Origin of the sequence: Niallia sp. Sow4_A1 (assembly GCF_052116745.1) — a bacterium.
Classification (GTDB): domain Bacteria; phylum Bacillota; class Bacilli; order Bacillales; family Cytobacillaceae; genus Niallia; species Niallia hominis.
Window position 1 is genome coordinate 115343 of sequence record NZ_JBQKKM010000002.1, and the last position, 96542, is coordinate 211884.

Annotated in this window: 85 protein-coding genes, 3 pseudogenes and 2 riboswitches (1 of these 90 cut by a window edge); of the genes and pseudogenes, 56 read left to right on the forward strand and 32 right to left on the reverse strand. The window is 34.5% G+C overall.

What is annotated here, in order from left to right; all coding sequences use genetic code 11:
* From ACTQ5K_RS01735 to ACTQ5K_RS01750, 4 genes are all read left to right on the forward strand, one after another.
* A protein-coding gene (locus ACTQ5K_RS01735) for a sensor histidine kinase (RefSeq protein ID WP_251627710.1) crosses the window boundary here: on the forward strand, positions 1 to 84 show its end. The gene continues 963 nt to the left of window position 1, outside the view; the window shows 84 of its 1047 coding nt (coding positions 964-1047); the start codon falls outside the window, past its left edge; its stop codon occupies positions 82 to 84.
* Positions 77 to 709, forward strand: coding sequence for a response regulator (locus ACTQ5K_RS01740; protein ID WP_031537391.1), 633 nt, complete (start codon positions 77 to 79; stop codon positions 707 to 709). Before ACTQ5K_RS01735 ends, ACTQ5K_RS01740 begins: the two co-directional genes overlap by 8 nt.
* Before the next feature lie 197 nt (positions 710 to 906).
* Entirely contained in the window at positions 907 to 2232 is a 1326-nt protein-coding gene (locus tag ACTQ5K_RS01745; RefSeq protein WP_048716773.1) for an oligosaccharide flippase family protein, read from the forward strand.
* Between the two features lie 88 nt (positions 2233 to 2320).
* Entirely contained in the window at positions 2321 to 2881 is a 561-nt protein-coding gene (locus ACTQ5K_RS01750; protein ID WP_031537393.1) for an RNA polymerase sigma factor, read from the forward strand.
* Positions 2882 to 3069: 188 nt separating this feature from the next.
* Here the strand turns inward: ACTQ5K_RS01750 and ACTQ5K_RS01755 are convergent, their stop codons facing one another.
* On the reverse strand, positions 3070 to 3330 hold the full coding sequence (locus ACTQ5K_RS01755; protein ID WP_031537394.1) for a hypothetical protein: 261 nt from the start codon (positions 3328 to 3330) through the stop codon (positions 3070 to 3072).
* A gap of 126 nt (positions 3331 to 3456) precedes the next feature.
* On the opposite strand from ACTQ5K_RS01755, the gene ACTQ5K_RS01760 reads away from it, so the two are divergent.
* From ACTQ5K_RS01760 to ACTQ5K_RS01770, 3 genes are all read left to right on the forward strand, one after another.
* Complete coding sequence (locus tag ACTQ5K_RS01760; protein ID WP_031537397.1) at positions 3457 to 4389, forward strand: magnesium transporter CorA family protein; 933 nt, start codon at positions 3457 to 3459, stop codon at positions 4387 to 4389.
* 106 nt (positions 4390 to 4495) lie between these two features.
* The gene (locus ACTQ5K_RS01765; protein ID WP_031537398.1) at positions 4496 to 5002 is read left to right on the forward strand and encodes an acyl-CoA thioesterase; all 507 of its coding nucleotides are present in this window, start codon (positions 4496 to 4498) and stop codon (positions 5000 to 5002) included.
* 280 nt (positions 5003 to 5282) lie between these two features.
* Positions 5283 to 5567, forward strand: coding sequence for a hypothetical protein (locus ACTQ5K_RS01770; protein ID WP_031537399.1), 285 nt, complete (start codon positions 5283 to 5285; stop codon positions 5565 to 5567).
* Between the two features lie 72 nt (positions 5568 to 5639).
* Here ACTQ5K_RS01770 and ACTQ5K_RS01775 read toward each other — a convergent pair whose 3' ends face one another.
* The 3 genes from ACTQ5K_RS01775 to ACTQ5K_RS01785 form a co-directional block, all read right to left on the reverse strand.
* The gene (locus tag ACTQ5K_RS01775) at positions 5640 to 6278 is read right to left on the reverse strand and encodes a Bax inhibitor-1/YccA family protein (RefSeq protein WP_031537401.1); all 639 of its coding nucleotides are present in this window, start codon (positions 6276 to 6278) and stop codon (positions 5640 to 5642) included.
* A 73-nt stretch (positions 6279 to 6351) separates the two neighbouring features.
* On the reverse strand, positions 6352 to 6729 hold the full coding sequence (mscL, locus tag ACTQ5K_RS01780; RefSeq protein WP_031537402.1) for a large conductance mechanosensitive channel protein MscL: 378 nt from the start codon (positions 6727 to 6729) through the stop codon (positions 6352 to 6354).
* A 138-nt stretch (positions 6730 to 6867) separates the two neighbouring features.
* Positions 6868 to 7140, reverse strand: a complete 273-nt coding sequence (locus tag ACTQ5K_RS01785; RefSeq protein ID WP_031537403.1) for an acylphosphatase — start codon at positions 7138 to 7140, stop codon at positions 6868 to 6870.
* 389 nt (positions 7141 to 7529) lie between these two features.
* On the opposite strand from ACTQ5K_RS01785, the gene ACTQ5K_RS01790 reads away from it, so the two are divergent.
* A complete protein-coding gene (locus tag ACTQ5K_RS01790) occupies positions 7530 to 8648 on the forward strand; it encodes a hypothetical protein (RefSeq protein WP_441993373.1) in 1119 nt (372 codons plus the stop codon).
* Positions 8649 to 8751: 103 nt separating this feature from the next.
* Here ACTQ5K_RS01790 and ACTQ5K_RS01795 read toward each other — a convergent pair whose 3' ends face one another.
* The gene (locus ACTQ5K_RS01795; protein WP_048717937.1) at positions 8752 to 9984 is read right to left on the reverse strand and encodes an aminopeptidase; all 1233 of its coding nucleotides are present in this window, start codon (positions 9982 to 9984) and stop codon (positions 8752 to 8754) included.
* 213 nt (positions 9985 to 10197) lie between these two features.
* Between ACTQ5K_RS01795 and pgmB the strand changes: the two genes are divergently transcribed.
* Positions 10198 to 10863 (forward strand): beta-phosphoglucomutase, encoded by a 666-nt coding sequence (gene pgmB / locus ACTQ5K_RS01800; RefSeq protein WP_284561311.1) that lies wholly within the window; start codon positions 10198 to 10200, stop codon positions 10861 to 10863.
* 50 nt (positions 10864 to 10913) lie between these two features.
* Here the strand turns inward: pgmB and ACTQ5K_RS01805 are convergent, their stop codons facing one another.
* From ACTQ5K_RS01805 to ACTQ5K_RS01820, 4 genes and pseudogenes are all read right to left on the reverse strand, one after another.
* Positions 10914 to 11903 carry a DNA topoisomerase gene (locus tag ACTQ5K_RS01805; RefSeq protein ID WP_441993472.1) on the reverse strand — a complete coding sequence of 330 codons (990 nt, stop codon included), beginning with the start codon at positions 11901 to 11903 and terminating at the stop codon, positions 10914 to 10916.
* Between the two features lie 103 nt (positions 11904 to 12006).
* Positions 12007 to 13833, reverse strand: a complete 1827-nt coding sequence (gene ltrA, locus ACTQ5K_RS01810) for a group II intron reverse transcriptase/maturase (protein ID WP_031537410.1) — start codon at positions 13831 to 13833, stop codon at positions 12007 to 12009.
* A gap of 698 nt (positions 13834 to 14531) precedes the next feature.
* Positions 14532 to 15623 (reverse strand): annotated as a pseudogene (locus ACTQ5K_RS01815) (DNA topoisomerase); the annotation flags it as partial.
* Between the two features lie 245 nt (positions 15624 to 15868).
* Complete coding sequence (locus ACTQ5K_RS01820) at positions 15869 to 16027, reverse strand: hypothetical protein (protein WP_162837578.1); 159 nt, start codon at positions 16025 to 16027, stop codon at positions 15869 to 15871.
* Positions 16028 to 16140: 113 nt separating this feature from the next.
* On the opposite strand from ACTQ5K_RS01820, the gene ACTQ5K_RS01825 reads away from it, so the two are divergent.
* The 5 genes from ACTQ5K_RS01825 (at position 16141) to ACTQ5K_RS01845 (ending at position 20614) form a co-directional block, all read left to right on the forward strand.
* Entirely contained in the window at positions 16141 to 16521 is a 381-nt protein-coding gene (locus ACTQ5K_RS01825) for a J-domain-containing protein (protein WP_031537413.1), read from the forward strand.
* Positions 16522 to 16783: 262 nt separating this feature from the next.
* Positions 16784 to 17584, forward strand: coding sequence for a flagellar motor stator protein MotA (gene motA, locus ACTQ5K_RS01830; RefSeq protein ID WP_031537414.1), 801 nt, complete (start codon positions 16784 to 16786; stop codon positions 17582 to 17584).
* Positions 17577 to 18377: a flagellar motor protein MotB gene (gene motB, locus ACTQ5K_RS01835; RefSeq protein ID WP_031537415.1), complete on the forward strand. Its 801-nt coding sequence runs from the start codon at positions 17577 to 17579 to the stop codon at positions 18375 to 18377. The genes motA and motB overlap by 8 nt, the downstream gene beginning before the upstream one ends.
* A 208-nt stretch (positions 18378 to 18585) precedes the next feature.
* On the forward strand, positions 18586 to 19689 hold the full coding sequence (locus ACTQ5K_RS01840) for a carbohydrate kinase (protein WP_031537416.1): 1104 nt from the start codon (positions 18586 to 18588) through the stop codon (positions 19687 to 19689).
* A gap of 13 nt (positions 19690 to 19702) precedes the next feature.
* The gene (locus ACTQ5K_RS01845; protein WP_031537417.1) at positions 19703 to 20614 is read left to right on the forward strand and encodes a pseudouridine-5'-phosphate glycosidase; all 912 of its coding nucleotides are present in this window, start codon (positions 19703 to 19705) and stop codon (positions 20612 to 20614) included.
* Between the two features lie 300 nt (positions 20615 to 20914).
* Here ACTQ5K_RS01845 and ACTQ5K_RS01850 read toward each other — a convergent pair whose 3' ends face one another.
* Positions 20915 to 21244, reverse strand: a complete 330-nt coding sequence (locus ACTQ5K_RS01850) for a helix-turn-helix domain-containing protein (protein ID WP_081836628.1) — start codon at positions 21242 to 21244, stop codon at positions 20915 to 20917.
* A 785-nt stretch (positions 21245 to 22029) separates the two neighbouring features.
* Positions 22030 to 22114, forward strand: a riboswitch (cyclic di-GMP riboswitch).
* 32 nt (positions 22115 to 22146) lie between these two features.
* Between ACTQ5K_RS01850 and ACTQ5K_RS01855 the strand changes: the two genes are divergently transcribed.
* Complete coding sequence (locus tag ACTQ5K_RS01855) at positions 22147 to 22296, forward strand: anti-repressor SinI family protein (RefSeq protein WP_081836629.1); 150 nt, start codon at positions 22147 to 22149, stop codon at positions 22294 to 22296.
* Between the two features lie 157 nt (positions 22297 to 22453).
* Here ACTQ5K_RS01855 and ACTQ5K_RS01860 read toward each other — a convergent pair whose 3' ends face one another.
* Entirely contained in the window at positions 22454 to 22777 is a 324-nt protein-coding gene (locus tag ACTQ5K_RS01860; RefSeq protein WP_031537421.1) for a helix-turn-helix domain-containing protein, read from the reverse strand.
* Between the two features lie 273 nt (positions 22778 to 23050).
* Between ACTQ5K_RS01860 and treR the strand changes: the two genes are divergently transcribed.
* The 3 genes from treR to map all read left to right on the forward strand — a co-directional run bounded on the left by treR (position 23051) and on the right by map (position 25433).
* Positions 23051 to 23767 carry a trehalose operon repressor gene (gene treR, locus ACTQ5K_RS01865; protein WP_031537423.1) on the forward strand — a complete coding sequence of 239 codons (717 nt, stop codon included), beginning with the start codon at positions 23051 to 23053 and terminating at the stop codon, positions 23765 to 23767.
* Positions 23768 to 23843: 76 nt separating this feature from the next.
* The gene (locus ACTQ5K_RS01870) at positions 23844 to 24362 is read left to right on the forward strand and encodes a type 1 glutamine amidotransferase domain-containing protein (protein ID WP_031537424.1); all 519 of its coding nucleotides are present in this window, start codon (positions 23844 to 23846) and stop codon (positions 24360 to 24362) included.
* A gap of 318 nt (positions 24363 to 24680) precedes the next feature.
* A complete protein-coding gene (gene map, locus ACTQ5K_RS01875; RefSeq protein ID WP_441131329.1) occupies positions 24681 to 25433 on the forward strand; it encodes a type I methionyl aminopeptidase in 753 nt (250 codons plus the stop codon).
* Positions 25434 to 25557: 124 nt separating this feature from the next.
* Here the strand turns inward: map and ACTQ5K_RS01880 are convergent, their stop codons facing one another.
* Positions 25558 to 25782, reverse strand: coding sequence for a DUF1128 domain-containing protein (locus ACTQ5K_RS01880; protein ID WP_031537426.1), 225 nt, complete (start codon positions 25780 to 25782; stop codon positions 25558 to 25560).
* A gap of 154 nt (positions 25783 to 25936) precedes the next feature.
* Here ACTQ5K_RS01880 and ACTQ5K_RS01885 point away from each other — a divergent pair, with 154 nt between their 5' ends.
* The 3 genes from ACTQ5K_RS01885 to ACTQ5K_RS01895 all read left to right on the forward strand — a co-directional run bounded on the left by ACTQ5K_RS01885 (position 25937) and on the right by ACTQ5K_RS01895 (position 27914).
* A complete protein-coding gene (locus tag ACTQ5K_RS01885; protein WP_031537427.1) occupies positions 25937 to 26410 on the forward strand; it encodes a low molecular weight protein-tyrosine-phosphatase in 474 nt (157 codons plus the stop codon).
* 52 nt (positions 26411 to 26462) lie between these two features.
* On the forward strand, positions 26463 to 26837 hold the full coding sequence (locus ACTQ5K_RS01890; RefSeq protein ID WP_031537428.1) for a YtxH domain-containing protein: 375 nt from the start codon (positions 26463 to 26465) through the stop codon (positions 26835 to 26837).
* A 255-nt stretch (positions 26838 to 27092) separates the two neighbouring features.
* On the forward strand, positions 27093 to 27914 hold the full coding sequence (locus tag ACTQ5K_RS01895; protein WP_031537430.1) for a YihY/virulence factor BrkB family protein: 822 nt from the start codon (positions 27093 to 27095) through the stop codon (positions 27912 to 27914).
* Positions 27915 to 28267: 353 nt separating this feature from the next.
* On the opposite strand, the gene ACTQ5K_RS01900 is transcribed toward ACTQ5K_RS01895, so the two are convergent.
* A complete protein-coding gene (locus tag ACTQ5K_RS01900) occupies positions 28268 to 30199 on the reverse strand; it encodes a heavy metal translocating P-type ATPase (RefSeq protein WP_031537431.1) in 1932 nt (643 codons plus the stop codon).
* 195 nt (positions 30200 to 30394) lie between these two features.
* Positions 30395 to 31570, reverse strand: coding sequence for an MFS transporter (locus ACTQ5K_RS01905; RefSeq protein WP_031537433.1), 1176 nt, complete (start codon positions 31568 to 31570; stop codon positions 30395 to 30397).
* A gap of 240 nt (positions 31571 to 31810) precedes the next feature.
* Here ACTQ5K_RS01905 and cax point away from each other — a divergent pair, with 240 nt between their 5' ends.
* The 3 genes from cax (at position 31811) to ACTQ5K_RS01920 (ending at position 34838) form a co-directional block, all read left to right on the forward strand.
* Positions 31811 to 32875, forward strand: a complete 1065-nt coding sequence (cax, locus tag ACTQ5K_RS01910; protein ID WP_441131330.1) for a calcium/proton exchanger — start codon at positions 31811 to 31813, stop codon at positions 32873 to 32875.
* 427 nt (positions 32876 to 33302) lie between these two features.
* Positions 33303 to 33914, forward strand: coding sequence for a YczE/YyaS/YitT family protein (locus ACTQ5K_RS01915; protein WP_031537436.1), 612 nt, complete (start codon positions 33303 to 33305; stop codon positions 33912 to 33914).
* A gap of 99 nt (positions 33915 to 34013) precedes the next feature.
* Complete coding sequence (locus ACTQ5K_RS01920; RefSeq protein ID WP_031537438.1) at positions 34014 to 34838, forward strand: YfkD famly protein; 825 nt, start codon at positions 34014 to 34016, stop codon at positions 34836 to 34838.
* A gap of 213 nt (positions 34839 to 35051) precedes the next feature.
* Here ACTQ5K_RS01920 and yfkAB read toward each other — a convergent pair whose 3' ends face one another.
* Positions 35052 to 36173, reverse strand: coding sequence for a radical SAM/CxCxxxxC motif protein YfkAB (gene yfkAB / locus ACTQ5K_RS01925; protein ID WP_441993383.1), 1122 nt, complete (start codon positions 36171 to 36173; stop codon positions 35052 to 35054).
* 360 nt (positions 36174 to 36533) lie between these two features.
* On the opposite strand from yfkAB, the gene ACTQ5K_RS01930 reads away from it, so the two are divergent.
* From ACTQ5K_RS01930 to ACTQ5K_RS01955, 6 genes are all read left to right on the forward strand, one after another.
* On the forward strand, positions 36534 to 37019 hold the full coding sequence (locus ACTQ5K_RS01930) for a hypothetical protein (RefSeq protein WP_441993385.1): 486 nt from the start codon (positions 36534 to 36536) through the stop codon (positions 37017 to 37019).
* A gap of 211 nt (positions 37020 to 37230) precedes the next feature.
* Positions 37231 to 37416, forward strand: coding sequence for an SE1561 family protein (locus tag ACTQ5K_RS01935; RefSeq protein ID WP_031537442.1), 186 nt, complete (start codon positions 37231 to 37233; stop codon positions 37414 to 37416).
* 189 nt (positions 37417 to 37605) lie between these two features.
* On the forward strand, positions 37606 to 39147 hold the full coding sequence (locus tag ACTQ5K_RS01940; RefSeq protein WP_031537443.1) for a fumarate hydratase: 1542 nt from the start codon (positions 37606 to 37608) through the stop codon (positions 39145 to 39147).
* A 176-nt stretch (positions 39148 to 39323) separates the two neighbouring features.
* Positions 39324 to 40073 (forward strand): delta-lactam-biosynthetic de-N-acetylase, encoded by a 750-nt coding sequence (pdaA, locus tag ACTQ5K_RS01945; RefSeq protein ID WP_081836630.1) that lies wholly within the window; start codon positions 39324 to 39326, stop codon positions 40071 to 40073.
* A gap of 109 nt (positions 40074 to 40182) precedes the next feature.
* A complete protein-coding gene (locus tag ACTQ5K_RS01950; protein WP_441131462.1) occupies positions 40183 to 41049 on the forward strand; it encodes a DNA-3-methyladenine glycosylase family protein in 867 nt (288 codons plus the stop codon).
* 136 nt (positions 41050 to 41185) lie between these two features.
* On the forward strand, positions 41186 to 42019 hold the full coding sequence (locus tag ACTQ5K_RS01955) for a YitT family protein (protein ID WP_048718026.1): 834 nt from the start codon (positions 41186 to 41188) through the stop codon (positions 42017 to 42019).
* Between the two features lie 87 nt (positions 42020 to 42106).
* Here the strand turns inward: ACTQ5K_RS01955 and hmpA are convergent, their stop codons facing one another.
* Positions 42107 to 43315, reverse strand: coding sequence for an NO-inducible flavohemoprotein (hmpA, locus tag ACTQ5K_RS01960; protein ID WP_031537449.1), 1209 nt, complete (start codon positions 43313 to 43315; stop codon positions 42107 to 42109).
* Between the two features lie 170 nt (positions 43316 to 43485).
* On the opposite strand from hmpA, the gene ACTQ5K_RS01965 reads away from it, so the two are divergent.
* The gene (locus ACTQ5K_RS01965) at positions 43486 to 43944 is read left to right on the forward strand and encodes an RrF2 family transcriptional regulator (protein ID WP_031537450.1); all 459 of its coding nucleotides are present in this window, start codon (positions 43486 to 43488) and stop codon (positions 43942 to 43944) included.
* 534 nt (positions 43945 to 44478) lie between these two features.
* Positions 44479 to 45879, forward strand: a complete 1401-nt coding sequence (rlmD, locus tag ACTQ5K_RS01970) for a 23S rRNA (uracil(1939)-C(5))-methyltransferase RlmD (protein ID WP_441993389.1) — start codon at positions 44479 to 44481, stop codon at positions 45877 to 45879.
* Positions 45880 to 45895: 16 nt separating this feature from the next.
* Here rlmD and ACTQ5K_RS01975 read toward each other — a convergent pair whose 3' ends face one another.
* The 7 genes from ACTQ5K_RS01975 to ACTQ5K_RS02005 all read right to left on the reverse strand — a co-directional run bounded on the left by ACTQ5K_RS01975 (position 45896) and on the right by ACTQ5K_RS02005 (position 51530).
* Positions 45896 to 47488, reverse strand: a complete 1593-nt coding sequence (locus ACTQ5K_RS01975) for a recombinase family protein (RefSeq protein ID WP_441993391.1) — start codon at positions 47486 to 47488, stop codon at positions 45896 to 45898.
* A gap of 238 nt (positions 47489 to 47726) precedes the next feature.
* Positions 47727 to 49211 carry a recombinase family protein gene (locus tag ACTQ5K_RS01980; protein ID WP_441993393.1) on the reverse strand — a complete coding sequence of 495 codons (1485 nt, stop codon included), beginning with the start codon at positions 49209 to 49211 and terminating at the stop codon, positions 47727 to 47729.
* A 249-nt stretch (positions 49212 to 49460) separates the two neighbouring features.
* A complete protein-coding gene (locus ACTQ5K_RS01985) occupies positions 49461 to 50867 on the reverse strand; it encodes a recombinase family protein (protein WP_441993395.1) in 1407 nt (468 codons plus the stop codon).
* On the reverse strand, positions 50839 to 51030 hold the full coding sequence (locus tag ACTQ5K_RS01990) for a hypothetical protein (RefSeq protein WP_441993397.1): 192 nt from the start codon (positions 51028 to 51030) through the stop codon (positions 50839 to 50841). Before ACTQ5K_RS01990 ends, ACTQ5K_RS01985 begins: the two co-directional genes overlap by 29 nt.
* Positions 51031 to 51095: 65 nt before the next feature.
* Positions 51096 to 51227 (reverse strand): hypothetical protein, encoded by a 132-nt coding sequence (locus tag ACTQ5K_RS01995; protein ID WP_441993399.1) that lies wholly within the window; start codon positions 51225 to 51227, stop codon positions 51096 to 51098.
* Positions 51214 to 51372, reverse strand: coding sequence for a hypothetical protein (locus ACTQ5K_RS02000; protein WP_441993401.1), 159 nt, complete (start codon positions 51370 to 51372; stop codon positions 51214 to 51216). The genes ACTQ5K_RS01995 and ACTQ5K_RS02000 overlap by 14 nt, the downstream gene beginning before the upstream one ends.
* Positions 51369 to 51530, reverse strand: coding sequence for a hypothetical protein (locus ACTQ5K_RS02005; protein ID WP_441993403.1), 162 nt, complete (start codon positions 51528 to 51530; stop codon positions 51369 to 51371). The genes ACTQ5K_RS02000 and ACTQ5K_RS02005 overlap by 4 nt, the downstream gene beginning before the upstream one ends.
* A gap of 320 nt (positions 51531 to 51850) precedes the next feature.
* On the opposite strand from ACTQ5K_RS02005, the gene ACTQ5K_RS02010 reads away from it, so the two are divergent.
* The 8 genes from ACTQ5K_RS02010 (at position 51851) to ACTQ5K_RS02045 (ending at position 63852) form a co-directional block, all read left to right on the forward strand.
* Positions 51851 to 53326: a type I restriction-modification system subunit M gene (locus tag ACTQ5K_RS02010; protein ID WP_441993405.1), complete on the forward strand. Its 1476-nt coding sequence runs from the start codon at positions 51851 to 51853 to the stop codon at positions 53324 to 53326.
* Complete coding sequence (locus ACTQ5K_RS02015) at positions 53313 to 54500, forward strand: restriction endonuclease subunit S (protein ID WP_441993407.1); 1188 nt, start codon at positions 53313 to 53315, stop codon at positions 54498 to 54500. The genes ACTQ5K_RS02010 and ACTQ5K_RS02015 overlap by 14 nt, the downstream gene beginning before the upstream one ends.
* A 48-nt stretch (positions 54501 to 54548) precedes the next feature.
* Complete coding sequence (locus ACTQ5K_RS02020) at positions 54549 to 57893, forward strand: DEAD/DEAH box helicase family protein (protein ID WP_441993409.1); 3345 nt, start codon at positions 54549 to 54551, stop codon at positions 57891 to 57893.
* Positions 57894 to 58096: 203 nt separating this feature from the next.
* Positions 58097 to 58966, forward strand: coding sequence for a Swt1 family HEPN domain-containing protein (locus tag ACTQ5K_RS02025; protein ID WP_441993411.1), 870 nt, complete (start codon positions 58097 to 58099; stop codon positions 58964 to 58966).
* 277 nt (positions 58967 to 59243) lie between these two features.
* Positions 59244 to 60284 carry a nucleotidyltransferase domain-containing protein gene (locus ACTQ5K_RS02030; protein WP_441993413.1) on the forward strand — a complete coding sequence of 347 codons (1041 nt, stop codon included), beginning with the start codon at positions 59244 to 59246 and terminating at the stop codon, positions 60282 to 60284.
* Positions 60284 to 62116 carry a ThiF family adenylyltransferase gene (locus ACTQ5K_RS02035; protein ID WP_441993415.1) on the forward strand — a complete coding sequence of 611 codons (1833 nt, stop codon included), beginning with the start codon at positions 60284 to 60286 and terminating at the stop codon, positions 62114 to 62116. The genes ACTQ5K_RS02030 and ACTQ5K_RS02035 overlap by 1 nt, the downstream gene beginning before the upstream one ends.
* Positions 62040 to 62594, forward strand: coding sequence for a Mov34/MPN/PAD-1 family protein (locus ACTQ5K_RS02040; protein ID WP_441993417.1), 555 nt, complete (start codon positions 62040 to 62042; stop codon positions 62592 to 62594). The genes ACTQ5K_RS02035 and ACTQ5K_RS02040 overlap by 77 nt, the downstream gene beginning before the upstream one ends.
* Before the next feature lie 196 nt (positions 62595 to 62790).
* Complete coding sequence (locus ACTQ5K_RS02045; protein ID WP_441993419.1) at positions 62791 to 63852, forward strand: SAVED domain-containing protein; 1062 nt, start codon at positions 62791 to 62793, stop codon at positions 63850 to 63852.
* 292 nt (positions 63853 to 64144) lie between these two features.
* Here ACTQ5K_RS02045 and ACTQ5K_RS02050 read toward each other — a convergent pair whose 3' ends face one another.
* Positions 64145 to 65575: a hypothetical protein gene (locus ACTQ5K_RS02050; RefSeq protein ID WP_441993421.1), complete on the reverse strand. Its 1431-nt coding sequence runs from the start codon at positions 65573 to 65575 to the stop codon at positions 64145 to 64147.
* Positions 65576 to 66223: 648 nt separating this feature from the next.
* Between ACTQ5K_RS02050 and ACTQ5K_RS02055 the strand changes: the two genes are divergently transcribed.
* Positions 66224 to 66532 (forward strand): hypothetical protein, encoded by a 309-nt coding sequence (locus ACTQ5K_RS02055; RefSeq protein WP_441993423.1) that lies wholly within the window; start codon positions 66224 to 66226, stop codon positions 66530 to 66532.
* Positions 66533 to 66757: 225 nt separating this feature from the next.
* Here the strand turns inward: ACTQ5K_RS02055 and ACTQ5K_RS02060 are convergent, their stop codons facing one another.
* Complete coding sequence (locus ACTQ5K_RS02060) at positions 66758 to 67501, reverse strand: recombinase zinc beta ribbon domain-containing protein (RefSeq protein WP_441993425.1); 744 nt, start codon at positions 67499 to 67501, stop codon at positions 66758 to 66760.
* A gap of 14 nt (positions 67502 to 67515) precedes the next feature.
* Between ACTQ5K_RS02060 and ACTQ5K_RS02065 the strand changes: the two genes are divergently transcribed.
* Positions 67516 to 67785, forward strand: coding sequence for a hypothetical protein (locus tag ACTQ5K_RS02065; RefSeq protein ID WP_441993427.1), 270 nt, complete (start codon positions 67516 to 67518; stop codon positions 67783 to 67785).
* A 260-nt stretch (positions 67786 to 68045) separates the two neighbouring features.
* Here the strand turns inward: ACTQ5K_RS02065 and ACTQ5K_RS02070 are convergent, their stop codons facing one another.
* Positions 68046 to 70511, reverse strand: a complete 2466-nt coding sequence (locus tag ACTQ5K_RS02070; protein ID WP_441993429.1) for a sensor domain-containing protein — start codon at positions 70509 to 70511, stop codon at positions 68046 to 68048.
* Positions 70512 to 71501: 990 nt separating this feature from the next.
* On the opposite strand from ACTQ5K_RS02070, the gene ACTQ5K_RS02075 reads away from it, so the two are divergent.
* The 4 genes and pseudogenes from ACTQ5K_RS02075 to ACTQ5K_RS02090 all read left to right on the forward strand — a co-directional run bounded on the left by ACTQ5K_RS02075 (position 71502) and on the right by ACTQ5K_RS02090 (position 77393).
* Positions 71502 to 72479, forward strand: a complete 978-nt coding sequence (locus tag ACTQ5K_RS02075) for an HD-GYP domain-containing protein (protein WP_441993431.1) — start codon at positions 71502 to 71504, stop codon at positions 72477 to 72479.
* A 61-nt stretch (positions 72480 to 72540) separates the two neighbouring features.
* Positions 72541 to 72623, forward strand: a riboswitch (cyclic di-GMP riboswitch).
* 14 nt (positions 72624 to 72637) lie between these two features.
* Complete coding sequence (locus ACTQ5K_RS02080) at positions 72638 to 75415, forward strand: PAS domain S-box protein (protein ID WP_441993433.1); 2778 nt, start codon at positions 72638 to 72640, stop codon at positions 75413 to 75415.
* A gap of 447 nt (positions 75416 to 75862) precedes the next feature.
* Positions 75863 to 76194 (forward strand): annotated as a pseudogene (locus ACTQ5K_RS02085) (DUF4372 domain-containing protein); the annotation flags it as partial.
* An 80-nt stretch (positions 76195 to 76274) separates the two neighbouring features.
* Positions 76275 to 77393 (forward strand): annotated as a pseudogene (locus ACTQ5K_RS02090) (IS3 family transposase).
* Positions 77394 to 77695: 302 nt separating this feature from the next.
* Here ACTQ5K_RS02090 and ACTQ5K_RS02095 read toward each other — a convergent pair.
* Together ACTQ5K_RS02095 and ACTQ5K_RS02100 are read right to left on the reverse strand one after the other, a co-directional pair.
* Positions 77696 to 77818, reverse strand: a complete 123-nt coding sequence (locus tag ACTQ5K_RS02095) for an anti-repressor SinI family protein (protein ID WP_441993435.1) — start codon at positions 77816 to 77818, stop codon at positions 77696 to 77698.
* A gap of 194 nt (positions 77819 to 78012) precedes the next feature.
* Positions 78013 to 78744 (reverse strand): response regulator transcription factor, encoded by a 732-nt coding sequence (locus ACTQ5K_RS02100; RefSeq protein WP_441993437.1) that lies wholly within the window; start codon positions 78742 to 78744, stop codon positions 78013 to 78015.
* A 205-nt stretch (positions 78745 to 78949) separates the two neighbouring features.
* On the opposite strand from ACTQ5K_RS02100, the gene ACTQ5K_RS02105 reads away from it, so the two are divergent.
* On the forward strand, positions 78950 to 81010 hold the full coding sequence (locus ACTQ5K_RS02105) for an ATP-binding protein (RefSeq protein ID WP_441993439.1): 2061 nt from the start codon (positions 78950 to 78952) through the stop codon (positions 81008 to 81010).
* A gap of 431 nt (positions 81011 to 81441) precedes the next feature.
* On the opposite strand, the gene ACTQ5K_RS02110 is transcribed toward ACTQ5K_RS02105, so the two are convergent.
* Complete coding sequence (locus ACTQ5K_RS02110; RefSeq protein ID WP_441993441.1) at positions 81442 to 81945, reverse strand: DUF4365 domain-containing protein; 504 nt, start codon at positions 81943 to 81945, stop codon at positions 81442 to 81444.
* A 173-nt stretch (positions 81946 to 82118) separates the two neighbouring features.
* Here ACTQ5K_RS02110 and ACTQ5K_RS02115 point away from each other — a divergent pair, with 173 nt between their 5' ends.
* Both ACTQ5K_RS02115 and ACTQ5K_RS02120 read left to right on the forward strand, forming a co-directional pair.
* Positions 82119 to 82700, forward strand: coding sequence for a hypothetical protein (locus tag ACTQ5K_RS02115; RefSeq protein WP_441993443.1), 582 nt, complete (start codon positions 82119 to 82121; stop codon positions 82698 to 82700).
* Positions 82701 to 82803: 103 nt separating this feature from the next.
* The gene (locus tag ACTQ5K_RS02120; protein WP_441993445.1) at positions 82804 to 85314 is read left to right on the forward strand and encodes a DEAD/DEAH box helicase family protein; all 2511 of its coding nucleotides are present in this window, start codon (positions 82804 to 82806) and stop codon (positions 85312 to 85314) included.
* 45 nt (positions 85315 to 85359) lie between these two features.
* Here ACTQ5K_RS02120 and ACTQ5K_RS02125 read toward each other — a convergent pair whose 3' ends face one another.
* The gene (locus tag ACTQ5K_RS02125) at positions 85360 to 85626 is read right to left on the reverse strand and encodes a hypothetical protein (RefSeq protein ID WP_441993447.1); all 267 of its coding nucleotides are present in this window, start codon (positions 85624 to 85626) and stop codon (positions 85360 to 85362) included.
* A 926-nt stretch (positions 85627 to 86552) separates the two neighbouring features.
* On the opposite strand from ACTQ5K_RS02125, the gene ACTQ5K_RS02130 reads away from it, so the two are divergent.
* The gene (locus ACTQ5K_RS02130; RefSeq protein ID WP_441993449.1) at positions 86553 to 87503 is read left to right on the forward strand and encodes a glycoside hydrolase family 43 protein; all 951 of its coding nucleotides are present in this window, start codon (positions 86553 to 86555) and stop codon (positions 87501 to 87503) included.
* Between the two features lie 270 nt (positions 87504 to 87773).
* Here the strand turns inward: ACTQ5K_RS02130 and ACTQ5K_RS02135 are convergent, their stop codons facing one another.
* Positions 87774 to 88406: a LysE family transporter gene (locus ACTQ5K_RS02135; protein ID WP_441993451.1), complete on the reverse strand. Its 633-nt coding sequence runs from the start codon at positions 88404 to 88406 to the stop codon at positions 87774 to 87776.
* Between the two features lie 456 nt (positions 88407 to 88862).
* Between ACTQ5K_RS02135 and ACTQ5K_RS02140 the strand changes: the two genes are divergently transcribed.
* Together ACTQ5K_RS02140 and ACTQ5K_RS02145 are read left to right on the forward strand one after the other, a co-directional pair.
* Positions 88863 to 89423, forward strand: a complete 561-nt coding sequence (locus ACTQ5K_RS02140; RefSeq protein ID WP_441993453.1) for a sigma-70 family RNA polymerase sigma factor — start codon at positions 88863 to 88865, stop codon at positions 89421 to 89423.
* The gene (locus ACTQ5K_RS02145) at positions 89386 to 90768 is read left to right on the forward strand and encodes a DUF4367 domain-containing protein (RefSeq protein WP_441993455.1); all 1383 of its coding nucleotides are present in this window, start codon (positions 89386 to 89388) and stop codon (positions 90766 to 90768) included. The genes ACTQ5K_RS02140 and ACTQ5K_RS02145 overlap by 38 nt, the downstream gene beginning before the upstream one ends.
* Before the next feature lie 158 nt (positions 90769 to 90926).
* On the opposite strand, the gene ACTQ5K_RS02150 is transcribed toward ACTQ5K_RS02145, so the two are convergent.
* Complete coding sequence (locus ACTQ5K_RS02150; RefSeq protein ID WP_441993457.1) at positions 90927 to 92480, reverse strand: ABC-F family ATP-binding cassette domain-containing protein; 1554 nt, start codon at positions 92478 to 92480, stop codon at positions 90927 to 90929.
* A 607-nt stretch (positions 92481 to 93087) separates the two neighbouring features.
* On the opposite strand from ACTQ5K_RS02150, the gene ACTQ5K_RS02155 reads away from it, so the two are divergent.
* The 4 genes from ACTQ5K_RS02155 to ACTQ5K_RS02170 form a co-directional block, all read left to right on the forward strand.
* A complete protein-coding gene (locus ACTQ5K_RS02155; RefSeq protein ID WP_441993459.1) occupies positions 93088 to 93594 on the forward strand; it encodes a CBO0543 family protein in 507 nt (168 codons plus the stop codon).
* Between the two features lie 240 nt (positions 93595 to 93834).
* Positions 93835 to 94899: a diguanylate cyclase domain-containing protein gene (locus ACTQ5K_RS02160; RefSeq protein WP_441993461.1), complete on the forward strand. Its 1065-nt coding sequence runs from the start codon at positions 93835 to 93837 to the stop codon at positions 94897 to 94899.
* 124 nt (positions 94900 to 95023) lie between these two features.
* Entirely contained in the window at positions 95024 to 95641 is a 618-nt protein-coding gene (locus tag ACTQ5K_RS02165; RefSeq protein WP_441993463.1) for a hypothetical protein, read from the forward strand.
* A 175-nt stretch (positions 95642 to 95816) separates the two neighbouring features.
* Positions 95817 to 96542 (forward strand): UPF0236 family transposase-like protein (locus ACTQ5K_RS02170; protein WP_441993465.1); only part of this gene is annotated, 726 nt, incomplete at its 3' end.

Below are 96542 nucleotides of genomic sequence, written 5' to 3' on the forward strand. Positions count from 1 at the left end.
AAGTTAATCAGTTTGGAAAATAAAGGAACACGTTTGGAAGTAAAAGTTCCGATTTTGGAAGGGGAGGAGGATATAAATGATTAGAGTATTACTTGTTGATGATCATGAAATGGTACGGATTGGCGTTTCCTCTTATTTATCTGCGCAAACAGATATCGATGTGGTGGGAGAAGCGGAAAATGGCAGCAGAGCAGTAGAGCTAGCACTCTCGTTAAAACCAGATGTCATTTTGATGGACTTAGTGATGGAAGAAATGGATGGAATAGAAGCAACACGCCAAATAGTAGAAGCATGGGAGGATGCAAAAATTATTATTGTCACTAGTTTTCTTGATGATGAGAAAGTCTATCCAGCTTTACAGGCTGGTGCAACTAGCTATATGCTCAAAACATCGAAGGCTAGTGAAATAGCAAGAGCTGTGCGCGAAACATTTCAAGGCCAAATTGTGCTAGAGCCAGAAGTCACCGATAAAATGATGACAAAAATGCGGGAAAAGAAAGCAACTCCTCTGCATGAAGAATTAACCGCGAGAGAAATGGAAATTCTTCTATTAATGGCAGAGGGCAAAAGCAATCAGGAAATTGCCGATGATTTATTTATCGCTTTAAAAACGGTAAAAACACATGTTAGTAATATACTTAGCAAACTACAAGTACAAGATCGAACACAGGCAGTCATTTATGCATTTAAGCATTCCCTTGTAGAATAAGAAAGCCAAATCCCTTTCATATTAGGAACACTCCCTTAATCAAACGTTTAAATAAGATATTTCTCTCTCTTCTATCGAGAAAAAGACAAACTAGGAAAATATTTTTCGAACTTGTCTCATATGATGGTAAAGAAGAGAAAAATAAACACACGTCTTTTACATTTACGTTTGTAGAAGATAGATTGAGGGAGAGATTCATGAGTTCATTTTACAAAGGGACCTTCTTATTAATTGTAACAGCTTTTTTTGGCGAATGTATTGAATTTATTATTAATATGATAATGGCCAGGGAACTTGGAGAACATGGACTAGGCCTATTCATGACAGTGTTGCCTACCATTTTTCTCATCGTCCTGCTAGCTACCTTTGAGTTGCCAACATCTATTTCAAAATTTATAGCAGAGAAAGATTCAAAGTATCATTTATCCATGCTTCAGCAAGTGCTAAAGTGGACCATTATATTTACTATTTTTCTAACGATCATCGCATCTATCATCATACCTTTTATCCCTATTTTTTATTCCTATCATCCACTATTAAAGTGGCTAGTCATTCTCCTGCTGCCGATTATTTCCTTCACCTCTATTGCAAGAGGTTATTTTATGGGAAAACAGCAGATGGGGAAAATTGCCGCTTCTAATTTTTTGAAAAAAATCATTCAGCTTGGATTATTGGTCTTCTTATTTCAGTGGTTTTCCTTTGACCTTAATACATCTGTATTAATTGCCTTTTTTACAATCGTTGGAAGTGATACAGTCGTCTTACTGTACTTAATGCATATGTTTTTCGTACAGTATCAGCGGATTAAAAAAGGGAAGAATGAAACCATGAATGGAAAGGTAATTTGGAAAGATTTATTATCTGTCTCTATTCCGACAACGGGACTTCGAATATTTCATGCACTGACCCATGCTATTCAGCCATTTTTAATTAAAGGTGCATTAGTGGCTTCAGGAATTACAGCAGCGAACGCAACAGAGCAGTATGGAATGCTTGCTGGGATAGCAATGACGATTGGATTTTTCCCAGCCTTTATCTCCCATAGCTTTATGACAATGCTGATACCGACCGTTTCGAAAGCATATGTCCAAAAAGACTATTCCAAACTGCAAAAACTATTGCAACAAGTAATGATAATTACCGCTATCTACGGTACTATTGCTGTTGGAATATTTTATTTTTACGCGGATACATTGACAATGACCTTTTTTCATTCCACTCAGGCAGCAATAATTGTTCAGCTTTTATGGCCGTATTTTTTGCTGCATTACTTTACCATTCCAATGCAAGCATACTTAATAGGGTTAGGGCTGCTAAAGGATGCAGTTTTTCATAGTATTTGGTCAACTTCTTTCTCCTATGCAGCAATCTATTATTTAGGTTCTTTAAGTCAGCTTCAGATGAGTGGAATTGCGATCGGCATGAATTTAGGGGCAGTCATTTTAGCCTCATTACATTATTTAACGATCTGCAAAAAAATAGGGATTTCGATATGGTTAACACCTGTAAATAAACTTCATTAAAAAATTTTGATAAATTGTGTAGGGATTCGAATGTTGTAAGACGTTTATTATGTAGAATCGTAAAAAGGGAAGGGGAAGATGAAAGAAAATGGAATCCCTAATAGATAAAACGCAATTAGCGGAAGAAAATCAAGAAGAATTATTTGAACAAGTAGTGAAAGAATATGGAAAATCAATTTATATTTATATAGTATCACTCGTGAAACATAAAGAACTTGCAGAGGATTTGTATCAGGAAGTATTAATTTCTGCTTATACATCATTTGGATACTTTGAGGATGTCCAGAAAGTGAAAAGTTGGCTATATAAAATTGCCTTAAATAAATGTAGAGATTATTGGAGAAAGGAAAAATCCTCGAAGAAATTTTGGGAAGAGACTGTCTATACATATGCACGAGATACGTCTGTTGCTTTGGAACCAGAGGAAACATTACTATGCAAATGTGATAAAGAGGAAATGATTGATACATTAGAAGAACTTCCTAATATGTATAAAGAACCATTACTCCTTTTCTATTATCATAATCAAACATTAGTAGAAATTAGTAATCATACAAAAACACCGTTATCCACGGTGAAAACAAGAATGAAACGAGCGAAGGATCAATTAAAGCCTAAGGTCATGAATAAAAACATTGCTTATTTGTAAAAAGAAAATGGAATCAGTGGGAGAAAGTTGATCTACTCACTGATTCGTCACAGGATAATGGTGCATTGATGTTTCCTTTCGAATACTCGATAGCCTCACTAAGTTTAGCTAAGAACATATTAGCTTTGAATCCATTCATAGTAGGCATCATCATACATAGTCGCAATTCAAATCTTGTCATAATAGACTTATGTTTCTGCTAATTCATTATTTCTTTGTTTATTATAGTAATTTACCGAATACATGGCACCTTCATTTACCATATTATTGTCACCAATATCATCTGGAGCGGGATTTCCTGCTTTAGAAAGTAAATCGTCTTTTTGCGTAGAATTGAATTTGTTTTTTAAGCGATTAAACATATCTCTTCCTTTATTTGTGAAAAGAAAAAAACTTCCTACACCTGCTCCTAATAATGCAAAGGTACGCATTGAATTTTTTCCAAACATGAGAGAATCCCTCCTATTATTTTACTGGTCCTTCTTGTTTTACTACTATTCCTTTATTTACCCCATTGAGAGTTTTATAAACTATGATCAGGGAATAATAATAGAAAACTAGTAAGGGGGATACATATGAAAAAATACCGGTTAGAAAACTGGGATTGGTATCAGTTGTTAGAAGAAGAGGATGTTGGAGAAGTTTCGTTAGAAAAAGGACCGTTAATAAATACGTGGTTTCGTGAAATAAAAGATAAACGAACGAACTATCTTCACATTGATACGTCAGTAGAAGATCAGGAAACATTAAGTGGCTCCCTTATATATCATCGGGAAGTAGATAAGAAGGAAGAGTATGAAATTTTTCATTTCTATTTATCCAATGAAGCGCTAATCACCTTTGATTACAAAGATAATAGCCTGCATATCGATAGAAGTAACTTTATCCAGGAAATAAAGAGAGCGCAAACGCCGATTGAAGGGTTTATGGTTATTTTAGGAAAAATAATGACAGAAATTTTGTATCATATTGATTCCTATGAACAGCAATTAGATGAATTGATTTGGGATGTAAAACAGAGAAATAGTATAAAGACATTAGATAAAGTATATAAATCTAGACATGAACTTCTTATTTGGAAGAATGTCATGATTCCCTTTTTAGAAATAAGATATTCATTGGAAGAGGCATTTGGAGAGAAAATTACAAAGGGAAAAGAATATGCGCGCATTAGTAAAAGAATTGACAGAGGATTAATTTTGGTAGAAGAATATCAGAAGGAATTAAATAATCTTGTCGATTTTGAAGAAGTTGTATCGCAACATCGAGGAAATGAAATTATGAAAACTCTTACAGTGTTTACTACACTATGCACTCCCATTATGGCATGGGGTGCACTATGGGGAATGAACTTTAAAATAATGCCTGAGCTAGAATGGAAGTTAGGCTATCTATTTTCTTTAGCAATTATTATTGGGTCTACTGTCGTAGTTTATTTCTTTCTCAAATCAAGAGGTTGGATGGGTGATTTACTAAAAGCGCGGAAGAAAAATTCATTTTTTCGATAATAGATTACCAAAGAAAATTAGACTCTCCCTTATAAAGTAGCATATAATAATGAAGGTAGATATGTTATGGAAATTCAAACTCCCAAAGGTTATGCAAGGAGGATATATGGAAGAGTCTAAATTTTGTAGTGAGTCCCTTGTGGTAAAAACAAGCATTGTTTTTCCAACTGACACGAATACTTATGGTACTTTATTTGGCGGTAAGCTAATGGCATATATTGACGATACAGCTGCCATTTCAGCGATGCGACATGCAAGAAGGGGAATTGTGACGGCTTCGACTGATTCTGTCGATTTTTTGTATCCGATTCATGAAGGGAATGCTGTTTGCTTAGAAGCTTTTGTGACCTATACAGGATCTTCATCGATGGAGGTTTTTGTTAAAGTAACTGCGGAAGATTTAATTTCCGGTGAACGGCATTTATGTGCACTCAGTTTTCTAACAATGGTTGCTATTGATGAACATGGAAAACCAACAAAAGTTCCTAAAGTAATACCGCAAACGGAAGAAGAAAAAAGTTTATATGAGTCTGCGAAAGAACGAGCAGAGGCAAGAAAGAAACGGAAGAAAGAAACAGAAGAGCTTGCAAAAAAATATAGAAGTTTAGGATGATCAATCGAGAAATCCCATTTTCTTTATATGGAACAATCTCTAAACAATAGGGGAAGAAGTTGTCGAAGGGAAAATCGTTAAATGAATAAGATTCCTCGAATGGTAAAAAAACGATATTAGATGCTGTCGAAATATCAAATTATTTTCCAGGAAATGATGGGGAATTTCCGATATCTTGTCTAATATCATTGTCTGATTTTGCAGGGGGGATAGATTTCCGTTTTTCCTTGCCCATGTAGTATCCTCATTACTATCAAGGGATAGATGCTAGGAGGTAAAAATGAAAATATTTTCCCTTTCCTATTTTGTGATCACAAGGAAGATTGACTTACATATTCAAATCGAAGAAGAAGAAAAAACGCTCATTTTATGGAGTGATAGAGTTACAAGTGAAGAGCATACATTTCCGTTAAATGCGATACATGACATTTCATTTAAACCATCTCCAAATCGCTATAAAATCCTTTACTTGCACACAAATAGAGGTGTTTTCTCTTTTGTTGTAAAAGACAATCCAGAGGAAATGATTCGACAAATCAAAAGTCGTTTGGAAGATTATTTTTAAAGGGATAAATGTCGTTTTTTTAGCAAAAAAGGTTTGAGCAAGGAGGTTTTGGACCTCTTTACTCAAACCTTTTTAATCTCTACTGGACAGTATGCCGAATATACGTAGGATACTTATAAATAAATTTAGAAAATCAAGATACAAATTAAGCGCCATTAAAGGAACTTGATCTGCTGTAACGCCATAATGCTTCATTCGATTAAAATCATATAGCACATAGCCGCTGAATACAAGCACACCGATGAAGGAATATGCAAGCATACCGCCTGTTGCTAATGGCCAAAAGATATTAAAAATCCCGATAGTAATTAAAGCGATTAAGGAAGCCAGTAACATTCCTCTTAAGAAAGAGAAGTCTCGCTTCGTTTTTGTCGCGTAAATAGCGACACCAGCAAATACAACAGTTGTGGTTCCTAATGCATTAATAACCACATTTCCCCCGACAGTTGATACATAATAAGATACGATTGGAAAGGTAGTAATTCCTGAAATAAACGTAAAGATAAATAAAAAACCATAGGATAATGATTTTCCTTTTCTCGCAAAAATGGCAATTAATAAAAGAACAACTTCTAAAATAGATAAAGGCAAGAATAAGTAGGTTGGTACGAAATTACCAATCATCGTGCCGATAAAAGCTATTCCTAGTGAAAGGGCAAAAGTTCTTAAAACAGAGGGCATATATTCATTGCTTGGACTATATGCATACATTTTTTCTTCACTCCCGTATTGAGTTATGATTTATAGATTACTACGAAAACAACCTCTAAAAAGTTTCACTTTATTATTCTTTTTCACGAACAGCTTCTGCTTTTAATAAATCGCGAATTTCCTTTAATAATTCTTCTTTTGTATCTACTGTTACAGCTTCATCTTTGACTTCTTCTTTTTTCTTAAATTTACTTATTAACCGAACTACGAGAAAAATCGAGAAAGAAATAATGAAAAAATCAACAATTCTTTGTATGAAATTCCCATAATGAATACCAGCATAAGTCCATGAAGAAAAATTTACTCCGACAATAAAATGAGCAAAGAGAGGCATAATTAAATCCTCCACTAAAGAACTGACAATTTTGCTGAATGCTGTGCCAATCACTACCCCAACGGCTAAATCAATTACGTTTCCTTTTATTGCAAATGCTCTAAATTCTTTCCACATATTATCCTCCTGAAAATATCACTTTTGTTTCCATTATTGGTTATTAAAATATAATTATTCTTACATGAAAAATGTTTAATTTCAAGCTTCTGCTTTTGCTAAAATAGAGTGAAGAGGGATAAGGAGAAGCCTATTTGATTAATAGATTACTTTGAAAATCGAAAATGGTTCTTTCGGCTCACTTTCCGTTATCGCTATATGCTGTACTTTAATGAAACGATTTCCTTTTTTTATTTTTTCCACGAAAGCATGGAGTGTGTCAAGCGGAGCAATGGCGATACATTCCACAGTACCATCTGCTTTATTTCGAACCCATCCAGTTATGTGGTTTTCTAAAGCTAATGTTTGGACAAAATAACGAAAACCAACTCCTTGCACCCTTCCGCTAACAATAAGATGAAATTGCTTCATTTTTTACCTCCTTAAGGTACACCTTCTTATGTGAGATAATTTTTATTAATCATCTCATATTTATTTGTATTGTCGCAAGGTGGGTCAATAGATGTGAAGTGGAACTTGCAGAAAAATAGTCCATATGTTGTGTGTGAATGGTCTTGGAGGATAAGAGGAAAGTAATTGGAAAAAGCTAGATTTGTAGATTGGAGAGCAATTTGGTACTATAAATAGGTGTGTGTCAGGCTTAAACAAAATGTTAGTACTATTTTTTGTTAGCCTTAAATAAAATAACTTATGGTGAGAGTGCCATTTTCTTCAATGATAAAGGCAATAATTAACCGTAATCGAGATATTTATTCTCCAAATAGAGAGAATAGATGTGTTTGAAAAATAGGAGAAAAATAATGAAAAGAAATAAATATATCTGGTTATTATGGGTAGGGGTAATGATAATTGCAGGAATTTTAGTGGCTTCCATGGTGAATTCCTATTTAGCAGAAAAACTAAAGAACGAGATGGACAAAAAGCATGTCGTTATTAAGAAAGATTTACAGTGGGTAGAAGAAAATGCTTATTTTGAAATAGATATGAAAGTCAAAGAGAAAGTGTATCAGGTATTTATTGTAGGAGAAGGGGAAAGAAAGTATCAACAAGTCGAAGATAATGAGCTTGGGAAAAAAGATGATACAATTGTATCCGGAGACTTTTCCTTTTACGTATGGACAAAGGAGTACGGAAATGAGGTAGTGAAACAAGAGCTAGAATTACCAAAAATGCTGATTTTTAATTTGTCCCAAAAAAATATTGAAACATTTCTTGTTAATCAGCAAAATATTGCTGCTGTTTTTCAAGGGGAAGAAGCAAATGAAGTAATGGCTTATTTCTATACTATTCATAAAGAGAAATTGGTTGCCTTGACAGATTATGGCATGAAAATATACAGCAAAAGTATCAAAAACATTCAACAAAACTATATACAGACATTAAGAAAAAAAGATAATGAAATAATGGAATTTGATACATGGATGCTTGAGCCAACTAATGAAAAATTATTAAAAGTGGATGGAACTTCTATTGAGAATAAGGAAATCATTAAAAATTGGCTTGAGCAGGAAGAGTTTTATTTTCCATATAAAAATTTAAGTGTTACGACAAGTTTACTAAATTTAGCGGAACAAGGCATGTTAATAGGTGCTCAATATCCGATTGGTACCAATATAAACGAAATAAAGAAAATAAACTCGAGCTATACGGATACTGAGTATAATCAGAAATACAATCAATTAGTTCTTCCAGAGGTCACTTATTACTATGATAAGGATACGAAACTGGTTACCTCTATTTCGATATCTGGAATTCGATTAAAAGAATCGGTGCAGGCCATTCAAGATACATTAGGAAAGCCTGAGGAATATGTTACAAAAGATGATGGGTATGTTGCGACATACTTAGCAGGAAATTATAAGCTACTAATCCAATTAGATTTATCGCAAAAGATTAAATCGATTCGATTAGTAAAATAGGGTTTTTTCGTAGCAAAAATAAGGATGTTTCATGGAATGGCTATAAATTGTAACCAATCCATGAGACATCCTTTATTTCATTTTATTTTTGGGAGGCTGGCGCTTAAAAAGCCCAATCACCATTACGGAACACGGCTTCTACAGTACCATCTGCTGTAATACCATCAATGTTCATTTTGTCTGAACCAATCATAAAGTCGACATGTGTAATGCTCTCGTTAAGTCCTTTTTCTGCTAATTCTTCGCTAGACATCTTTTTCCCACCTTCAATACAGAATGCATAGGCACTTCCAATTGCTAAGTGGTTTGATGCATTTTCATCGAATAATGTATTGTAGTATAGAATATTAGATTGTGATATTGGAGAACGATGTGGCACTAAAGCAACCTCTCCAAGATAATGAGAGCCTTCATCTGTTTCTACTAACTGGCGAAGAATTTCTTCTCCTTCCTCAGCCTTCACATCCACAATACGTCCATCTTTAAAGGTAACAGAGAAATTATTAATAATATTCCCACCATAGCTTAATGGTTTTGTACTTGATACAGTTCCATTTACACCTGTTTTATGAGGAACGGTGAAAACTTCTTCTGTCGGCATATTTGCCATGAATTCAAAACCTTTTTCATTGATAGAGCCTGCTCCACACCATAGATGTCCTTTTGGAAGCTCGATGGTTAAATCTGTACCTGGAGCTGTGTAATGAAGCTTTTCATATGCTTTCTCATTTAAGTAATCTACTTTTGTATGAAGTGTTTTGTCATGTTCTTGCCAAGCTTGGATTGGATTTTCCTGATCCACTCTGATTGCTTTGAAAATAGCATCCCAAAGTAATTCTACTCTAGAATCTTCTGGAGCGTCAGGGAAAACAAGATTTGCCCATGCCTTTGAAGGCACAGCAATTACTGTCCAGCTTACTTTATCGGACTGTACATATTTTCGGAACTGGCTTAAAGCGGTGCCAGAAGCTTTTTGGAAATTGCTGATTCTTTCAGAAGGAATCCCTTTTAAAAGGTCTGGACTTGAAGATACAACAGACATGAAGGCTGCTCCTTCTTCCGCAAGTGCAATTGTCTCTTTTGCTCTCCATTCGGGATATTCGGTGAATGCTTCGTCTGGTGCCAATTCAAATTTTGTGCGAGTAACGACATCATCACCCCAGTTAACAACGACATTTTTTGCACCGATTTGGTATGCCTCTTTCACTACTAAACGAACAAATTCAGCAGCTTCAATAGATGTATTGATAACAAGTGTTTGTCCGTTTTGGATATTAACGCCGACCTTTACTGCAAGTTCAGCATATTTCTGAAGATTTTCTTGAAATGTACTCATTTTCATTCTCCTTTTCTATAAGCTATTAGCTCTATGTATGAGCATAAATCCCAAGGATGGAATGGATGCTGCTTCTATTGTAGCTTTTTTAGAATAAGAAATAAACTGATTGATCGTAACATTAGGATAATAATTGATGGTATTTAGAGGAGCGTGACAACTAGGCTGTATTTTTTGTTAGAATAGACGTGACGATTATTCAAGGAGGATTATATGGCTAATAAATTACAGGCAGTTATCTTTGACTTTGATGGTGTTATAGCAGATACTGTCCCTCACTATTACGAAGCAACGAAAAGAATGGCGATGAAAATCGGAGTCCCATTTACAAAAGAGGATAATTTAAGGTATCAGGGTGTACCAAGAAAGATTCTGATTGATGATTTAGTGGCAAGAACAAATAATGTTTTTTCAGAATCAGAAAAAGAAGCGCTAGGAAATCAGAAAAGTGATTATTATAAAGAATTAATTAGTGAATTTACTGTTGAAAATATGTTGCCAGGAATGTATGTGTTTCTAAAAGAATTGAAGGATGCCGGGATAAAATTTGGAATTGCGTCCTCTAGTTCCAATGCTCCGTATCTTTTGGATCGCTTTGGAATTAGAAACTGGTTCGAATGCATCGTAGATCCTCATTCTCTAACAAAAGGAAAGCCTGATCCAGAAATATTTTTAACAGCTGCGGATTGTTTAGGGGTTGATTATGCTAATTGTGCTGCAATAGAGGATGGGCAAGCAGGCTTGAGCGGAATATTGCAAACACCTATGTTTGCTGTTGGTATTGGGGAGGGAGAAGTTTTTGAGAAAGCAAATTGGCGAGTTTCCTCTACCTTGGAATTAAAAGCTAATACTTTATTAGAAAAGTTTCATAATAGATAGAAAAAATCCAAACAATCATATGTATCGTGTGATTGTTTGGATTTTACTATTTAATCTTCGTCTTTCTTCATAGCGGCTTTCAACAAGTCACCTAAACTGTTTCCAAAGCTTTCGTCTTTGCTATATTTTTGAACTAACTTTCGTTCTTCTCTTTTATTTATCGTTTTTTTACGATCTGTCGCTTTCTCTACAACGTTACAGTTTCTGCATTGGAAATAGGTTCCTGCTACTCCGTTATGAATCTCCATTTTCTTATGGCATTGCGGACAGCGTTTATTTGATAGCTTAGGATCCTTTCTTTTACTGAAGGAACACTCTAGACTGGAGCATACAAGAATTTTTCCGTTTTTTGTATTCTTTTCCTTCAAGAAGGAACCACACTCCGGACACTTGGAGCCCGTTAAATTTTGCATTTTATATGATTTATCACTATGTTTAATTTCACGGACAAATCGTTTGGTTTGATCCTTGATTTGCTCCATAAACTGTTGAGCATTTGCTTTTCCCTTTGCTATATCCTCTAACTCATTTTCCCACTTCGCTGTCAAGTCAGGAGTAGTCAAATCATCGTTAACAAGATTAATCAATTGTTTCCCTTTAGAAGTAGAATGTAATTTTCCGTTTTGTCTTTCCAACACTTCAGAGGAAAGGAGTCTTTCAATAATTTCTGCACGTGTAGCAGGTGTTCCAAGCCCATATTTCTCCATTTTCCCTAGAATATCAGCTTCCGTAAAGCGTGATGGAGCTTCTGTGAATTTTTGCTCCATTATCACGGATTGTACTGTTAACTTTTTTCCTTTTTGAAGCTGAATCTTTTTGTCAGAATCTGTTTTACGGTTATCTAAAGCTTTAAAGCCTAAATCCAATACATTCGTTTCTTGAGCAACAAATGTTTCTCCATTGATGTCTAACATAGTAGAAATCGTTTCATATTTGTATTTTGGATAAAATAATGTCAAAAATCTTTTTACGATTAAATCATAAATTTTTACTTCCTCATTATCTAAACGATTTAAAAAAACGGGCTGTTCCGTTGGAATGAATAGGAATAGGTAACTTTCTACTTCGGCATTATCCGTTAAGTGTACTCATTTTCCCCTCCTCCACACCGTACGTGAAAGTTTCCCCTCATACGGCGTTCCATCAAGTAGTTACAAGATTGATCGGTTCAAGACTACATTGAGTTCGAAGTTTATTTAGCTTGTTAAGAGCTTTTTTATCTTCAATGAGATTGCTGTACTTTTCTATTGTTTCGGGTTTAATTGCATGAATAAGTTTATGGACATCTTTATGAACAATTCTAAGGTTTTGGTAGCCATCTGTTCCCCCAAGTTCTCTTGGTATGACGTGATGACAATGTAGCGTGTCTATAGCAAGTTCAATTTTTGTTACTTCACATTTCATTTTTGTCATGGAAGCTCTTGAAATTCTATTGTCGTTGTATTCAGCCGTTTCATATGGATTATAATTTTTCATGAGTTGAATGATGTTATTATTAGTGCTGTTTTCCAATTTCTTAGAGGATTTGTTTCGCCCCTCTTGGGTGTAATCACATATGTCTTGGCTGAAATTCATAACTGGTTTGTGTTGAACATGGTCGATTGGATAGATGAAAACCTTGTGAATCTTCCACGTTTTTGCTTTCGAATTTCCATAGAATTTCTTATACAAAGGCGATATTTCGCTACGTTTAGGTGTTCCATAGTTCGCTACATTTCTTAGTTTGTGGAGCATAAACTTATCCAAAGAGAAAGCTAATTTAGAGAAGTCAATATTAGCATAGGTAGCACAGCTATAATACTCATGCCAACCTAAAATCATGCTATTCAGCTTAGTCACATGGGAAGATTCAGGTTGTTTAGCAATTAGCTCAACCTGACTTCGGATTTCATCGCTCATTCGTTTCATTGCTTTGCCTGAAATGTGAGATTGTGCTACATATCCTCCGAATGTTTTTCCCTTTTTGACGGCTTTTATTTTGACTCCTAAGAAATCTGAGTAATTTTTACGCAGATTAATAATTTTTGATTTCTCTTCACTTATTTCTAACTTTAATCTGATATTCAACCACTCTTTTACAGCGGTATAAATTCTTTTGGCAGTGTTGTAATTTCTACACATTATTTTGAAGTCATCGGCGTATCTCACAATGTACATTTGTTTCAAGTTTGTTTTCTTTTGTTGATTGTACTGACTTGCATAAGTCTTGTACTTTTTTATAGTTTTAAAAGTTTCCCATTGTGATGAAATCCACCAATCAAGTTCATTAAGGACAATGTTTGATAGCAGAGGGGATAAAATGCCTCCCTGTGGAGTTCCTTTCTTTGGTATTCCTTCTCCTTGTATGGGGGCTTTTAGCATCGCTTTGATTATGCTAATTAGTTTCCTATCTTGAATACCTAATGCATACATTTGTTTAACCAACTTTGTATGATTTACATTATCAAAGAATCCTTTTATATCAATATCCACTGTATAGTACATTTTTCCGATATTGATTAAGGACATCATACGAGATATTGCATGTTTGGTACTTCTGTTTGGTCGGAAACCATAGCTATGCGGATGAAATTTTGCCTCACATATTGGCTCAAGGACTTGTCGAATACTCTGTTGTACCAATCTATCCACCATTGTCGGTATCCCTAATGGTCTTTTCTTACCATCTGCTTTTGGAATATAGACTCTTTTAACAGTATCAGGCTTGTAGTTATTTAACTTTGCTTGAACCATTTTAATATAAGAGTCCAAACCCTTGTCTTTAATGTCTTTAATTGTAATGTTGTCAACACCCGCTGTTTGACTTCCAGTGTTAGTTTTTATCATTCTAAATGCCAATCGAATATTATTTTCACTGGAGATGGTGTCCATTAGATTACGAAACGAAAAGTTGTTTTTCGATTTTTGATACAAGTCATCAAAGACTTGTGTCATCTCATAGTAATCATTATACCTGTATTTGTTCGCCACTCTGTTGGGACAACTCCTTTGAAGGATGTTGCTTTCCCTGTCTTACCCGAAAAACAGAGTCATAGTTTGAATCAATCAACTTGTCCTTACTTGACTTGTGCCTATCCCTCTACAGCTTATTATCACTGCTTCATCGGTACTGTGGCACTACTTTCACCAAGATTAAGTAGCTTCATCTGGCTTTTCGTCTACAACTGTCCTCGACTATGAGTTTCTGTCATGACAGATACAGTTCTTGGCTTCCCACGTTCCAAAGATTCCCGTTAACGCAATACTTAGGTGCCTCCTTTGAGCCTGTTAGCTTAATACCGTCATTCGCTCGGTATAGAGTCTTTCATAACGCCAATTCTTACTCAACTCCGCTAACGTACCAAATTGGTACTACGTTATCATCACAGATACCGTAACCACCTATAGACTCGTACATTCAGAGGTTCGTCAGTGTATAAACACATTCTCACCATATATTACAACCACCCGACTACTCTAAGTGACAGTTCTTAATTCCTGTTCACTTTCGCCGACTTCACCCCGCTTTAAACAGTTCCACCATAGTCTGCTTCCCTGCTTAGGGGAGTATTAGTGTGAGGGTTTCAGCACAGCATGACGGCTTTCATTCCCCTCAAGGATTCTTCAGTTTTCTACTAAACCATCCCAACTGATATTTCTATCAGAATTTCAGGTTAACGTGTCGCACTGGCATGGTGATCAGAAACTTTATTGTTATTGAACACATTATTTGCCTCGATTTTTCCTTTATTACGTAAGACCGGTTGCACCTCTTCTTTAAATGCGCCAGCAATACTTTCTAAGCGATCAAGCATGGTAGCCTTCATATCTGTTGTTAAGTAACGTGAGTCCGTTCTAGGATAGGTTACTAGTTTATGCTGTTCATATAGCTTTTGCAATACATTTAGCGTCTTTTTAGCAGAAAAGCCAAATCGTCTATTTGCATCACGCTGCAACTCGGTTAAATCGTAAGGCAATGGTTGATGTTCTGTTTTTTCTTTTATAATAAGGGATTCTACAGTAGCGGGCTTTCCCTTTGACTTAGCCACAATCTGTTCTGCTTTTTCTTTAGAAAAGATTCTTCGCTCCTGGTTATTTTCGTATTTTGCTTGCAGCGAGTCTACGTTTGCAGTGATGGTCCAATATTCTTTCGGAACAAAGGATTGAATTTCTTTTTCTCTTTCTAGAACCATGGAGAGGGTTGGTGTTTGAACTCGACCAGCAGACAATGGGTCATTGAACTTAGTAGTTAAGGCTCTTGAAACATTTAATCCAATTAGCCAATCTGCTTGAGCTCTACATACAGCTGATTGGTATAAGCGATCAAATTCCTTCCCTGGTTTTAACTGCTTAAATCCATCTTTTATTGCACGGTCGGTTTGAGACGAAATCCATAAGCGTTGAGTTGGTTTGTTAAAATGGATTTTTTCTAATATCCATCTTGCAACTAATTCTCCTTCTCGTCCTGCATCGGTTGCGATAATACATTCTTTAATATCTTTTCTTTTTGCTAATTGTTCAATGGCTTTGTATTGATGACTTGTTTGTTTCATGACCTTTAATTCCATCTTCTGTGGAATTATTGGCAAATCATCTAGATTCCAATTTTTATATTTAGGATCATAGTGCTCTGGCATTTTTAATTCAATTAAGTGGCCTAAAGCCCAAGTAACAATATATTTATCTGATTCTAAATAGCTTTTATTTGATTTATTGCAGCCAAGTACTCTTGCAATTTCTCTTGCAACACTTGGTTTTTCACATAAAACAAGCGACTTCATTTAAACACCTTCTAACAATAAATTTTTGGCCGTTTCTTGATTTTAAATAAAAGTTGGTTGATTACTGTTTATTCAACTTAAGGAAAAGCTTTTTATGGATAATACGATACATTCTAGTATAACATGAGTTGAGGCTGGTAATAGGATATAGTGTTCAATGAGGGGGACTGTGTTTCTTTTAGCTTTTCGGAAATAAGAGGAACGGCGTCCATTCTCTTTTTTTGAACGCCGTATGTTGATTTGTCTTACTCTTCTTCTTCGATTCGATTCTTAAATGCTTCTTGTGTTACAATAAATTCTTCATCTCCAGGAGCATCCTCTGTATGTGTATGCTTTCTTGTGTCTTTTGGAAGCGGTCCAGGATGATGTTTCTTTTTATGATTAAAATGTTCTCCACGTGCCATTGATAACACCCCTTTCTTACCTTTCTATTTTTCATAAAAATGGTCTATCCTATACGAAAGTAAATGGAAAAATATATAATGAAAATAGGCATATAAAACAGGAGGGGTTGGGAATGGATTTTTCGTTTCTTGTTTCAGAAGACAAAATTAAAAAAGCGTACCAAAATGGTGAGTTTAGCAATCTTCCTGGGTTCGGTAAACCACTTCCAAAAGATAGCTTAGCCTCCGTACCAGAAGAATTGCGAATGGCTTATCGGGTATTGAGAAATGCTGGATATTCTTTAGGGGAAGATAAGATTAGGCAGGAATTGTTGTCAATGGAAGATTTAATCCGTTCTTGTGAAACATCAGAAGAGAAAGTGGATTTGCAAAGAAAATATAATGAAAAATTATGGAGATTTAATAAAATGATAAAAGAGCGAACAGGGACTAATCATTCAAAGTATTTTTCTAATTATCAGAAGAAGGTAGAGGAACGGTTATTTCCTAAGTAAGTCTTTGGGTTTAGCTAATAAAGGTTATTTTTTGCTTACTTGGTAAGATGGACTGCTTATTCGATTTTTATCTTTTAAAAGGATAGAATGATTAACATAAGGTGAGAAAATATCGCCCTTATTTTTGAAAAAAACAGGACTATTGGCATAAATCAGGAAGTTAACAAAATTTACATAAAATAAAACTAAAAAAAAGAGGAGATTTGTCGAAAAAAAGGGTAAGACTTAGAAACGAAATTTTGGAATAAGATAGGTGAACAAGATGGATAAAACATCCTTGATAGGAATTATACTTGCCATTATTGCTGTTGGAGTAGGGATGGTTTTTAAAGGAGTTAGCCCAATCGTATTATTGAACCCAGCGGCTATTCTTATTATTTTAGTCGGTACAGTTGCGGCAGTAGTTATTGCCTTTCCAGCTTCTGAAATTAAACGAGTTCCAAAGTTATTTGGTATCCTGTTTAAGGAACAAAGAATACAGGATACGAAAGAGTTAATCCGTTTGTTTTCAGAGTGGGCACAATTAGCTAGAAAAGAAGGTTTACTTGCTTTAGAAGCAAAAACAGATGAAATTGAAGATCCATTTTTGAAAAATGGCTTATCTTTATCTGTTGACGGACAAAGTGCAGAGTATATTAGAGATGTATTAACAGAAGAAATAGAGGCGATGGAAGAAAGACATCGCACTGGATCACAAATTTTTACACAAGCGGGAACTTATGCCCCTACATTAGGAGTGCTAGGTGCAGTAATTGGACTTATTGCGGCATTGGGAAATATGTCAGATGCCGAAGCACTTGGACATGCTATTAGTGCTGCGTTTGTCGCTACTCTAATGGGAATTTTTACAGGATACGTTTTATGGCATCCATTTGCAAATAAGTTGAAAAGAAAATCACAAATGGAAGCAAGCCAAAAATATTTAATGATAGAAGGAGTTCTCTCTATTTTAGAGGGAGAAGCACCTAGAGTAATTGAACAGAAACTTGCATCGTATTTACCAGTTTCAGAAAGAAGAAAATTTCTGGAGGAAAATGAAAGTAGTGTGAATGCGAATGAGTAAAAAGAAGAAAAAAAAGAGAGTTCATCATGATGAACATGTAGATGAATCTTGGTTGGTTCCGTACGCAGATATTCTGACGTTATTGTTAGCTTTGTTTATCGTATTATATGGAATGAGTTCTGTCGATGCAAAAAAATTCTCAGCACTAGCAGATGCATTTAATAGAGAATTACAGGGAGGGACAGGTTTCTTTGAATATCCTAGCCCCACACCATCCATGGAGGAGAAAGAATCAGATATTAATATAGATGATAAAGAAAAACAGGAAGAATCAAAGGAGCTCTCGGAAGAGGAATTAAAGGAATTAAAGAAACAGCAAGATCAAAAGGAATTGGAAGATATTCAGAAAAAGGTAAATGCTTATATTGATGAGAATAAATTAGGTAATAAGCTTGATACGAAGCTTACTGGGGAAGGCTTACATGTATCGATTAGAGATAATGTCCTATTTGCTTCAGGAAGTGCAGATTTACGAAGCAAGGATAGAAAAATCGTTTCAGAAATTGCCAATTTACTGGTGATGGATCCTCCAAGGAGTATAATCATAAGTGGGCATACTGATAATGTTCCAATTAGTAATTCTCGTTATGATTCAAACTGGGAACTAAGTGTAACGAGAGCGTTAAATTTCATGAAATTACTCCTTGAAAATAAAAAACTTGATCCGAAATCATTTAGTGCTAAAGGTTACGGCGAGTTTCAACCGATTGCCAGTAACAAGACTGCTGAAGGAAGAGCGCAAAATAGAAGAGTGGATATTTTAATTCAACCACGAATAGCAACAGAAGACTAACGAATGACAGTCTTTCTGTTGCTGTTTTTTTGTAATTAGGAAGAAGGATGCTCGTTATAAGACGAATAGATAAAATTTTTGCAGGAATGAATAAATTATTGTCTTTCTATAAACAAAAGTTTATAATATAAACAAAAGTTTTGTTAGGCAAGAGTACAAGTTTTTACACATTATATTATTGTTAGTTTCACTTTAACCTGAGGGGGAAATGGAAGTGAATGATAAAGAGATGTACATCCTTCGGCTAATTAAAGAAAATCCCTTTGTTACGCAAAATGAATTAGCTGAGAAACTGGGGCTGTCCCGTTCTGCTGTGGCAGGGTATATTTCTTCTTTAACAAAAGAAGGAAAATTACTTGGAAGAGCTTATGTACTACCGAAAAAGAAAGAAGTTATTTGTATAGGCGGAGCCAATATTGATCGTAAGGTTCAAGCAGAAGAAACGATTCAGTATGGGACATCCAATCCAGCCTCAACCAGTCAGTCACCTGGAGGAGTAGCAAGAAATATTGCAGAGAATTTAGGTAGACTGGGTATCGATACCTCTTTATTCACTATTGTAGGAGAGGATCATGAAGGGGAATGGTTATTAGATAATACGCAGCACTATGCGGATATCACTCCTTCTCTGTTGTCTAATCTAAATAGAACTGGTACCTATACAGCGCTGTTAGATTCAGATGGTGAGCTCGCTGTGGCTTTAGCGGATATGTCTATCTATGACAGCATTGATAAAGATACAATTGATAAAAAATGGGGCTATATAGCAGCATCGGAACTAGTCATATTAGATACTAATTTTTCAGGAGATGTATTAGAGCATATTATTGTTCGATGTAGACAAGAAAATATGGCATTATGTATTACCCCTGTATCCGCACCTAAGGTCAAAAAATTGCCCGATAATTTACAGGGAGTAACATGGCTTATTGCAAATAGTGATGAAGCCGAGGTACTTACTGGAATGAAAATTAAAGAAGAGGGAGATTTCTTTAAGGCTGCCGAAAAAATTATTGCCAAGGGTGTAGAAAAAGTCGTTATAACTCGAGGAGATAAAGGCCTGATCTATTTTACAAAACTTGGTGAAGCAGGGGTTATTTTAACTCCAGAAGCAGAAGTGATTGATGTAACAGGAGCAGGAGATTCACTCGTTTCAGGCATCATGTATTCGCATATCAAAGGGCTAAACACAGAAAATGCATGCAAAATTGGAATTGCTTGTTCGATTATAACATTGCAATCAAATCAGACAGTAAACCCTTTATTAAATAATAAAAAGCTACAAGAAATTTTCGGAAAATACTTTCGTTAAAAGGAGCATGAACATGAAAACAGAATGGCTAGAATTTTCAAAAGAAGTATTGGAAGCAAAGAAAAACAATCAACCGATTGTCGCATTAGAATCAACTATTATATCACACGGTATGCCTTATCCTCAAAACGTAGAAACAGCTAAAGAAGTAGAAGATATTATTCGTAAAAATGGAGCAGTACCTGCAACAATCGCCATTATAGAAGGAAAAATTAAAATTGGTTTATCAGAGGATGAGATTGAATTTTTAGCTAAAAGTGACAATATTGAAAAAGCAAGCAGACGCGATTTACCTTATCTGATTGCTGGCAAGAAAAATGGTGCAACAACGGTTGCTGCTACGATGATTTGCGCAGAACTTGCAGGAATCAAAGTGTTTGTAACAGGCGGAATTGGTGGTGTTCACAGAGAAGCTGAACAAACAATGGATATTTCTGCAGACTTACAAGAGCTTGCTAAAACAAGTGTAGCAGTTGTGTGTGCTGGTGCAAAATCAATTTTAGATATTGGTTTAACGTTAGAATATCTAGAAACATATGGTGTCCCGGTTGTTGGTTATGGATCAAAATCTCTTCCAGCCTTTTATACAAGAACTAGTCCATTTGAAGTGAATTTTTCTGTAGAAACTGCAAAGGAAGCAGCAGATATGATTCAAACAAAATGGGAGTTAGGACTAGATGGCGGGGTTGTAATTGCTAATCCAATTCCAGAAAAAGATGCGCTTGAGGAAAAATATATTACGGATATTATTGAAAAAGCATTACAAGAGGCGAAGGAGAATAATATTACTGGTAAAAGGGTAACTCCATTTCTATTAAGTAGAGTAAAAGAGCTAACAGAAGGTACAAGCTTAGTAGCTAATATTGCATTAGTTAAAAATAACGCAGAAGTTGGTTCTAGAATAGCAGTCGAGTTAAATAAATAATACAAGGACTAGTTAAAGTAGAATGCCGCCTAAAATCGGATGCTAATTCTGCTTTAACTAGTCTATTTTTATCCCGTATTTACACCCCAGTAAGACTCTCCACCGATTGCTTAATAGAATACGAGGAAGATAGGTGGAGATTCACCCATTTCCGAACGGTGCCACTAATCAATAGTGAGGAAAGTATAAAATGTCCCATGTTGGTTAGTTGCACTTTATTAGAAATGAGCTTCTTCTTCTAGAAAGCCGAAGCCCATTCTGTGTGGTACCTGCGCTTATTCCATTGCGCATTTCGCGTTACTAGTCTTTTTGTCTTTTTTTGAACTTAACGTATTCAAGAATACCGGCAAAATCTTCTTTGGTAACCCCATCCTCTATAGCTTCTTCTACTAAACTCATCCAGTCTTCATCTATTCCGTCAATTACTGTATTGTTATTGTCTAGTAGTTCTTCTACATTGGTATCAAGGGTGTGGGCGAGTTTCGTAAGCACTTGAAGGGAGGGGTTTTTTTGAATGCCCCTTTCAATATAACTTAAGTAGGATTTCGAGACACCGGATCTATCGGAAAGTTCATTGATAGAATAACCTCTTTTTAATCTTAGCTTCTTTATCTTTATTCCAACCAACATGAATATTCTCCTTACCACATATAGAAGTATAATTTCATTATAACGAACGTATCGTTCAATAAAAAATACAAAAAAGCTAGAAAACGAGAGTAATTTTGAGAAAACGAACGATTTTTGTTCGTTAAAGAGAAATAATGGCTGTTTTTGGAATTTTTGAAAATGATAGATTTGCACTATACTAATAAAAAAAGTTCTTTACTAAGAACGGTTTAGATGTTTATAGAACTAATCGATTATACTACAACACAATGATGTAAGGAGTTCGTTATAACGGTCCGTAAAGTCCGATTGTTCTACTAACCTTCAGTAGGGGATGGTGGCAAAACTCCAGTGATGGAAGTTTCACTTATAAAGCTAAATAAATAAAGAGGGTGAAAAATGTATAGGAAAAATTGTGATAAATGCTTTAGACCGTCATTTAGTAGTAGTGAACTAGGAAATTGGATTTGTCCTATATGTCAAAATGATTTAACGGAATATCCTTTTTTTGACGCGATTACATATGAACAAATTCATATTAATTATTCGTTTAAAAAAGTGATAAAAAGCTATACAACACAATACTATAATAGAAAGTCACATTAACTAGTAATGCAGGCATATAAAAAGAAGTAAATAATGCGTTTGTAGGATTATTTCGATAAAATTCGCGGGAGATAACTTTTTTTGTAGAAACAGCAAGAAATCTTTTAGTAATTTGTCCTAATTTTATGACAAATTACTGCATCTTTTAAATGTAAAAAACGCTATAATGATAAAACAGTAAAGGACAAGTGAAACCATTATGATGTTAAGGGCAAACCAATACGAAAGTTTGGGACGCAAAGTCACGGATCTAATGTTTTATACAATGATGGCCGGACTGCCAAAATACAAATGTATTTTTGGGGAGGAAGAATTAAGTGATTAATAGTCAACTTTTTACCGAAGAATTGGATTCAGAATGGATTCAATTAATTAATGAAGCCAAAAATATTGGAATGAATTTGCAAGAAGTAAGAGCATTTCTGCGAAGTGAGAAGGATTACTTAATTCAGGAAAATCCGAAATAGTCATTTGTATAAAAGTAGATTTATAATGTTAAAGGCAAAAAAAAGAATGTCTACGTTGAATTTCTCACAATTAGTATGATGAGCTAATTATGAGAAATTCAATGTAGAAAAATCTCTTTCGAATTTTTATGTCTTTATATCATATTTAGGCATGGAATTATTTTTTTTGTTCCAGTCTCCATCTATTAAATTCCAAAAACTCACGAAATTCTTTTTTGGATACACCAGAATCCATAGCTTCTTTTACAATTTTTAACCATTCTGAATCTAAGTCATCCTTGTTTTGATGGTCATTTATCAAATGATCAACTGGTATATTGAAAACAGCTGCAATTTTTTCTAAAAATTGAATCGATGGATTGGATTGTAAATTTCTTTCTAAAGAACTTAAATATGATTTTGCCACTCCTGCTTGTTCTGCTAATTCCGATAAGGACATTCTTTTCTCTAAACGTAGCTGCTTAACACGATCCCCAATCATACGCTCACTCACTTTCACTCTTAACGGTATGTATATTTATCATAGCATTTATAGATGAAAAGTTCCATATAAAGAACGAATTGTTCTATCCACTATGCTTAAATAGAGAGATGAATTTCATTTTTTGTTCATAATATTGAAATGTCTCATTAGTATTTACCCTTTCCTACATAAAATGAAACATTTTTTTAGTTGTTTTTCAATCCTTTTTAGACAATTTGTCTGAAAAAGAGTAGAATGGTAACGAATAATTTGAAAATGTTGGTGAATTACGTGTTGAATAAATATTATGTGATATTTGAGGAGCTTGAAGCTGCGATAAGAAATGGGAAGTACCCGCCAGATACTATTTTACCATCTGAAAATGAATTAGCAGAGCAATATAATACATCTAGAGAAACCATTCGTAAGGCTTTAAATATTTTATCTCAAAAAGGATATATCCAAAAGCTCAGAGGGAAGGGTTCCTTAGTTCTTGATTTAGAAAAATTACAATTTCCCATTTCAGGATTGGTTAGCTTTAAGGAATTGGCTGATAAAATGGGACATTCCTCTGTAACGATTATTGAGCGTTTTATGAATACACAGCCATCCTCGCTTTTACAAAAAGAAATGCAGCTTAAGAAAGAAGATTCGATATGGGAAGTTTTTCGAGTTAGAGAAATTAATCAGGAACGGATTATTCTAGATAAGGATTATATCGTTCGGAAGTATGTGCCAGGATTAACGGAAGAAATATGTAGAAACTCTATTTTTGATTATATAGAGAAGGAATTGAACTTAAAAATTAGTTTTGCTAAAAAGGAATTTACAGTGGAAGAACCGACAGAAGAGGACTATAATTTGCTTGATTTAGAAGGATTTCATTCCATTGTTGTTGTAAAAAACTATATCTATTTTGAAAATGCCACTTTATTTCAATTTACAGAGTCTCGACATCGACCAGATAAGTTTCGCTTTGTTGATTTTGCAAGGAGAAATGAAGCATAAAAAGAACGATAGCATGTTTTATTTTCTATCTATGGGGAACGTTACATATAGAAAATAGGAAAAGGAGATGCTATATATGAGTAAAAAAATTGCAACTTTAATTACTGATATGTTTGAGGATTCTGAGTACACAGAACCGGCTAAAGCATATAAAGAAGCTGGACATGAAGTAGTAACAATTGAATTGGAAGCTGGAAAAACAGTGGAAGGAAAGCAAAAAGAAGCGACGGTTAAAATTGATAAGGGGATTGCAGATGTGACTCCAGATGAATTCGATGCTTTATTTATCCCAGGTGGCTTTTCTCCTGATCAGCTTCGGGCAGATGATCAAGTAGTTGCCTTTACTAAAGCCTTTATGGATGCAAAGAAACCAGTCTTTGCAATCTGTCATGGCCCTCAATTGCTTATTACTGCAAAAGCGTTAGAGGGTAGAAATGCTACTGGCTATAAATCCATTAAAGTGGATATGGAGTATGCAGGTGCAACCTTTAAGGATGAAGAAGTAGTCGTATGTGGCGATCAATTAGTGACAAGTAGAACCCCAAAGGATATACCGTCCTTTACTAGAGAGTCTTTAAAGCTTTTAAATAAATAAGGAAAGTAAGATAGGAAGAGTCTGTACGTACACCTATTCATGATAAGGAGAATATAATCTTTTTATCATGAGTTGGAGTAGGTATAGGCTCTTTTTTGTGTTAATCTTAAGGAGAGATCATTGTACTTTTGGATTATTTGAAGCAATGCTTGTTGTTTTCCAAAACAAGTCAACGAAAGAATGGTAAATTACATTCTCACTTATAAGTAGCATACTTAATAAAAACCGCAAATAGGAAGAGGATATATCAGGGGGAATAGATGAAACCCTATTTTTTTAATCCTTAGCGGTAACTTTAGATAGAAAGAAGGATTGAAAATGATTGTTTTAAAATCGAAACGAGAAATAGAAAAAATGAAGAAGGCAGGCGAGATTCTGGTTGGTTGTCATAAAATGATTGCTAAGCTTGTAAGACCAGGAATTACTACTTTTGAAATTGATCAAAAGGTAGAAGCGTATTTAGCGGAAAAAGGGGCAACGCCTGAGCAAAAAGGGTATCGTGATTATGCATATGCAACTTGTGCAAGTATAAATGACGAGATTTGTCATGGCTTTCCAAGGAAAGAACCACTGAAAAAAGGGGATATTGTAACAATTGACATGGTTGTTAATTATAATGGAGCATTGGCTGATTCTGCATGGACATATGCGGTTGGAGAAGTATCAGCAGAGCTACAGAAATTAATGGATGTAACAAAAAAGGCATTGTATATAGGGATTGAACAAGCAAAACCAGGAAATCGAATCGGAGATATTGGATTCGCAATTCAACAGTATGTAGAGGAACAAGGACTTTCTGTTGTACGAGACTTTATCGGCCATGGCATTGGAAAAGTAATTCATGAAAAACCAGAAGTTCCTCATTTCGGGTTAGCGGGAAAAGGGCCACGTATAAAAGAAGGCATGGTATTCACAATCGAACCTATGGTCAATATTGGTGATTATAAAATGAAAATGGATAACAATGGCTGGACAGCAAGGACGATGGATGGCAAGCACTCTGCACAATATGAACATACGATTGCCATTACAAAAGAAGGACCTGTGATACTTACAGATCAAGATGCTTGATCTGTAAAAGCTACATATGAGAAGGCAAAAAACAATTGTTAATCTCTTGTAAGTTAAAATGAACTGGCTAAAAACAATAATCAGTGAGATGTGTCCACTGATTATTGTTTTCTTTATAGGTAAATTATTGCTTACGCAAGTTTCCTAATTCTTCAGCAATTGCCTGCATTTCATTTGGACTAAAAGAATCTCTTTTCATGACATGTTCATAAATTTCTTTAATTTCATCATAAAGATCTTCATCAAAATGAGTGGATTTAATGGCGCCGATGTTTAAAACCTTTAGCTTTTCTTTTATTTTTTCAATCATGAAATTTACGTTTTCTGTCGTTTTATTATCTAAATTCATACCTTTCCCCTTTCTTGGACAATAAAGTTGTTCTATTCATCTTTTCATGCAAACATAGAAATGTCAATATAGAGTATTAATCGCCAAAATAGATTGGTTATAATTACTTTAAAAGTAATCAAGTATGTAAATACAAAAATGGAGGAAAATAAAAATGAAAGTACGTGTTTTATTTATTTGCTTAGGAAATATTTGTCGCTCCCCAATGGCTGAGGCTGTATTTCGTGATTTAGTGGAAAAAGAAGGATTACAAGAAAAGATTGTTTGCGATTCAGCTGGAACAGGCGGATGGCATATTGGAAATCCGCCTCATCATGGAACAAGAGATATCTTAAAAGTAAATAAAATTAAGGATACGGGCATATTTGCTCGTCAATTAGAGGAAAAGGATTTAGAAGATTATGATTATCTAATTGCAATGGATAACAGTAATATTGCAAACATTAGAAAGCTAAATGAAATGTTAGATTATACAAAGGTTCGACTATTAATGGATTATACGCACCATGCTGTGGGAAAAGAAGTACCAGATCCGTATTATACGGGCAATTTTGAAGAAGTTTTTGCGTTAGTGAAGGATGGCTGTGAAGGTTTGTTACAAGATATAAAAAATAAGTATGGCTTGTAATCAAATCAATTCCATCCTTCATTGATTAAAAAAAGAAGGGTGGAACTAGTGGATGAAAATGAGTATATCAAAAGGACTTTTTATCGGGAGCCTTATTGGAACAGCCATAAGTCTATTGGACAAGCATACAAGGCAAAATGCCGTTACGAATATGCAGCATGCAAAAGATGTGGTAACGGATTATGAGCATATGACAACTAGCCTTAATAGTACTGCGGAAAAAATAAAAAGAACAGCGGTGAAAATTTCGGATGATGCAGTTTTTGTAAAGAAGCAATTGGAAGAATTAAAAGGGATAACACCAGTAGTAGCAGGCATCATTCACGATACGAAGGAAGCATTTTTCAATGGTGACACGAGAAATCAGGAAAGAAAGCTTGTTTCTAGCATTAACTATATACCTGAGACAGGATCAGAAAGAAGATAATATTTTAGAGAATTGTTCTCCTCCTTGCATTTGTTACTAAAATATAAGGGGAGTAATACTCGAGGGAAAAGGTTTAGATGTGCCTAAATGATAGGGAAATCGCTATTTCAATCTATCATTTAGGCATGTATGTTTGCCCAGTTTTTCTTCCTTTTCTCCTTAATAGATGCCTTTTTTTATCAGTGCCATATGTTTTAATAGGGCTGTAAAGGGCAATAGACATACATAAAAGAACTGTTAGGACGGTGATTTTGTATGGGAGAGGTCATTCCATTTATAAAGGTTCTCATCAAGAAAATCCAACAAGATAGTGTATTTGATCTTGCAGCACAGTTATCCTATTATTTTCTCTTATCTATTTTTCCGTTACTTATTTTTGTTATGACGCTCCTACCCTATCTACCGATATCAAAGGAAGACTTATTAGGAGTAGTCGATGGTTTTGCACCTGGAGATATCATGGATACGATTGAAACAAATATCGATCAAGTGTTGAGTAGAAATGTTAGTCTTTTATCATTCGGGATTATTGCAACAATATGGTCTGCTTCTAATGGATTAAATGCTATCGTAAAGGCACTAAATAAAGCCTATGATGTCGAAGAAACTAGATCTTTTATTGTTGCAAGGGGAATGTCTATTTTATTGACGCTTGGGATGATTGCAGTAGTGGTAGTAGCTTTACTGTTACCTGTGTTTGGAGAACAAATAGGGATGTTTTTATTTTCCCAATTTGACTTAACAGAAGAATTCTTATCGATGTGGAACACATTAAGGTTTCTTGCTTCTCCAATCATTTTATTTATTGTGTTTCTTGCTCTTTATTGGGTTGCTCCCAATAAGAGACTTAGATGTATTTCTGCTATTCCCGGAGCCATTTTCGCAGCGATTGGTTGGGTTCTTGCTTCTTTAGCATTTTCCTATTATGTAGGTAACTTTAGTAATTATTCGGCGACATATGGAAGTATTGGAACGATTATTGTTCTAATGATTTGGTTTTATATAACAGGAATCATCATTATATTAGGTGGCGAAATTAATGCCTACTTCACCGAGAGAAAGAAAGAGCCTTGTTAATGGTATCCGTTTTTTACCTTTATAAAAGGAGGCAATCGGAACAAACTATTAGAGGGGAAAACATTAAATAAGGGGGAACTTAGAATGACAAAGCATACAAAAAAAGATGGCGGTACTAAACAAAAAGGAAAAAGCAAGCCGAAGCATAAAACATCTGGATCTGCCAACGGGCAAAACGGCTATCACTAACTAAAAGAACTCCCATTATAGTATTCACTATGATGGGAGTTCTTTTAGATTAACAGGCGGAACTTTTCTTTAAAGTATTATAAGAAGAGCCTTAAGGGTATCGTTCTGATGAATTTCGCTCCATCGAATCCATATTGAAATTCGTCTCTTTAGAGCTGTTTGTATTAACTTTTTAACAACCGCAAGCTATTCAAAATAACCAAGATTGTACTTCCTTCATGTCCAATCACTCCAAAAGGAAGGGCAACGACTTGTAAGAAGTTCGAAACGATAAGAAGCATGATAACAGAGATAGAGAAGATAATATTCTGTTTAATAATTCGATTCATTCGTTTGGATAGATGAATCGCTTCTGCAATACGTGGTAAATCATTTTTCATTAATACGACATCTGCGGTCTCTAAGGCAACATCTGTTCCTTCTCCCATCGCAATCCCTACATTTGCTGTTGCAAGCGCTGGCGCATCATTAATTCCATCTCCTACCATTGCAACGATACCATATTTCTCTTTCAACTCTTTAATGGAAGTTACCTTCTTTTCTGGTAGGCATTCAGCAATATATTCATTAACATTGCTTTCTTTGGAAATGGCTTTGGCCGTTTTTTCGCTATCTCCTGTAATCATAACAGTATAAATACCGTTTTGCTTTAAGTGTTCAATTGCTTTTTTCGACTCTTTTCGGACTATATCCTTTAAGGCAATCAACGCTATTATTTCGTCATTTCGCTGGACAAATACAGCGGTTTTTCCTTCTTCTGATAACTGATTAAATATTTCATTCTGGAAATTTTTCGCTTCTTTTTCTCCAACAAAAGCGGCTTTCCCGATTTTCCATTCTGCATTATCCATCTTTGCAGTAACACCCCAGCCGGAATTATCCTGAATGCTTTCAGGCTGTTTTAACGGTTCTTTATATTTCTGCTCAGCGTATCGAACAATTGCTTTTGCTAAAGGGTGGTTCGAATGGCTTTCAATGCTAGCTGTTAATTGGATAATTTCTTTTTCTGAATATTCGTCATGAACAATCACATTTGTTACGACAGGCATACCTTTTGTTAACGTTCCTGTTTTATCAAAAGCAATCGCTTTTACATGGGCAAGATTTTCCAGATGAACTCCACCTTTAAAAAGGATTCCTGCTCTTGCTCCGTTTGATATCGCAGCAAGGGTAGCTGGCATAATACTTGCCACTAATGCACAAGGTGATGCTACAACTAAGAAAATCATTGCTCGGTAGAACGTTTCATTCCAAGACCAACCTAGAAAAAAATGAGGAAGGAACATAAGCAGGACAACAATTGACAACACTATTTTGACATAGGCCCCCTCAAACTTTTCGATAAATGCTTGAGAAGGCGATTTCTCACTTTGAGCAGATTGAATTAATGTAATAATCTTTTGGAATAGTGTTTCATCTGCATGTTTTGTAAGTATCACAGTAATAGATCCACTTAAATTTACCGTACCTGCAAACACCTCATCATTTATTTCCTTCGTTAACGGTATCGATTCGCCTGTAATGGCTGCTTCATCTATGGCAGTTGTTCCTTTCACAATTTTACCATCAACCGGGATTCTTTCACCTGGCTTAATTAAAATAGTGTCTGAGACGGTAAGAGAGGAAACAGGAACTATTTCTTCGCGACCATCAGGCTGTATTTTTACTGCTTCCTCAGGCTGTAAATTCATGAGCGCAGATATTTCCTTGTTGCTTTTATTCATTGTATATGTTTCTAACGCACCGCTTACAGCAAAGATAAAGATTAGTATGGCTCCTTCTGCCCAATAGCCGATAAGACATGAGCCAATCGCTGCAAAGATCATCAACATTTCCACATTTAATTCTTTATTTGCAATTGTCTCTTCGATACCTTCCTTTGCTTTGGCATAACCACCAATCACAAAAGCGAGCAAGTATAAAGCGATAGATAGATGCGAATAATCCAAGTGGTTTAAGATCCATCCTATCAAAATAAAAATTCCACTTATCCCAGCAGCAATAAGTTCGAGATGGGGAGCTAGCTTTGCAAATAAAGATGGCTTCACTTCTAAAGTTGATTGTACGAAGGATTTTAATTCAGTTTCTGTGGACATTTTCATTTCCTCCTTTAAATAACTAAATATTTTTGATTTCTTTATCTCTTATTGAGAGAGAGAATCAAGTTCAATACCCTTAAAAAACACGAAAGCTGCCACCTAAAAAGGTGACAGCAGAAAAAACAAATAGAAATAATTCTTTGATATTTAGTTGTATGTGTTTATCCTACCACATATCGTATGTGCTGAACATCATTTTGCTTCTGCCAAACGATGGTTTTTTCTTTCTTTTTTTCCAAAGATAAAAATCACCAAGCAAACAGCTAATAAGATGGTAGCTATCACTACAAAATAGCTAATATGCTGGAAATATTGAATAAATACTCCTCCTAAATAAGGGCCAATTAAACTACCGACACTAAAGGCCATACCGCATAGAAGATTTCCAGTAGGCAGTAGATTGGATGGAACTAAGTCAGTCATATAGCTAATTCCTAAAGAGAAGGTAGAGCCAACTGCCATTCCAGCAAGGAAAAGACAGATAATTAAACCGATTAAATAAGTCTCCAGGATGCTGGCAAAAGAAAAGCAGACAGTGCCGATAAATAAAATGGTTATAAGTGTCTGTCTTCTACCGAACTTATCGCTAATCATTCCTAAAGGAAGCTGAAAGACTATTGCACCGATGGAAAAGGCAGTAAGTAAAAACGAAATTTGGACAACTGTCAATTCGATTCTCAAACCATACACTGGAAAACTTGAATTTAAGCTTGATTCCAAAAATCCATAGGCAAGCGGTGGAAGAAAGGCAATCCAGGCATACTTCATAGCACTGGAAAAGCGTTTCATCGTATCGATAAAGGAATTAGTTTCTACCGTTTGCTCTGGAAAATCATTTTTAATCCATAAAATAAAGATCCATGCGATAAAGCACATAATGGATGAAAGAATGAAAGGAAGGGATTCATTAATTTTGATTAAAGGTGTTAATAATGGTCCCACTGCGAATCCTATACCAAAGAAAACCCCATATAGAGAAATATTTCGTCCCCGTTTTTCTTTAGGTGATGCTGTCGTTATCCAAGTTTGTGTAGCGAAATGAAGGGCGTGATCACCAATTCCGATACATAAACGAAGGAGGAACCAAAACCAAAAGGTCTTCCATAGTGGAAAAAGGGCTAATGAAAGGATGACAATCAACCCGCCGAAAACAATTACAGGTTTATAGCCATATTTACGCAAAGGATATTCCATAAACGGAGAAATCAGAAGAATTCCTATATAGAGTCCCACTGCATTTAAACCATTTAAACTAGAAGAAAGACCATCATTTTCAAAAATGACTGCTATTAATGGAAGCAGCATTCCTTGACTAAATCCAGAAATACTGACAATGCTAATTAGTACTGCAAATTTTTTACTGTTCATATTATTCTCCCCATTGATTTACCTGTTGTTTATATTTAGTCTCCCTAAAGATGTTAAATGGGATTGAACAGTAATGCAATAGATTTTTTAAAAGGGTTAAGAAAGTTAATGGACAAAAAGAAAAGCAGAAACATTTTTTTAGAGAATTGGTTATATTTGGGCAAAGTAGCTGTATAATAAGTTTAGCCTCCGGTTGGATGGGAAATTATATGAAAGTGATAGAAGAAAGGAAGCGAAAAAATGGTTAATAAAATATTTATGATTGCAGCTTTTATCGGGGTTCCAGTATCGATAATTGGCACATTACTCCATTGGTCAAGCATTGTTATGTTTGTAATTTACTGTCTTACAATCATCGCTTTATCTAGTTTTATGGGAAGAGCGACAGAAAGCTTAGCAATTGTTGCTGGTCCTCGAATTGGTGGATTATTGAATGCAACCTTTGGTAATGCAGTAGAATTAATCATTGCTATATTTGCATTACGTGAAGGTTTAACGGAAGTTGTATTGGCATCCTTAACTGGATCTGTTTTAGGGAATTTATTGCTTGTGGCAGGTTTGTCCTTCTTCATTGGGGGTTTAAAGTATAAGAGACAGCAATTTAATGTTTTTGATGCTCGCCACAATTCTGGTCTATTAATTTTTGCGGTAATCGTTGCATTTGTTATTCCAGAAGTATTTACGATGAATATGAATGAAGGAAAAACACTTTCTTTGAGTATCGGAATAGCTATTATTTTGATTTTATTATATTTAGGTGCATTATTGTTCAAGCTTGTAACTCATCGTGGAGTTTATCAAGTCGAAAAGAATGGCGAAGCTGGACATGGTCATGAGGAAACTCCAGAATGGTCCGTGAAAAAAAGCATCACCATTTTAGCAATCGCAACACTTGCTGTTGCTTATGTGTCCGAAAACTTAGTTCATACCTTTGAAGTAGTAGCAGAGTCCTTTGGATGGTCAGAGTTATTTATCGGTATTATCATTGTTGCTATCGTTGGAAATGCAGCAGAACATGCTTCAGCGGTTGTAATGGCCTATAAGAACAAAATGGATATTGCTGTGGAAATTGCAATAGGATCGACGCTGCAAATTGCCATGTTTGTTGCTCCATTATTAGTGCTAATCTCTTTATTTTTCCCGAGCGGAATGTCATTAGTATTTACACTGCCAGAACTTATTAGTATGGTAACAGCGGTGTTATTAATGGTGAGTATTTCGAATGACGGGGAAACGAACTGGTTTGAGGGAGCAACCTTATTAGCTGCTTATGCGATTATGGGGATTGGATTTTATTTGCTTTAAAACGTATAGGGAATATAGAGAAATAACAAGGCCTAGCCGCTTTCTTTACAGCGGCTAGGCTTTCTTTTGTAAATCCACCTCTTTATTAATCAAAATTAGTCTTTTTTAAGTATTCGTTGATTTAAATATGTTTTATAGGGAATCTATCATGTCGCTTCCATCGGATCACCAACCTCTTTCCTTTTATTGTTTGGATAAAATTCTGATTGATGAATATTCAAAGGTTTTTATTTTCCTCCTTTACTAAAATACAAGCGATCTAAAATAGCTACCCTCCTTTTATTTGATGGCTTTATTATACTATAATAACCGATAAATGTAAATATTCTGATTATTTTTTTGCGAATTTTGGACAAGTTTCCTATTTCTTATGCATATGTATGAAAGTAGCGATAAAAGCATGTATGAGGAAGGAGTAAAAAGGGGAATGTCATTGTTTTTTCGATGCGCTATCTATGTTGGTGGGCTTTTTATATTAGCATTTGGGGCTACGTTGACCATTAAGGCAAACCTAGGAGCAGGTCCTTGGGATGCACTCAATGTAGGACTATCTCATCTAGTGGGACTTACTATAGGAAGCTGGATTGTGATTATAGGAATCGTCCTTATATTCATTAATGCTTTTCTTTTACGCAAAAAGCCCAATTTATTATCACTTGCAACGGTATTTATTTTAGGATTTTTTGTTGATTTCTGGATGGCACATCTCGTCAATCAGCTTCATTATTTTATGTTTGCGAGCCAATTACTTTTACTTATTACAGGATTAATTATTATTGGTTTAGGCATAGCTCTTTATTTACAATCGGAATTTCCTTTAAATCCAATCGATCATTTTATGGTTACTATTCAAGAAAAATTTGGCGTAAATCTTATGACTGCCAAATTAATTGGAGAAATACTTGCGTTATTATTCGCCTTTTTAGTAAATGGCCCAATTGGACTTGGTACACTCATTATTGCTATTGGGCTTGGTCCTTCTATCCAATTTTTCCATCCGTATTGCTCGAAATTAACAGGAAAATTTGTAGTGAAATAGAAGTTAGAAAAAAATAATGTAATAATGGATAATCTAGGCGAACTCCGAAAAAAATAATTATAGTTATGGATGATTATTTGAAGGGAGTTCAAACATGCTATGTATAAGAAAATTACAATTGTGCTTTTATCTTTTTTCTTAATGCTTCCAATGTTAACTTATGCGGAAAAAGCAAAAGAGAAAGAAAAAGAGGAAAACCTACCGAAATCCAAAATTATTACCATACCTAATTCCGTTATGAATATAACAAAGGAAAATACGTATCCTAATCCGACTCAGGACGTGCCGAAGCTACAGCCTAGTGAATTAACGCAAAAGCTTATTAATTCTTCAAAGGTGAAAATCGACAATCCAGATTTAATCCGGATGCTGAATGAGTCTACGGTGAATAGTACGCCATTTGCTCTCGGCTATAAAGCGATTGTATATTTAGGACAGTGGCCCCTTAACTATGAATCAACAGAAACAGCACCGAATTGGGAGTATCAAAAAATAAATACTAATTTTTACGATAACCGTGGTGGCAAGTCCCCATATCAAATCCATTATGTACAAGAAGCACAGAAAACAGTAAGAGGTGGGTTAACTGCCAAGGTACCGAATGCGGAGCAAGTAAAGAAAATGATGTTAGTGAAAGCGACACAAAATTCAGGATTATCGCTTGCTTTTGAAACGGTAATTGGTACAGGGACTAAGAAGGATCAAATTTATAATATTCCTCCTAAAAGACTAGGATATTTATATGGATATGCTCCTGCTGTCAATGAAAAAGGGAAAGTGACATATGGAGAAGTTTATATCATGCTTAAAGGAAGCAAGAAATCAATAGTCGTTAAGAATGTAACTTCTCAAGGACTTGGTGCATGGATTCCAGTACAGGATCATGTTTCCTTTGGATTTTTGGCGAGCGAAAGGCCGAAATAAATAGGGAAAGAAAAGGCTGACTATTGGTTGTCAGTCTTTTTTTATGGGGGGGGAGATTTTGGAATGAATGGTGGGGGGGGAAGTAGTTTTGATGGGGAGGAAGAACGCCAAAAAAGCAACAGGAAGAGCAGAGAGTAGTTTTCAAAAAGCTGTTACATACTCAAAACCAATTAAAAAAGTGCCCATTCTTTCAAAAATGAGCACTGATTTCCTTTATCTACTAATTAATGCTTTTCTCGTAGTAAAATCAACATCTTGATAATAGCTATTTTTTACAAGTACGTTTGGACCGAGGCATTTGACAGCAGGGCAATGGCAATTTAATGAGCTGGCTAAATCAGTAGACAGCCATTTTTGAAAAATATCCTCTAAATTATCTTGTTGGATATTTCCAAGTGCTGGCGTATCGCCGAAGTCTGTCACAATAACGTCGCCGGTAAAAATATTTACATTTAAGCGAGAACGACCGTCTGGATCATTGCGAACCGTAACATTTTTGCTAGAATAAAGGCGATTTAAGAGCTGTAAGTCTTCTTCCTTCTTGTTACAAGGATAAAATGGAAGTGTACCAAATAGCATCCACACATTTTCATCACGAATATCTAAAAGATGGTTGATGCTGTCTCTAATTTCATCTAAAGACAAAGTTTCTAGAGCAGAAGCAAAATCTGATGGGTACATTGGGTGAATCTCGTGCCTTTGACATTTCATTTCTTCGACAATTTGTCGGTGGATATGTTCTAAATAAGGGAGGGTACGTTTATTAAGCATCGTCTCTGCAGAAACTACGACTCCTGCTTCTACTAATGCTCTACTGTTTGTAATAATGTTGTTAAATAGTTTGCCTCTTTGCTCATACGTTGGTTTTCGTGCCATCATGGCAAAGCCGCGTTCTGCAAATTCCTCTTCTGTTCCCCAGTTGTGGGAGATATGCAATACATCTAAGTAAGGAATTACTGGTACATAACGATCAAGTCCTAGTGTTAGATTGGAATTTAACTGTGTCTTTACGCCGCGACTGTGTGCATATTTAAAAAGCGGCACGACATAATTTTCCACAGATTTTCTACTCATCATTGGTTCTCCGCCTGTAATACTAAGGGAGCGCAAATGAGGAATTTCATCCAGTTTTTTCAACAATAAATCAATTGGCAAGGCATTCGGATCTTTGGGCTGGAGCGTATAACCAACAGCGCAATGTTCACAGCGCATATTACATAAGGTGGTTGTGGTGAATTCAATATTGGATAAAGTTAATTTTCCATGCTGTTCCATATCCATATAAGCTTCCCAAGGGTCAATGCTTGGAGTAATTATATTTTTTTCTGTAATCATTTTAAGCTCCTTTAAAAGAATAGTTAAACTATATCTATGTACAATTAAGGTATAGAATGCAATTTTTATCATTATCATGCCACGAAATGGCCCCTTGTCATTATTAAAGGAAAAATCCTATCTGTCAAATGTTTTTGTTTTAGGCTTTTATTGAAAAGTTTGTTGCTATCGCTCGCCGCCGAAAAACACTTCGCCTTCCATGGGGCTTGCGTATATTCCATAGGAGACTACGCGTATTTCGGCTGCTAATTTTTTTCAACTAATTCTTTTTTCCTATTGAAATCTTTTAGAAAACAGCTGTTTTAAATGATGCTTGTAGGGGAAAAGAAACAAATAATGAGAAGAAGGGAGATGGATGATATGTCTAATGCAACAAAGCAAGGAAATAAAATAGTAACAGGCTTAGTAATTGGAAGTGTCATTGGTGTCACGGTTTCTCTTATTGATCCAGCCACAAGAAGAAGAACAATCCAGAAGGTAGAACATGTTAAGGACACAGGCACTCGTTTTGTTCAAAACTATAAAGAAAATCCTGATGAGTTCAAGAGTAATTTTAAGGATAGAATGAGTATTTCTGCTGATACAATAAAGGAAATTGCGACAGAGACCCAAGGATTGTACAAGCAGATTCAATCTACCTTAAAAGAACGATCAAAGGATTTAAAAGAGATTTCAGATGATTTCAAACAGCTTTATTTTCAAACAATGAACCAGTATAAACGGATTACAAAAAAAATCATCATGACAAAAGATCAAATTATTGAATCATCCGATTTAGAAGAAAAGCCACAGCTTCCTGCTACAGCAGATAGAGAAGTGATGAAAACAGATACGGTACTTTCATAAGGCAACATGGAATAGCGTATATGGGGAAAGGAGCATCTAGATTGTATTGCTAGATGCTCCTTTTAGTCGTTATTTCAATTGCAGTCAACTAGTAAAACAATGGAATAAGGGGGTAAAAAGATAACACATGTGTAAAGCTATAATAAGGAAGGTTGCCGAATTGGAGAAAATTCGATACGATTATTAGGAAGTTTTGAAAGGAGAGAATACATTGGGGAGTTCTATTAATGATAAAAATGAGCAAGTTACTTTTTTAAAGACAAGATTAAATATGTTTATGGATGTACTAGATGCGATTGATCCAGAAGAAGCAGAATTAGAAGATATTGATCGTTTAATTGAAATGATAGACGAAATTGAATCGAAATGTAATGAATTTAAACATAGAGATATGTAATAAAGAGCTGCTTGGGTGAAAAATTCATCCAAGCATTTTTAATAGAGATTTTTGGGATATTTCTGTAAACGATTGCAAATCACTTCTCTAACGAAGGAGAGAAGAGTATAATTTTTAATAGGGAGTTATTTGAATGCAATAATAAAATTTGCAAGGATTCCTTGCATTTTTCAAATGAGGGGGAGAAGCATGTATTTTGAAAATCTTAAGAAGAGCATTTACGATTTAATTGTAGAAACATCGACCAATCTTCCGAAAGATGTACGACGGGCAATTGCGAAAGCTACAGCGTCAGAAAATGCTGGAACGCGTTCTGCGATGAGCTTAGCAACGATTACGCAAAACATTGGTATGGCAGATAAGGAAGTCTCACCTATATGCCAGGATACAGGGTTGCCAACTTTTAAAATTAAGACACCAATTGCTGTCAATCAGCTGGAAATAAAAGCAGCTATTTACGAAAGCATGGAACTTGCCACAAAAAATGGTAAGCTTAGACCGAATTCTGTTGATTCTCTTACAGGGGAGAATAGTGGAAATAATTTAGGGGCAGGTACACCTGTCATTAAGTTTGAACAATGGGAAAAGGATTATATCGATATTCGTTTAATTTTAAAAGGTGGCGGCTGTGAAAATAAAAATATTCAATACAGTCTTCCTAGTGAATTAGAAGGTTTAGGTCGAGCCGGACGCGATTTAGACGGAATCCGTAAATGTATTCTACATTCAGTTTATCAGGCACAAGGGCAAGGATGCAGTGCTGGTTTCATTGGTGTGGGAATTGGTGGAGACCGCTCTGCTGGCTATGATTTAGCGAAGGAGCAGCTTTTTCGCTCGGTAGATGATACAAACGATATCCCAGAATTAGCAGAACTTGAAGACTATATAATGGAAAATGCCAATAAATTAGGAATAGGTACAATGGGATTTGGCGGGGAAACAACACTTTTAGGCTGTAAAATTGGTGTGATGAACCGGATTCCTGCAAGTTTCTTTGTATCTGTTGCTTATAATTGCTGGGCATTCCGCAGATTAGCGATTTCTGTAAGTCCTGATACAGGTGAAATCAAGGAATGGCAATACCAAGAAGGGGATAAAATTAACTTTAAGGCAGAAGCTGATGAGCAGGATGAAGCAGCTGCTACAGAGGAAGTTATTACACTCCAGGCACCAATCAGTGAAGAGGCTATCCGTCAATTGAAAGTTGGAGACGTAGTTGAAATTACGGGCATGATGTATACAGGCAGAGATGCTATTCATAAGTATTTAAGTACAAATGATGCGCCAATTGATTTAAATGGGCAAATTATATACCATTGTGGACCAGTAATGCTAAAAGATAAGGATGGAAATTGGCAGGTTAAAGCAGCTGGACCGACAACGAGTATTCGAGAAGAGCCTTATCAAGGGGACATCATGAAAAAATTTGGCATACGAGCCGTTATCGGAAAAGGCGGTATGGGGGCAAAAACATTAAAAGCGTTAGAAGAACATGGCGGCGTCTATTTAAATGCCATTGGAGGAGCGGCTCAATACTATGCAGATTGCATCAAGTCAGTAGAAGGGGTAGATCTTATGCAATTTGGCATACCAGAAGCAATGTGGCATTTAAAGGTAGAAGGATTTAAAGCCGTAGTTACTATGGATGCCCATGGCAATTCACTGCATAAAGATATTGAAATGTCTTCCTTAGAAAAATTAGCACAATTTAAAGAGCGTGTATATAAATAAATTTTGAGAAAAACGGCTGTATATTAGCCGTTTTTTCTCTACCATTTCGTTGTTTTTTATTACCAAGAATGAATTCCTCCAGCCTACAGAAAATAACAAAAGGAATGTAAGGCAAAGGAGGAATTTCATTGAAATTGGCCATCAAAACGTTTATTTTCTTTTCTGCTCTTTGTTTCATGTCACTTCCTGTTTTAGCGAATGTATCCAATAAACCGCTAAGCTGGGGATTTAAAAAAGGGGTAAATGAGCAGCCGGCAGAAGCGGGAAAAGAATTAGATGAATTACTTGAAAAATATGGTGCTTACTATAAAGATACAAGCGAAAAGAAGGTACTTTACTTAACCTTTGATAATGGTTATGAAAATGGTTATACAGGTAAGATACTAGATATATTAAAAAAGGAAAAAGTGCCAGCAACCTTTTTTGTAACAGGTCATTATTTGAAAAGTGCTCCTGATCTTGTAAAAAGAATGGCAGCAGAAGGACATATTATTGGCAACCATTCTTACCATCACCCAGATTTTACACAAGTAAGTGATGAAAAGCTAAAACAGGAGCTTGAATCAGTGGTAACAGAGACAGAGGCACTAACAGGGAAAAAAGGGATGACCTATTTACGACCTCCCCGTGGGATTTTTAGTGAGAGAACATTAAAGCTTGCGAAAGAACTTGGCTACACGCAAGTATTCTGGTCCCTTGCTTTTGTGGATTGGAAGACAGATCAGCAAAAAGGCTGGCAATATAGCTATGATAATATTATGAAACAAGTTCATCCAGGCTGTATTTTATTGCTTCATACTGTCTCGAAAGATAATGCAGATGCATTGGAACAAGCAATTAAGGACTTGAAAAAAAGAGGCTATACGTTTAAAAGCTTAGATGATTTAACAATGAAAAGAGAAATGGATGAAGGAATATTCCATTAAATAGTGTTTCCCCGCCCGAATAGAGCTCCCCTCCATTTGGGCTTTTCAATGGATTTGTACACCTCTAATTATGCTATAATAAAAGTAAAATGAGAACAGGTGATGCTATTTGCATACAATTAACATTCCAGGACCATATAATTTTGATTTGGTATTAAGTCGGCTAGCATTGGACCCATTGCATGTCCTGAACAAGGAAGAAAGATGGGTCAAAGTACCAATTCGTATACATAAAAAACCGATTGTAGTGAAAGTACAAGCAACTGGAACAACGGATAACCCAACCTTTCTGGTAGAGCTTGATGAGGTGGACACATCCATACATGAGCTCATTAAGAGAGAAATCTGTAGAATTTTCAGATGGGATGTATCCTTGCAAGCCATTCATGAACATTTTCAAAAATCAAATTTAAAGCAAATTTTTGAAGAGCATTATGGCACGCCAATTGTGTTGGATTTTCACCCATATAATAGTCTTGTGAAATGTATCATTCATCAACAGCTGAACCTTAAATTCGCATTTACTTTAACACAAAGATTTGTTACTACTTATGGGATTAAAAAAAATGGTGTTTGGTTTTATCCATTGCCTGAAACGGTAGCAAGATTGACTGTGGAAGAATTGCGAGCCCTTCCATTTAGTACGAGAAAAGCAGAGTATATTATAGATCTATCAAAAGAAATTCAGAAAGGTAATTTACATATAGACAGCCTATATGAAAAGTCGGATGAAGAAATTATGGCAGAACTCCTACGTTATCGGGGTATTGGTCAATGGACAATTCAGAATGTATTGCTATTTGGTTTAGGGAGAAATAATCTTTTTCCCCTAGCAGATATCGGTATTCAAAATGCCATCAAGAAACTCTTAAAATTAGAACAAAAACCAACAAAAGAGGAAATGGAGGCAATGCTTCCAAAATGGCATCCATATTTAAGCTATGCTTCCCTTTATTTGTGGAGAAGTATTGAATAGGGAGTGAATTTCCTTTAGTCGTTTAATAATAGTAATTATGGTAAAATATAAGCTAAATAAGCTGATTATTTAAATAGTTTGAAACGAGGAAAGTAAATTGCAGAAGAAAACACAGAAAAAACAAAAGAAGCTTCTTATGGCTTCACGAGCACTATTAGTGATAATTGGTGGAATTATCACAGGGTATGGACTAGAAGCAGTCCTTATTCCAAATGCAGTCTCTGATGGAGGAGTTACAGGTTTAAGTATCGTTGGTTCTCAGTTAACTGGATTTCCCCTCGGGATTTTAATTGGAATATTAAATATTCCCTTTATATTTTTAGGATATAAACAGATAGGGAAAAGTTTTGCTGTATATTCCGTTATCGGCATACTATCTTTAGCTGTCAGTACAAGTTTAATGCATCATGTTCCAACAATAATTGAAGGAGATACCCTTCTGATAACGGTTGTTGGTGGGATTATCATCGGTTTTGGAATGGGTTTAGCCTTACGTAACGGTGGGGCATTAGATGGAATTGATATGTTAGCTGTATTGCTTTCAAGAAAATTACCATTTGGAACAAGTGATTTAATCTTATTTTTAAATATGTTTGTTTTTATTTTCGTGTCTACGGTATTTGGCCTCCAAGGAGCTATTTTATCCGCTATCGCATACTTCATTGCCTCTAAAGTAATCCATATTGTAGAAGAAGGTTTAAGTGGATCAAAGACATTTAAAATTATTACAGAAGAGCCGGAAATAATGGTAGAAACGATTCGTGATCGCTTAGGACGTAGTGCTACCTATACGCTTGCGGAAGGCGGATATTCTAACGAACAATTTAAAGAAATCACCTGTGTAGTCAGCCGCATGGAAGAAAGAAAAATGAAGGAAATAATACATGAATTAGATCCTAAAGCGTTTGTCGCTATTTACGATGTTTCAGAAGTAAAGGGCGGAAACTTTAAAAAACGGGATATTCATTAATAGAAAAGGAAAGCTAGTTGTGAAAAAAACTCGGCTTTCCTTTTTTGCGTTTTTAATTAAAACACATTCGCTTTTATATGAACTAGCTTATAATTTTAATGATGGTCCAAAGAATTCATAATGAATATGCGCATCATCGATACCATTGTCTTTCAAGCCTTTTACTACTGTCTGTAAAAATGGAACTGGTCCACAAACATAGTAATCCCCTTCTGCAACGATTGCACTTTCTTTTAGCCATTCTGAGTCAATGTAGCCAGCCTTCTTAAAGAAAGGATTTAATTTATCCTTCTCTGTTGGATTTTCGTAAATATAAGAAAGCTGGAAGTTAGTGATTCTATCTTTTATACTGATTAACTCCTCATTAAATGCTTGGATAGCGCCGTTTCTTGCAGAATGGATAAAGTTTACCTTTCTATTTGGCTGCTCTTCGGCAATTGTTGCTACCATACTCATAAATGGTGTAATACCAACACCACCACTGATAAAAACAATAGGGCTTTCTTCTTTTATTAGCGTAAAATCGCCAGCAGGTACAGTAACTTCTAACGTATCATCTACATTTATATCACTATGTAGATAATTAGATACTTTTCCATCCGGATTTTCTACTGACGCTTCTTTTTTGACAGAGATTCGGAAATATTCTTTATTACTTGCACTTGATAAGCTATATTGGCGATTAAATAAGAATTTCTCTCCAGGAATTGATAAACGGATTGTAATATATTGACCTGCTTCATAGGCTGGTAAAGAGCTTCCGTCTGCTGGAGCTAGGTAAAAGGAAGTAATCACATCACTTTCTTTTACCTTTTTGATAATTTTAAATTCCTTATAATCAGACCAACCACCACTTTTAGTAGCACTTTCTTCATACATTTGTTTTTCAATATCAATAAATACTTGTGCAATTGCACCATATGCATCAGCCCAAGCTTGGATAATCTCATCAGTAGCAGCATCCCCTAGAACTTCCTTGATTGCTTTTAATAGAAATTCACCAACAATTGGATAATGCTCTGCTTTAATCATTAAACTGCGGTGTTTGTGGGCGATTTGTTTGACAACTGGTATAATGGTCTCGAGTCGATCAATATTTTGTGCTGCTGCTAATACGGTATTAGCGAGAGCGGTTTGTTGACGTCCCTTTGCTTGATTAGCATGGTTGAAAATATTCAGAAGTTCAGGATGAGCCGAAAACATATTTTTGTAGAAAACAGTAGTTATTTGTGTACCATGGACTTGTAATACTGGTACAGTAGATTTAATAATCTCCATTGTTTTTTGTGATAGCATTTTTATAACCTTCTTTTAAAGTAATATTTTAAATACATCTTTTATGATAAAAGTCTGTCAACATAAAAGCAAGATTTTAAATACATCTTTTTCACTGTTTTTAACATGTTTAACAAAATGTTCACATTTTCACTATCAAAACCGTAAAAATAACAAAAGGAGATAGAGTTATGCGGTTAACTAATTATTCTGATTACTCTTTGAGAGTATTAATCTATTTGGCAACACAAGAAACGTCCAAACTTACAAATATAAAAGAAATATCCGAAGTTTATCAGATATCAAAAAATCACTTAATGAAGATTATTTTCAATCTCGGAAAACTAGGATATATCGAAACAATTAGAGGCAGAAGCGGTGGCTTTCGCTTAGCAAAGGATCCAGCTGACATCAATATAGGAGAACTTATCCGCAAAACGGAAGAGAATTTTTATTTGGTTGAATGCTTTGAGGATAAAAATGCATGTGTGATTACGCCGGTATGTTCGTTAAAACATGTCCTGAACAATGCATTAGAACAATTTTTCAAAGTATTGGACCAATACACACTTGCAGATATAGCGGAAAATCAGGTGATGCTAAAAGACTATTTTGCCATGAAACAAAAAACAAGTTCAGATGAAGATTGAATTTGTGTGTTATTCTGCTGAGTATTCTATCGTTTCTATTTATCAAGTCAATTAATATCCAAATAGAAAACGCAAAGAAACTGGAATGGTAAATCAGCTTCTTTGCGTTTTTTATATTTCTTTACTTATTCTTCTGTTTCATTCTCTGCTGGTGTTTCAGTTTCCCTATCTTCTGTTTGATCATCATTTTGGTCAGAACAGCCAACTTACATTCCTGTGAAAAGTAAAGCGGTCATCATTCCAAATGTTAACTTTTTAAAATTCAAAAGAATCACCTCAACAAAGTAATTTTTCGTACTACCCTAGTCTATAAAAGTATTATTAACCTACTATTAACTCAGTGCTAAATCATGTAATTATTTGCAGTGCTATTTACCTAAGGAATGTATTTTTTCTATTAGATGGGAATTTATTTCAACATCCACTCATAATAGAAACTGGATATTTTATCGCAGAAGCATTAGTATATGAAGAAGACAGAATGAGGAAAGATAATAGTAAATTTTTAATAGAAGATAATAGGAGTTATTATAGATGAAAGATAAACAGCAAAATACGGTGGCAAAGTTGAAGGTAGGACAAACCTTTCCATTAACAATCAAGCGATTAGGCATAAATGGCGAAGGAGTCGGCTATTTTAAAAGACAGGTTGTATTTGTGCCAGGTGCTCTTCCAGGAGAAGAAGTAGTAGTGGAGGCAACAAAGGTTCAGCCTAAGTTTTCGGAAGGAAAGGTAAAGAAGATAAGAAAATCTTCCCCCTTTCGCGTACAGGCACCATGTCCCATTTACGAGCAATGCGGTGGATGTCAGCTTCAGCATTTAGCCTATGACCAGCAGCTACAGGAAAAAAGGGATATCGTTATCCAATCATTAGAACGTCATACAAAGCTGAAAATCGATAAATTAGATATTCGCCCAACCATCGGAATGGAAGATCCATGGAACTATCGCAATAAGAGCCAATTCCAAGTGGGACAGCAAAAAAATGGCGCAATCATTGCAGGTCTATACGGACTTGATTCCCATCGTCTAATTCCAATTCAGAATTGCATGGTACAACATCCGTTAACGAACAAAGTATCAGAAGAAGTTCGCAAAATCTTAGAAGAATTCCAGATTCCAATCTATGACGAACGCAAGCAAAAGGGAATCGTTCGTACGATTGTTACGCGTGCTGGCTTTGAATCTGGAGAGGTTCAAGTTGTACTGATTACAACGCAAAAAGAAATGCCAAGAAAAAAACTAGTGATGGCCGAAATCAAAAAAAGATTACCAGAAGTGAAATCATTAGTCCAAAACATAAACGGCAACAAAACTTCCCTTATTTTTGGAGAAAAAACAATTCACTTAAGTGGGGAAGAGGTTATCCAAGAAACACTAGGAGATTTAAACTTCGAGCTGTCTGCAAGAGCGTTCTTCCAATTGAATCCTATGCAAACAGTAAAGCTGTATGATGAAGTCAAAAAAGCAGCTGCTTTAACAGGGAAAGAAAAGATTGCCGATGCGTATTGCGGAGTTGGAACAATAGGCTTATGGCTAGCAGATGGCGCAAGCGAAGTCCGAGGGATGGATACGATCGAAGCTGCGATTACAGATGCACAAAAAAATGCAGATAAACACGGTATCGAAAACGCAACCTATGTAACAGGAACAGCAGAACACTGGCTGCCGAAGTGGGTAGAAGAAGGGTGGCGTCCTGATGTGGTTGTAGTCGATCCGCCGAGAACAGGCTGTGATCGTAAGTTATTAGATGCGATTAAAAAGGTTAAACCGAAGAAGTTTGTGTATGTTTCTTGTAACCCATCTACTTTGGCGAAGGATATTGATTATTTATCCAAGGATTATAAGGTGGAGTACTTGCAGCCAGTGGATATGTTTCCGCATACGGCGCACGTTGAATGTATCTCGCAACTCATTTTAAAAGAAGGCAACTAACCCTTGTGGTGGTTGCCTATTCTCGTTCTTCGAAAGGATTTACGAAGTTGTAATGAATTCGTAGATTACCTTCTATGCTACAGGTTATTTTATTCACCAACGAGTGCAAGATTGAAGGAGTTAAATCATCTAGTAATGAAACGTCTTTAAGCTTCTTGCCTAAATCAATTGTATAGTTCTCACTTTCACACTCTTCAAGCCTTTCTTGATACTCAATCTTGGCTGTTTCGAGTTCAGCTACTTCCTGATCTATCTGCTTTCTATATTCAACCAGTTCTTCTCGAGATATAATTTGGTCAGCATACATATCAAGGTAATCTTTCTTTCTAGAACGTAATTTCTTTGCTTTATTTTCGATTTTTGTCAGCTCATTTTTAAACAGAGTTTTTTTCTGATCAAGCCTCGTTTGTAGGCTTCTTAAGAACTCATCATCTTGAATGGATTTAAATAGCTCGCGTAAATCTTCGGTGATTATGTGTTTTAGTTCTTTTTCTCGGATAACTACTCGATTTTCACAGAAAGCATCTCCGTGTTTAATATTGCCGCCACACCTATAACCTTTTTGATTAGCTTTGAACCACATTCCCTTTTGGCAATGTTCACAGAACAAAACATTTGTAAATAAATGTTTTTTAGGAGCTGTACTTGTACGTGTTCTTGTTTGAAGCATCTTTTGGACAGCCTGGAAAGTATCTTTCGCGATGATTGGCTCGTGAGTGTTCTCTTGGATTGTAGTTTGGTCTTCGCCAAGAACCCTTCGCTTTGTTGTTGTAACCGAAACAGTTTCAGTTCTGTTCTGAACAAGATCACCACAATAATGTTGATTGTTTAAAATGTTCTTTATTGTGGATGCGTGCCATAAAGGTGATGCATTAGACTTTCCTGCAATTTGAGAAGGAGTTGCAATTCTTTCAGCTGTGAAAGTTTTGGCAATTGAATCCATTCCTTTACCATCGAGGTATTCTCTAAAGATCCGTTTAACAATTTCCGGTGTATTATCGTCACGAATTCTCAGCTTACCGTTGTCTGAGTAGTATCCATAAGGTGGATTGGAACCTACAAATAAACCTCTTTTAGCTTTTGTAAGTTTGGCAGCCTTATTTCTTCGGCTGCTATTTGCTGACTCATTTTCATACAACCAAGCAAAAAGACCAAAATTTTGTACGTCCCCGGTAATTGTATTAATAGAGTTATCAAGGCAGACAATATGAATGTTATTAACTAAGCAGGTATCTCTTAATTCGTAAGACAATCTGCCGTTTCTAGCTAATCTGGAAAGTTCCTTAGCTAATATCACATCATATAAACCAGCCTTACCGTCTTCAATTAGTTTCTTTAAGCCGGGACGGTTCCCTTTTGTTCCTGATTGCTTGTCAGTATAGATCTCTACGATCTCCCAATTATTCTGGGCAGCATAATTTCGAAATAGATCGATCTGGTTATCGATAGAAGTTCTTTGTGTCTCCAGATCAGTGGAAACACGAGCATAAATTGCACATCTCAAAACACGATCACCACCATAAGTAGTAAAGTAATGAGATGTTGGTGGGTTTGTATGCATAGTATTGACCACATTCAATGGTCTTATCTGAGTTGCTAATGAATTCATTGTGAAGTCTCCTTACTGTTCATTTATCTATGTATAAATTTCGATATTCCGTCCATACTAATAATAATTTTTCGGTAATCCGTCCGTAATGGTATACCAATCTGGACAAAGTACCGAACAAGCCTTTAACGAAACCCCTAATTATAGGGGTTCTGGTTAAAGTTAATAAAGGCGGTATTTTTGGAACAGCTAACTGTTCGGTTTTTTGTCCATTGAACATCATTTACATTTCGGTATTTCATCCACTAAGTGAATCAATAAGGTCGGAGAAAATATTTTGTTTGAAATGCAATTCCGCCTCCTTGTCAGTAGAGAGAACAAGACAGTCTACAAAATACAGGATGATTAGTCTTTTTTCATCTGATCCTAATCGATGGTCTAGTATTTCATTGAATCTAGGAAAGAACTGATCCATTTCCACAAGTTGATAATTACGCTCTAAGGTTTCTAGGCAGCTTGTGTATTCTTTCAAAGAATATTTATGTTGTTTGATAAACTCCATAATTTTAAGTTCAAGTTCTCGATCTTCTAGATTTCTTGCTAACATTAATTTTTCTTCGAGTTTTTGTAAGAGATTTTGATTTGAATCAATAGTTGATTCAACTGCTTCACTCATTTCTTCAATAAAAGCCAATGTCTTAGGTTTTATCTGGGTTGTTGAAATTGAGTTCTTTACACGATTTAGTATTTTTGGGATAAACTTGTCGTGAAGATCTTGGGTGCCAACTTTATATCCGCAGCTTTTACATACATAGTATTGATAGTCGTATTTGGAACCATTTCTTTTAGTAGAGCCATTCTGTGTGCTTAAAGACTTATTGCAATGTCTGCATTTCACTTTGTTTAAAAATAAAAAAGGTGTATCTATCCGGCCGAATGTTTTTTGCAAATGATTGTTTTGTTTAATTAATTGAGGCAGGAATTTGTTGATGATAGGTTGATGTGATTCTTCAAAAATGAATTTCTTTTGCCCATCATCATTCCTCTTATGTACATTCCAAATTAATTTACCTGTATAAACTGGATTTTTAAGTATGTTTTCAACTGTGCTAGACCGCCATATACCGCCTTTTGGAGAAGGAATCTCTGCTTCATTTAAAAATGTAGCTATTTTTTGTAAGGATTTCCCCCAGCTTGACAGGAAAAAAATAAAAGATACAATTTCAGCATTTTCATTGGGTTCCAAATGTTGTTGGTGTTTTTGTTTTTTTATCTGGTTATATCCATAAGGAGTTTTTGATCCGGGTCTAAATGTTTCTTTACTTTCTAAAAAAGTTGTTAAATTACCTACTGCACGCTCAGATTTTACTTCTGATTCGTGTTGAAATAACAAGAAATTCATTTTGATACTAGTATCTTCAAGATCAAGAGGTTTATTAAAATCTGTTGTGTAGATCTCAAGTTCCGGGAGCTTTGCTAGCATTGGGCGATAAAAATCAATAGTGAATGAATAACCAGTACGATCCATACGAGAAATATCGTGGAAAATAACGGTTGGTATATTCATTTCAACCATTTTCTCGCCCAGTTCCATTAATTTTTTCCGTTGAGCTGCACGTTTGGAATATGCACTTGTAACGTCTTCGATGTAAATCAGATGATCAGGGACAGATAGTTGATTCCGCTTTGCGAATTCTTTAATATGCTGTTTCTGGATTTCAACACTGTTATTTTCTTGTTGTTTATATGAGGAACGGCGAATATAAGCAAACGAAATTCTCAAGATTAACTATCTCCTTTCACGTTGTTAAAATGGATGAGGTTGTTAACAAATCTCTGATCAACACAGTATTGGTATAGTATAATCCCGTAACTTTTTCTGTAAATGGGTTCAATAATATCCACAGGGTTAAAATTGTTAAGAACAAATTCCTGAGTTTTCGATTGTAGACTAATTAGTTTATTGGACAAAAATTTTGTTTTTGTTTTTTCTCATTTCTATTGACCCCGATCCTAGAATAAGCAAAACATTTCATAATAACTTCTCTCCTTTTAGTACATATTGAGTCTGTAAATCTGAAAGGTAATCAAATTTATTAACCACAAGGTTTACCTCATTCGGATAAACATATAATTTCCCTAACAGCATTGAAACAAGAAAATAAGGGTTTGATTTTCTGCATTTGTGTAGGTAATCTTTGACCATTCTCACCAAGGTTTCATTTTCAAATAATAGAGCCTGTTTTTCTTCTATTTGGTTAAGGAAGTCGATTTGTGTCTTTTCTAATTTAGTTAATTCAACATAGTGAGGATGCTGTCTCCAATGAGTAAAATCATCAGTCTCTAAAATGACTTTCTCCATCACACTATGTTTTTTTAATTCCAATGATCTTAGTTCTGCATTCACATTTTTGTGAATTAAATGGAAGAAATGCCTTGAATCCTTAAGAAGTAGTTCTGTATCTAGGTGCTCAATGATTTTCTCTAGAGATTCGGTAATAATTAGAATTAAATCTTCTGTTTCTATTAAAGTTTTTGAATGTTTTCGTGAGCAGGAATACCAGGCTTTTTCAGTAGGAATATCCATATGAAATTTCATCGGTTTTCTACAAATCCCGCAACACACATCGTAAATATCTTGATTGATTAAAGACCGCTCAATATCTTGATAAGATAAAAGTAAGTTATTGTGAGCTTGCAACTCTTTGAAGTCCTCATACGTTAAATAAGGCTCTATATGTGAGAGTTTGTTCTTTCCGTTTGTTAAGTCAAATCCGGCATAAAAAGGGTCCTTAGCAATTTTTAATAGTTGCTTTGTAGTAGTTTTAAGGATTCTTTTATATTCGTTTAAAGTAACTTCTAAATTTTCAAGAGAAGTAATTCCTTTAATTGCTGAAAAGAATTGGAGTAATGCATCCTTTTTACTTGGATCCTTAATGTACTGCTTGGTCTCTTTTAGTTTTATGTATCCAAGTTTACGAGGGGGATATCTTTTTCTCGCTTCTTCAGTTCGCCTCGCAATGTTCTTTCCCTCAACATCACTTACAATGTTCATAACTCCCTCAAGAAGTGTGCTATCTGTTGCCTGCTGATGTCCGGGTGATGTAAAGAAGATATCCACGTTATGTTTTTTGCACAGAGAAACAAAATAATTTGACTCATAAAAGTCGCGGAACAATCTCGTACGGTCAAAGGCGTAAACAATTTCAACTTGATTATTAATAATTAAGTTGATGAGTTTTTTCATCTGTGGCCGTTGCTCAATGTTCAATTTGTTAGCGGAAACTCCATCTTCGTTCAAAATTAAGATCTCTTTATCTATGTACTTTTCTCTGTACAAAGCATCAGCAGATTCCTGCATAGCTAAATCTTGCGTGATGGTACTAACTCTGCGAAAAAATACCTTGTATTTAATTTTGCTTTGTATTACTTGAACCACTGTCCTCTCTTCCCTTCAATATATTTTGATAAAGTAACTTCGCTTGTAATCTATGATGAACGTCTAATTGCTCGACAATTATTCGCTGGATTAAATGCTGCATCCAAATATCTGCTATAGGGTTCATCTCAGATTCCGTTTGAATATTAATTTTCTTCCGCATAAACACACCTCCGTTTTTCATCTTTGACGGAAAGGGGTGTGTTTTATACGGTTAAGAGTAAATTCTTATGATTCAAGGTCATCAAATACAAAATCAAATCTTAGCTGTACAGATTCTTCTGCATCAGTGTCCTTAACAAATATTTTGATAATTCCTTTCTCCTGACCGGGGAAAAACTTAATGTTATCTTCTTTCATTGTTTATACCTCCAGATTTATAGGCTAGAAATTGTTCAAGTAGAAATGGTGATAAGTAGCCTTCCTCCTGAAGCCTTACTAATTTTTCTGTTAGGTTATTAGAATCTAATCTCTTTAATTGAAAATCTTGTTCTGTATGTCTCAAGCACATTCACTTCCTATCTGATCTTTCTTATCTATTAGAGTTTTTTCATAAGCTGGTTGATCTAACATTCTTTCTAACTCAGTAACTAATAAATCTTGGATAATAGTCCTTGCATTAAGGGCATTTGCTTGAGATGCGTAATAGCGTGTAACTTTCAAAGTTCTCTCCCCTTGTTCTATTGATGTATGGTAAGAAATAAGAAGTAACTTAAGCTCAATACTTATTCTTGTATGTAAGTGTTATATTATTGGCTAAATTACTGCTGAATTTCTCGCTTTAAAATTTTCAAACGGATTATATTCTTTAATTTTTTTGAAAACCAAGGTTTTGGAGAAAAAAATAAAAAAAATTGAATTTAGGTAAAAAGAACTATATGTATGGACGGTAGTAGTGGGTTTACCATTATATTTCCAAGAAGAGATATAGTATAATAGAACTTACATATGCTTATATGATTCTTAATTTATGAGGTGTAATAATGATTACGGGAGAATTGAAGAATAAAGTAGATAAAGTCTGGGAGACATTCTGGACAGGTGGGATAACAAATCCTTTAACTGTTATTGAGCAGTTTACATATTTGTTGTATATCAAGGGCCTAGATGATAACGAAAAGAAAAAAGAAATGGATGCAGAACTTTTAGGAATAGAACACGAAGGAATTTTCCCAGAAGATAAGCCACAATTGCGTTGGTCTATTTTTTCTAATATGGGACCGGACGAAATGTTTAATGTGGTATCCCAGGAAGTTTTCCCTTTTATCAAAGGCCTTGGTGGAAAAGGTTCTGTGTACTCTAAATTTATGAAGGATGCTATTTTTGTAATGCCGACACCTTCTCTCTTAGCAAGAGTAGTAGCAGGAATAAATGGATTAATGCAAGCCAGTAATACAGATGGTAAAAAGGATACTCTAGGTGACTTATATGAGTATTTACTTTCAAAACTTGCAACAGCTGGTACAAATGGTCAGTTTAGAACCCCACGTCATATCATTGATATGATTGTTAATTTGATGAAGCCAACGCCTGAAGACATTATCGTGGATCCAGCAGCGGGGTCAGCAGGATTTCTTGTTTCTGCTGGAGAGTATTTAAAAGAAAATCACAGTGATATGTTCCTGGTCCAAAGTCTGAGAGAGCATTTCAATCAAAGAATGTTTCACGGATTTGAAATGGATGGGACTATGCTTCGTATCGGGGCAATGAATATGATGTTGCACGGCGTAGATAATCCAAATATTGCTTATCGTGATAGTTTATCAGAACAGAATAAAGATACTGAACAATATACTCTAGTATTGGCAAATCCACCATTTAAGGGTTCTTTAGATTACGAGTCTGTTGCAAACGATTTATTAAAAATTACTAAAACAAAGAAAACCGAACTTTTATTCTTAGCACTTTTCTTAAGAATGTTAAAAAAAGGCGGACGTTGTGCATCAATCGTTCCTGACGGTGTCCTATTCGGAAGTTCAAATGCTCATAAGTCTATTCGGAAAGAAGTAATAGATAATCATAAATTAGAAGCTATAATATCTATGCCATCAGGAGTTTTTAAGCCATATGCAGGAGTCTCTACAGCAATAATGATTTTCACAAAAACAGATGCTGGTGGAACAGATAATGTTTGGTTCTATGATATGAAATCTGACGGATATTCACTAGATGATAAACGTATTCCTATAGAGTCTAATGATATACCAGATATTTTAGCTAGGTTTGAAAATTTAGAAAATGAAACGAATAGAAAACGTACCGAACAATCATTCTATGTACCTGTTGACGATATCCGCAAAAATGGCTACGACTTATCAATTAACAAGTATAAAGAGATTGTATATGAGGAAGTTGAGTATGAATCCCCCAAAATTATCATTAATAAGATTAAGGATTTGGAGAATGAAATTAATACCGGTATCAATGAGTTGGGAGCATTATTAAATGAACAAATATAAAGTTTACGATCTTTTAGTAAATGTGATTAGTGGTGAATGGGGGAATGAACTTAACGGAAAAGAAGGCGTAAAAGTTATTAGAACTACTAATTTTACAAATATCGGTAAATTAGATTTAGAAAAAGAAGTTGTTACCAGAGACATAGATGAAAAAAAAATTGAACAAAAGAAATTACAGTATGGAGATATTATTATTGAAAAATCAGGTGGGTCTCCTGACCAACCTGTTGGAAGGGTTGTCTTTTTTGATATTAAGGATGATATATATCTGTGTAATAACTTCACAAGTATTCTTAGACCAAATAATTCAATCGTTTATAACAAATATCTATTTTACTATTTGTTTTACCTTCATCAAATGAGGAGAGTATTAAAATTCCAAAATAAAACTACTGGGATAATAAATTTAAAGTTAGATGACTACCTTAAGAAAACAGATATTGAATTACCAAGTATAGAGGATCAAGAAAGATTAGTAAGTTTATTAGAACGTAGCTCGAAACTTATTGATTTAAGAAAATCACAAATTTTAGAATTATCCTCTCTTACTCAAAGTGTATTTTTAGAAATGTTTGGAGATCCAATTGTTAATAAAAACAATTGGAATGTAAAAAAACTAGGAGAACTTTGTACTGTTGTTAGAGGCGGCTCCCCAAGACCAATTAATATGTATTTGGGCGGCACTGTACCTTGGATAAAAATTGGAGATGCCACTCTAGGGGATAGTATATATCTGAAGAGTACCAAAGAGAAGATAATAGAGGAAGGTATAAGAAAAAGTAGGTTAGTACCCAGTGGTAGTTTAATTTTTGCAAACTGTGGTGTAAGCTTAGGCTTTGCAAGGATTATAACTTTTGATGGGTGTATTCACGATGGATGGCTAGCATTTGAAAATATTACAAAAAATATTGATAAAATCTTTTTGTTAAAACTATTAAATTTTTATACTAATTATTTTAGACAAACGGCACCTGATGGCACACAACCCAATTTAAACACTTCAATAATGAAAGAATTTGGAGTTATAGTACCACCGATCGAATTACAGAAAAAATTCGTAGATATTCTCTTTGAAATTGAAAAGCAAAAAACTCTAATAGAAAACAGCCTTAAAGAACTTCAAAATAATTTTCAATCTCTTCTACAACAAGGCTTTAAAGGTATATTGGTTTAAAGTAACCTCAAGTAAAGTAATTTGTACAGTTCTTTAGGGGGAGATACCTTGTTAAGTAATTTTGAGTTTTTACGAGTAAAAGATCAGTTTAAAAGTTTTACAAAAGCTTGCTTGGAGGCTGAAAAAAGCCTTCAGGTAAGTCCTGCTACGTGTGCAATCTTAACTCGTCGTGCATTGGAACTATCAGTTAAGTGGTTGTATGCATCAGATAGTGAGTTAAAGGTACCCTATCAGGATAATTTATCTAGTTTGATTCACGAACCTACATTTAAGTCAATTATAGATGAAGATCTTTTCCCATTAATGAAATACATCATTAAGCTAGGCAATGTGGCAGTTCATACTAATTCTTCTATAACAAGGGATGAAGCTGTATTAGCATTACATAACCTTCATCAATTTGTTGATTGGTTAGATTATTGTTACTCTGATAATTATACTGAATCAGAGTTCAAAGAAGAGCTTCTTTTAACTGGAGACGAGCCGAGAAGAAGATCTGAAGAATATAAAGAGTTATATGAAAAGTTGAGTTCCAAAGACCGAAAACTTGAGGATTTGATGCGTGAAAATGAGGAAATGCGTAAGGTCTTAACTGATAAACGTATTGAAAACACCGAACAATACAATTTTCAAGTTGACGAAATTTCTGAACTCCAAACCAGGAAGATCTACATTGATTTAGAACTTAAGTTAGCTGGTTGGGAGTTTGGAAAAAATGTTATTGAAGAATATCAAGTTTCCGGTATGCCGAACAGTCAAAATATAGGATTTGTGGATTACGTTTTACTTGGTGATAATGGGAAACCTATAGCAGTCGTGGAAGCGAAGAAAACCTCCTATGATGCTAATAAAGGAAAGCAGCAAGCTAAATTATATGCCGACTGTATTGAGCAAATGCACGGTCAAAGACCGATTATCTTCTACACAAATGGCTTTGATATTCGCCTATGGGATGATGTGAATTACCCTGAGCGGAAAGTATCTGGATTTTATACTAAGTCCGATCTTCAACTCTTAATTGATCGGAGGACAATACAAAGACCATTAGTGGATGTTGAAATTAAAGAGGAAATCTCAAACCGTTATTATCAAAAAGAGGCTATCCTTGCTGTTTGTGAAGCTATTCAGTCAAAACAACGAAAAGCACTCTTAGTTATGGCTACTGGAAGCGGAAAAACAAGAACGGCTGTATCCCTGGTTGATGTATTGGTAAGACATAACTGGGTGAAAAATGTGTTGTTCCTAGCGGATAGAACGGCTTTGGTATTACAAGCAAAGAAAAACTTTAATAACCTTCTCCCAAGTATGACTCTTTGCAATTTGCTAGATAACAAAGATAACCCAGAACTAAGCCGGATGGTATTTTCGACCTATCCAACGATGATGAATGCCATTGATGATACAAAACGAAAAGACGGTAATAAACTTTTTACTGTTGGCCATTTTGATTTAATAATCGTTGATGAAAGTCACAGGAGTATATACAAAAAATATCGTGCAATCTTTGAATATTTTGATGGCATCTTATTAGGGTTAACAGCTACTCCAAAAGATGAAATTGATAAAAATACTTACGATATTTTCGGCTTAGAAACCGGTGCTCCTACTTATGCATACGAACTTGAACAAGCAGTAAAAGATGGTTATCTAGTAGAATACCGAACGTTTGAAGCGTATTCAAAAATTTTAGATGACGGTCTTCGATATGATGAGTTATCTGATGAAGAGAAAGAGCATTTTGAAGATACCTTTAATGATGAAGAAGGCGAAGAGATAAGTAACTCTGCTGTAAACCAGTGGTTGTTTAATGACAATACTATCGATCAAGTTTTAAATGACCTAATGGAGAAAGGAATTAAGGTTGAAGGTGGAGATAAACTAGGTAAGACAATTATCTTTGCTAATAATTCCAAGCACGCAAAACGTATCGTTGAACGTTTTAACCATATATACCCACAATACAATGGAAAATTTGCGGCTCAAATTGATTATAAAGTTGATTATGTTCAAACTCTTATTGATGATTTTTCAACAAAGGATAAATTTCCTCAGATTGCAGTATCTGTAGATATGTTAGATACAGGGGTAGATATTCCTGAAGTGGTCAACCTGGTATTTTTCAAAAAGGTTCGATCAAAGTCTAAATTCTGGCAGATGATTGGCCGTGGTACTCGCCTATGTCCAAATCTTTTTGGAGTCGGTGAGGATAAAGAGTACTTTTTAATTTTTGATTATTTAAGAAACTTTGAGTTTTTTAGAGAAAATCAAAAAGGAATTGAAGGGAAACTTTCAGTTGGGTTAACTGAACGGATCTTTAATTTGAAGGTAGATATTATTAAAGAACTTCAGGTAATCGATTTTCAGGAAGAACCTTATATTCGACACCGTAAAGAATTAATTGAAGATGTGTATCAAGAGATTAGTCGGCTTAATGATGAAAACTTCCAAGTAAGAATGCATCTACAGTATGTTCACAAATATAAAAACCGAGAGAACTGGCAAGCTCTTAGTGTAACGAATGTAAGTGAAATTCAAGAGTATATCTCTCCATTAATTATTTCAATAGTGGATGATGAACTAGCAAAGCGATTCGATAGTGTAATGTATTCCATTGAACTTGCCAAACTAACAGCAAAGAATGCAGCTAGGCCAATTAATAGTGTAGTTCAGACAGCCGAAGAGCTTTCTAAGTTAAGTACCATCCCACAAGTTAATGCTAAAAGAGACATTCTTTTGAAGGTTCAGACAGATGTATTTTGGGAAGAAGCCAATATTTTTGAACTTGAAGAGGTTCGTGAAGCAATACGTGAGTTGGTTAAATTCCTAGAAAAAGAAAGCCAAAAAGATTATTACACTAACTTCAAGGATAACTTTACTTTAATTGGTGAAGATGAAGCTCCTTTTTATGGCTCAAATGACCTGCAAAATTACCGCAAGAAGGTAAATCAATACTTGAAAGAACATCAAGATCAAACAGCGATTTATAAATTGCGATATAACAAACCACTTACCAGACAAGATGTAGAAACTCTTGAAGGAATTCTGTGGAATGAACTTGGAACCCAGGATGACTATAAAAAAGAGTTTGGTGATACCCCGATTGCAAAACTCGTTAGACAAATAGTAGGTCTTGACCAACAGGCAGCTAATGAAGCATTTTCGGAGTTCTTGAATGAAGAAAAGTTAAATGTTAATCAATTACGATTTGTTAAACTCATCATTGATTATGTTGTCAAAAATGGAACTCTTGAAAAGAAAGTATTACAGGAAGATCCATTCCGGGCTCTAGGCAGCGTAACGGAACTGTTTAGAGATAACATTGATGATGTAAAAGGTATAATACGTGTTATTGACACCATTAACCGTAATGTTGAGGATTATGAAGGAGCTTAATATATTAACAATAACTCTAAGCAAAGGACCATAGGGTCCTTTGCTCGTAAAAAAGAGGATTAGTATTGTTCGTTAGACCTATATAAAGTAAATCTTTTTTATCCGACTTTTAATTTATTAGTAAGTAATTTTCTCGTTGGTACAGATCAGTTGAAGGTTCTTCAGGAATGAGTTCTTTCTATAAGAAATTGAGGGGGAAAACAATGTCATTTACATATAACTTGCCTTTTAGCAATGAGAGATTGTTAGATGGAATAATTTTATCTCTCAAAAGAAAACAGGAGGCTGAAGTAGCACATCTATTAAGAGGAGCAAGCCTATCTATAGAAACAGGTGGATATTCTTTTTATGATGGTGGTTGGGGAAGATCTAATGCAATGGCTACCTCTATTTATTTATATGTCAATCCAGTCAACATTGAGGGCTTGGATAGTGATGAAACTAAAGAATTATTAAGATTAACTTGCGATAAGTTAATACCAGCAGAAGTGGGTTTTGATGTAAAAAGAATAATAATAGAAATTGATTTAACAAAGGATTTTGAAGTTGAAGATGATTTAATTTCAGATTTAGAAAAACAATCAGATAGGATTTCCGGTAAAATATTATCGAAAATTCTTCCGGCTGATATTAAAGAAAAAGGATATTATATGGCAGAGGTTTATACTTATCTTTATGCAGTAGAAAATTCTTTAAGGATCTTCATAGAACAAGTCTGTAAAGAAAAGTATGGAGATAATTATTTTGATGAAATCAATGTTCCTAAAGCCCTTAGAAATACCATAACAAATAGAATTGAAAAAGCTAATGCTAACAAATGGTTAAGTATTAGGGGAGAATCTAAACTTTTTTATTTAGATTTTAAAGATTTAGGTTCCTTGATTGATAATAACTGGGATGTATTCAATAAGTATTTTCCTAGTAGAGATTTTATAATACCTAAAATTGATGAAATGGCGGAGTGTAGAAATTTGATTGCACATAATAGCCTTGTTGAGGAAACAGAAAGAAGTGTAATAAAAACTTACTATAATGTAATTTTAAAGCAGATTACAAAGGGTTTACAAGGGTAAGTCTATTTATTTCTAGCCTTATATTCGTCAGTAATAAGTATGGAATATAATAGATGGTTTTTTATACAAATAATTTACTAATTTATTATGAAGCAAATGATATTACATCTTTATTTTTTAAGGGAACGATCTTATCAGAATTGTTCCTTTTTTTAATGGTCTTGCAAATACAGTACGGATGGTATATATTTCTGTACTCATAAAATATAGCGAACATCCATTCTTTTTATATGGTATAATTTAGGTAAATATATAGAAGGTTTTAGGAGGGATTGATTTGGCAGATTGTAGATCTCAGTTCAACAAGTTTCACGATAATATCAAACTCAAAGAAGAAAATGAGATTTTAAAAGACAAGAGAGATATCATTATTAAAAAGCTTAATGAAAAATTACCAGAGGAAACAGATTATGAATTCAGCGTTTTTACCCAGGGTTCTTATGCGATGCATACCGGAATTAAACCGCTAGATGATGATTACGACATTGATGTGGGTTTATATTTCGATATGTCTAAAGATGACGTAGATCCAATCGCAGCCAAACAGTGGATTCTTAATGCCCTTGAAGGACATACAAAAGATGTGAAGATAAAGAAGCCTTGTGTAACTGTTACTTATACGGCTGGGTACCACGTAGATGTTACTGTTTATGCAGCAAATAACAGCGATGGAAAAGTATATCTTGCAAAGGGAAAACCTTCTAGTAATGCAGTGGATAAATATTGGGATGAATCAAATCCAAAGGATTTAATTAAAACAATAAAAGAAAACTTGTCTGATGAAAACGACCGAAAGCAATTTAGAAGAGTTGTACGATATCTAAAGAGGTGGAAGGACAATGAATTCACATCTGTAAATGGTAAGCCCACAGGTATTGCACTAACTTCTTGCGTCTATCATTGGCTAGATATTCAAAAAGAGACAGATTTGTTTGATGGCAAAACAACATACAAGGATTTAGATGCATTGATAAACATTGTCTCTAATATGATCTCTAAATTTGTGAACGAGTATGTATTAGTAGATGGTGAATATAAATTTATGCCTAGATTAAGAGTGTACCTTCCAGTTGATCCGAAACCAGAGTTATTCGAAAAGATGACTTCTAAGCAGATGAAAACTTTTAAAGAAAAGTTAGAAGAACTATTGGCATCATTAGATGAGGCAAAAGGAAAAACGGACCCTACTGAAGCAGCGGAAATATTACAAAAGCAGTTTGGAGACGATTTTCCTGTCCCGACTAAAGCATCGACGGGTAAAAAGGCTATGGCGGCCGCTGTTATTACTAGTTCTGAGTCTGCGAGTGAGAAGGGTTAATGAAAATAAACCTAGAAGAAATTAAAGCAGAATTAGATGTGATTGACCAAGACATAATCAGTTCGTTTACCATTTTGGACGAGGTAGATATGAAAAAATATTCTGGGTGTACAAGCCTAGCAGAGATAGAAGTTGAGATTTGCGGGGAGTCTGCTGTATTAACAGTTGGCTTCCCTAAAAATTTTCCTAACGAGATTCCAAAATTTTATGATAGTAAAGATCTGTTTGGGGAAATTCCTCATAAATTAGCTAATGGTTATATGTGTTTCACTAGAAGTGAGTCCCTTCTTATAGATGTAAGGTACCCATCTTCGATTCTATTAAACTGTTTAGAAAAGGTTATAAAGTTGATAGAAGCAGGTGTTAGAGGGGAAAACATAGACGACTTTGTAAAAGAGTTTGAAGTATATTGGGGTGGAGCTCTGACCATATATGCTCATATCGATACAACAGAGATGATGGTAAGAGAATTGGATCTATGGAGCACAAAAGTAGATAAAAAATTTCTTAAGGTAGCTGCTGAAAAAACAGAAAAGTTAGAAGAAACAATTAATACTGTTTTTGGTTTGAATGTAAAAAATGCAACTAAGTACAGATGTTTATACATTCCCTTAAAAGAAGGAACTTTTTTATTGCCACCTTTAAATAGTGAATGGAGCTTTGCAGAATTAAAGGATAATATATTCTCTAATCTGTCAGAGGAAAATAAAAAAGAGTTTAACCGAATTGTGAGCAGGCCGGTAAAAGATGTCCACCCTATTTTTGAGTATATGATTGTCGGTTTGCCTAATTCAAATGGGAATGTTTCGTTATTTGGTTGTGGGTTAGATGGGAATGTTATTAATCTTAATTCATTTAAGAAAAAAAGCAAGGTTAAGAAACAAATACATCCGTTTGTTTTAAAACCTAAAGATACTAATTTGTATCCAGCTAAAATTAAACGGTGGCATCCTGAATATCTCCTAAACAGAACTGGTGGGAATCGTAAGCTGAAGGATAAACACATATTAATTGCTGGAGTAGGTTCAGTAGGTAGTGAAGTTGCTATGCGTTTCGCAAAAGCGGGCGTAAAAAAGTTATCATTGGTTGATTTTGATGATATGGCATTTGAAAATGTTCATCGACACGTACTTGGGATTGATCAAGTTTTTCTTGCTAACGATGAACTTTTCTATGACTGTCCAAAAGTATGGGGTTTGAAATCAGAAATAAATAGAAAATATCCATTTACTGAGGTTGAAACACACTTGAAAAACATCTTCACTGTTATGGATGAAGTCAGAATAAGCAAGAGTGATATTGATTTAATTGTTATTGCTATTGGTTCCCCTAACAATGAAATGAGGATTAACGAGAGACTGTTCGAACTTCCTGATCCACCACCTACAATTTATACTTGGGTTGAACCTCTCGGAATAGGAGGCCATACCCTAGTCACATTAAATGGGGAAAAAGAAGGATGTTACCAGTGCTTATTTAAAGCTGATGAGGAATCACCTATATATAACCGCTCGGCTTTTGCTCAACCAGGACAAGAATTTTCTAAAACAATAACAGGTTGTGGTTCGGTATTCACCCCTTATAACTTTTTAGACAGTGAGCGTTCAGCTATGTTAACAGTGGAGACAGGTATAAAGGTGTTGATGGGAAAAATAATGGGGAATCCCTTGTTATCTTGGAAGGGTGAGGATGATCTTTTTAAGGAATATGGTTATAAAACAACTATCAGATACACTTTTTCCAGTGAAGAGTTAGATGAAAGAAAAAGTTTTTACAAAAATGATAACTGTTCAGTATGTTCCAATGAAGGAGTGGATATGCATCGACAGTAATAACGAAGAAGTTTATTTATTACCGGATAATAGAATATTGTATATCCGACCAGAAGCGATAGAAAAAATGTTTAAATACAAACAGTTGAGATGGACGGATAAAGAAGCTGGCGGAATACTGATCGGAAGAATACTAGAGGAAGATAATAATATCATAATAGATGATGTATCTGAACCAATGCCAACAGACAAAAGAAAAAGAACTCGCTTCAGTAGAAAACCTGATGGGCATCAAGAGTATATGAATGAAGCATTTGAAAGAGAAAAAGGATGTTGCTTCTATCTTGGGGAATGGCACACTCATCCTCAAAGTATACCAGTTCCTTCAACTATCGACCGGAAAGATTGGAAACGATTATTAAAAGTGGAATTTGAATCTGGATGTCTATTCTTTGTAATAGTAGGTACATATGAATTAAAAGTTTGGTACGGTGACGGGGAAGATACGACCGTAGTTGAACTAAAGAGGAGGGTATGAAATTGACTTCAAGTTCAGAGAGACCTAAAAAACAAGAAGGTGGCTACATAAATCACCCAATACAATAAATAGAAGAAAGAAAAAGTATCATTATTGATATTCAATATAATTGCTAACACATTGCCAAATTAATTGGTGATGTGTTTAAGGATTTTCGATACTTGATTTTTCAAATGAATCGGAAAGGTTGAGGTTATTGAGCTGGGATTTACTTACTATTGTTATATTTTTAGCAGGAGTTATATTTCTGTTTATTAAAACAAAGAGTCGACAGATCGAATTTGGATTTTCAGTGAATTTCATCACGACTGGGCTTGCTTTAATAACAGATTCTTTCGGAAGTGCTTCTGCCGAGCTTTTTTCCTTTTTAAGAGATGAGGAACTAGATACTAACTATGTCCAACTTGGTACCGGATCGGTGTTGATTGTCATTGGGATATGGATGTCTCACTATGTTAAAAACAAATTAACCATTTTAAATTTGTTAGGGGTAAAAGAAAGAAGAATTGAGGAACATAGGACTGATGTTGGTTTAAATCAGTTTGAATTCAAGGAACGTGAAATCGATTTAAGTTATTATGCTAAAAAAGGAATGAATCAGGAGAGATACGATGATGTTACTGAATTAATTGGAATAAAAATGGAATCCTTTTGTGCGGAAAACAAAGATGTCAAAAAAGGTTATTCTGGGAACGCTCCAATTCCACTTACGATGTATGCCGGATATCGATATAAAGGAAATCCAACAACAGATTTTTTTGAATATCATCGCTTTGATCAGAAGTATTACAAGTTGCAAAATGCCAATCGTTGGTATAGAAAGAAAAAACGATATCCGGAATTGTCATTACAGCAACCCATTGACAATATGAATCTATCAGAAGTGGAAGAAGTTGTACTGGGGGTAAGTGTAACAATGCCTATAACACCAGAACAGGTACAACAATTTAACGTACCTTTTGTCCATTTATCTCTTCCAGAACCTGTGCATAATGCAATTCAATATGAGGAACAGCTGTACGAATATGTCCAAGCCATTTTCAAAACAATCTTGGAACTTGGGTATAAACCAAGCATTAAAAGGATTCATTTGGTCATTTCTAGTCAAAGCTGCCTTCCTTTTGAGTTGGGGAAACAATTGACAACGGAATCCTATATGAAGGAAGTCATTAATTATCATTATGTGAATGATTCGATTCCTCGATATATGTGGGGAATTTCTTTCAATAGTCAAGGAACTAAATTTATACAAGGTTAATGAACCTGGGGGGAATTAACAGTGAGCTGTATGTTTTGAGCACAAAGCATTCCAAAGTTTTTGGCTTTTTAACTAACCTCCTTTTTCGCTCAATATTCATTCGGAAAGACTCCCTTACTAGATTTGGAACATATCAATTGTATTATCTTAGGTTTTTTAAGTATCTTTACAAAAGTACAAGTAGGTTTTTCTACCCAACATAGGCATTGATAAACTTATCAAAATGACTCCACTCTTTAAAGAGTAGAGTCATTTATTTAGATAAACAAAAGTTCATTTCTGTGCATTGTATTTAGTACAAATCTTTTTCATAATCATTATAAGGAACACCATCTTCGTCATATTCATCCCAAACCGATCTAAAATCTAAGTAATCATATTGTGAGCCATTGTCATTACTTTTAGCAATATCTTTCCTATACATCTGAATATCTATTTCTTCGAACAAATAGTGATAATTACTATTAAGATGTACATCTGATAATAAGTCAATAGTTAAAGGTTTAATAGAATAATAGACATCATTTACAAACATTTTGTAATCTAGTTTTCCTATTGCACACATATAAAAATCATCTATTTTGAAAAATTTCACTTCTTCAGCACAGTCCAATCTAAGGTATGCTTCATTAACATCTAATAATAAAAAATCTTTTAGTAGTGTGAATTTGTATGTTTGTCTAGTACCATTTTTATTTTTAAACCCATTTTTAACTATCGCTCCATTCTGATTCAGGAAAAGTTCTGGTATTTCGTAAAATTCCTCCATTGTGGAATTACTTTCATCTAATTTGTTATAAAAAAAGCATTTATCCTTATGTTCAATGGTTGCTATTTCGTATCTTTTAGTCCGTATTGCCACTGAATCGTTTGTATATTCATATATTTTTTTAGTGCTAGTATTAATAAAACTAGAATCACCATCTGGGTAGGTATATTGATAGTGTTTACTAAAGGCTTCTACTTCTGTATGGCGATTCCACGAATCGTATTTATATTCTAATTTAAAGTAATAAGGAGATTCTCCTTCGACTTTCTGTTCCCGTAATAATAAAGAATTATTATCATTATAGGTAAATGTTATAGTTGTTAATAAAACTTTATTTTTGAATATTTGTCTTGATATTATTTTACCATTAAGATTAAATAATCTAACTTCCTTGTAACCATTAGAAGCATTAATTTCTAATTTATTCTCTTCATCTTTAAATATAAAATCTATTTTTATATTTTTGTTATAAATCACTTTAGAGATTCGATTAGTTGAGTTATTATATTCAATTTCATAATTTCCTGTCATCCCAGTCTTATGTGTATTGACGGATTGCTGAATAACTCTTTCATAATTATCAAAAACTTGTAAATAAGTAAAAATCGGGCTTAAGGTATAATTACCTCTTCCATCCCAGTTTTTCCTATTTATTTCTTTTTTTACTAATATATTATTTTCATTAAATTCGTAATGATATAATTCCTCTGAATTATGTATTTCAATTCCTTTATGACCATTATTTTTATAAAAAACTTTTGTATATGCGTACCCAAACTCATCGTCTTGAAGATATGTTAGCCTGTCTTGTGCATCAAATTTATAATAGTCTGTTGAATAATTTGAAATTATGTCCAACAACGTTTTTCTCACAGTTATTGCTGGATCTCGGAAACTCTTCCTTTCTGTGTATTCACCTCTGTATTCTGATAAAAATGATTTTGTAATACTCACAAAAAACACTTCCTTTAGATTTATTACTTTATTCTATTATCCTTTAAATTGAGTTTTAATTCTAGTTTGTTTTTGTTTACAATCTTCCATTCTTAATTTAACAAAACCAACAATCTTATAATTTGCTATCTATAAGTTATGATATAGGATTGGTCTTATATAGAAGGAAATGACCAAAGTGATTGGAGTTAAAGTAAAATATGAAGCAAAAAGGGTCTTGAATATATAGTTAGAGCAGAGACAAATAATAAGTACTGCTTATAAGCAAAGGTAAATTGAAAACTGTGGACTAAAGCTTTGGAAATTTTCAATAATAGAATGGATACTTTTGAAGAATTGATCGCCAATTTAACCAATGAAGATTATCAATTCGTTGAGGAGAAAGTATTCTTGTGGTTTTTGATTGGTAAATTGCTAACTTTCACTAAAGTCTTTCCCTTGTTCTTCAATAAATTTAATGAGATTATAACCAAAATTTGTAATAAGACCTTCTTCGGATGAAATAGGTTCATTACAAAAGCTGTCGTTTCAATTAAAACTAGTAGTTCTAATTTGTCTCAAAAGACTGGTTGAGGAAGCGGTTTACAGCTGCATCGCTGGTCATATATTTGAAATGGAGCCAAAAAGATTTTTAAAACAACAAAAAACTTGTCCCATATTGCAATCGATAAAGAAATTAATCGTAAAGGTTCTGACTATAAAGCATTCTTACGACAAGTTAAGGAGCTTAATGGGGGAAAATGTGAACTAATAGGAGATACAAACAATATAGATGTAGATCATCTATACAGTATGCGAAAATACCCAGAATTTAGCTATAACCAGAAGAATGCAGTTATATTAAATAAGAATCTTCACAAAGAATACCATCGTAGATTTTCTCCATATAATACTTATTCTTTCACGTTTCTTGCGTGGTTGCATTGGTTGCGTGATGAAAAGAAACTAGAAGGTTAGGAATATTATGAAAGATATAGAAATAGAAATTAAACAGAAAAGGGCGAATACGACAGTAACACGGAAACCTAGATTAATCCAAAAATTAATTACTAATCTCAAGCGTTAGATAATTTTTGAGCTTATACGACATTAAGAATGTTGATAAACCCACCAACATCCATTGTGTTGTCAATTACAGTCCACACATGTTGAATGTGTGTCGCAGATGGTTTTGAGGGAGAATTAACTAGGTGAAATTGAAAATCGATAAGTAATCATAGGAATACCGTGATTATCTACCTCAATCCGCTCAACAAAGTGATGGAGTATTTCCTCCGTTACCTCATGAAGCGGTAAAAAGCTGCTAATGGGATTCCGAAGTTTTTCAATACGTCCTAAAAATTCATCATGTCGGAGTGAGGCTTCAAGCCCACTCCTTTTAATATTTAATTCATTTATCCTTTCTTGATTATCATCAGCAACTTCTCGATATTCTTCATGGGTGATTTGTTTTTCTGCAAGCATCTCAAGGTAGCGTTTCTTTTTTCCTTTAGAAGCTTTAATCTCATTTTCAATGTTGTTTAATAACTGAGCAACTTGCTTTTGTTTCTTTAGAGTTTCTTCTGCAAGGGTATTCAAGTATTCCTTATCGTTAATAACTTGAGCCATTTTTTTAATATCAGAAAGGATTGTTTCTTTTAAATCCTTTTCTTTTATTGTTCTTTGAGTGCAAGCAATTTTTCCATGCCGAGCGTAACTCCCGCAAATGTAGCCAGTTCGATTTTGCCTATACCACATACCTGTTCCACAATCAGAGCAATATAGGACATTTGTAAAAATATGTATTTTTACCTTCGTATAATTTTTCTTGCGACTTCTCATTAGCTCGTGTGCGGTATCAAAGGTTTCTTGCGAAATGATTGCCTGATGTGTATTTTTTACAACAATTTGGTTTTCTTCAGGAATACTGTGCCTTCGGGTTGTCACTGTGACTTAAAATATTGCCTCACTATATCAAGGACTTTGAAATTAATTATTCTGAAAAGGTTATTCCAGTATTTTTCGGTTTTTCAACGAATTATATTCAAGAAAACTTCGAAACTAAATTAGTGAAACATAGAAATGCAATTGAAGTCCGTAATTGGCCAGAAGAAAGAACGATACAAGAACTAATCAAAGAACATAAAGAATTTAAAGCAAAATGTTTACAAGCAGGTATTCGGTATTTTGAAATCGAAAACGACTATGACAAAGAAATAATGAATGTGTAAGACTATATAGAGGCGGAAAAACAGAGAATGGAATCTTTATAAATTGGTTTCTTCCATATATGATTGAAGTAAGAAAAGCATTCGCTAAAAGTAGAATTATGAAAAGGTATATTGAAAGAAAAAAAACGCCTAGAACTGGTAGCTAAGCGTTTAATGGTGTGCGAATTCGAATATGTATTTGTATGCCGGCATGGGGTTTACCTTTCTTTACCGGCATTATGAATAACAAATTGGTATGAAAAGTAGATACACCTGAGCTTCTACTTACGAAACGCCTGAATAAGTTCAGGGATTTTTATTGAATCAACTGGTTTGCTATAATAATAACCTTGAAGAATATCACATTGGCATTTTTGTAGAAAATCGACTTGCTCTTTCGTTTCGACGCCTTCTGCGATAACACTCAAGTTTAGACTGTGGCCCAAAGCAATAATGGTCTCGATAATGTTTTGGTCATCAGTATCAGAATGAATATCTTTAACAAAGGATTGATCTATTTTTAAATGATCAATTGGAAACCGTCGGAGATAATTTAACGAGCTATACCCAGTACCAAAATCATCAATTGCAATTTTAACCCCTAGGTTTCTGAGTCCTATAAGGATGCCTTCCGCAGTATTTGCATTCATGGCCATTGATTCTGTGATTTCTAATTCAAGATACTGTGGGTCTAATTTTGTCTCCTTTAAAATATATGATATTTTCTTTATCAAATCGGTTTGGTAAAAATGACGAATGGACAAATTGACAGAGATAATCATTGGAGGGAGTCCCATTTCTTGCCACTTTTTATTCTGTTTACAAGCAGTTTTTATTACCCATTCGCCGATAGGGACTATTAAACCAGTCTCCTCTGCAAGGCTGATAAATTCTCCAGGTGGTACAATTCCTAATTCTTTACTATTCCAACGTATTAAGGCCTCAACACCATAAATAGTGTTTGTTTTCGCATCTATTTGAGGTTGATATTGAAGAAATAGTTCTTCTCGTTCCATTGCTTTATGGAGAAGTGTTTCTGCTTTTAAATTGCTATTTGAACTTATTGGATTTCGGTTATTATATAATTGATAATTGTTTTTTCCTTGACGTTTTGCGTGATACATGGCATTATCTGCTTTCTTCATGAGGGTTTTGGAATCATCCCCATGAGTTGGGTAGATACTTATTCCTAAACTTGCCGTAACAACTACTTCAAAACCTTCTAAGTTATAAGGTTTTGAAACTGCTTGAACGATTGACTGTGCAAGAGATAATGCTTGTTGTTTATTCTTGTTTTCAAGTAAAACAATAAATTCATCTCCACCATAACGATAAATACGATCTTTATTTTCAACGCATTTGGTTAGCCGTTTGGAAATTTTTTTTAATAGTAGATCTCCCATATCATGACCTAAATAGTCGTTAATAAACTTAAAACGATCTAAATCTATGAAATATAGAGTTACTGTACCCATATTTTTCTGAGCCTGTTCTAATGCTTTGTTAAAATTAAGTTGAAATAAGCGTTGATTAGCTAAGCCTGTTAATGGATCATGATAAGCCATGTAATTTATCTGTTCTGTAATTTTGTTACGTTCCGTAATATCTTTACCAATACAATGAATACCTGTAAGTTTTTGGTTAATGTATATAGGTATTACCGTAATATGGAGATAGACACGTTCGCCACTTCGATTAAACATACAAGTTTCATAATGATGTGGGGTACCTTGGATGACTTTGTTAAAATGTTCAAACGTCTTTTCTCTTTCTTCAGGAACGATAAATGGCAAAAAAGGTTTTCCGATAAGTTCATCTGCTCTATAGCCCATTAATTTTTCCGTTGCGGTGTTAATAGATTGGAAATTTCCTTCTAAGTCATATGTTATAACAGCATCTATATTATGTTGAAAAAGTGATTTATACCGTTGTTCACTTTCTCTCAGTAGTTTTTCCGTTTGCTTTTGTAATGTAACGTTTCTTGCGATGCCTGTAATCCCTATTATTTCATTTTGTAATATCATAGGAACGGCTGTGATATTTATGTTAATCTTCTCACTGTTTTTGCTTAAAATGGAAATCTCTAATAGGGCTGTATTCCCCTTTAAAACTTCATGGAATTGTCTAGTAGTTTCTTCTAAATCTTCCGGTGCAATTAATGGTTCATAAGAGATACTAAGTAATTCATTCTTAGAAATAGATAAAAGTTTCTCACCTGCTGGATTAATATTAGTGAACTTCCCCTCTGGATTAAGAAAAAATATGATATCCGGACTATTACTAAAAAGAGACTGGAACTCTTGTGCGGTCTTCTCTAAAAGCATCTCTGTTTCTTTACGATCCGAGATATTACGTACCGTGGAGAGAACATATTTATTATTGTCAGATAATATGATGACACGGCTACTCACTTCTACCGGAATCCTTTTTCCTTTTTTTGTAATATGAGTAGATTCAAGTGTAAGAATTTTCCCTTCAAGGAGTTGTTTCAGTTCATCTTCGAGAATAGGATATGCTGTGGAATCTATAATATCTATAGGTGAAAGATTTAAAAATTCCTCTTTACTATATCCTAATTGCTCAAGTGCAGCCTGATTAACTTCAATAAATTGTCCGATTTCTTTTTTGTTTTTATTCAAGGAAGTTATATAGAGAGCTTCGTTAATATATTGTAAAATTGTATAAAGGTCTTGCTTTGAGATTTTGTTGTCCAATACAGCAAAAATATTATTATATTCATAACTCATAGTCAAAGTAAACCTCCGATTTAATCAATAAAAGAGAAGGAAGATTTGATGGTTTCCCTTATGAATATAGTATAATAATCTCTTTGTTAATACCAATAAATGCTATTATTCGACATGTGAATTTAAATCAATGTAATAGAAGTATGTAATACCTGTAAATATGGCTTTCTTTGACATATTTACAGGTATTACAAATCGTAATTCTTTAAAGAGAAGTTAAAACAGACGATAAGTGGGAGGAAAAAGAGCAGGAGAACAGAGAAAAATATGTATTTAAAGAGTATCTCAATCATAAATCAATACAAATTCAGACTTAATCCAGTATTTGGGTTCAGCTTTTTTAATTCACTATCCTCTCAATTCCTTATCAAAATAATGGGCAATCATCCTTTCTCTTTCTATTCTTTCTTCTAGTATAATGTTTTCCCCACAATATTCATCTATTGGATTTTCAATCATTATTTCGGACTGGTAACAGAAATTGGAAGCCGATTAATATGAATCATTTGAAGTGTGAGGTGGTTTAATATTAATTGTAAAAGTAATCTCATATAGCGTTAATAATGGGATTGAAATGTCAAACTAATAAGCTGAAATGTATTAAATTTAATCCTTTTATGTTTGTTTGGATGCTTGAAAAAAGAGAAAAATACCATGAATAAGCAACCGGTTTTGATATAATACTTCACTAGAGTAGTTCAAGGTATTTTTGTTATTTTATTTTATAGTATCGAACTGCAATCCCTTTAAAATGTATACGAAAAAAATGTCAAAAGGAATATCTTCCTAATAGCATAAAAGCAAATATTGAGAATACATGGTGATACACCATTTCATGATTTTATGATAATAAAAAAGTATTATTCAATAAGAGAAAGTGTCGGAGGATATTAGTAGTATTCTTCGATTTTGTTATGCTGAAATATCTCGAATAATGTAGGATTTTGTTTGAAATCTGAATAATCGTAAATAGCAAGAAAGGATTTTAAAGTGAAAAGAGAGAGTGAAATAATAGAAATTCAAAGTGATCTAAAAAGTAATTTAAGACCTTTTATTTTGAAACCATTAGTATTGGTTGAAAATAGAATTCTCTCCGTTTTAATGCTAGTAATATTATTTTTTTCGGTAGTATATGTCGATAGGATTTTTTATCATGACAGAAGTATTGTTGGGGCTTATATATTGTTAGTTCTCATTTCATCATTGTTTTTAAAACATATCATTTCCATGCTACTTTTTAATGGCTTTGTTGTCTTGATGTGGTATCAGAATTCCTTAAAAGGTTTTCCTACTGAACAAATTGAGTTATTTACTTTAACATGGATTGTTTGTTTTTTAATCACCTTTGTTGTAAGAGAGTTAATCAATAAAAATACTCAACTCAAAGAGTCTCAACTAATGACCATCTTTACTCTGGCAAAAATGATTGATATGCGTGATCCATACACGGCTTATCACTCAAAAAATGTTGCCTTTTATTCAAGAGAGATAGCAAAAGAAATGAAACTACCTAAAAAAGTTTGGAAACAGCTATATACAGGTGGCTTACTTCACGACATAGGAAAAATTGGTGTTGCCGATAGTATCATTAATAAACCTGGAAAGCTGACAGATGAAGAGTTTGAAATAATTAAGCAACATACTACGTTAGGTTATGACTTGATGAAAAATATTCCTAGATTTAAGAAAATAGGCATCTTGGACATGGTTTTGTATCATCATGAACGATATGACGGAAAAGGTTATCCAGAAGGATTGAAAGGGAATGAGATTCCTTTAGTAGCTCGGATTATGGCAGTTGCTGATACATTTGATGCAATGACCACAAATCGTGTTTACAGAGGTAAGAGGAATATAGATGAAGCAATAAAGGAAATAGAAAATAATAAGGAAAAGCAGTTTGACCCAATAGTCGTAGATGCTTTTTTGAAAGCAGCTACATCAGGAAAGTTTATTAAAAAATACTAATTAAAAAAGCGACTCCAATACTAACTCATGAATTATACAGAAAAGGAGACTATAAATAATACAATGATAAGGGCAAACTTGTTGAAAGGCAAGGACGCAAAACCACAGATCTAAGGTATTAACTATGATGGCTGGGTTGCCGAAGGAGAAATGAACAAATGAATGTAAGATTACAAGAGATGTCAATTGAAAGTTATAAATCTATTATTGAATATAACCCTGATCCAATTTTTGTTTTATCAGTGGAAGGAACGATTATTGAAGTAAATCAAATAACAAGCCAAATGTTTGGTTTTTCAAAGGAAGAGCTCCAAGGAAAACATTATGAGGAAATTTTAGTACCAGAATACAAGGAATTGACCTTTCGACAATATCAAGAGGTTTTACAAGGAAAATCTCCAGAGTATGAAACTCAATTGTTGCATAAGAATGGACATAAGGTGTATTTGCAAATAAAAAATATTCCTTTATGGAAAAATGGAGAAATTGTCGGGATTTTTGGGGTTGGAAAAGATGTAACCGAACTTCATAATACAAAAGCTACCTTAAATGAAATGGAAAAACGCATGAAAGCCTTATTCTATTCCACAATGGATGCCATTGATATCTTAGACTTGGATGGAAATGTTTTGGATGTGAATCCTGCTTTTGAAAAGCTGTATGGTTGGAAAAGAGAAGAGGTCATTGGTAAAAAGCTACCGATTATTCCTGAATACCGAAATCATCAACAAGAGGAGCTACTTGAAAAGGCAAAACTTCGCCAACAAATAACAACAATGGAAACCACTTGCATAAAAAAGGATGGGTCACCTGTTGAAATCAGTTTAACATTTTCTCCTCTTTTAGATAAGAGGGGTAACCTTTTAGGAACTGCAGGGATTACAAGAGATATTTCGGAGCGTAAACAATTAGAGAAATTATTAAGAGAAAGTGAAGAGCGATATCGAAAGGTAGTAGAGCTTTCTCCAAAAGGAATCGTGATTCATCGTGATGGAACGATTGTGTATGCGAACCCATCTGCTTTAAAGATGGTAAAAGAAGATAATGCTATCGGAAAATCTATTGATACCTATCTCCATCCTGATTTTAAAGAAGTTTCAAAGAAAAGACTATCAATGACTAAATCAGGAGAAGAATTGCCATTTGTTGAAATGAACATGAACTGCTCTGATGGAGATACCATATATGCAGAGATTGCTTCAGTACCATTTAATTATGATGGGAATCCTGCTATCTTAACTATGCTTCGTGATGTAACCGAAAGAAAAAATACAGAACAGAAGTTGGAAGAAAGTAAAAAAAGATACGAGAGATTGGTTCATTATTCTCCTGAACCAATTGTTGTACACCAAAAAGGAATTATTCAATATATCAATCATGCAGGTGTTCAGTTGTTTGGGGGTACGCATTTTAGCGAAATCGTAGGCAAATCCATTTTAGACTTTATATCTCCTGAAGTTCGAGAAATCGCAATAGAACGGATCGAATACATGCAACAAGCAGAGGGGAATTCCCTTGAAATGATGGAGCATAAAATGATTCGTTTGGATGGCACTCCATTTTATATCGAGTATACAGGAGTAGGGATTTTGTATGAAGGGGAAATCGCTGTACAATTGTTGTTTCGTGATATTACAGCCAGAAAACAGGCTGAAGAAGCACTTCGCAAAAGTGAAGAAAAGTATCGACTCATTACGGACAATATGACAGATCTGGTAGGGGTGTTAGATAGAGACGGTAAAGTTATATACGCTTCTCCTTCCCATGAAGTTGTTTTAGGACTTCATCCAGAAGTGTATGAAGAATATCTTGCATTTGATGTTGTTCACCCTGATGATGTTGATAATTTAACAGAACAATTTAATCATATGGTATCTTTACAGGAAACGATTTCTGTAGAATCTCGGTTTAAAAATATTACAGGAGATTGGGTATGGATGGAGGTAAAAGGAGGACCTGTTTATGATAGAACGGGTAATCTTCTTCATTTCCAAGCGGTAGCAAGAGATATAACAGAAAGAAGGCAGGGAGAAGAAGCTCTTCGTCAAAGTGAAGAGCGATATCGTTTAATTGCCGAAAATATGACTGACCTTGTAGGTCTGATAGATAGAGACGTTTATTTTAAATATGCCTCTCCTTCCCATGTAACAGTATTAGGCTATCATTCTTATGAATATGAAGGTAAGTGTGCTTTGGACATGATTCATGAAGCTGATGTAGAAGGTGTGAAGCATCAATTAACAGCCATTATAGAGAGCAAAGATACTGGCAATATGGAATATCGTTTTAGACATGTAAATGGAAAGTGGATATGGTTTGAAGCAAATGTTACTCCAATATTTACTGAAGATGGACAATTTAAGCACTTTCTGGTCGTATCCAGGGAGATTACAGAACGAATAACGTATGAAGAAAAACTAACACATTTAGCTTTTCATGATACGTTAACAGAGCTTCCGAACCGAAGATTATTTAACGATAGACTAAAACAAGCTATAAAGGAATCAGAGAGATACGACCGAAAGATGGCCGTTATGTTTATGGATATGGATAAATTTAAACAAATTAATGATAATTTGGGTCATGATGTAGGAGATGGATTGCTCATACAGTTTGCCGAAAGAGTAAAGGGATGTATAAGAGATGGTGATACTCTCTCAAGACAAGGAGGAGATGAATTTACGATTCTTTTTCCAGAAATTCAAGAAGAGCAGGATGCTGTCATTATTGCGAATCGAATTCTCAATTCTCTTCAAGAACCTTGGCAAGTTGGAGAACATACCTTCCATACAACTTCAAGTATGGGGATTGCTTTTTATCCAAAAGATGGGACAACAAGACATGAACTGATGAAACATGCAGATAGAGCTTTATATGAAGCGAAGGAAAGTGGAAGAAATAATTATAAGACATATTCAGTTATAGATGGTGAATAAATATTACTGAACAATTATCAGCAAGTATTCAAACGCTGAGTGTTCAGTAGAAGAGCAAAATGCTTCAATGGAAGAAATACCAGCATTTTTAAATGAACTAAATAAAATCTCTCACGATTTACAAGGAGAGATTGGTGATTTTATAATAGCGTAATTATAATGGAAAGTCCCCCCAAAAAAGGTTAAGGAGGACTTTTCGTTTTTTGTAAAGAGGAAACTCTTTCGGGAGGTTTTTCAATTGATAAAAAAGGTAATTCTTAAATTTACTTTTTATTAGGAGATACGAAAATGAATAGTGTGAATAACAATTATGATTTAACTTTTGAAATCACTAGTGTAGCTCTAAAATAATTCAACACAATTTTAAAACTGAATTTTTCCATAAAAAATCCTTTATAATGGTTGGGAGGTAGTAACCTATCCAAATCCAAAATAAAGGACCTACGCATGGATAAGTTTACACGAAAAACATCATTTGAACAATGGCTTTCACCGCTTAATCAGACATTATTAGAAGAACAGGTGAAAACACATCAATTAAATTACTATACAAAGAAGCTTTATATGGTTCCCTTTTTGAAACTACTTTTGTATGCGCAGCTCCATGAGACCGAGAGTTTACGGGCTTTGAGTGACGCTGTATTTTCAGACGATTTGCAATGTGCTACAGGGTTGAACTCGATTAGCTTCTCCAATTAGGAAGACGAATTAATACCATTCCAACAGAGTTCTTTCAAACGATTTTTTTAGATTTGGTCGCCCAAATCCACAAGAAAACAGATGGATAGGCTACACTTAGTTGGACAGATATTTTAAGGTCAAGTAGAATACGAATAAGACATTTAGAGGAGAATCTACCATGACCAAAAAAGCACGCCGAACCTTTACTGCGGAATTCAAACAACAAATGGTGCAATTATATCTGAACGGAAAACCAAGAAAGGATATTATTAGGGAATATGAGTTAACACCGTCTTCCTTAGACAAGTGGATTAATCAGCAACAAACATCTGGTTCTTTCAAGGAAAAAGATAACTTAACTCCTGAACAAAAGGATTCAAGAGCTTCGGAAAAGAAATAAGCAGTTGGAGATGGAGAACGATATTTTAAAGCAAGCGGCGCTGATACTAGGACGAAAGTAAATGTGATTAAAAGCAACCAGCACAAATACTCGATATCAGCAATGTGCAAAGTCCTACAACTTCAAAGAAGTACTTATTATTATGAGGCGAAAGAAAGGCCGTCAGAGGACGAGATAACAACAAAAATTATCGAAATCTTTCACCTAAGCCGTCAAAACTATGGCACTCGCAAGATCAAGGTGGAGCTAAAAAAACAAGGTTATATCGTTTCTAGGAGAAGAATTGGCCGTATGATGAAAGAACAAGGACTGGTATCTTCCTATACAGTAGCCCAGTTTAAGCCACACTCTCCTAAGAGTAACGAGTCTAGCCAACAAAACGAATTAAACCGTGAATTTCAACAAGAGGAAGAAATGACAGTTGTTGTAAGCGATTTAAGATATGTAAGAGTCGATAAAAAATGGCAATACGTATGTGTATTTGTTGATCTCTTTAATCGGGAAATTATCGGTCATAGTTATGGCCCAAACAAAGATGCAGCACTGGTTTATCGTGCTTTTTCATCTATCAAGAAAGACCTAAGGAAGATTCAATATTTCCACACAGATCGTGGAAATGAATTTAAAAATAAGTTAATCGACGAAGCGTTAGAAATATTTGATATTAAACGATCGTTAAGCTTGAAGGGCTGCCCTTACGATAATGCAGTAACAGAAGCAACATTTAAAATCATTAAAACAGAATGTATTCGAAAAAGGCACTTTACTAGTTTAGAAGAATTATCTAGGGAATTATACGACTATGTGAATTGGTTCAATTACATAAGAATTCACGAAACATTAGGGTATTTAAGCCCCATCGAGTATAAAATAAAACACCTTAAAAAAGTTGTCTAGTTTTGTGTTGACATACCAAGGTCTAAGCAGGAGTTCTAGGGGTGACCTAATTACGAGATATTACCGTTTAATGGCGGAAACTGGACTATATTAGCGGACGGTACAAAGATAATGATTAATAATAACTGGATGGAACAGCCACCTTCATTACCTAACAAAAAACCATCCTCTTAACAAAACTAATGAAGTAAAAGGTAACATATATTTACATCTTATTGAGGTTTGCTACAGCAGTACAACTACTACCCTATATTCCGGAACGTCAGGAATATAGGGTAGTAGTTGTAATACCAAATTATTCTTTATTCTAAGCCAACAAATTCTTTATTTAAACAATCTCTTATCTCTTCAATTGTTAATCCTAGTTGCTTCGCTTCCAATATTAGTTGTAACCATTCTTGATCTAGCATGGATAAAAACTTCACACTCCTATTTTTAAAAAATATTCATTCCTATATAGATTCCTTCTGTGATTTTACTTGCAGCAATATAGGAAATTGTGTATAGATGGTTCCCATTTCCATAATTCTAAATTATCACACGAAGGTTAAAAGTAAGTTAAATATGATAATATTGTTATTTTATTCATTCTTTTGAAAATAAAGGAATCAAGAATGATTTAATTCTTGATTCCCGTTTGCTCATTATTTACCTTCTTTTTTGCCTGCGTTGAAAATTTGTATCCAAATCCTCTAATTGTACGAACATACTCTGGATTTTTAGGGTCATCCTCGATTTTACTTCTGAGTGTACTTAAATGAACAGAAACGGTTTTTAAATCTGTTTCTGAATCGATTCCCCAAATACGATCAAATAACAGTTCGGCGCTAAAAACTTGATTCGGGTGCTCAACTAAATAAAATAACAGCATTCTTTCTTTTGTATGAAGATCCACTTCTTTACCTTTTTTGTATATACTTTTATCTGAAAAGTTTATGATTAAATCACCAAGGTTTAATACATGCGAGGAGTTTGAAGTGAACGTACCAGTTCTTCTCATAATTGCTTTGATGCGGGCGAGGACTTCAGGGGGGTCGAATGGTTTAGTAATATAGTCATCACAGCCAATTTCAAAGCCTTCGATGATCGTACTTTTGGTATTTTCACCAGTAATAAATATGAGAATTCCATCAGAAATTTCACGATATCTCCTGGCAAGTTCAAACCCATTTTTATCTGGAAGATTAATATCGAGTAGAACAATATCAGGAGGAATTTCTTCTATCAGTCGTAAACCATCGGCAACATTGAAGGAGGAATAAACAGTATAGCCTTCCTTCTCTAAGTAAAGACGTAAGATATTAATAATGAAGCTTTCATCCTCTACGATCAAAATGGTGGTGGAAATCATGTGCTTACCTCCTTTTTCCAGTGAATATTCTATCTAAATATATCATATTGAAATCTACTGATTCTAGTATTAGAAACTAATATTGTCCTATTTATTGTTTGTTATTTCACTCAATCTTTGCTGTTTCTTGGATATATATTCCTAAAATTAGTCAAAAAGTGCTATTATTAGTTTAAAAGATCGAAATGTGGGATGACAAATCATAATGATAAAAGCAAAGTATAGCTTTTTGATGGTAACTTCTGTAATTGTCGGGATGCTTTTATTGGGTTCCAGTGCCAAAGCGGCGATGAATGGTGCAGAGAGTAAAAGTGTTTTCTATGTGAATAAATTGTCTGCTAATGAAATGATAAAGTTAGATGGAAATTGGGAATTTTATTGGCAAAAGTTATATACCCCGAAGGATTTCAAGCAAAATGCTGTTCATGAAAGACCTATGCTGGCAGAAGTACCTCAAACATGGAGCAATTACATGCAGATGGGACAAAAGTTGCCGCAGACTGGATATGCCACTTATCGCTTACAAGTTGAATTTTCGAGAGGTGATGTGGGTACTATAAAAGCACTATATATGCCGAGTGTCGCATCCGCCTATTCTTTATGGATTAATGGGGTGAAGATGTCAAAAAATGGGGCAGTAGGAACAAGCAGATACTTAATGAAACCGGAACGTGTCCCCAATATTGTGGAGTTTGAAGTCAATTCTCTCCGGGTAGAATTTATTATTCAAGCGTCTAATTATAATGGGCGAAAGGCAGGGATCACTGATTCGTTATTAATTGGAGAACCGAACACTATTATTCAATTTCAGGAGAAAAGACTGATATTCCGATCAATGATTGTTATGAGCTTGGTGCTCATGGGTTTATATCATTCTGCATTATTTGCGTTTCGCAGAAAAGAACCAGCACTCATTTTTTTTGGAATAGCGTGTATCGTTGTCGCGATTCGAGCTATCCTTCTTGAAGAGAGGTTGGCTTCCTACCTCCTCTCGTTTTTGAATTGGGAAATGGCCAGGAAGCTGGAATATTTAGGGGCATCCTTAGGTGTTTTGTTTAGTTCGTTGTTTAGCTATATGCAATTTACAGGAGAGATGAACCGCAGAATTAGAAATGTCATCATTGCTAGCATGTCCGCTTACAGCCTATTTATTATGCTGACACCGGCGCTAGTGTTTACTAGAACCATGGTTATTCTCCAGGCTTGTATAATACTGATCATTATTTATTTGCTCTACGTTTATATAAAAGCATTTCTTCATAAACGGGAAGGGTCGAAATTAAATTTAGTAGCCATTTTTATGTTGTTCTTAACTGTGGTCAATGATATTTTGTTTTTTAATAACTTCGTTCACACCACTGAATTAACCTCTGTTGGTGTGATTTTCTTTTTATTTACACAATCTATTATCCTATCAAAAAGATATTCGTTGTCCTTTATTCGATTGGAAAAATTATCACAAGATTTAGCGATTCTAAATGCTTCTTTAGAGAAAAAAGTGCAGAAACGTACGGCAGAGTTAGAGCAAGCAAATTTCAAACTACACGGTGCAAACCTACAGTTAAAGGATGCACATACTTCAAGAAGTAAATGGATTCATAATATTACTCATGAAATATCAGCACCGTTAACAGGAATTCGTGCCTATTCTAAAGGCATGCTAGATGGAGTAGTTCCTAGTGATCAGACAAACATTCAATTAGTTTATGACCAAAGCGTGTACGTATCGCAAATGCTGAATGACCTACGTGATATGGCTGATATAGAAAATCAACAAATTAAGTTTGAACTGAAAGGGGTTCGTATCCAAGACTTTATTCGAAACCTTTATGAAAAATATAAAATGGATATTGAAAAAAAAGCCATTACGTTTGAATTGAGAGATTTGCTACATCAACGTCATGCTGACTCCTTTGTTCTTATGGATCCTATGAGGATTGAGCAGGTTATTGTGAATCTTCTGAGAAACGCCCAACGATTTGTACAGAAAGACGGAATAATAGTATTGGAACTGGACAGGTCAGATGAAAATAATATCGTTGTAAAAGTCAAGGATAATGGAATTGGCATTAATGAAGATGAACTTGAGTTAATCTTTAACCGGTTTTATCGGGGAAGAAATCAAGGAGAATCTCACCAGGGTTCAGGTTTAGGCTTGGCCATTTCAATGGATATTGTCGATTATCACCATGGGGAACTTTCGGTAAAAAGTAAAGTAGGTAAGGGAAGCTGTTTTTATTTTACCTTACCGGTTTTAAATGAATAATTACGTATCGTTTACAAGTTAACAAACATATTTTATTCACTTCAATTTCGCACCATGTACGATCTTCAACAAATGGGCGCGATTGTGGAATAAGCTCCTCTATTTCTTCTTCAACTACCATGAAAATTAACTTCAGGTAGAAGTCAATACTAAATACGACGCAGCTCATTTGTTTTTTAAAAAGGGGAGAGCGCCTTATTGATTGATCATATATAGATTAATTGGTTGATTGGATTAAGATGCTTCAGGTAATTGTAACGAAACAGTGTATCCTATACTTTCAAGTCTACGAAGAGAATGCCGAACAATTGATTGCTCTCTCTGCTTATCATAGTAGTATTCGCCTAGGTCTACATACATTTTCTCGTTAAGAGGTAATATGCAAGGACTTTTAACAGGGGTATAAAGCTCCTGTTAAGAATCCTCAGTCTTTAATTCAAAAAGTATTCAATTGCATCCGCATATTTAAAGATTTCGAGTATGGAGTAATTTTTCTTAGATATGTTGATTCCGTATTCAGGAGCACTCTTTTGCCCTGGTTTATCATAATTTTTGTCAACATACACTTCATTAGGCACTTCCCATGCTTGTACTGGTATTAGAAATACATCAGGTAATTTTCCAGCTTCAAATATTAGCAAAGCAAGGTAGAGATTTATATTGGTGTTATCAAATTTGCCTTTTTGCACAAATACATAGCCTGTTCCCCTAAGGGATTTTACTTGAATCTCGCAGAAGTGGTCATTTTTATCTTTTACAATAAAATCAATGCCTCGGTCATCCACCTTTGTAGTGTAATCCTCTAAGTAATATGAAGCGAACTCCATTTTTGCAAAATACTCTGCATATTTCTCTACTTGCAAAGAATAAAGTTTTGTCCAATTAGTATTTGGCACGGTTCTTCCTCTGTATGCTTCTGTTTTGCAGGTGTTCATATTGACTGCCTGTAATCCACATACCAAATAATAACATGCAATGGTAAAATAGTAATAGATTAATTTGAAAATTCAGTTGCAAGGAGCTTTTATTGGGAAGGAAGACACGAATGGAAAAGCAATATTTTAATCGCATGCAATTTTTTGAGGGGTAAGTACGGAATTATCGGAGAATGAATTTATCTAAGTTACATAACCGTTCAATGTTTACAAAGTGTGAAATTGATTATTTTGCCAATCTGGGGGAGATGTTGGGCTTTGATGTATTTATAGAAGATTCCAAGTTTGATAAGTCAATGGGGCGTTCAAGACCAATGGATTTGTCATGGTGGAAGTGGGATGCAGGAATTTATGATGAAAGTTTTTTGTACCTTGCCTTACATTTAGAAAGAGAATTTATTTGGAATAAAGACGTAGAGACGATTGAAAAACTTTTTTCTGATACAGAAGAAGGATTGGTTCCTCATAATGTGATAGGCATTCAATACATAGAATCAGTAGATAGGATTGATTACCTAAATGGCTTAATTCTTCAAAAAAATGCAGTTCAACAGTCGAATTGCTTAATGGTTTATCGTTCTTATGATGCTGATTTTGATTTAGAACGAGTTTGTGCATATAGTTTTACTCCAAAAGGATTAAGGGAAGTAAGAAGAGCTATTTGTAACCAAGATGAATTTGGGTACTGGTATATGGTGTTTGAAGAAGAATATGCCCCTTTTCAAAATAATAAAGAAATCGCTGATTTGATATAGAGTTGATTATAAATTAGACAGTAAGGTTCTTCATGTTCTTATTGTAAAGGAAATTTATGCTTTGGAAACAAAGGTCAGTAGCGGTTAAAAGGAGTTTTTATGTGTGGAACAAATAGAAGAAGTTATTTTACATATTAAAGAGGAGATTGGTCAGAGAAAAAATAGGAAGTTAAATATGAAGTTACGGACTTTTCTTGACCAATTAGGATATAAGAGAAGGAATTCATTGTTAATAGATAAAGTGAATCAATGTCTTGATAAAAATAGTCTTGCAATTATTGTAAAAAAGGAAGACTTAGACTGGTCGCAATTGGATATTGACGAAAGAGTAACGTTTGAATTTGCGGAAGGGCAGGGAAAAGCGTTGCAAAGTTTAGTAGAAAGTAAATATGCAGGAACGATTAAGGTTAGTGAGGAAAGAAACCCAATAGAACTATATCTGCATCAGACGGAAGCGTTACAGGCATTGGACAAAGAGATAACAAATAATCAAGGAAATAGATTCTCAGGGCTATTAGTTATACCGACAGGGGGAGGAAAAACACTTACTGCTGTTCAGTGGGTTTTAAGAAATGTCATAAACAATGGCAAAAAGGTTCTTTGGATAGCCCATAGGCATGAGTTGTTGGAACAGGCTCTTTCAGCAGTTAAAAGGAATGCTTATTCCAATTTGGTTAATAAACGAAAAGAATTCAAGTATAGAATTATTTCTGGTCAACACGATAGACCTGTAAACATCAAACAAGATGATGATTTTGTTATTGCCAGTAAGGACAGTCTGAATAGAGGAATAGACCATTTAGTGAATAATTGGTTGAACTATAATGGCGACATATTTCTTGTAGTCGATGAAGCACACCATGCAACCGCAAAGACTTATCGAAAGATAATTGAGTTGTTAAATGAAAAGTCGAGTAGATTAGGAATCTTAGGGTTGACTGCAACTCCATTTAGAACAGCAGAAGCTGAAAAGGGATTATTGAAGAAAATTTTCGAGGATGACATTGTATATAAAGTTGATTTGAGAACGCTTATTAGCCGAGGAATCCTTTCAGAGCCAATATTCAAAGAGTTAGAAACACAGATTGATATGACAAAGGAATTAAGTGAACAGGATATAAAAAGTATTCAAGCGTTTGATAGTATTCCAGAAGACATCGCCAAACATATTGCTGAAAATAAAGTCCGAAATAACAGGATTGTCCAAGAGTACATAGATAACAAAGATGAATATGGCAAACTGCTTGTATTTGCTGTAAACAAAATTCATGCAATTGAACTGAATAAATTGTTCAATGAGAAAGGAATTGCATCTGAATACGTTATTTCATCAGAGCAACATATGGCAACTGGCGTTGATTTGTCTAATGAGGCAAATAGAGAAAGAATTAGGAAGTTTAGAAATAATGAAGTCGATGTCCTTATTAATGTGAACATTTTGACGGAGGGAACGGACTTACCCGATGTACAAACTGTTTTCCTAACAAGACCGACAATATCAAGTATATTAATGACTCAAATGATTGGCAGAGCTTTAAGAGGGAAAAAAGCAGGGGGAACGGAAAAAGCCTACATCGTTAGTTTTATAGACGGATGGAAGAATAAAATCGCATGGGTCAATCCAGAAAAGCTATATATAGAAGAAACCGTATCATGGGATGATAACACGAAGGAAAACGTAAAGAAACTGGCAAGGTTGATAGCCATTCAAAAAATTGAGGAATTCGTAAAGATAATAGATGATTCTATTGATACAACTGAATTGGAAAAAATGGATTTTATCAAAATCATTCCATTAGGTATCTATACGTTTTCGTTAATGATACCTTCAGAAAATGAAGAGGATAGAATCAAAAATTGTGAAGTTCTTGTTTATGATAGCACCCAAAGAGCATATGAGAGATTTATTAAGGAATTACACGTCTTTTTTGAAGTGAATCAGTTAAATGATATTGAATTCTTTACTAACGAACAACTTGATAATTTAGCTGAAAAAGTTGAAGATGCTTATTTTACAGGTTTTGAAATGATTCCAGGATACAACCAGCAGGATATCAAGGATATTCTTAGTTATTTTGCCCTAAAAGGTGTAGAACCATCGTTTTTGCAGTTTAAGGACAGAGAGAAATTTGATATTTCAAATGTGGCTCAATATATTTATGAAAATGAACTTGGTGGTAAGGGAAAGAAAGAGTATTTAGATAAAGTTTGGGAACAAGAAGAAAGTTTCTTTAAAGTGTACTTCGGATATAACAAACTCTATTTTAGAAAATGCTTAGATAACGAGATTCTGAAATTAGAAGAACCTGATATTTACTCTACGTCAGCTAAAGAATCAACTGTTATCCCAGAGATAATTGACATAAATAGGCTAAGCCTTTATGAAATACAAAAAATTAATCCGCAATATTGGAGACAAATAACAGATACGGTATATGAAAAGTCAAAAGATGAAAATGGATTTTACACTTGTGCCAATTCAGGGTTTAAAAACAAAAGCAGATTATTCTTCCAAATAGACCATATCATGCCGATGGCTAAAGGTGGCTTAACAGAATTAGACAATCTTCAAGTTTTAAGAAGAGATTTAAATAAATTAAAAAGCGATAAATAAAACCAAAGAAGAGCAGAAAATCCAAACTGCTCTTCTTTAATGAGGTTATAGGTTATTTTCCTCTTCACTATAATAATCAGCTAATTGGCTGTTCAGGCGTTCCAATTGGATGACTTGGGAATGAGGAAATCCATCCCTATACGTCTTTTGAGAACACATCCAGCAGGAACAATGAACCTTTCCTTTAGTAAAAAATCCAGTAAAGCGAGAATGCCATCCAATTTGTTTCGCAATTTTTATTTTACGTTGAATGACTCTTTTTCGATGATGTCGATAATAAGCACGACTTCGATTCTTTTGATGTGGTTTCAATTACCATCAACTCCTTGGGATAAGGCTCAGCCTGTAAAAGTCCCCCAAAGAAAATTTAGACACTACAGGCTGAGTATGATGGCAATACGTGTGGTGAGAAGGTTCAAAACCAATCACCCCTTACGGATGTTTTTCTTTTATTATATATCAAATGAGTCATTTGGATAATTGATGAATGAGTTATCAAGGATAATAGTTTTAGGATAAGTGAAATAGGTTTTCGCTTGTCCTTTTTTTGTTGAAATTACTGGATAAAATTTTGGAGGTATGACAGATTCTGTCTAATCTATTTGATATTATAGGTATATAGAATTGGTTGGAATCTACTAAGGGTGATTGCGTGGCAAAAGATAAGGAAGCAAAAATTAATAGGGTTCTCAAGTTATATGACGCCTTCAGAAAAGGGGGAATCATAATCTACTTGACCTAAAAAAGTGTAGCCTATTCATATACTCCCTGTTAATTTTAAAAGGAAAAGAAAGAGGCGGTAGAGAATAAATATATTGGGTAACTTTAGGTGAGAGAAGGGATATGTTATAGAATTCGAGGATTATTTAAGATAGAAATATCATAAGCGGCTAAGATTATACAAGGTGGAGGAACGAGGTCCTAAACAAAGAGGGATACAATGGAGAAACAGAGCTTACTCTTTCTTCTTTGAGGCAGCTGTTGAAATCCAGAAGCCACCATAATGTGAAATGGCATCATGTGATAGCATTTAGTTTGTTTTATTAAAAGAGAGGCTATATCTATTTAAAGCAGAAAGTGTTCAAGCGTTAGCCTTTTTATAATTTGTAAACGCTTTCTGATGCAACCTTTCCTTACACTAAAGCTCTCATTATTTCGAATTCTAACTCAAAGGCTTTATTAAAAGTTTATTTGAAATGTAGTTTTCTGGTTTAAAAACGTGGTAAGAGGAGGAAGTTATGGAGAAAACAACTTTTTATAACCCGATTCTAGAGCATGGGGCAGATCCTTGGGTGTATAAAGATAAAGATACTTACTATTTTATGGTAACAAAAAGGACAAGGCTTGATTTATGGAAGTCGGCTACATTAAGTGGAATGGAACAAGGAAATTGTAAAACGATTTGGACTGCTCCGAGTGAAGGAATCAATTGTGCTAATATTTGGGCTCCAGAAATTCATCGGATAAATGGGAAATGGTATATATATTTCACGGCAAATGACGGGATAGGCGATGATCAATCAAGGAAGATATTTGTGCTAGAGAATTCGGCAGAGGATCCGTTTGACGGGAATTGGATAGATAGAGGATATGTAAATACAGAATATCCTGGTTTAGATGGAACGATTTTTGAACATAAAGGTTGTTTTTATTTTATATATGCTGGATATGGGAACTTTCCTGCGTATGGATCAGCTTTATATATAGCTGAGATGGAAAATCCGTGGACACTTACTAGTCCCAATGTATTATTATCAAAACCTGAGTATGATTGGGAAAAGCAAGGTGGAATGGCGATTAATGAGGGACCAGTAATGTTAAAGAGGAATAATAAGTTGTTTTTAGTCTATTCTGCTAGTACCACTTGGTCTGATGATTATAGTTTGGGTATGTTAACAACCTCAGAGAATATGGATGTCATGAATCCCGAAGTTTGGCTTAAATCTACAGAGCCTGTGTTTAAGAAAAGTATCGAAAATAAGGTATTTGCTCCTGGACATAATAGTTTTACACAATCTCCTGATGGGACAGAAGATTGGATTGTTTATCATGCTATCTCCGAATCAGAAGGAGGAAGCCAGCGACGAAGTACTAGAATTCAAAAATTTAATTGGAATGCCGATGGTTCTCCTAATTTTGGAGTCCCATTATGTACATCAGCACCGATTACCATTCCTTCTGGTGAGTGATAAGTAGGGAACAGAGGAATTCAGTAAGGGAATATTCCAAAAAGATAATGATTTAAAAGTAAATGGTGAGGTAGGGCCCAATACTTTTACTAAATTAGTTACATAAGATAGTAAGGATCGATATACAATAGTTGTACAACATGAACACTTCACAAGTCCTACTCTTCGGAGTGGGATTTTTTTAGGAATTGTGAAAAAAAGAAAAAGAACCCATTTAAGAGTTCTTTTGTAGACAAGCAATTTATTCAATTAAAGCTCCTTTTTGAAAAATCAAAAAAACGATTGAACTTCTATGTAAAACTCATATAAGAAATAGCAGCCGAATCCAAATAATAAAATTCCTGCGACGATAGATGTCCACTTAATCATTTGACGATTCATTATTTTTCGCGTAATGGAAACAATTGTTAACAGACCAATATCATGTAATAATATGCCTGTGATAATTCCCGCTGCTACAATGATAAAACTAATTGATTCACTTCCTACATAGGAATCTGCTAATACAGTTCCAAATACGGAAATCCAAAATACTAAATTTCCAGGAGAAACAGCTACAAGTAAACCGTTTCGATATGTTGTAACAAGCGATTTATTGACTTTTTCGCCTGCCATTGTGATATCCTTATCCGCATTTTTTATAGAATCATAGGCTAGTATAAATAAAAAAACTGCTCCTATAATCCATAATGGCATTTGTATATAGGGAATTGCCAATACTTTAGCTAATCCGAAATAGAGTGCTAAAATAAGTAGCAAATCAATCGTCATTCCTCCAATACCTACGGCCCACCCATGCATGAAGCCATTTTTCAAACCTTGTTTCGTCATTTCAACTGTAATTGCCCCTACTGGCATTGCAATAGCAAGCCCCACCATTACATAAGCAAAATACAAACTCACATAAACACTTCTTTCAACTCATAAGATTGCTTCTTTCGTCCGTTTATATGAATTATTATACATCTTAATAAATAAAAATTAAACACTACTTAGATTTTAATAAGTTTTTTTAATAGATTTGCCTGCTTTTTTAGAAGAAAAACTGTTATAATCATCCAGATTAACTAGTTTCTTACTCTTGTTGGCATGTTGGGTCCTAAATCTGGAAAATAGACTTGTGCTCCTGAAGGGACTGTGGAAAAATCGGACTCCTGATTGTGGAGCAATTTTTTTTAGGATATAAAAGAGAATTGTTAGTGTTTGGGTATAAAATGAGCAATTATTGAAATTTCCCTAAAGGCAATGTGTTTATTTAATCACCAAACCTTACCCAGTTTATTAAAATTTAAGTATTATTTGAATCGTTTTTTGTGTCTGTTTTATCTAATATTTGAAAACGAAAAAGGAGGTGCCTCATTGGAAACTAAGTTGAAGTTAATATCCAAAGCAAAAAAAGGAGATATAGATGCATTTCAGACATTAATTCATAATGAGAAGGAAAAATTGTACAAGATGGCATATGTGTACATGCGGAATGAGGATGATGCATTAGAAGTGTTTCAAGAAACTATGTACAAAGCATTTGCGTCACTGTCAAAGTTGAAAAATGATGAATATTTCTCGACATGGATGACGCGTATTTTGATAAATTCAGCAATTGATTTATTAAAAAAGAAAAAGAGAGTAGTTCCAATCAATACAGAAGTGTTGGAAAACATTAGTGATACCTCACCTTTCCATTCCGATGTACAAATAGATCTTCTTAAAGCATTGGATGAAATAGAGGAAAAATATAAAACGGTTTTACTGTTAAGGTATTATCAAGATTATACGGTTAAACAGATTGCCTCGATGCTTAAATGTCCAGAGGGAACGGTGAAAACGAATATTCGGCGCGGGTTAGACAAACTTAAGGAGAAAATGAAGGGGGTTTACAGTGATGACAGACAAAATTCCATCGTTCAAGGAAGACATTGATATGATTCATGTTCCGACTGATAAGCTTAATACGATTATAGCGAACTTTTCATTGGACTCTGGTTTAAGAAAACAGCAGGTCAAGCGTAAAAGGAATCGCATTTTAATCGCTGCTGCCTGCTTATTTATTGGCATACCGACAACAGCTTTTGGTGCAGTAAAAGCCTATGATATGATTGTCCAAAAACAAAATTATGAAGTGAATATTTCAGTGATAAATAAGCTTTTTAATAAAAGAGACACTTGGTACAAGATGAAAGTCGGCTATTTACCAGAAAATATGGAAGCAAACGATAGCTTTGGTATGAAATATTCTTTTAAAGATAACTATGCACAAGGCGGCTTTTCATTCATTTTATGGAGATTAGGAGGGAATTCTGATTTTCAAACATTGTATGCAAAGGGCTACAAAGAAAAGGAGATCAATGGTCGGAAAGCAGTGATTGTGAATAAAGATACTGGAAACAAAAATGTAATATTTGATAGACAGGTCTTTCTCTTATTCGAAGAGGAGGGGATGATGATACAAAGTTATGTTGGAAATGATGTAAGTGATGAACAAATGATGAAAGTCATAGAGGGTCTTTCACTTGAAGCAACAACAGAAGAAAAGGCATCATACACAGTGGATTATGATGGATCTCTTTTTAGTAAAGAAAAGGGACCGACAGAATCTCATGTTATTCCTTTGAAAAAAGACAGCAACCAATTATTTAGAGTAGGTCAAACGGTTCCAGTAACCGTAGATGTAGAAAAAATGGAAAAACTTGAATATGTGATAGAAAAAGTTGAAGTCTTTAATTCCATCAAAGATTTTGAAATAGGGAACTTTAATGAGTTGGGACTAGGAATACTAAGTGAGAATAAGGCTTTAGATCAGACAAATAAATTGTTACCATACAAACGGGATACATATAAAGTAGGAAATGGGAAAGACACTGTTGACGAATTAGTAGAGACGCAATTAGTTAATTTGAAATTTGTTTACCTGACAACAACTGTGAAAAATATTGGTAAACAGGCAACAGAAGAAATCTATATGCATCCGTCCTTACAAGTGCTTAAATTTGAAAAGAATGCATGGAACTATGCAGGAGAAGTTGGAATCGCTGAAGACAGTATTATGACGGGAGAAGTGGATTATCTAGAACCTCACGGAGAAGGAAAAGGCTTTTACAATATTGGAAATATCCAGCCTGGCCAAACGATAAAGGTTCACTTAGGTTATTTTGTAGATGAGGATAAACTCGATTCCATCTTCCTTGATGCTTTCCATTACAGTGGGGGGAATGATACGGAAGATATGAATGCGGAAGATCGTTGGTGGATTGATATTCGTCAATAATTCGTTATTCCATAATCCGTCTTGATTGTTGGAAATGGAAAATATTTAAAATTATTCCGCCTCTATAAGCTTAGCCAATAGAAGTCATATTTTATTAACAATAACAAAAGGGGTAGCCAAGTGAAATTTTCTTCATTTGGCTACCCCTTCATCTTTACTTAAAACACCTTCGTAGTCCAATCCTCGCAATTCCAAATATCAGTTGCAATTTCACGATAGAAATCTGGTTCGTGGGATACCATTAAGATGCTTCCGCGATATTCCTTTAATGCGCGCTTCAGTTCTTCTTTTGCATCGACATCCAAGTGATTGGTAGGCTCGTCGAGAATTAATAAATTTGTTTCTGTGTTTAAAATTTTGCACAAACGAACTTTGGCTTTTTCGCCACCAGAAAGGACTTCAATCTTGCTTTCAATATGTTTTGTCGTTAATCCACATTTTGCAAGAGCAGCACGAACTTCAGCCTGATTCATACTTGGGAATTCGCTCCAAATTTCTTCAATACACGTATTGTAGTTGGACTCTTTCACTTCCTGTTCGAAGTAGCCAATGTGTTGATAATCACCGCGTTCTACGGTCCCCGAAATGGGGGTGATTAATCCAAGAATACTCTTTAAAAGAGTGGATTTACCAATACCGTTTGCACCAACGAAGGCAATTTTTTGTCCACGTTCCATTTTCAAATTGAGCGGGCGAGAAAGTGGTTCGTTATAGCCAATAACAAGATCTTCTGCTGTGAAAATCCAACGACTAGCTGCGCGAGCTTCTTTGAATTTAAACTCTGGTTTTGGCTTCTCTTTCCCTAATTCAATAATGTCCATTTTGTCGAGTTTCTTTTGACGGGACATTGCCATATTACGAGTTGCGACACTAGCCTTGTTGCGAGCAACGAAATCTTTTAAATTTGCAATTTCTTGTTGTTGACGCTTGTAAGCAGATTCTAGCTGTTGTTTCTTCATTTCATATATTTTTAAGAAGTTATCATAGTCACCAGCATAGCGATTCAACTCTTGGTTTTCCATATGATAGATCAAGTTAACAACATTGTTCAAGAATGGAATATCATGTGAAATCAAGATAAATGCATTCTCATAATCCTGTAAATAACGCTTCAACCATTCGATATGCTGTTCATCTAAATAGTTCGTAGGCTCGTCTAGTAAGAGGATTTCAGGTTTTTCTAGTAATAGCTTAGCTAGCAAAACTTTCGTACGTTGCCCACCGCTAAGATCAGCTACATCTCGATCGAGTCCAACATCATCTAATCCTAGACCACGAGCCACTTCCTCCACTTTTGAATTAATTTGGTAGAAATCATTACTATCTAATGTTTCTTGTAGCTCTCCAACTTCTGCAAGTAATGCATCGATGTCGGCATTTTCATCACCCATTTTTGCATAAAGCTCATTAATCTCTGCTTCTGCATCAAAAAGATATTGAAAAGCAGTACTCAAAGCTTCACGCATGGTTGTTCCTTTTTGAAGTACAGCATGCTGATCTAAATAACCAACACGAACTTTTCGTGACCACTGCACTTTACCTTCGTCAGGTTGTAGCTTGCCGGTAACAATATTCATGAAAGTAGATTTACCTTCACCATTTGCCCCAACAAGTCCAACGTGTTCCCCTTTTAAAAGTCGAAAAGACACATCATTAAATATCGCACGATCACCAAAACCGTGGCTTAAGTTTTGTACGTTTAATACGCTCATTTTTTAACCCCTTCTTTTATATCACATGTGGATATCATACTAAATTTAGACTAGATTTTCTAACTTCCATTTTATAATTTGTTCAAAATGTAATCCAATTTTGTGGATAACTTCAAGTCTTCCCTTGCTTAATGAAAGAGATTGTTGAATTGTATACACTTAGGCATTTTACATTAGGATAAAAGTCTATTATACAATAGGATAGGAGGTTTTCCCATATGGGACTTGGTGAATAAAAAATGAAATAATTGGTTTTATTTTTTACTATTCAATATCTACTTCAAGTAAGAAAAAATGTCTTCAATCATACCTCCTACAATCCAAATTGTTATTCTTCTATTTAACGAAGATTGACGATTTAATGGTTTTTTTTATATTTGTATACAAAAAAGTAATGATACCAATATTGCAAGATTAGAAAATAAATCTTTTATTATCATAATATTTATCACCTTAATTAAGATAACATGGCTATAAATAGAAGGGAATTTATTTAGGATGGTCCTTTATGGGAATAACTCCCTTTGGTGAGCATAGGATAAAAATACAGATATTGGTAAAAATAAAAAATAAATATTTAAATATAGATGCTTAAGGAGAAGCCAATATGCATTTACTTGTGAACATTGTTATCCTCTTGCTTAATTGGAAATATCGAACTGTCCATAAATGGCGAGAATATCACACTACCATGTTATTTATTAGTTTATGCGACCTCCTATATCATTGTATTTGCAGTGATTTCAAATTGTGGAATTATCAACCGGATTGGCCGTTATTTTCGCAACTAATAACTAATTTAACATATTCCCTAATATTTCTACCTGCAACAGCATTGTTATTTTTGTCGAATTATTCAATCAAAAAAACAATTTTAGCAAAAGTAATTTTTGTTTTAAAGTGGATTTTTGTTTATATGATAGGTGAATATATATTTGTTTTGACACAGAATATGTCACACACTAATGGTTGGACAATGTGGTGGTCCTTACTATTTTATTTTCTAATGTTTCCAATGCTTCTTTTGCATCATACTAAACCAAGACTGACGTATGTAGTAAGTGCTGCTGTTATTATTTTCTTTATAATTATTTTTAACATACCGATAGAGTAGGTTTGAAAAGAGGCGCAGGAACAAGCTTAGATGCAGGTGCAGTAGTTCAGTCATTATTTTTCTGCATATATATTAAGTTTTACTTATTCGGTTTTTGATAAAAAAATGGATCGAACCAATCTTCTGTTTCAGTAGAAGATTGGAGATTTCTTACTAATAGAAATTTGTGATATCTTTCGCTTTTCTTTACTAAGGTCTCTAGTATAAGCTTGAACAAGGTCTACTTTTAGGAGAATATATATGAATTTTTTTGTAAAAAAAATAAAAGGACTTTTATGTATATTAGTAGCTTTAGCAATTATGGAAATGATTGTTGGATTTACTGGTTCAAAAGAAACGTGGGAAATGATTGTCACTATTGCAGTTCAAATTCTCCAATTTCTTTTGTTCATCTTACTTATGGTCCTTCTTAGAAAGATCATTCGTCAGTCAGCAGACAAAGAAAAGCAGTATCAAAGATTACTTGATCATTCACCAGAAGCTATTTACGTTCATCGAAAAGGAATCCTTGTCTATTCAAACGATGCAGGAGCTAAATTGTTTGGCTTTAAGGAACCTTTTGAATTGATCAATTTGCCTTGGAAGGGAATTTTGAATGATAAATCTTATGAAAGCTTAAAATCATCAAGTGATAAATATGAGGTGGATCAGCAATTTAAAATCCATCATTTTAATTTATATGACGAAGATGGAACTATTCGATACATTGAAGCGAAATCAACCTATATTCTGTTCGATGGGGAACCGGCTAGAGAAGTAATAGCAAGAGATGTAACGGATCAGGAAAAAAATAGCCAAAGGTTAAAGGATTTATCCTATTTAGATACTTTAACACAGCTGCCAAATCGCAGAAGTCTGCTGGAGCGGCTTAATCAAGTGATTGAAGAATCGAAACAAAACAATAAAAGTTTCGGGATTATGTTTGTTGATTTAGATGGTTTTAAACAAATCAACGATTCTTATGGACATGCTAAGGGAGATTTCTTATTAAAACAAGTTAGTGAATACCTTAAACTTTGTATAAGGGAAGAAGATGTAGTTGGAAGGTTTGGAGGGGATGAATTTATCATAATCCTCCCCAATGCTGTACAAACAGATTGTATATTAATAGCAAAAAAAATAATCGACAATATGCCTTTATTTATTTCGGACTATTCTAATCAAGTAACATTTAGTATTGGAATTTCTCTTTATCCTCAAGACGGAAATGATCTTGATACTATAATGAAGCTTGCAGATAAAGCGATGTATAATGCAAAGAAACGTGGTAAAAATAATTTTCAGTTTTTTGATATCGGCATCTAAATGCTAATGTAAAACTAAGACAACCTATCAAAATGGTGAAAAAATAGTTATATATACTCCTTTGATTCCAAAAAAGTGATATATTTTAAAGTGTGTATAAAGATTAAGAGATTAAGGGGTATCCATGAAGGAGATTAAAAATAACTTTAATATAAAAATTTACTATATTGTAGTTTGGGCTATTATAGCTATTATCCTTGGTGGGTTATTTATTGATAATCCACGAGTAAGCAATTGTGGATGGGGGTTTATATTTCAACTTATATGGGCGTTCAGTTTGTCTATTTGTTTATTACTTTATCCCAAAAAAGAAACAGATGTTTTTAGAATAAGTATCATCTTATTAGCATCAATTTACTTCTATTCCCTTTTTCTTTTTTACCCAGATACTGGGTCTAACTTTATTTTACTATGCTTTATACCAGCCCTATCCATCTTGTTTTTTAATTCAATGCTTTTTTATTTTACCTTGTTCTTAAATGGGGCATTAATTTTATTTTTATTTGGTTACATTATGTTTACGAACCAAGAGCCTCAATATAGTTATTTAGAACAGGATTTAATCGGAAATGTTTTAAACTTTATTGCGAGCCAAATTATCATCTATTTTATTTTTTATTTAACGAATGGGCGAATGAAAAAGCAGCAATTATATTATGAACAAATTCAGCAATCTGAGCGTCTAAAGACATCTGGTCAACTTGCAGCTGCTGTTGCCCATGAGATTAGAAAGTATGAGTAAAATGTTTGTGGGAGAATAAATATCCTTTTTGTCTAGTTGGGGGACGAGTCCCCCAACTAGACAAAAAGGCCACCAAGCGAAAGCGCGGTAGCTGGAAAAAATTAAGTATTAAAAAAGAGAGCTTCCTTTTGTAAAGTAGAGTTTGCCTAGAACACTACGAAAAGGAGAGGCTCTCATGAATGAATGTAACATAAAATTACCATCATTAAAAGAATTGGAAAAAACTTTATTTCGAACACTCCAAATGACGTTTCAAGAAATTCTTGTTCAAACGTTAGAAAATTGGGATCAAGAGATTGCTCAGCAACGAGACAAAAGAAGATTTGCTTTACGAGATAAGCGAGAAATACGAGTAGATACAGCGTTTGGAGCAGTGGAGCTGAAGCGTAATTATTATTTCGATCGAGTGACCAAAAAATATATTTGTCTGTTAGATCACTACTTACAGTTTCAAGGGAATAAAGGGTTTAGTCCACTATTAGAAGAATGGGGGTTAGAATTAGCGACAAAGGGCTCCTCCTATCGAAAGGCGGTGGAAACGTTCGAACAATTTTTAGGTTATTCGGCGATGAGCCACGAAGCATTACGGCAACATCTTCTTCAAACAAGCGTCCTTCCCGCTAAGGAAAAATGCCCTTTTCAAAAGGTATTGTTTGTCGAAGTAGATGGATTATATGTGAAGAGTCAAGAAAAGAAAAAGCGTGGATGGGAGTTGAAATTCGCCGCTGTACACGAGGGATGGAAAGAAAACGGAAAGCGAGTCAGACTCCGAAATAAAAGGCATTTTCTCTATGAAGGAAAAGAACCCTTTTGGGAAGCCTTTGAAACGTTCTTACAGAATCATTATGCGTATGATCCTACCCAAACCTTGCTTATTATTAATGGCGATGGAGCAGGCTGG

Coding starts and splice junctions, on each gene's coding strand:
- ACTQ5K_RS01740 (WP_031537391.1), top strand. CDS start 77: ATGATTAGAGTATTACTTGTTGATGATCATGAAATGGTACGGATTGGC.
- ACTQ5K_RS01745 (WP_048716773.1), top strand. CDS start 907: ATGAGTTCATTTTACAAAGGGACCTTCTTATTAATTGTAACAGCTTTT.
- ACTQ5K_RS01750 (WP_031537393.1), top strand. CDS start 2,321: ATGGAATCCCTAATAGATAAAACGCAATTAGCGGAAGAAAATCAAGAA.
- ACTQ5K_RS01755 (WP_031537394.1), bottom strand. CDS start 3,330: ATGTTTGGAAAAAATTCAATGCGTACCTTTGCATTATTAGGAGCAGGT.
- ACTQ5K_RS01760 (WP_031537397.1), top strand. CDS start 3,457: ATGAAAAAATACCGGTTAGAAAACTGGGATTGGTATCAGTTGTTAGAA.
- ACTQ5K_RS01765 (WP_031537398.1), top strand. CDS start 4,496: ATGGAAGAGTCTAAATTTTGTAGTGAGTCCCTTGTGGTAAAAACAAGC.
- ACTQ5K_RS01770 (WP_031537399.1), top strand. CDS start 5,283: ATGAAAATATTTTCCCTTTCCTATTTTGTGATCACAAGGAAGATTGAC.
- ACTQ5K_RS01775 (WP_031537401.1), bottom strand. CDS start 6,278: ATGTATGCATATAGTCCAAGCAATGAATATATGCCCTCTGTTTTAAGA.
- mscL (WP_031537402.1), bottom strand. CDS start 6,729: ATGTGGAAAGAATTTAGAGCATTTGCAATAAAAGGAAACGTAATTGAT.
- ACTQ5K_RS01785 (WP_031537403.1), bottom strand. CDS start 7,140: ATGAAGCAATTTCATCTTATTGTTAGCGGAAGGGTGCAAGGAGTTGGT.
- ACTQ5K_RS01790 (WP_441993373.1), top strand. CDS start 7,530: ATGAAAAGAAATAAATATATCTGGTTATTATGGGTAGGGGTAATGATA.
- ACTQ5K_RS01795 (WP_048717937.1), bottom strand. CDS start 9,984: ATGAGTACATTTCAAGAAAATCTTCAGAAATATGCTGAACTTGCAGTA.
- pgmB (WP_284561311.1), top strand. CDS start 10,198: ATGGCTAATAAATTACAGGCAGTTATCTTTGACTTTGATGGTGTTATA.
- ACTQ5K_RS01820 (WP_162837578.1), bottom strand. CDS start 16,027: ATGGCACGTGGAGAACATTTTAATCATAAAAAGAAACATCATCCTGGA.
- ACTQ5K_RS01825 (WP_031537413.1), top strand. CDS start 16,141: ATGGATTTTTCGTTTCTTGTTTCAGAAGACAAAATTAAAAAAGCGTAC.
- motA (WP_031537414.1), top strand. CDS start 16,784: ATGGATAAAACATCCTTGATAGGAATTATACTTGCCATTATTGCTGTT.
- motB (WP_031537415.1), top strand. CDS start 17,577: ATGAGTAAAAAGAAGAAAAAAAAGAGAGTTCATCATGATGAACATGTA.
- ACTQ5K_RS01840 (WP_031537416.1), top strand. CDS start 18,586: ATGGAAGTGAATGATAAAGAGATGTACATCCTTCGGCTAATTAAAGAA.
- ACTQ5K_RS01845 (WP_031537417.1), top strand. CDS start 19,703: ATGAAAACAGAATGGCTAGAATTTTCAAAAGAAGTATTGGAAGCAAAG.
- ACTQ5K_RS01850 (WP_081836628.1), bottom strand. CDS start 21,244: ATGTTGGTTGGAATAAAGATAAAGAAGCTAAGATTAAAAAGAGGTTAT.
- ACTQ5K_RS01860 (WP_031537421.1), bottom strand. CDS start 22,777: ATGATTGGGGATCGTGTTAAGCAGCTACGTTTAGAGAAAAGAATGTCC.
- ACTQ5K_RS01870 (WP_031537424.1), top strand. CDS start 23,844: ATGAGTAAAAAAATTGCAACTTTAATTACTGATATGTTTGAGGATTCT.
- map (WP_441131329.1), top strand. CDS start 24,681: ATGATTGTTTTAAAATCGAAACGAGAAATAGAAAAAATGAAGAAGGCA.
- ACTQ5K_RS01880 (WP_031537426.1), bottom strand. CDS start 25,782: ATGAATTTAGATAATAAAACGACAGAAAACGTAAATTTCATGATTGAA.
- ACTQ5K_RS01885 (WP_031537427.1), top strand. CDS start 25,937: ATGAAAGTACGTGTTTTATTTATTTGCTTAGGAAATATTTGTCGCTCC.
- ACTQ5K_RS01890 (WP_031537428.1), top strand. CDS start 26,463: ATGAAAATGAGTATATCAAAAGGACTTTTTATCGGGAGCCTTATTGGA.
- ACTQ5K_RS01895 (WP_031537430.1), top strand. CDS start 27,093: ATGGGAGAGGTCATTCCATTTATAAAGGTTCTCATCAAGAAAATCCAA.
- ACTQ5K_RS01900 (WP_031537431.1), bottom strand. CDS start 30,199: ATGTCCACAGAAACTGAATTAAAATCCTTCGTACAATCAACTTTAGAA.
- ACTQ5K_RS01905 (WP_031537433.1), bottom strand. CDS start 31,570: ATGAACAGTAAAAAATTTGCAGTACTAATTAGCATTGTCAGTATTTCT.
- cax (WP_441131330.1), top strand. CDS start 31,811: ATGGTTAATAAAATATTTATGATTGCAGCTTTTATCGGGGTTCCAGTA.
- ACTQ5K_RS01915 (WP_031537436.1), top strand. CDS start 33,303: ATGTCATTGTTTTTTCGATGCGCTATCTATGTTGGTGGGCTTTTTATA.
- ACTQ5K_RS01920 (WP_031537438.1), top strand. CDS start 34,014: ATGTATAAGAAAATTACAATTGTGCTTTTATCTTTTTTCTTAATGCTT.
- yfkAB (WP_441993383.1), bottom strand. CDS start 36,173: ATGATTACAGAAAAAAATATAATTACTCCAAGCATTGACCCTTGGGAA.
- ACTQ5K_RS01930 (WP_441993385.1), top strand. CDS start 36,534: ATGTCTAATGCAACAAAGCAAGGAAATAAAATAGTAACAGGCTTAGTA.
- ACTQ5K_RS01940 (WP_031537443.1), top strand. CDS start 37,606: ATGTATTTTGAAAATCTTAAGAAGAGCATTTACGATTTAATTGTAGAA.
- pdaA (WP_081836630.1), top strand. CDS start 39,324: ATGTCACTTCCTGTTTTAGCGAATGTATCCAATAAACCGCTAAGCTGG.
- ACTQ5K_RS01955 (WP_048718026.1), top strand. CDS start 41,186: ATGGCTTCACGAGCACTATTAGTGATAATTGGTGGAATTATCACAGGG.
- hmpA (WP_031537449.1), bottom strand. CDS start 43,315: ATGCTATCACAAAAAACAATGGAGATTATTAAATCTACTGTACCAGTA.
- ACTQ5K_RS01965 (WP_031537450.1), top strand. CDS start 43,486: ATGCGGTTAACTAATTATTCTGATTACTCTTTGAGAGTATTAATCTAT.
- rlmD (WP_441993389.1), top strand. CDS start 44,479: ATGAAAGATAAACAGCAAAATACGGTGGCAAAGTTGAAGGTAGGACAA.
- ACTQ5K_RS01975 (WP_441993391.1), bottom strand. CDS start 47,488: ATGAATTCATTAGCAACTCAGATAAGACCATTGAATGTGGTCAATACT.
- ACTQ5K_RS01990 (WP_441993397.1), bottom strand. CDS start 51,030: ATGCGGAAGAAAATTAATATTCAAACGGAATCTGAGATGAACCCTATA.
- ACTQ5K_RS01995 (WP_441993399.1), bottom strand. CDS start 51,227: ATGAAAGAAGATAACATTAAGTTTTTCCCCGGTCAGGAGAAAGGAATT.
- ACTQ5K_RS02010 (WP_441993405.1), top strand. CDS start 51,851: ATGATTACGGGAGAATTGAAGAATAAAGTAGATAAAGTCTGGGAGACA.
- ACTQ5K_RS02015 (WP_441993407.1), top strand. CDS start 53,313: ATGAACAAATATAAAGTTTACGATCTTTTAGTAAATGTGATTAGTGGT.
- ACTQ5K_RS02025 (WP_441993411.1), top strand. CDS start 58,097: ATGTCATTTACATATAACTTGCCTTTTAGCAATGAGAGATTGTTAGAT.
- ACTQ5K_RS02035 (WP_441993415.1), top strand. CDS start 60,284: ATGAAAATAAACCTAGAAGAAATTAAAGCAGAATTAGATGTGATTGAC.
- ACTQ5K_RS02040 (WP_441993417.1), top strand. CDS start 62,040: ATGAAAGAAAAAGTTTTTACAAAAATGATAACTGTTCAGTATGTTCCA.
- ACTQ5K_RS02070 (WP_441993429.1), bottom strand. CDS start 70,511: ATGAGTTATGAATATAATAATATTTTTGCTGTATTGGACAACAAAATC.
- ACTQ5K_RS02080 (WP_441993433.1), top strand. CDS start 72,638: ATGAATGTAAGATTACAAGAGATGTCAATTGAAAGTTATAAATCTATT.
- ACTQ5K_RS02100 (WP_441993437.1), bottom strand. CDS start 78,744: ATGATTTCCACCACCATTTTGATCGTAGAGGATGAAAGCTTCATTATT.
- ACTQ5K_RS02105 (WP_441993439.1), top strand. CDS start 78,950: ATGATAAAAGCAAAGTATAGCTTTTTGATGGTAACTTCTGTAATTGTC.
- ACTQ5K_RS02110 (WP_441993441.1), bottom strand. CDS start 81,945: ATGAACACCTGCAAAACAGAAGCATACAGAGGAAGAACCGTGCCAAAT.
- ACTQ5K_RS02115 (WP_441993443.1), top strand. CDS start 82,119: ATGAATTTATCTAAGTTACATAACCGTTCAATGTTTACAAAGTGTGAA.
- ACTQ5K_RS02130 (WP_441993449.1), top strand. CDS start 86,553: ATGGAGAAAACAACTTTTTATAACCCGATTCTAGAGCATGGGGCAGAT.
- ACTQ5K_RS02145 (WP_441993455.1), top strand. CDS start 89,386: ATGACAGACAAAATTCCATCGTTCAAGGAAGACATTGATATGATTCAT.
- ACTQ5K_RS02150 (WP_441993457.1), bottom strand. CDS start 92,480: ATGAGCGTATTAAACGTACAAAACTTAAGCCACGGTTTTGGTGATCGT.
- ACTQ5K_RS02155 (WP_441993459.1), top strand. CDS start 93,088: ATGCATTTACTTGTGAACATTGTTATCCTCTTGCTTAATTGGAAATAT.
- ACTQ5K_RS02160 (WP_441993461.1), top strand. CDS start 93,835: ATGAATTTTTTTGTAAAAAAAATAAAAGGACTTTTATGTATATTAGTA.
- ACTQ5K_RS02165 (WP_441993463.1), top strand. CDS start 95,024: ATGAAGGAGATTAAAAATAACTTTAATATAAAAATTTACTATATTGTA.